Here is a 115,343-nt window from a genome sequence, read left to right as displayed (position 1 = left end):
CAGGTAACAAGCCAAGATTTTACAGCATTTGACTATCTGATATGTATGGATCAATCTAATTTAACAAACCTTCGAAAACTTGTGGGTGGAGAAGAGGCGTCCATTATTCCATTTATGGATTTATTACCTGATGCGATATTGCGTGAAGTGCCCGATCCATACTTCACAGGAAACTTTGAAGAGGTATATGATTTGATGGATGCTGGCTGTGAAGTATTGCTGGAGAGAATCGTACAAGAAAAGAATATCTAATTCTAATATTTATAGTGAGCATGAGAGTCGTGCTCTTTTTAAAAATATAAGACTTTATAAGTATTTCATTTCTGCTTATAAATAGGATTTTATTTCACCGCTAAACGTTTCATCGCCGCTAAAGGACGGCGATGCCGTTTATGCTTGTGAAAAACAGTGTAAGCGCATTCATGATAATGGATAAATAAAGGTGAATCCTATCCTCATAAATAACGAGTAGGTTCACCTATATTATTAATGGCTATTCTTCAAAGAAATACATAAGGGCATCGGGGAGTTCTTTTTGCCAGAAACCCCAAAGGTGATGACCATCTTTTTCTTCATAGTGGACTTGTGCGCCGCGTTCTTGTAACAAATTCTTCGTGTCTCTATTGAGTTGAACAAAATTATAAGTACCTGTGTCGGTTTGGTAATCATTCTCTTGAAGTCCAACAATCATGAAGATGTCTAACCAAGACAAGTCTTGTTCAGCTGCAATAAGTTCTTGGGAAGCTTCATAGTAAGCGCCGGACAGGCTAAGTACACGGGTGAACAGATGGGGATATTGAATAGCAATATGAAGAGAAACGCTTCCTCCTAAGGAGTCACCTGCAATTAAAGTTTCGGCTGGATCGGTGCGAACGGGATATTTATGCTGGATGAAGGGAATAATCTCTTCAGCAAAGCAACTCACATATGCCTTGAATCTGCTGCCAAAAGGTGCGTACTCTTCCGTACGTACGGTTGTATCGACTTCAACTCCTACTATAATAAAAGGTTCAGCACCTTCATCTAGAATGAGGCGGTTTGCAATTGTCGCAATTCTGCCAAAGTTGAAGAACTCTTCTCCATCTTGGCAATACACCACAGGATAAGTAAGTATTTCATTATATCCTGGAGGTAAATAAATGCGGAGGTTACGCTTCTCATCAAGGTATTTACTGTGAATTTCTTCTTTTAGTATGGTTCGTTTTAAAAATCGAGCATCTGTCATGAATGTCACCTTTTCTTGAAATGGTTTTTTGCAAACGGTAAAACGTTAAGATATGATGTGAACGGTGTGATTAATTTCATGGCTTGTTGTTTCAATGTATTATCTGTTATACCAATTATTATCGACTGTTATACATACAAAAATCAAAAGAATTGAAATTAGATGCTATTTTCCTTTGACGAATTGTATGTTACAGGTGTATAATAATATTATAACAGGTGCACATGATAATCAAATTATTTTGTTGAGGTGAAGATAATGAGCAAGGTTCCTTATGAAGTGTATACAGAGGAAGTAGAGGCACTATCCGTTCTTTCCCCAGATGGTGAAATCATTAATAAAAGTATGATGCCGAAACTTACTGATGATGAATTGAAAGAAATTATGTACCGTATGGTATTTACCCGTACTTGGGATGACCGTGCTGTTAATTTAGGACGTCAAGGCCGTCTTGGTTTTTATGCTCCTGTATCTGGTCAAGAAGCGACAATGGTAGGTAGTGAATTCGCACTTGATAAAGAAGATTTTGTATGTCCTGGATATCGTGACATTCCGCAGCTAGTATGGCACGGACTTCCACTTTACCAAGCATTCCTTTATTCACGTGGTCACCAACATGGAGGTCAAATTCCAGAAGGTGTTAACGTATTGATGCCACAGATTATTATTGGTGCGCAAATTCTACACGCAATGGGTATTGCAATGGGCTTTAAATTGAAAAAACAAAAACATGTAGCAATCACTTATACAGGTGACGGTGGTTCATCTGAAGGTGACTTCTATGAAGGTCTGAACTATGCAGGCGTATATAAACTTCCTGTTATTTTCTTTGTTCAGAACAACGGCTATGCAATCACAACTCCTTTTGCTAAGCAAACAGCAGCTCTTTCTATTGCACACAAAGCAGTAGCTGCAGGTATCAGAGGCATTAAAGTTGATGGTATGGATATTTTTGCAGTAATTAGTGCTGTTCGTGAAGCAGCAGAACGTGGTCGTAATGGCGAAGGAGCTACATTGATCGAAGCTGTTACATATCGTTTCCGCCCACATTCCTTGTCCGATGATGCTAGTAAATATCGTACAAAAGAAGAAGAAGCACAGTGGAGCGAAAAAGATCCGATCGCACGTGTTGCTAAGTATCTAGAGAAAAAGGGTCTTTGGACTGAAGAAGATACTGCTCGCGTAAGAGAAGAAGCTAAAGCAAAAGTTAATGAACAAATTAAAAAGGCAGAACAAACGGAAAAAATGACTGTTTCTGGCTTAATCGATAGCATGTTCGAACACACTCCTCAGCATCTTGAAGAGCAGAAGGCTGATTTCGAATAGAAAATTTCTATTTCGAATAGAAATTTTCTAAATGTAAGTTTTTTTTACTAACCTATTTGACTGTGAATGTTTAAGGAGGATATGAAGTAATGGCACAAATGAATATGAAAGAAGCAATTCGTGATGCGATGCGTGTTGAACTTGAACGTGATCCTAACGTATTGATCTTCGGGGAAGATGTAGGGAATGTTGGTGGAGTTTTCCGTGTGACAGAAGGTTTGCAGAAGGCTTTTGGTGAAGAGCGCGTGTTCGATACTCCGTTGGCTGAATCAGCTATCGGTGGTATGGCTGTTGGACTTGGTATTCAAGGATTCCGTCCAATTGCTGAAATTCAATTCGTTGGATTTATTTTTGAAGCTATGGATCAAATGTTGATTCAAGCTGCTCGTATGCGTTACCGTTCAGGTGGACGTTACAATTCACCAATCGTTTTCCGTACACCATTTGGTGGTGGTGTTAAAGCGGCTGAACTACACACAGATTCTTTGGAAGGTTTGATTACTCAAACTCCAGGTATCAAAGTAGTAGTTCCATCTAACCCTTATGATGCAAAAGGACTTCTAATCGCTGCTATTCGCGATAATGATCCTGTATTCTTCATGGAGCATTTGAATCTATATCATGCATTCCGTGCTGAAGTACCAGAAGGTGAATATACCGTTGAACTTGGTAAAGCAAACATCGTTCGTGAAGGATCCGACGTGACAATCATTTCTTACGGAATGACTGTGCATACTGCTACTAAAGCAGCTGATGAGTTGGAGAAGAGCGGTATTAAAGCTGAAATCATTGACCTACGTACACTAAACCCACTTGACATAGATACAATTGTAACTTCAATTAAGAAAACAAATCGTGCCATTGTCGTTCAAGAAGCACAAAAAAGTGCAGGTATCGCAGCTGAAGTTATCGCACAAATTAATGAGAAGGCTATTCTTCACTTGGAAGCTCCAGTTCTACGTGTAGCAGGTCCTGACACAATTTACCCATTTGCACAGATCGAAGACACTTGGCTTCCAACTCCGGCTCGTATCATTACAGCAGTTAACAAAGTTTTGGAATTTTAAGTAGTTTTCTCAGTCACAAATCGTAGGAGGTAAGAATATTGGCTAAATTTGAATATCGATTCCCAGAGTTAGGTGAAGGATTACACGAAGGTGAAATCATCAAAATGCATATCAAAGTTGGTGACAAAGTCACTGATGATGACATCGTAATGGAAGTACAAAATGACAAGGCAGTTATTGAAGTTCCTTGCCCAGTTAACGGTACAGTACTAGAGGTGCTTACCAAAGACGGACAAGTATGTCATATCGGTGAAGTTGTAGCTATCATTGATGCAGAAGGTGAAGTGCCTGAGCAAGAAGCACCTGCAGCAGCAGAATCTGCACCAGCTGCGACTCAATCTGCACCAGCAGCTAATGCTAATGCTACTTCTAATTTTGAATATCGTTTCCCAGAACTAGGCGAAGGCTTACATGAAGGTGAAATCATCAAAATGCATATCAAAGTGGGTGACAAAGTCACTGATGATGATATCGTAATGGAAGTTCAGAATGATAAAGCCGTAGTTGAGGTTCCTTGTCCAGTTAACGGTACAGTACTTGAAGTACTTACTAAAGACGGTCAGGTATGTCGCGTTGGTGAAGTTGTAGCTATCATTGCTGCTGAAGGTGAAGTTCCTCAGCAAGAAGGCGCTGGAGCGCAGGCTGCACAAGAAGCAGATGCAGCAAAAGGTAGTGCAAACACAAAAACGAATTCATCAACACCAGCTGCTCCTAACAAAGACGTTCTAGCTACACCAAGTGTGCGTAAATTCGCTCGTGAGCAAGGTGTTGATATCGCTAACGTTACTGGATCAGGTAAGAATGGTAAAGTGATGAAAGAAGATGTTGAATCATTCAAGAATGGTGGTCAAGCAACTTCAGCACCAGCAGCTAGTGCAACTGAAAAAGCAGCGCCAGCTACTACAACAAAAGCTGCTTCAACAGCTACTGTTGCAGCTAATGCAAACCTTGAAGAAGAACGCGTACCGTTCAAAGGTATTCGTAAAGCAATTTCTAACGCAATGGTTAAATCGGCTTACACAGCTCCACATGTTACAATCATGGACGAAGTTGACGTAACTGCATTGGTTGAATTCCGTACTCGTATTAAGCCAATGGCTGAGAAAAAAGGAATCAAAGTTACTTACCTTCCATTTATCGTCAAAGCATTGGTTGCGGCTAGTCGCCAATTCCCAGCTCTTAACGCGATGATTGATGAAGAAAACAATGAAATTGTATACAAGAAATACTACAATATCGGTATTGCAACAGATACTCCTAACGGTTTGATCGTTCCAGTAATCAAAGAAGCTGATCGTAAGAGCATCTGGATGATTGCTGAATCCATTACTGACCTTGCAGTTCGTGGACGTGATGGTAAATTGAGTGCGAACGAAATGAAGGGTAGCTCGATTTCTATCTCCAACATTGGTTCTGCTGGCGGTATGTTCTTCACTCCAATCATTAACTTCCCTGAAGTTGCTATCTTGGGTGTAGGTCGTATCTCGGATAAACCAGTCGTGAAGAATGGTGAAATTGTGGCAGCAAAAGTTATGGCATTGTCCTTGAGCTTTGACCACCGTATTATCGATGGCGCTACTGCACAACATTTCATGAACTACATTAAACAGCTTCTCGCTAATCCTGAGTCGCTAGTTATGGAGGTTTAATTATATGGTAGTAGGAGACGCTTCATTAGATATCGATACATTGGTCATTGGTGCAGGTCCTGGTGGATATGTCGCTGCAATTCGTGCAGCACAACTAGGTCAAAAAGTATTAATCGTGGATAAGGAAGAAGTCGGCGGTGTATGTCTTAACCGTGGATGTATTCCTTCCAAAGCTTTGATTGCAGCAGCTCATCAATATGAGTCTGCTCAACATGGCGCTGCATTTGGTGTTACTGCTGAGAACGTGAAAGTTGATTTCGGTAAAACACAAGAATTCAAAAACAGCGTTGTCAAGAAATTGACTGGCGGTGTAGCTGGATTACTTAAAGGTAACAAAGTGGAAGTATTCAATGGTGAGTGTATGTTCATCAATGAAAACGAAGCTCGTGTCTTTAATGATCACGAATCCCCACGTTACCGTTTCAAGAACTGTATTATTGCAACAGGATCTCGTCCAATCGAACTTAAGCCATTTCCTTTCGGCGGACGTATCATGTCTTCAACAGAAGCATTGAGTCTTCCAGAGATTCCTAAGAGTATGATCGTAATCGGTGGTGGATACATTGGTGCTGAACTAGGCCAAATGTTCTCTAAATTCGGTACGAAGATTACTATCGTGGAAGGATTAGAATCCGTTCTTAACGGTTTCGATCCAGATATGACTAAACTTGTTGTGAAGAGTATGGAAAAAACAGGTATTGAAATCATTACAAATGCAAAAGCAGAAAGTGCTACGCAAACAGATAAAGACGTTACAGTGAAATATTCTGTAGGTGGAGAATCCAAAGAAGTAACTGCTGAATATCTTCTAGTTACTGTTGGACGTCGTCCTAATACAGATGGTGAACTTGGTCTTGATCTTGTTGGTATTGAAATGACAGATCGTGGTTTGGTGAAAGTTGACCATCAAGGTCGTACAAACTTCCCACACATCTTCGCGATTGGTGACATCGTCGCTGGTCCAGCACTTGCTCATAAAGCTTCATATGAAGGTAAAGTAGCTGCAGAAGCTATTGCAGGACACTCATCTGTTGTTGATTACAAGTGTATCCCTGCTGTAGCATTTACAGATCCTGAATGTGCAAGTGTAGGTTATACAGAGAAAGAAGCGAAGGAAAAAGGTTACAAAGTGGTTGTAGCTAAATTCCCATTTGCCGGTAACGGACGTGCGCTTTCTCTAAATAGCCCAGACGGATTCGTGAAATTGATTTCAGAAGAAGGTACAGATCTTGTACTTGGATGCCATATCGCAGGTCTTGAAGCTTCTAACTTGATTGCTGAGCTTGGTTTGGCAATTGAAATGGGTGCTACACTTGAAGATATCGCTTTGACTATTCATGCACATCCAACTCTTGGTGAAATTGTGATGGAAACTGCTGAGCTTGGTCTTGGTAATCCAATTCACATGATCGCTCCACGTAAAAAATAAATAATTAAGTTCATAAATAGGAGTGCTCCTGACCATTATGGTTGGGGGCGCTTCTTTTTTGTTCTTGATAACTAAATCTTGCGGTGGACGCTCCGCGAACGGATTGTTCTTCCGATCGCTGTTGCCCCCAAATTAATTTTTTTGAATATATCGCTTTAGCGATAAAATTCGGTGGCAAGCATATGCTTTCGAAGTAGCTTTCCTACGGAAAGCTTGTAGGCGACCGCTCCGCTTCTCCAGAACAATTCCGTTCACTGCGCTAATTTGAGCATGATTTTTTCAAACTTTTTCGACAATACAACATAAAGACAATCTACATTTCTTGTAGCTAATTCTCGGTGGTGTTATGACGATAAGATTTATCCTATCAGCCAACTACATTCATCAGATTTGATAGCGCAATTTCTATATCTGCTTTAAAGGAGAGTTCAAATCAAGAATAGCTTCTTTAGATTAAGTAATGACAACCTTCGTAGTAGCGAAGGTGACGGAATTGTCCTGAAGAAGCGACAGCGATTGGAAGGACAATCCGTCACCGTAGCGGACATCTACAAGACTCTATATATTTTCATTTATTGAAGTGTATATATTTATTTTATTGATACTTACTGTTAAACTTAGAATAATTGAGATCATTAGAATAATGAATGTAACAGATATAAATTACAGTGAGGTGCTCTAATCAGTGAAGAATTATTTAGAACTACTACAAGATATACTAGACAACGGTACACCTAAGGAAGATCGGACAGGCACAGGAACGGTGTCTGTATTTGGTCGCCAATTACGTTTTGATCTATCCAAAGGATTTCCGCTCTTAACAACCAAAAGGATCCATCTGAAATCGGTGATTCATGAGTTGTTATGGTTCCTTAGTGGTGATACCAATATAAAGTACTTGAAGGAAAATGGTGTGTCGATCTGGGATGAATGGGCCGATGAACACGGAGAATTGGGCCCAGTGTATGGTTCACAGTGGAGATCGTGGGAATCTCCAAGTGGCGAACGAATTGATCAAATCGCGAACGTTATTGAAGCGATCAAGAATAATCCCGATTCACGTCGACATATTGTAAGTGCTTGGAACGTGGCTGAAATAGATCAAATGAAACTTCCGCCATGCCATTTTGTATTTCAATTCTATGTAGCCGGTGGGAAGCTATCTTGTATGCTTACTATGCGCTCTGTAGATACGTTCTTAGGCCTTCCATTCAATATTGCTAGCTATGCCTTGCTGACACATATGGTAGCACATCAATGTGGGTTAGAAGTGGGAGAGTTTGTCTGGTCTGGTGGGGATGTGCATATTTATTCAAATCATATGGATCAAGTTCAGAAGCAACTGCAACGTGAACCGTTTGATTTACCAACATTAGAAATAAAGCGTACACCGGAGTCTATCTTTGATTACAAGTTTGAAGATTTCGAGTTTATCAATTATAAGTACCATCCTGGAATTAAGGCTCCAGTAGCTATATAGAAGGGAAGGATCTAAATGAGCATTACCATGATATGGGCTATGGGAAGAAATGGTGTTGTAGGAAAAGACAACGGCATGCCATGGCATTTGCCGCGGGATATGGCTTTTTTTAAACAACAAACACTAGGGAAAACGATTGTTATGGGACGGAAAACGTGGGAATCCTTTGGTGGCAAACCTTTAAAAGATCGCCTTAATATAATCATGACTCGGGATAAAGAATATACTGCACAGGGAGCCCAAGTTATTCATAGTATAGAAGAAGCGTTAGATTATGCAAATAATCAAGAGCTTATGATCATTGGTGGTGCACAAATTTATGAGAAATGGCTTCCTTACGCTGATCGTCTTTTAGTGACAAGAATTGAAGAAGATTTCGCGGGAGATACCTTTTTTTCAGATGTGGACTGGTCGGAGTGGAGCATTACCGAGAAGATCCCAGGGATTAGAGATGAGAAGAATCTTTATGATTATGACTTTTATATCTATGACCGCAATAAATGTTAATGGCTTCCATGTTGTGTGATGTTGGCGTTAAATAGTACAAATAATTAGGCGGATAATCCATTAATAATACGTCATCAGAATGCTAATATAATTAAAATATAATGTTTTTTAAGAGATAGCATATTTATAAAATTATATAAATAATTATGCCTTTAAAGAGAGAACGGATGGGGGAATTGGGTCATGTCTACGCCAACAGGTTTTATGGAATATAGTCGTCAGCTTCCTATCGATCGTGATCCAACGGAGCGGATTAAGGATTGGGAAGAGTTTCATAAGCATATGTCTGAAGAGGAGCTTCGGACGCAGGGTGCTCGTTGTATGGATTGCGGAACACCCTATTGTCATACAGGGGTTGATATGGCAGGTGGAACGTCAGGTTGTCCTGTGAATAATCTTATTCCTGAATGGAATAATTTGATTTATCGTGGCTTGTGGAGAGAGGCGTTAGATCGCCTTCACAAGACGAATAATTTCCCGGAATTTACAGGTCGTGTTTGCCCAGCACCTTGTGAAGGTTCTTGTACTGTTGGGTTGATTGGTCAACCCGTTACGATCAAGACGATTGAACAAGCTATTATCGATAAAGGATTTGAGGAAGGCTGGGTTGTTCCTAAGCCGCCTGAGAGACGTACAGGTAAACGTGTAGCGCTTGTAGGTTCAGGTCCTGCAGGACTTGCAGCAGCAGCTCAGCTTAATAAAGCAGGGCATAACGTGACGGTCTATGAACGTGCAGATCGTATTGGTGGATTGTTGACATATGGTATTCCGGCGATGAAGCTTGATAAAGGTGTTGTCCAACGGCGCGTAGATATTCTTGAAGCAGAAGGTATCCAATTTGTAACGAATGCTGAGATTGGCGGTAACATACCGGCGCAGCAACTAGTGGACGAATATGATGCTGTGGTACTTTGCGGAGGGGCTACGAAACCTCGTGAGTTCAATATTGAAGGTTCTAATCTAAAAGGTGTACATTATGCAATGACTTATTTGAACGGAACGATTAAGAGCTTTCTAGATTCAGGTCTGGAAGATGGAAATTATATATCTGCCAAAGATAAAGATGTCATTGTAATTGGTGGTGGGGATACAGGTTCTGACTGTGTAGCAACGTCTTTACGTCACGGATGTAGTAGCATTACACAGTTTGGTACACATGAAAAAGCGCCACTAGAACGTGATCCATTGGGTAATCCATGGCCACAATTTCCAAATGTATATACTTTAGATTATGCACAAGAGGAAGCGAAGGCTATTTATGGTCAAGATCCACGTGAGTTCTCGATCATGACTACAAAGTTTGTAGGGGATGAATCAGGTCAACTCCAAGAGTTGCATACGGTTCAAATCCAACGAATCGTTGATGAAACAGGATGCAAAATTTATCAACCGATTCCTGGCACAGAGCGTATTTTTAAAGCACAGATGGCTCTGATCGCAATCGGATTTGATGGTCCTGAACAGACGATGATTCAGCAGTTGGGTCTGGAAACGGATCGCCGTTCGAATGTGAAAGCACATAAAGGTAGATATACAACTAATGTGGATAAAGTGTTTGCTGCAGGCGATATGCGCCGTGGTCAAAGTTTAGTGGTATGGGCCATTAACGAAGGACGCGAAGCTGCTCGTGAAGTAGATAAATTCTTAATGGGTTCAACAGTGCTAGTCTAGCTTAAGCATTTATCGATATATATAACAAACAGTAGGCTGAAGGAGTAATCTTCAGCCTACTGTTTTGATGATTTGGTATAGAAGAAAAGGGAATGATCACTAAGGTCAATAGACTGACATTAGTGAGCAATCCCTTTTTTTTCATATCGTTAATAGAATATATGTAATTCGTTTTTACGATTATGATTGTTTAGAGAATGATTGATTGTAGACAGTAATCATTTCTTCCATTGCAGCTTTACTAATCATTTTACCTTTGAAATAGATCAGATCTTCTGCATTTCCTGTGAAAATACATGAAGGTTCATATTTTTTGAGGACGATACGGTCACCATCAACAAAAATTTCTAAACCATCTTTAATCTCAATTCCTAGCGTTCTACGTAATTCGATCGGTAATACAATACGACCTAGTTCATCTACTTTTCTTACAATACCCGTTGCTTTTAACATAATTTTTCCTCCTATTGATTCATCGAATTATGACGACAATAATATATATTATTCGACAAATTTTGCGTAACCACTTATTGAATTTTATTCCTATTTCTAGCTTTTTGTCAACATAAAAGTCGTATTAATTGTAAGTTGTCACTCAAATAGTGTTTTTTTGGGAAGTTTGAGGAATTTTAATACTATCATTCGCAGGTCGTTAATCGACATTATTCGTCAATATTTATACTTTCACGACATTAACACAATGGAGGAAAATATGAAATTTAAAGTATTCTTATGGTGATATTACCACTGGATACTAAAAAAGTTTGTTTAAGCACTCGGATATTCGGATATGACAATGTTCATAGCATTTTTATTTAACAACTTTTATTAGTTAACATAACTATAATATGATACGATAGAATGCGTTGCATTGAGATTATTACATATATTAATTAAGGAGTGACAAGTAAGTGAAGACACTCATTATTGCAGAAAAACCTGATATGGGTCGAAACATAGCTGCAGCTATAGAACCCAAAGCGAAGAATCACCGATCTTACTTAGAAGGTGATCAATATATTATTACATGGGCTATCGGCCATTTAATTGGTCTAGCTGAACCTGATGCATATGATGATAAATATAAAAAATGGAATATTAATGATCTTCCAATTATTCCTGATTTATTTAAGTTAGTTCCTAATAAAAGAACAATCGATCAACTCAAGGTCATTGACGAATTAGCAAAGCGAAGTAATCTTCTCGTTAATTCATGCGATGCTGGACGAGAAGGTCAACATATATTTTCACTCATTCAACGACATTTGAAACTGAGTCAACCCGTGAAGCGATTATGGATTTCTGATCTAACTCCTGAAACGATAAGAAAAGGTTTTGCGGAGCTGAAAGAAGGATCAGAGTATGAGAATTTAACCAAAGCTGCAAGAGCCCGTAGTGAAGCGGATTGGTTAATTGGGATGAACGGCTCACGTGCTTTCACAACGAAACACAATGTTCTTTTATCCGTAGGTAGGGTGCAGACACCTGTTCTTGCGCTAATCTATGATCGACAGAAGCAGATCGAAGCTTTTGACTCGTTAAAGTTTTTTGAACTTGAAGGCCATTTCGCGCAGCATGAGAACACGTATAAAGGGATGTGGCAGGGCGAACGGATGACCGATCAAGCCAAAGTTGAAGCCTTAGCCACCAAAGTGAAGGGTAAACAAGGTAAGATTGCATCATATGAAGTGAAGGAAACGAAAGAGTATCCTTACAAATTGTATGATTTGACGCTTCTGCAACGTGAGGCCAACGCCAAATATTCTTTTTCTGCAAAGAAAACATTAGATACGGCACAAGCACTTTATGAGAAACACAAAGTTATTTCTTATCCCCGGACGAATTCAAACTATGTGACGGAACAGAATATTCCGGAAATGCACAAAACACTCTCTGTCTTACAAGGGACATCGTATTCTGATCTGGTAGCGGGAGCCAATCGTAATCTAGTTCATACGGGAAATAAGTCGATTTGTAATCCAGCAAAAGTAGAAGATCACCATGCGATACTTCCTACTCATCGAAAGGCATCGAATCTTAGCCCAGATGAACAGAAACTATATGATTTGATCGTTCGAAGATTTCTATCGCATTTCTATCCTCCGGCTGAATATAAAGTACATACCGTCATGACTGAAGTCGAAGGTGAAGTGTTCAAAACAACCGTAAAAGAGCTGTTAAGTTTAGGATGGAAGGTTATTACTGGAGATCAGAAGAAGGAACAGGTTAAGAAGTCTAAGGGAAAAGACAAGGATGAAGAAGAGGAAGAAGAGACCGAAGTTAACGAACCTTTCATGATTCAAGAGCGTGAGGGTGTAACTTGTTCAGATACGATTGTAAAAGAGAAGGATACTCAACCTCCGAAACATTATACGGAAGGTACTCTCCTAAAAGCGATGGAAAGTGCGGGTAAACAGATCGAGAATGAAGAGTTACGTGATGCTATGAAAGACTCAGGCCTTGGGACCCCAGCAACACGCGCAGCAACTATTGAGCGATTGAAAAGTGTGGGTTATGTCGATATGCAAGGGAAGAGAATTCAGATTACGCAAAAAGGAAGAACGGCTATCGAATTAATTCGTGGAGCAGGTATCGATCTTCTGACCTCACCTGAAATGACGGGTCAATGGGAGCGTAGGTTGAATGAAATCTCCCGAGGTACAGCATCGGATGAACAATTCATGGGAAATGTGAAGAAATTTGCAACCATGATCGTAGATAAGGTTCGTGTCCAATCTAGAGCGTCTAAGACATCGTTTGAGAGTGACGATTCAGCACAGAAGCCTGGAGCGAAGAAACGTTCGTCAGCGCCAGCTGGAGGGGCTAGAACAGCTTCTAAGAAAAAAGAAAAAGTGGAAAAACAAGAATCATCGTCACCGCAAGTCATTGCTAAGTGTCCACGCCCTGGTTGTGGGGGGATGATATTCATGGGTCGTAAGGGATATGGTTGTTCCCACTATAAAGAAGGTTGTAAATTTGTCATCTGGAAAGAAAATTATGGACGAGCATTAACCGATGCACAAGTTAGAGCCTTAATTGATAAGGGGAAGACCAGTAAGTTGAAACTCACACTCGAAGATGGAACAGCCACGGAAGCTCGTCTAATCATCGCAAATTTAGACACCGGTGATTTAACCATTGAACAATAAGGTGAACTAATTGTGAGAAAAAAAACAACGGATCCCATTAATTTAGGGTCCGTTGTTGTATCTCTTGCTGTATTTTGTGCTCAATCATTTCTGGAACCTCATGAATCGATGTAACGGTATATAGTATATGCTCTGGGGATTTCTCAAGATCAACAATATTGTATTCCCATTCATTCGATATTTGGATATGAATGCTGCAGATCCCTGCGGTTAGTGCGGGAATGACATCCGTTCTTAGAGAATTACCAATCATCCAAGTTGAGGAACGATCAAACGCTCCAGCATGTAGAATTTTTTCTAAGCTGTGTGTGTTTTTATGTTCACGAATGTAAATTCGCTCATCGAAATACATATTTAATTTCATTTGATCAATTTTACGTTGCTGAATGGCAGTCTCTCCACCTGTATAGAGATACAGCTGATGACCATCACTCTTCAAAGTTTCAAGTGTCTCAACCATGCCTGGGTATGGCTCAACTTCCAGATCATAAACACTAAGTCCTAACTTTAGAAGTTGCTCTTCCTCTAGTGGATGGGTCATGCGATGGCACTTTTGGCTAAAGAAACGATACGTTTCAATAAGAGATGTAGGGAAGTTGCCACTTTTAAATCCAACGATGTGGACAGAAGCGATGTCAATCTCGATTTGTTTGTCGCGAATTTCAGAAGTTGTAAGTTCATATTCAACGAACCAATCTTGCAATAATTGATAAAATTCACTTAGAACGAGCCCAAAATATTTGTTGCAATGAATAAGTGTATCATCCAGATCGAATAGAATTTGTTGTCTTGGTTTCATATGTGAATCACTCCTATAGATGTATATACGACTCTAAGAATATTTGAAGTTCGGCCACACCATCGGGACGAATACTGAATTTCTCATTGTTGTGATCACCGAGATGGATGCGTAGAAATCCGGCTACTCGAAGAATCATGAGGTGATGCTTCAGTGTCTCTACAGCTTGATTTAAATCTCGTTGCATATCGGTAAAAGACTTGGGTTGATCCGCGACATAACGTAATAAACGGAGTCGATGTTGATCAGATATAGCATGAGTCATGCGCGAAAGACACATGGGTGGTTCATCTTCATGTTCTTCAGGCACATCTACTGAATATTGAATGAGTAACATGTTGGTATAGAAGCAATACGTATTAATGGGTCGATTATGAACCGTGGGGAATAGGAATACCGTATGTAAATCGGGCATATCTTCCACGACTAACCCGCCTGAGGCATATTCAATTAAATGTTCAGGATCCATTTTGGTTATAAGAGCTCTTTTTTCCATTGCATCTTCTTCAATTAGTGGTCTTATATCATCTTCAACATCTTTGAAGTAATGGATATACCACAGATTTAATAAAGGGACGTAGTCATTCCGAATGCGACTAACATCATCCAAGGACATCGTTGGAATGGCAGGTGAGGATATCTCGAACAAATCATCCACACTACATTCCATCAAATAGTGAAGAAAAGGTTCGACGTCATCTCCTGTCTGTCTGAAGAGTGCCCATGTATATAACACGTCATAATCATTAAATGGCCATGATGATGCGGGTGCAAACTTAGAGCGTACATCCTTTGGTAGCTGACACTCGACCTTTTGTACCCACTCTGGCCCCATATCCATATTGTCAGTCCATTTTTTTGACACATACACCATAAAACTCGCCATAAGTTCGTAGATCGATGAAACATCGACTTTCACTTTATAGTTCATGTTACACATACCTTTCCGTCATTTCTAAAGCTTCTTTTATTATGGCTTGTTCAGATAGGGGTTGTCCACTATAATGTGGATTAGTTTAAGGGGGAAATAACGGTGTCAGTAAATACCAGCACGACTAATCATATGCATCAAAATGTGACACGTACACATTATCTCATACTCATTGCTGTAATCGTAGTGGCAGGAATTACCCAAGGGATGTTGCTTCCCGTACTGGCTATTTTTCTAGATCAGATGGGTGTGTCGGAATTCATGAACGGCTTAAATGCAGCAGCATTATACATAGGTTCATTTGCGATGACACTTGTAGCAGAGAAAACACTAGGAGCCTTAGGCTTTAAAAAATTAATCGTCGGAGGCCTTGTTCTCGTCCTGGTTACCTTACTTTTGTTTCCCTGGATCCCCGATATAAGACTATGGTTTGTACTTCGTCTCATCATTGGAATTGGAGATAGTGCATTACACTATGCCTCACAATTGTGGGTGATTATGTCCTCTCCTTCTAAGAATAGAGGCAGAAACTTATCGATCTATGGAATGTCTTATGGGTTGGGATTCAGTCTAGGTCCACTGGGAATTCAATTGCTCTCTTTTGGAAAAGAAGTCCCTTTTATCGTCTTAAGTCTATGTCTAGTTGTCGTATTAATTTTCGTAGTGTTGAAGCTTCCCAATGAACGTCCTGAGAAGGTATCAGGTACAGTGAATCAGAAACATCGCTTTCGTCGAAGTTATCGGATCGCCTGGTATGCGCTCATTCCTGCATTGCTTTATGGTTATATGGAAGCAAGTATGAACAGTAGTTTCCCACTATATGGTTTACAGATTGGTTATAGTAAAGGGCAAATATCTGCCTTACTTCCCGCGATTGGAATTGGTGGGCTTTTACTACAGCTTCCGCTAGGTATATTAAGTGATCGTTTTGGAAGAAAGAAGTGTTTAATGTGGTGTGGCATTGCGGGGGGCATTATTTTTTCACTCATCCCGTCTGTCGGTAATCATTTCATAGCATGCATCATATTGATGATGTTGGCGGGTGGATTGATCGGTTCATTCTTCTCGTTAGGTCTTGCTTATGCGGCAGATGTGTTACCACGTGATTTGTTACCAGCGGCCAATGTCGTGGCATCATTTCAATTTAATATAGGAAGTATTGTAGGTCCTAGTTTAAGTGGAATCTTCATGTTCTATCACTGGGAAGAAGGGTTGTTTATCATGCTTGGCCTTTCTTATTTATTGTTTGGATTAGCAGGATTCTGGTATTCACCGTCGAAACAAAGAGAATAGAACAATTGTTCGCATGGAATTTCAACGTCTTTTCCAATACACTATAGGAAAGGACCTAGAGGAGAGTTATAGTCATGATCAAAGTAGAACACTTAACTAAATTTGTTGGAATCGATAAACAGCCCATTCTACATAATGTGAATATTCAATTTCATAAAGGTGAGATGATTACCATCGTAGGGGCAAGCGGAAGCGGGAAAACTTCATTATTACGCTGCCTATCCCTTCACTCCAAATGGGATGAAGGAACATTTATGGTAGATGGGGATGACATATTTAAATTAGGTTTAAAAGGTAAAATGAAAATTAGAAGAGAATGGGCATACTTGGAACAGAACCCTGAGTTTAGTCTCAAAAGGACGGCACTTAAGAATGTCCTTGTCGGACAATCTGGTCAAACACCTTGGTGGCGTATGCTTACAGGCATGGTGAGGTCGGATGATTACATGGGTGCTATGGATGTAATAGAGAATCTAGGGCTACTTGAGAAAGCTCATTACAAGGCAGGTCAGTTAAGTGGTGGAGAACGTCAACGGATCGCTATCGCTCGAGCTCTAGTTCATGGTGCGCAGGTGATTCTAGCAGATGAACCGGTTATAGGTCTAGATCCTAAATCTGTTGAAAGTGTACTTGAGCAGCTTAGAACATTGTGTAAGGAAGAGAGAGTGACTGTCTTAACGGTGCTCCCACTTGAACTTGCTGAAAGATACGGAAGTCGAATTATAGGACTCTCTAAAGGGGAAATCATGTTCGATGTTCAAGGTCGACGTCTAACCCAACGCGAGAAGAATATGATCTAAATTTATGAGCGGTATATATAGTGAGTGTTCAAAAAGTCAAATTTTCAGTACCAAGAATATGCTTACGATGCTGCGTTTTTTCAAAACGATTCAGAAGATTGGATGAAGTAAGGGAGAGAGGAGCGGAGCGTAGGCAGTACCTACGTGAGCACCTGAAATGTTTCCGAAGGAAACATACTTCGAAAGCATACGCTAGGACCGGCTGAATTCAATATTCGATGTCGAATAAGCTTCTTGGTATACTTCGTGATCAAAAGATGACTTTTTGAACAACCTCTTATAGAAAAGAGTGATATAGGTGTACAAATCATGCTTAACCCGGGCATGTGCTGCTTGCTTGGCATTGTTTATTCTTGGAGGTTGTAGCATCATCAGTGATCCGGTATCTCTAATGAAGACACCGCAGATTTCTGCTGAGAATGAATCACTTCGGGCATTTATAACATCACAGCTTCCTAAAGGAGCGGCGTTAATTCGGGCTCGGGATAACGATAACACGAGTTTGATTCGTTTTGCAGATCTCAACAGTGATGGGAAGAAGGAAGTTATCGTATTTTATGAAACTCCGGATCAAGCAGTACAATTGCACGGTTCAATATTTGAGAATCAGAATGGCGAATGGGTGCTGACCATATCCTTTGATGGGGAAGGAAAAGTACTGGAATCATTAAGATTTAGTGATGTAACGAATGACGGAAGTATCGACATGATTGCTGGATTCTCTAGAGGTGAGGAAAAGCTTCAGAGCGGGCTAGTCATCTATACTTATCATGGCGATCATCTTGTAAAAGAGTTAGAGGAATCGTATACCAATTATGTGATCGATGACTTGAATGGCGATGGATTAAATGATATTACGGTCGTTTCGTTAAAGCGTAATGAATATGCTAGGATGACAACTTATCAGTATAATGAAGCTTTCAAAGAGTTGGATACATTAGATTTAGATAAAAACGTGAACAGTTATTACAATGTTGTCGCAGGAAATGTAGCAAAAGATAAGAAAGGTATTATCTTAGATGCTGCAAGTGGATCAAGTTCTGGGTATTGGTATTCGGAAATGATCGTTATGGAGGACAATAAATTAACGCCAGTCCTTAATGATGATCAGACCTATAAGGATATTCAGATTTATAGTGAAGATGTGAATTCAGATGGTATATATGAAATTGGGATATTGGAAACACCTAAAGGCTGGGAACACTTTAGTTTTGATGAGATTCCTTGGTTCTTTTCTTACTATCAATGGGATGGTGAGGATGGAATGACCTTTGTAAGACAACAATACCATGATCATAAGAACAGGTTCCTTCTTAACTTTTTTCCTCCAGAATGGCATAATATCGTAACCATTGACACGAAATCAAATAAAGATCAATATTTACGTTTTGTCATGTCAGATACAGATAAAACTATTGCAGAGATCCAATTCTTCACGCAATCAGAATGGGATAAGGGTCATAGTGACTGGCAATTGCTCGTTAAAGTGAGCGATAAAGTAGTTGCATATAAGAGTAATGATGTGAATCTTGAGCTTAATAAAAATAAAAAAGTGGAGACGGACGTTGCTCCGATCGAGAGGAAAGGAAATAAGGATGAGTAAAGTTCTGATTTTGGAAGATGAAGAGTCTATTCGTAGTTTTATTGTTGTTAACTTAAAGCGAAATGGATTTGAGGTTGTAGAGGCAGCGGATGGGTATGAGGCTATTGAGAAATTCACGACGATACCTGATATTGATATTGCACTCTTAGACGTCATGGTACCTGGTATCGATGGGTTCGAAGTGTGCCGACGGATACGAGAGAGCAATGAACGGATAGGAATTATTTTCTTAACAGCGAAAGTTCAGGAGCAGGATAAAGTATATGCTCTGTCTGTAGGCGCGGATGATCATGTTAGTAAACCGTTTAGCCCCACAGAGCTAATCGCGCGAATTCAATCTTTGTTACGTCGTGTGAATGTTCATCGGGAAAGTTCAGCAAAGGTTAGTTTTCACTCAGGACCATTCTCATTAGATCTTATCACCAAACAATTTAAGAAGAATAGTGTGACTATTGAACTAACGCCTACAGAATTTTCGCTCATTCAATTTTTCTTAGAAAAGGAGACTACTCCTTTGAGTCGGGATGTTCTTCTAGATCATGTGTGGGGTAGAGAGTATATGGGTGACCCTAAGATCGTAGATGTGAATATCAGACGATTACGTCAAAAAATCGAAGAAAACCCTTCAGAGCCGGAATTTTTGCAAACCGTATGGGGGCATGGGTATAAGTGGAAGGGTAAGGTACAATGATTAAGAAGGGTATTCGCAGACAGATCGTCCTTCACTATTTCATTGTAGTGTTTACGGCGATTCTTCTCGTCGAAGTGATTTTCTTATTAGCAATGAGAACCTATTATTATGATACTGTGTATAGTCATATCAAGATTAATGTGACAAATGCTGAGGATTATTTCCGTTTGATTGAAGAAGAGGATTCGAATGTATTATCAGATATGTTATTGAATTTTAAATTGGATAATACCGAACTGCAAATATTGGATACCAAGGGTAATGTACTCATTAATACAACAGAATTTCAAGCGGATACTTCACTTACAACGAGTGATATCCCACAAGCTATTGCTGGAAATGTGGGTAGATGGGTAGGAAGACAACCATCCACTAATGAGGACGTTATGGCAGTATCGAAATTAATACAAATCGGTGGGGAAGACTCTTATATTCTGCGATATACAACTTCTTTAAAAACGTTAAATGATAAATTATTTAATGTGACATTAATCTCCATCTCAATTGGTGCAGCTGTATTAGCTGTAGTTCTGGCATTAGGTTTGGCTCTTGCGAATTCCATCGTCAAACCATTGAATAATATTACAGCGGTATCGGCTCAAATGGCTAAGGGTAAATATAAGGCAAGAGTTAAGGGAGATTATAAATATGAATTAGGTGAATTGGCAAGTACACTTAACCATATGGCCCAAGAGATCATTAGAAGTAATCAGATTAAAGATGACTTCATTTCATCCATTTCACATGAGCTTAGAACACCACTAACGAGTATCAAGGGATGGAGTGAAACGATCACTTCAGGTGGATATGACCTTGATGAGACGAAGATCGGTATAAAGATTATAACAAAAGAGACCGCAAGGCTAATCGGTCTAGTAGAAGAAATTCTGGACTTCTCGAAACTTCAACAAAATGAAATGAGATTAGTCATGGCTAGAGTGGTTCTTAAGGAGCTTTTACAAGAAATAATGCTTAACATGTGGACGAAAGCGGAAACTAAGAACATAAAACTTGTATTGGAATCAGACGAGAACCCAATTGTAAATGGCGATGCTAATCGACTTAAACAAGTATTCCTTAACCTTGTTGATAACGCCATTAAATTCTCTAACGAAAACAGTAATATTCGAATTGTATTGAATTGTTATCCTGAACAGGTCGAGATTGAGATTCAGGATGATGGAGTAGGAATAAGTGAAGAGCACTTAAATAGGGTGCGAGATCGATTCTTTCAAGTAAATCCTCTAAATGGTGGAACAGGACTAGGGCTTGCTATCACACAACAATTGGTAGAATTGCATCAAGGTACGATGGGAATTAACAGTGAATTAGGAAGGGGAACCGTGGTTACGGTCATGTTACCTCTTTCGGAAGAATTGGAAAATGAATGACATTAACTGTACTTTAATTACATTTTCAGGTAGAATAGCGATAATCACAACAAGAGCGAATCCCAATTGGAATTCGCTCTTTATTACAATATAGGCAATGTAGTTGTTACTCTCTTTATAAACCTTGTGCATGAAGCTGTGTTGATTTCTCATATACTTCTTGAAGAATACGAGCGGGTTGAGTACGCACGGTAGGTTTCCGGAATACAATCTCACGTGGTCCTACAACAACGACATGATTTACAGATCCTTTGATAACTGAACCATCTTTGATTACGGCTCCTTCACCAATGATTGCACGTTCTATGATAACATTACGCCCGATTTTAACGTTAGGCATAATGACACTATTCTTAATAACTGAGGATTTACCGATTTCTGCACCACAAAACACAACGGATTTCTCAGTATTACCGTCTACCGAGCACGTATCAGATACGATAGAATTAGATGAGTTACCAACTTTCATCTTTTGTGGCTGACTATATTTCGTTCTCCATGGGCGGCTGAACATAGGCCAATTAGACTTATGTAATTCCCAATCAACGGTGTTATCTAATAAGTCCATATGAGCTTCCCACAGACTTTCAACCGTACCAACATCTCTCCAATAACCCTTGAATCTGAATGCAAACAGGGCATCTTGATTATTTAGCATCGTTGGAATGATATCTTTACCAAAGTCATGTGAAGAAGTTAAGTTGGCTGCATCATCCAGTAATAATTGTTTTAGATAGGACCATTTAAAGATATAAATCCCCATAGAAGCTAAATTACTTTCAGGATGTGCAGGTTTTTCTGTGAAATCTGTAATTTGTGATTCTGCATCAACATTGAGTATACCGAAGCGACTCGCTTCTTCCCATGGTACTTCCATAACAGATATTGTTGCCGTAGCATTATTATCTTTATGTTGTTGCAACATTTCACTGTAATCCATATGGTAAATATGATCTCCAGAAAGAATAAGAACATGTTCAGGATTTTGACGATCTATATACTTGATGTTCTTGTATATAGCATCTGCTGTGCCTAAATATTCTTTACCCGTACTATAGGAAGGTAAAAGAGAGACACCATCATCTCCATCGCTATGAAGACCCCAAGGTTCACCATTACCAATATGTTCATGTAATGATTGTGCTTCATATTGGGTGAGAACACCCACAGTATCAATACCAGAATTAACGCAATTACTTAATGGAAAATCAATAATACGGTAGCCGCCACCAAATGGAACTGCTGGTTTGGCCATTTCTGAAGTTAAGGGCGCTAATCTGCGACCTTCTCCGCCTGCAAGTAGCATGGCAATACATTCTTTTTTATTCATGTTGCGTCCCTCCCTAATTGAAATCTAAGTTATTGTAGTAAATTATGATGATGAATCATTGACAGCTGTGTGAAGTTTACTGTTACGTTTTAACGTGACACCACTTTTTATGAAAATGTGATTTGGTGATACGTCATATATAACCTGCTTAATACACACATGAAACGAGTATATTGAAAAACTTATGAAATTATTACAAAATTAGATTCAGAATATCATTTATATTTTCAAGATGATTAGAATAGGGTAATGATAAGGATGTAAGGATGTACTATACATAAAGGAGAAGGTGAAAACTTTGCTAAATTATTTGGATGAAGTGATCTCATCGGACGAAATTTATTTATTCCATGAAGGAACATCACATCATAGCTACCGCTTCCTTGGTGCACATCCGGCAACAGAAGAGGGACAAGCTGGTGTTCGTTTTACCGTATGGGCTCCACATGCATCCCACGTAGGACTAGCCATGGATGAGAATGCGTGGAATGGGTTCAATCATTCTTTATATAAGATACCCGAAACCGGACTTTGGAGTCGGTTTTTCCCAGGGATACCGCTTGGAACTTTATACAAATATCATATTACCGGCCCTGACGGTAATCCTTTTCTAAAAGCTGATCCATATGCCTTTCAAGCGGAGTTAAGACCAGCAACAGCATCTGTAGTGTCCGAGATAGATGGATATAAGTGGAGAGATACATCATGGATTAGGAAATTAAAACAGCCGTTCCAGAAACCACTTAACATCTATGAAGTTCATTTAGGAACATGGAGACAGAAAGAGGATGGTACCTTATATTCTTACCGGGAAATGGCCGATATACTCATTCCATATGTGAAAGAAATGGGATACACACATATTGAGTTTATGCCCTTAAGTGAACATCCTTATGATTTATCTTGGGGGTATCAGGGGACGGGATTTTTTGCAGTAACAAGTCGCTTTGGTTCACCACAGGACTTCATGTTTCTGGTAGACGAATGTCATCTAGCCGGACTAGGTGTCATTATGGATTGGGTACCTGCACATTTCGCTAAAGATGCCCATGGATTACGAATGTTTGATGGGGCTCCATTATATGAGTACAGTGATCCTTATAAAGCGGAGAAACCTGGCTGGGGAACGCTCTCTTTTGATTATAGTAAACCTGAAGTTGTCTCATACCTGATTTCAAACGCCTTATTCTGGTTAGATATGTATCACATTGATGGGCTTCGCGTAGATGCTGTAACGAGCATGATTCGTCTTGATTTTGAGAAGAGAGAGGAGCAGTATCAGAGGAATGAAAAGGGTGGGCTTGAGAATCTAGAGGCCATTGCATTTCTAAAGCAACTGAATACAACGGTATTTCAATATCACCCGCATGCGTTAATGATGGCTGAAGAATCTAGTGCATGGCCTGGTGTCACAGCTCCGATTGAAGATCATGGATTGGGGTTCAATTATAAGTGGAATATGGGTTGGATGAACGACACTTTAGATTATGTTGAGAAGCCCTTCTCGGAGAGACCGAACAAACATAACTTACTAACTTTCCCCATTTGTTATGCCTATTCAGAGAATTTCGCGCTTCCGTTATCACATGATGAGGTAGTTCACGGTAAGAAATCTCTGTTAGATAAAATGCCAGGTCGTTATGAGGAGAAATTTGCCGGACTTCGGTTATTGCTCGGGTATCAAATGACTCATCCTGGTAAAAAGCTATTATTCATGGGTGGCGAATTCGGCCAATTTATTGAATGGAAAGATCAAGAACAGTTGGACTGGCTCTTACTGTCTTATGATAAACATCGTCAGACACAAGCCTATACGGCTGCATTGAATCATTTCTATAAAGATGAGAAAGCATTATGGGAACTGGATCATGTGTTAGATGGATACCAGTGGATTAGTGCAGATGATCATTCACAGAGTGTGATTTCGTATATACGCAAAGGAAAGAAACCTTCAGATGATCTCATTATTGTCATTAATTTTCAACCCATTTTACACGAGAATTATCGCATTGGCATGTTGCGAACAGGAAATTACCAATGTGTATTCAATACAGATCAGGTCGAATATGGTGGAGAAGGTGTAACCATCGAGTCGGACTTGCGAACCGAAAAAGTCCCTTGGCATAACCAGAAGCAAAGCATTGTACTCAGAATTCCGCCGCTCAGTATGTTGGTGTATAAAAAGGAACCTAGAGTTAGAAAATCAAGAATAGAGTAAAGGAGAATGATCATGAACGTATTGTTTGCTGCAGCAGAATCTGTACCTTTTATTAAAACGGGTGGACTGGCTGATGTGATTGGGGCTCTTCCGAAAGCACTTCATAACAGTGGCGTTGACGTGCGAGTCATTCTACCTAAGTATCATGGAATCGCTAAAGAATATAGGGATGCCATGACGCATCTTGCTGAAGTGGATGTGCAGGTAGGTTGGCGGCGCCAATATTGTGGAATTGAAAGAATTATTCACGATGGCATACCTGTCTATTTCGTAGATAATGAGTATTATTTCGGGCGTGATGGTGTTTATGGATATATGGATGACGGTGAACGGTTTGCATTTTTCAATCGTGCCGTATTAGAAGTGATGCATGTAGTGGATTTCCAAGCGGATGTGTTGCATTGCCATGATTGGCATACAGCGATGATGCCATTGTTACTGGATGCACATTATCGTCATGATCCTTTTTATTCTAATATGCGTACCGTATTCACGATTCATAATCTTCTATATCAAGGTGTATTTCCTTATGAGATTATGGGCGAACTCATGGAGTTGGATAATCGTTATTACCTAGGCGTAGAATACTTTGGAAATGTGAACTTCATGAAGGCGGGCATTACCTTCTCCGATCATGTTACGACAGTAAGTCCTACATATGCTAAAGAAATTCAGACTTCATATTATGGATATGGACTCGATGGTCTGCTATCATCTTTAGGCGACAAATTGAGTGGAATCGTCAATGGTATTGACACTAAAAGTTATAATCCAGCAAACGATCCTTATATATATACGAAGTATCGTACGAATCTGGATAAGAAAAAAGATAATAAAATTGAATTACAGAAACAACTGAACTTACCCGTTGCGCCTAAAATACCTCTCATCGCGATGGTCACCCGTTTAGTGGACTCTAAAGGGCTTGATTTGCTCATTAGAACATTAGACGAACTCCTTTATTACGATGATGTACAAGTAGTCATATTGGGCACAGGAGACGCTTCTTATGAACAATGGTTCAGAGAGGCTGCGGGACGTTATCCAAACAAATTATCGTCTCAGATTACTTTTAATGAAGAGTTATCACGTAAATGTTATGCAGCTAGTGACTTATTCCTCATGCCTTCCCGGTTCGAACCTTGTGGGATCAGTCAATTGTTGGCTCTACGATACGGTAGTATTCCCATCGTTCGTGAGACTGGTGGCTTGAATGACACGGTTTATGCGTATAATGAATTTACGGGTGAAGGGAATGGATTTACATTTGGTGCATTTAATGCGCATGATATGATGTATACGATTCGTCGAGCCGTATCCTTCTATCATCAGCCTGAACACTGGCGGAAAATAACCAAAAATGCGTTCAATGGTGACTATAGCTGGAATGTCTCTGCACGGGAGTATATGGATATATATGAACGAATTACAGGGAAGTTTGAGACACCAACGCTGGAATCTTAAAAATAAAACTAAAAAACGGTAGGTCAAGGTTGATGTATCCTTGATCTACCGTTTTTGTTTACGTGTCCTTATGATTATAAATTGCGATATAAGATCCGATAACCGAAAGGGTCAAGAGAAATATTCATGATACCTTCCTCAGGAACGACATCCTCTTCTGACATGGCATCTTTCCAATCGGTTGTAACCATGGGATGGGATAAGATTTGTGGGCTATCTGTATTGTTCATCCAGATGGTGAAATGAATTTGTTCATCAACACGTTCGTATATAATACGCCCATCTTCGGGGTCTGCTTTTAGAAAGCGAAATCGCCCTTGTCGAAGTGCATGGTTTCGCTTGCGGAGTGAGATCATGGCTTGGTAAAAATGGAATAATTCACGGTCTTGTTTCTCAGGGTCCCATATCATACATTGTCGGCACTCGGGATCGTCTCCACCCGTTAATCCAACTTCATCGCCATAAAATATACAAGGTGTTCCCATGAATGTAAATAAAAATACGACTGAAAGTTTCAGTTTGCGTGTGTCATTTCCTACACGGTTTAAGAGTCGACCTGTATCATGGCTACATAACATATTAAATACGACTTCGTTCGTTTGCTGGGGGTAGCGCATCAAGATTGAACCTACACGATTAGCGAATGTAATCCCATCCATACCCCCATTGAAGAACTGTAATACTTTATCTGCAAATGGGTAATTCATGACCGAATCGAACATATCTCCAACAAGCCAAGTAAGGGAGTCACTCCATACTTCACCTACAATATAGGAATCGGGATTAGCGTTCTTTACAACGTGGCGGAAGTCTCTCCAGAAATGATTATCGACTTCATTAGCAACGTCAAGGCGCCAACCATCCAACTTAATCTCTTTAATCCAGTATTCGGCTACATCCAGTAAGTACTTCTTTACTTCTGGATCAGCCGTGTTGAATTTAGGCATATGGCCAAAGAATCCAAACGTATCATATGTGGCAATACCATCATCTTGGACATGAGCTGGGAACTGGTTGACATGGAACCAATTCGTGTATTTCGATTGATCCCCATGCTTGAGTACATCCTGAAAGGGTGGAAATTGATCGCTGCAATGGTTGAACACAGCATCAAGCATGACTCTAATACCTCGGGCGTGACATGTTTCAACGACCTTTTTAAGTAACGCATTATCTCCGAAATGAGGATCGACCAGCTTATAATCAACAATGTCATATTTATGGTTAGATGGGGAAAGGAAGAGGGGGGTAAAATAAATTGCATTAATTCCAAGTTCCACTAGGTCATCTAGATGATCTAGAACCCCCTGCAAATCGCCACCGAAGAAATTTGTGAAGGATGGTTCGCCTCCCCAAGGTTCCGAGTTATCTGGATCAATCGTAGTGTCACCATTGGCGAAACGTTCCGGCATAATTTGATAAAATACAGCTTCCTTAGCCCATTCAGGCACTTTAAACACATCGATCTCGTGTATGTAAGGAAACTCATAATAGGACCCCGCAGGTTGAGGACATTCTGTCGTAATACCATTATCCAGCATGAATACCGTGTCTATGCCATCGGTTACACGAAATATATAACATAATCGTTTATATTTTGGGCGAACAGCAGCCTCCCAATAGTCAAACATATCATCAGATGCCAATTTCTCCATAGTAATCTCAAAATAAGTTCGATCCCAATCGTATTTATCCCCAGTCAATGCGACAACGGTATCAACGTCATTGCGCTTCGTGCGAACACGTAAATGGATCGTTGAGGGATCATAAGCGTAAGCCCACTTATCTCGTGCAACATGATACAAGGCTTCCAACAACATGACAACACCTCCTCAACCTTTTGGAATTAGTAACCAATTTAGGCTATTTTGTACCAAGTGATGATGGAAATAGGCGGGCGAATGTCATATGTTATGAAGAAAATGTGGAATATGTGCGAAAAGGAGGGTGCCCAAAAAAATAGGTGTTCTGCGAGAACGCTCCGCGAACGGACCGTTTCTCCAATCGCTGTGGTCTCCGAATTTCTGAATTGAAACTCTCAGCGGTTGAAATTTAGAGACAGCATATGCTTTCGAAGTAGCTTTCCTTTGGAAAGCTTGTAGGTGACCGCTATCGCTTTTACGAAATCGTTCCGTCCTCTGCGCTAATTTAAGCACATTCTTTAACTTTTCAAACGAAAACAACAAATGAAATCGTCCTTTTTGTTTAAATGGAAGTACCATTAACAATTCACACGGGAGTGGATTTCTTTATACATTCAATATAGTTATCATCCCAAAATGCTCACGAAGGTTATTGTTTAGGGATACACTCAGCGTATTTATTTTTCTCGTCTACTAGATAAAACCTCCATTGATGTGGTTGGCGGGACAAAAACGCCCAGATTTCCGGACCCCAGCAATCGCTTTTATTCAAAGCGAATGAAGGATGTGCTTGAAACGGTATTTTACTGTTGTGCTTCAGGTTCTGGTAATGCTGTAACAAGCAAAGCCAAATAGCAGCTCAAGGATAAAACGCCTTGAGCTGCTATTTTGTGTGTATAGTATTTTTTTGATAAGTTGGCTACCTCATCAAAAGATTTTCAATTTACGGTTTACCCTAAAAATTTAACTATTGTTGTCTTTGTTGGAACTCCGATTGAATCTGTGCAAGTAACTCTGGCTGGGTGATAACGTCATATGCTGTTCCTGCTAATGCCTTCGCAGCTAGAATCATGCCATCTAATGCCAGATCTTCCATAGCAAGATCACGGAATTCTGGCGTATGAAGCATGTGTTTCTCATTAATAATCTTAATATAAGGATGAATAGATGGACAGCATAAGGATACATTACCTAAATCCATGGAGCCGTGATCATCACCTGTTTGGATGTCCTCTTGGTTAATTCCCAATGCTACTAGGTTGGACGTAAATGTATCAGACAGGTGCTCGTTTGTAATCATTTCATCATAGGATGTTTCATAATTTGAAATGTTTACACGACAGCCTGTTTGTAGTGCCGCACCCTGTGCTATTTGTTGCACGCGATCTGTTAAGATGTTCAGTTCTTTACGTGTAGCTGCACGAACGTAGAATTGAGCAGAAGCATAGTCTGGAATGATGTTAGCAGCTTGTCCTCCATGATTAATAATCCCGTGTATACGTACACTGCTTTTCACTTGTTGTCGGAAAGCGTTAACCCCATTAAAAGTTTGAATGACTGCATCAAGGGCATTTACTCCTTCATGTGGACTCGCTGCAGCATGGGATGACTTACCATAAAATTCAAATTGTATAGCATCCATAGCAAGAGATTGTCCTGATTTCTCGAATGCATAAAAAGGATGAGTCATCAACGCCACATCACAATTGTCAAAAAGCCCAGCAGCAGCCATTGGAACTTTTGCACCACGTGTTTCTTCCGCTGGAGTACCAAATACACGAATGGTTCCTCCAATAGTATCAATCACGGATTTAAGACCAACAGCAGCTCCTAGACTCATCATACAGATCAGATGATGACCGCAAGCATGTCCAAGTCCTTGTAGTGCATCATATTCACATAACAAGGCTATGGTAGGACCAGGCTTATTAGATGAATAGGTACCGATGAATGCTGTTTCAATACCGAGTATCGGAGCCTCAACGGTGAATCCGTGATAGGTAAGTTCTTCTTTCAATCGAGCAGAGGCCAGTAATTCTTCATTTCCGAGTTCCGGATTTGCACCGATATATAATGAAATTTCTTTGAAGCGCGAAGCAAATTGATCTATTGTGTTGGAAATCGTGCTTTTAGTACTCATTAGGGCAACTCCTCTGTGTGTATGAAGATTTAACAATGCTCTATATTATAACATGAATTTTTTTGTAGAGTCTATGCATCAGAATTGTATGATTTTGTATCAAAATGTTAGGAAAACCTTGGTTGCCAATGGAATGTCATTGCATAATCATGCATTTTGACTTATGATGGTTCATGTTCTGTATAAATATTATAAGTGTAAAAAAGTAAGGGGAGAAAGAAAGTTGAAGAAAATAACTCGTATGATTGTTTTTCTACTAAGCACTATCATCTTGATAACAGCGGGTTTTCACACGACACAAATGGTTAGCGCCGAAGAGGGAACAGCTAAAAAGTTGGTTCTGGGCACAAGCGCTGAGTTTGCACCGTATGAATTCCACAAAACAATAGATGGGCAAGACCAAATTGTTGGTTTCGATATATCTATAGCTAAACGGATTGCAGAAGATATGGGAGCCGAGTTAGTTATTGAGGATATGGCATTTGATAGCCTACTATCTGCGCTACAGAGCGGTAGAGTAGACTTTGTTATCTCAGGAATGACACCAACAGAAGAACGTCGTAGAAGCATCGATTTCTCTGATAACTATTATAAAGCGCAACAGGTTATGATCGTTAGAGCAGAAGATAAAGATAAATATCCAACCATGAAGGATTTTGAGAACGAGAAAATTAGTGTCCAAAAGGGTTCCATTCAAGAAGGAATTGGCCAAAGCATTCCAGGTGCACAACTGACTTCTTTGGATAAAATCCCAGATATCATATTACAGCTTCAGACGAAACGTGTTAATGCTGTTATTGTAGAAGACACGGTAGCTCAAGGTTATCTTGACTCAGAGATGGTTCTATCCGAAGCTGTCCCAGATAATTCTGAGTCCCAAGCAGCCATTGGTATTAAGAAGGGGAATGTTGAGCTTCTGAATGCCGTTAATGAATCGCTTGCTCGCATGAAGAGTGAAGGTGCTATTGATGAAATGGTTAAAGAAGCAAGTCTATTAGCAGCAGGTAACGCGGATCTGAAAGAGGATTCAGGAAATATTTTTACTACGGCTTGGGAATATCGTAGCTACTATGCAAAAGGGATCGGATATACCCTCTTATTATCCGCACTAGGAGTATTATTTGGTTTCATTATTGGATTATTCATTTCTTTATTACGGATGACAAATATTCGAATTGTGAAGTGGTTAGGAACAGCATATGTAGAGATATTGCGTGGTACTCCTATGCTTGTGCAGCTCATGATCATTCATTACGGACTAGCTTTAACGTTAGGGATTAACTTTTCACCGCTACAGTCCGGTATTATCACATTATCCATCAATAGTTCTGCTTATCTAGCTGAGATATTTAGAGCAGGGATTCAAGGTGTGGATCGAGGACAGATGGAAGCTGCTCGGTCACTTGGAATGCGACGTGGAACGGCGATGCGTCATATTATTTTGCCTCAAGCATTTAAAGCTGTTCTTCCAGCGATCGGTAACGAATTCATTACCATTATTAAAGAATCATCGATCATCTCGGTTATTGGGATGGTAGATATTATGTACCAAGCAGGTGTAGTTAAGAACATAACGTATCAAGGTCTTAGCCCATTCATTATTGCTGCGGCCATTTATTTTGTACTGACATTTACTTTATCTAAGATTCTGAATCGCGTTGAAAGGAAGTTGAGTGCTAGTGATAACCGTTAAAGATCTTCATAAATCATATGGAAAAGTAGACATTCTCAAGGGGATCGATTTGTTCGTCAATAAAGGTGAAGTCGTCGTTGTCATTGGTCCTTCTGGTTCTGGTAAAAGTACCTTACTTCGTTGTCTAAATCTACTTGAGCAACCGACATCTGGTGAGATTCTGTTCGAAGGGGAGTCTATTACGGCTCCGAATCATGATATCAATGCAACGCGTGAAAAAATGGGAATGGTGTTCCAGAACTTTAACCTTTTTCCACATAAAACCGTGGGCCAAAATATTACGATAGCCCCACTTACGGTTAAAAAGCAGTCTGCAGCTGAAGCTGATCTCATTTCTGAGAACCTTTTGCAAACCGTCGGCTTGTCGGACAAAAAGGATGTATACCCTAATCAACTATCAGGTGGACAGAAACAGCGTATAGCGATTGCACGCGCACTGGCGATGCAACCTCACGTCATGTTGTTTGATGAGCCAACTTCGGCACTAGATCCTGAAATGGTAGGCGAGGTTCTCGAAGTTATGAAGAAACTTGCTTTCGAAGGCATGACAATGGTTATTGTGACCCATGAAATGGGATTCGCACGTGAAGTTGGGGATCGGATTCTGTTCATAGACGAAGGTCGCATTTCGGAGCAAGGTTCACCTGAAGAGGTATTTGGTAACCCTAAGAACATGCGGACCAAGGAATTTCTTAGTAAAGTATTGTAAAGGTAGACTTGATCTAAACTCCTAAATTAAGTTGAGAATAAGCAGGCGTAAAAATGACATATTCGTCATTTTTACACCTGTTTTTTCGTGCGAAAAAACGCGAATTTCTGTTGTTAAAGCACTATTGTAAATTATTACATATTTCCTGGTTACAAAATTGTGATATATTTGTTGAGCCAAAACTTTCGAAGAGAAAGTGTGGGGGATGTAATAGGCGTGTACAAGAACAACTGGTAGCCGTTCTTCGCACCTTGGGGTGAATCGCATAAATTCGTGTGCGTAGGGTTGACTCCCAATCCGAATCCGACAGCTAACTTCGCAGGCGTTAAAAACAAGGAGGAACATAACACAATGAAATTCAGAAAAATGAAAATGATGGTAGCGGCGATGGGTGTCGCATTGGTCGTTCAAAATACACCGATTCATGCTGATGCTGTACATATCACCAAAGACGGAGACACGTTTTACAAACTATCTCAACAATATGGTGTAAATCTTGATAAATTGATCAATGCCAATCCGAATGTTAAAGCAAACAATATTAATGTTGGGATTAAATTAACTATACCGACGGTGAAGAACACAGCATCCGCTGCACCTGCGAAATCGGCAGATTCTAACCTAGTCGTATCATCAGATCAGAAGGTAGTAGAAGCTTGGGGTAAGACCTTTAACTATAGTAAAACATTAAATGTTAAAGCGTCTGCTTACTCAGCCGCTGCAAGTGAAAATGGTAAATGGGGAGCCGTTGATTATTTCGGAAATCCACTTAAACTAGGTACGATCGCAGTAGATCCTAATGTTATTCCTATGGGAACGAAAGTATTGGTTACTGGACATGATTTCAATGGTCTTCCTAGTGATGCCTTTATTGCTACAGCAACCGACGCAGGTTCTGCTATAAAGGGTAATCGAATTGATATATTTATTCCTGGAAGCCAGAAAAGCGTAAGTACATTCGGTTTTCAACAAATTAAATTGTTTGTAATTAAATAGTTTGTTGTAGAGATTAAGATAAGAACAAAAGATCGAGAGCCAGAAATATCTGGTTCTCGGTCTTTTGTTTATTTGGGATTACTATCTTGGTAAAAGGGAGATAGAGTTGTCCTTTTTCTAGTATAATCCTGATATTAAAAAAGTTTTCATCATGCTTTGGACATATGTTGGGAGGAAGAGAATATGAATATACAATCATATTTTTATAGAGGATAGAAATACATTAACTAGTTAGGAGAAATAATCGATGGAGTTCGAACTAGGGAGCATTTTGAAACTAGTGAAACGCAGGTTGTTGTTTATCATTGTGTTATGTATCACTGCGATGGGACTCGCCAGTTTCGTCAGCTATTATGTGTTGAAACCGAAATACGAGGCAACAGCGTCTATTCTTATTCAGGGGGACAGGCAAGAGAAAGCAATTAATGACATCATGGCAGGACAAAAGCTGGTAACAACTTACGGGGAGATCATCCGAAGCAGTAGGATAGCGGAAGAAGTCGTTAGAAGGCTCGAATTAAAGATGACACCGGAAAAACTGCTCGAACATGTCAAGACAAGAACCAATAGTGAGTCACTGTTAACAACCGTTATTGTGACGGACTCGAACGCACAACAGGCAACGGATATCGCGAATGGTTTCGGGGAGGCATTCAACGGGAATATACAATCCATTATGGGGGTAGAGAATGTTGTACTTCTCGACCGGGCGAAGGTTCCTACCGAGGCTATATCGCCTAAGCCACTATTCAATTTGGTGGTCGCATTTGGACTAGCGCTGATTGCCGGGATCGCCATTTCTATTTTAAAGGAATTGATGGATAAGACCGTGAACAGCGCCAAAGACATTCAGCTTGATCTGCAACTTCCTCTTCTAGGTACGGTGGGTAAATTGAAGTTACGTAAACGGCGGGTACGGACGAAAGCTAAATCAGTTGAAGGAGTTATTAGACATGAAGAAGAGAGTGCCAAAGCTATATTGCCTGGAACAACCGAAATCAGCTAATGCATCTATTTTTCGAACTATTCGATCCAATATTCGCTATACCCGAGTAGGTGGAGAAATTCGGTCGTTATTAGTCACAAGCTCTCTTCCAGAGGAAGGGAAGTCGACATTGGCCATGAACCTAGCTATATCGATGGCAGAGACCGGTAGGTCTGTGTTACTGATGGATGGGGACCTGCGTACGCCAACCGTACATAAGGCATTTGATCTTCCCAATTCGGTTGGGTTGAGCAGCATTCTGGTTGATCAAACTCGGCTGGAAGATTGCATTCATTCTATAAAATATTCAAGGGGACTTTCTGTGCTGACTTCTGGGCCTATCTCACCAGATCCGGCTGAATTACTGGGCTCCGAGGGGATGAAGGATTTATTTGCGGAGCTGAGCGAGCGGTGGGATACAATCGTCATCGACTCTTCATCTGTGCTAATCCCATTCTCGGATGCACTGACTTTGGCCAGGATGGCTGAGGGGGTACTGCTTGTTGTGAAATCTGGAAAAGTGTTGCTGAAGCACACGAGTTCTGCCAAACAGTTGCTTGAGCAACAAGGGGCTCATGTACTGGGAGCAGTGTTGAATCAGCGGAAAAGCAGTAGGCGTGAGAAGATCCGAAGTGAGGATTTTGCCGATTGGGCTTCATCTTCGGGAATGGTGTGATGTATCATGTCATTTGCCTCTCTTCGTTATTTATTCGGAAACATCACTTACGCAGGTGCTCAGTTCATCATTGTGATACTACTCAATAAATTCGGATCACCGGAAATCGTTGGGCAATATTCGCTTGGACTTGCGGTTACTGCACCCATCTTCATGTTGTCACATCTGCATCTTCGATCAGTCTTGATCGTGGACACATCTGGGAAATACGTCTTTGGGGATTTTATCGGCCTTCGGTTAGTAACGACCGCAGTTGCATTCACATTTACAGCAGGCTTTATCATCGTAAGTAGTTTTGACTGGAACACAGTACTTGTTATTTTCTTCATCAGCTTGTATAGGATCGTTGAATCCGTCAGTGATATCTTATTAGGTATCGTTCAAAAGCAAGAGAGGCTGGATCAAATCTCGATCTCAAGAGCTGCTAAAGGATTGTCTTCCATACTTATCTTCACATTCGTATTCATCCCTACACAGAGTCTCAATCTAGCTTTAATAGTTATGATCATCGGATGGCTGGCTATAACGATTGGATATGATGCTCGCAAAGCAAGAGCGCTTACAACCCTTATTCCAATTTTCAATAAGAGTAGTCTGTGGCAGTTGCTGATCGTCAGTTCGCCGCTTGGTGTTGTGTTGGCGCTGATGTCGCTTAATACGAATATTCCACTATACGCGATTTCTTACTTTAAAGGGGAATACGACTTAGGTATATACGCTTCGCTCTCCTACATGATCGTGGCATGCAATGTGGTAGTTACGGCATTGGGAGAAGCCATCACACCACGTCTTGCACGCTGGCACGCTGGTGGGATGCATCAGGAATTTAATTCTTTACTCCGTCGAATGATAGCGGTGGGCGTTGGGATAAGTGCAATTGCATGTGTCATCGGTTGGATGTTTGGGCAGCAACTTCTAACCTTGGTATACAGTCCTGATGTGGCACAAGAGATAGGGTTATTTCGTTGGTTACTCGTCTCTACCTTGTTAGTGTTTGTTTCGTCCTACCTTTGGTATGCCATTACTGCAACCGGGAAGTACAAAGCGCAGATTCCATTGTTTCTGTGCACAGTGATAACGAATGGGCTGGCCTGTCTTGTATTCGTACCCAAATTCGGGATGATAGGCGCTGCGATAGGAGCAAGCTTGGGATTATTCGTACAGATGGTTGGCAGCGTGATCGTACTATCTTATGTGATCGGTCAGGCAAAGAAACAAGTACAACGGGAAGTGGTTACATAGAGCTGTTTCCCATAGGAAAGTAGGGGGTTGTATGGCGTCTGCATCCGTTGTAGAGAGAACAATTAATAAAAAAGATACATTACACAACCCCTACACGATGAGCAAATTATTTCAGTTTGCGGTTATGGGTTACATCATATGCCTTCCCGCACAATTTGATATCGGAGGAGCATTCCGACTCGCACCGTCGGATCTCTTCTTATTGTTAGGTTTGTTCGCGGCTGGTGTACACCTTAAATTGGACCGCAGGCAGTTCAGCTCATGGCATTGGGGCATGTTACTTATCTTTGTCCTAGCCTCATTCGTATCCATCTGGCGCAATGGGTTCATTACTCAATACGCCTTGTTGCAAAAGGATGTTGGATTTATCCTCCTTTTGCTGACATATATCATGCTCATTCAGGCCGTAGACAGTTGGGAGCGGCTATATACGATGCTACGGGTCTTTCTGATGAGTGTACTATGGTTGAATGGCGTGGCCCTGTTCGCTTTCTTCAGCGGCGTGAAGGTCCCATTCATGGTGCAAGATGGACGTTTGTCCGGTATGCTGATTGATCCGAATGCATACGGGGGATTGCTTGTGACGGCGTTCGCCATTCATATCATGACGAGTGGTAGTGGGGTGAAGCTCCTTTGGGGATGGGTAAGCATAGTCGCTACGGTAACCTTGGCAGGTGGTATTATGATGACCTTCTCACGTTCGTCGTGGATCGGTCTAATCCTTGTGTTACTTACGCTTATGCTAAGTAATCCTTCGAGATTGATTAAGATCGGTATGGGGTTTATGACAGCTTTTGTAGTATTGCTGTTGTTTAAAGGTACGGCTTATCTAGATGTACTCGGATCAATGTCCAGTCGACCTTCGCAGATTCAGTCCCGCCTCGACATCATTAACAAAGCGTTGGATTGGATTTCACAAAGCCCGTTGTTCGGGATTGGTCTCGGTACATATAACTATGAACTACGCATTATCATTCATAATACACCACTTTGGTTTATGACGGAATTCGGTTTAGTAGGGTTGATGGTGTATGGAGGATTTATGGTCTGGTTCTTCATCGTCGGAATCCGTTCTTACCGTGCAGCGGATCCCATTCATAGACCGATTATTTTGGCATTACTACTGTCTCATGCCGCAATGATTGGACTTTCCATGGGCATCGAAGCATTATTCCAGCGCTATTGGTGGTTCATGATGGCTATGAATGCAGCGTGTATCCAATTAACGGACAAGAAATTGAAAGGAGAGTTGCACCATCGAACCAAGGGGATTGAACGAACGACCGGACGAGAGCTACGACAACAACAATCAGAACCAGAACAACAAGCACAACAAGAACAACAGCAAGATTATCCCGGCTGAAGTCAGCGTACCCGTAAAAGTTGCTTTTGTCGCTTCTATTTATGGGCATTTTGGCAACTTTCATTTACCTTACATGGATTTATTGCAGCAAAAGGGCTGCGAAGTGCATGCTTACGCGCAGCCAGGGGAAGAAAGACAACAATTGGAACGAAGGGGGATCGTATGCCACGATGTGCCCATTCAACGTAGCCCGTTACAAGTACAGAATTGGAAGGCTCTACGGATCTTAACTAAAAGCTTCCGTAAGGAAGGATTCCGCTTCGTCCATGTACATACACCAGTCGCTTCGATTCTCGGACGAATTGCGGCACGTAGGGCAGGCGTACCTTGCACATTGTATACAGCACACGGCTTCCACTTCTTCAAAGGAGCACCACTCCTGAATTGGTTGCTTTATTACCCGTTCGAGCGATGGATGGCGCGTTTTACAGATGTGCTGATCACAATTAATAAGGAAGATTTTGAGCGTGCCCTCAAATTTCCAGTGCGAAATAAAGTGACGTATGTGAATGGCGTTGGGATTGATCTCAAAGTCTACGGTGAACAGGAGGAGCATTCAGCGTCCAAAATAGAGACAACAGAGAGCCGTTATCAATTATTTGGTCTACCTCAAATTGACGAAGAAGAATCAGCGTTTATCTTGCTGTGTGTTGCTGAGTTGAACGCTAATAAGAACCAGAAACAACTGATCGAAGCGCTGTATCAGTTAACGGATCGGGCAGATAACATCCATTTGGCACTAGCGGGCACGGGTCCATCACAGCAGGCACTACTAGATTTAGCCAATCGGCTGGGGATCCAGAATCGAGTCCATATGCTTGGGTATCGACGAGATATACCAGATCTGCTGAGAGCATGTGATGCCGTAGCGCTGGTGTCATATCGCGAGGGCCTACCCCGGGCGATTATGGAGGCCATGGCAGCAGGTAAACCTGTGATCGGCACGCATATTCGTGGACTTCGCGATCTGATTGATCATGAATCAACAGGTATTTTGGTTCCGGTTGACGATGTGGCCGCAACGGCAAAGGCAATTCTTCAACTTCGTGATGATCCGGCTTTAGCTGCTGCGATGGGGGAAGCGAACAAGGTTAGGATCACGCGTTACGGGCTACCTGCGGTTCTCCATGACATGAATTCGATTTATATAGAAGCACTAAACGATCCGAAGCGGACGGTGATTCCTTTAGATAGGCAGGCACTGTCTGGGGAATAGGGCATTTCACACATATAAGTACAGGGACTATTGTGAACATTCGGTTAATAAGGGTGAAAGAAGTGATGAGGAGTATGAGGCTCGTACGTTTGATCTTGTTAGATGCGGGGATTGTTGCGGTTTCAGTGTTGTTTGTGTTTTTACTTCGCTTTGATTTTCAGATTCCCCAGCTTTACATGAACATGCTTCCAGTAGCGATAATCACATACATTACGGTACATATTTCCTGTTCTTTCGGTTTCAAAGCATATAACAGTATGTGGCGATATACCAGTATGGGAGAGATATTGTTGCTACTTAAAGTGACCGTCCTAACATTCGTTGGAGTTATCATTGTGAATGTATCTGCGCATATACTCGTTCCTTCCTACCGTCTGCCAATTTCTATTTATTTAACATCGGGATATGTATTTCTCGGTATTACTGGGATACGAATGGTCAGCCGTCTCCTAAATGATGGGGTTGTGATACCGAGAGCGAAAGATTCATTCGAAGGGAATCTACTTATCGTAGGAGCGGGGAAGGCAGGGATCCTTGTTACCAAAGATATCAAGCATTCCAAATTTAAGTTCATGAATCCGATCGCTTTCATTGATGACGATCCGACCAAACAGAAGCTTGAAATGATGGGATTACCGATTGTTGGTAACCGAAGTTATATTCCTGAAGCTGTTAAGAAATTGGATATTTCCTATATTATTATTGCTCTTCCGACCGCACCTCAAAGCGCCGTACTGGAGATTATCGAGATCTGCAAATCTACCAAAGCCCAGATCAAGCTGATGCCTAGTATGACAGATATTCTAGATGGAAAAATGGCAGTTAATATGATTCGTGAAGTGTCCGTGAATGATTTGCTTGGGAGAGCGCCAGTAGAGATCGACACAGAGGAGATTCGCGAGAATCTAGGAAGTGAGACTATTCTCATCACGGGTGCAGGTGGATCAATCGGTTCGGAGTTGTGCCGGCAGTTGGCTGTGTATCGGCCGAAGGAAATGCTGCTGTTAGGACATGGAGAGAACAGTATTTACCTCATTGAACAACAGTTACGCCAACTATACCCCCAACAGGTGATTCATCCAATCATTGCAGATATTCAGGATGTGTCGCGAATCGAAAGTGTCTTTCAAAGTTTCCGACCTACGATCGTATATCACGCCGCCGCGCACAAACATGTTCCACTGATGGAGATGAATCCAGTAGAGGCGGTCAAAAACAATGTTATCGGAACGAGGAACGTAGCGGAGGCGAGTGACAAATACGGCGTCAAGCGATTCATCCTTATCTCGTCAGACAAAGCGGTTAATCCGACCAGTGTGATGGGAGCTACGAAGCGAGCGGCGGAAATGATCATTCATGATCAGAATTCGTTCAGCAAGACGGCGTTCGCAGCTGTTCGTTTCGGTAATGTGTTAGGCAGTCGAGGTAGCGTTATCCCCCTATTCAAAAGACAAATTGCAAATGGTGGCCCTGTGACGGTGACGGATATGGAGATGGTGCGTTATTTCATGACGATTCCCGAAGCGGTACAGTTAGTCATTCAGGCTAGTGTGCTAGCCGAAGGGGGCGAAGTGTTTGTATTAGACATGGGCAAACCAGTGCGTATATATGATTTGGCACGGGATTTAATTCGCTTGTCGGGATTGGAACCTGAGAAGGATATTTCCATTGTGATCACCGGCATTCGTCCTGGTGAAAAGCTATATGAGGAACTGTTGACGGAAGAGGAAGGGTTGATTGTTACCCAGAACTATCGGATTATGATCAGCCGTCCGCAAAGCGTCTCTAGGTCCGAAATGCATATGGTGCTTGGTGTTCTGGAGAATTTGTGTAAGCGTTACGAATATGTTCCGAGCAGTCAACAGATCAAAAAACTATTAAAGCAACTTATACCAAGTTATACGGGATTTCAAGAAGAATTGCAGGTAAGCAGTCATGAGCTTGAACGAATACCAACTGAAGTTCATGTAGGAATATGAGCGATAAAAATGTGATCAAGATTTCCTAGGAAAAAGGGAGACAGGATGATTACGGAAGAATTGATCCGTCATGAGGCGGAGGTGAATTCATAATTAAGGCACTTCTTTTTAAGCAAAAAGAGAAGGTTAGGAGGTGTACTTACATGTATCGCTATATGAAACGAGGCTGCGATATAGTAGGAGCGACCTTAATGTTATGTCTGTTTAGTCCAGTCATGGCTGTGGTGTCGTTGTTGATTTGGATGAAGCTGGGAAGCCCAATCTTGTTCAAGCAGAAGCGACCAGGAAGAGGAGAGAAACCATTCTACATCTACAAGTTTCGATCCATGGCTGAACTGTACGATACGGAGGGTCGACTATTATCGGATGATCGCCGTTTTGTGAAGTTCGGAGGGAAGATTCGGAGACTGAGTCTAGATGAGCTACCGCAATTGGTGAATGTGGTGAAGGGAGAAATGAGCCTGATTGGACCGAGACCTCTGCTCATGCGTTACAGCCCATATTACTCGGAACGGGAGAAGTTGCGATTCACTGAAAGACCGGGTATTACGGGACTAGCGCAGGTGTCTGGGCGTAACCTTTTACCTTGGAAAGAGCGGCTTTCTTATGATGTTACTTATGTCGAAAAGTTAAGTTTACGACTAGATACTCTAATCTTATGCAAAACAGTGCTGAAGGTAATTCGACAAGATGACATTGTAGAAAATCCCGGACAGCATAGTCTTCCCTTAGATGAGTACAGGATGAATAAAAAGGAGGGATCGGCATGAATGTGCGGTTTAGTCCGCTGCATGAAGATGATATTTACCATGCATGCCGGCTCTTGCGGTGCTATTTACCTGAGCAGGTATATAATCAGACCATTTTTGCTTGTTCGGGTTACGCTGCTTATCTACAAGCGGCTTGTAAGTGTGGGAGCCATTCTACGACACTTCTGATCGGTGCTTATTCAGGAGATCTTCTCATTGGATTCGCTGAGTGGCGAAGAATGGAACAGATGTTTGTTCTAAACAATTTGAACGTAGATGCTGCTTATCGCAAGTATGGTATCGGCGGTCAGCTCGTGGCGTACGGTGAGAAGTTAGCTCGATTGGAAGGCGTTAATAAGTTGGCATTGGATGTGTTTTCATGGAATGAACAAGCCCATGCTTGGTATCTTCGGCTTGGTTTTTCAGAGGAAGGGCGTACTTACTGGTACGAGGGGGACTTGGGCAAATCGTTGAATGCTATGGAAGATGCTAATACAGCTGTAGCTCAGCGTGATGAATCGCCCGGGTTGGACTACATCATTGATGATTATCCAATGGCAGAAGCACATCATATAAAGTATGGGTTTTCTTCTTTTAGGATTAGGACGAAACAAAAGACTTCAATAGTGGGACGGCTAGGTGAACGGTATTATCGTATCCAAACGCAAAGTGGGGAGTGGGACGGATGCTATCATCTGACCAATGTGCTTAACGAATTGGATAGAGCACGGAAATTACTTGTACTTTCGCCGGATGCATTCTTGCCTGAGATAGATCCTCGTCTGATCTTAAGCAGTGAAAGTATTCGAATGATCAAAATATTAGAGAATCAGGAGGAGTTGTATGAGTAGCTTTATCGTGCTTCATAGCTCGCAATCGGATGAATGGGATTCCTATTTGAATCAGATGTACGAGAAGGATATCTATTTCTCCTCAGCTTATTTTCGGTTGTTCGAGGATGAAGAACATCAACGCGCGGAGCTGTTTGTATATAAGCTTGGGGACCAGCTCATTATGTATCCGTACTTGCTTCGAACGATTAGTCACCTTCCCGCAATAATCAAACTGGGATTGGAAGGTGAATGGTACGATATCAGCACGCCTTATGGATACGGTGGACCGATATCTAATGTTTCACCGGGAGCTGAACGAACTGAGTTGTACAGGCAATTCGGGGAAGCTTTCTCCGAATACTGCAGAGAGAAGCGGATCCTGACCGAGTTTGTACGCTTTCACCCGTTAATAGGTAATGCCACCGAATACCAAAGCGGGTTAAAGACGGACTTCATTCGGAATACAGCTTATATGGATTTGAGAGTTGATTCGGAGTCGGAGCTAATGAAGAACTATTGTAGTAATCATCAAAGAAACATTCGCAAAATAAAGTCATCACCATTTACAATTCGCAAGTCGGATCTGCGGGCTCGGATCGAGCCCTTTAGCACTTTGTATTATGGAACGTTAAAAGATTTACAGGCGGATTCTTTCTATTATTTCACGCAAAAATTTATCAGGGATACATCCCATTTGCTTACGGGAAACTTAGAACTGTTCGAAGCCATGGACGGGGAGAAAACAGTAGCGGCCTGCATTGTGATCCATGAGCGACCCTGGATGCATTATCACCTGTGTGGGTGGGATAGGGAATATCTACATTGGTCACCGACCAAAATGCTCATTCACGCAGCAGCTTTATGGGGGATGGAGAATGGATTTGAACGTTTTCATCTTGGTGGGGGTTATAAGGGGAATGATAACTTATTTCAATTCAAACATAGGTTCGGTACTCACCTAGAACCACTAGACTTTTGTTTAGGTAAGCGTATATTCTTTCCCGAACTGTATGATCGGATTCTGTCGCTCAATGACATTCACGTAGAAGGAAATTACTTTCCACTGTATAGACAACCAGCTTTTTTGGAACAAAACACCTTGGATCACGCTGTTAAATAAGTTGATATGTATTCTATCTAGACTTAATTATCTAGATAGAGAAGGGAGCTTCGCATGAGTATTATTCAACCTAGCATACAGGAACGGATCCTATTATCCCCTCCGCATATTAGCGGTCGTGAGCAGGCCTATGTGACGGACGCATTCCAATCGGGATGGATCGCTCCAATTGGCCCGCATGTCGACGCTTTTGAGAGAGAGATGGCCACCTACACAGGTTCGAAGGGCGCACTTGCGTTAAGCTCTGGAACGGCAGCGATTCATCTCGCACTGCGTCTTGCGGGTGTCTCGCAAGGTGATTACGTGATTTGTTCGACGCTCACATTCGTTGCGAGCGCTAATCCTATTCTATATATGGGTGCTACGCCCGTATTCGTCGACTCAGAGCCCGTGACATGGAACATGTGTCCACTAGCATTTCAGCGGGCTTGCCGAGATTTGAATGAGAAAGGAATCCTGCCCAAAGCAGCTATTGTTGTCAATTTGTATGGACAGAGCGCAGACATGAAGCCTATTGTCGACATCGCCGATCGGTATGGGATCACGTTGATTGAAGATGCTGCCGAATCGCTTGGTGCTGTTTATCATGGAAAGGCAAGTGGTACCTGGGGACGATTCGGCATCTATTCATTCAATGGCAATAAGATCATTACGACCTCAGGTGGAGGTATGCTGGTGTCGGACGATATCGATGCGTTAGAACAGGCACGGTTCTGGTCTACGCAAGCCCGTGACGTTGCACCACACTATCAACACTCCGAGATGGGTTACAACTATCGGCTCAGCAACCTATTAGCAGCTATTGGTCGGGGGCAATTAGAACTTCTTGAGGAGCGAGTCGAACGACGTAGACATATTAGTCAGACGTACATGGACCACTTGAGTTCTATATCGGGACTCCATTTCATGCCAGAAGCCCCGAATGGCCGAAGCACTCGTTGGTTGAGTGCTGTAACGATTGATGAAGAGATTGTGGGTGTCTCTTCCAATCAACTCTTGGCTTGCTTGGAACATCACAATATTGAAGCTAGACGTGTATGGAAACCACTTCATTTGCAGCCTTTGTTCGCAAGCACCTTCTATTATCCTTACTTAGAGGGATATAGCGTGGCTGATCAATTGTTCACAACCGGGATATGCCTACCCTCTGGAAGTTCTTTATCGGAGGAGAATCAGGAACGTGTAATTGAGACGATAAAGTCATGTATTCAGAAGAGGTTTACGTAGCCCATCTGGTCTTTCTGCTGTACCACCAATAATAGAAGTGACTGCGCTGTCAGCCATGATGGTCGTTGTCACCGAATCGTCGGGGATAGGGGACTCATGTGTGGTACAAACACCACTCTAATAGGGCGAAAGGAGCTTTTTTATTTGAAAGTATTAGTAACAGGAGGGCTTGGATTTATTGGGTCGCATGTTGTTGATCGGCTCATAAGACATGGCGTTGAGACCGTGATTGTAGATAATCTATCTGGTGCTTCTGGCTCGTTCTATAAGAATCCATCGGCAGTTCTACATAAATATGATATTCAGGACGAGGCACTCGATGATGTGTTTGGCCGGGAGAAACCAGATGCTGTCATTCATTTGGCTGCGCAGATTGATGTAAGAGAATCACAGAGGAATCCGTTGTTTGATGCGAACGTGAATATTCTCGGAACACTAAACGTTCTGCGCTTGTGTCAGACCCATAGTGTGCACAAAATTGTATACGCCTCTTCGGCAGCTGTATACGGAAATCCTGAATATTTAAGCATTGATGAGATGCATCCTTTAAATCCTCAATCCTGCTATGGCGTATCCAAAAGTGTTCCTGAGTTTTACATTCGACAGTTCGCTAGTATGCATGGGCTTAAGTATACGATTCTCCGTCTTGCGAATGTGTATGGACCAAGGCAAAGTTCACATGGGGAAGCTGGGGTCGTCTCGGTTTTTCTGGATCGAATGAAAGATGGCAAAGGTCTTGTTATTTATGGGGACGGGGAACAGACAAGGGATTTCGTCTATGTAGAGGATGTGGCAAAAGCATTTGTAAATGCGGTTCAGACAGATGAAATGGTGGACAATCAGACAATGAACATAAGTTGTGGAGTAGCGACCTCGATTAATACCATTGTTGGGATGATCGGTGATACTACAGGTCGAAATTTCTTGACAACCTACCAACAGGAACGACCGGGCGATATTCTTCACAGCTATTTAAACAATAGTAAAGCACAAGAATTGATGTCTTGGTCACCAGACCATGATCTTAAGATGGGGCTAGAGAAGACGATTGTCGCCCGGTTGACTGTAGGAAGAGCAGTGGATAACTAATCGCAACAATGGAAGGAGGCAACCATCATGGAACGCAAAATGAATACGGAAATGTTCGTTCTGCGTAGCATAGCCTGCTTAAGTATTGCGCTACTGCATGCCTTATATCGGGTTTACGACGACGGAAATACACCTTGGGTGGAATCAGTGGGTCTATTGCTTACGTTCGGTACACCGGTATTCGTGTTTATCTCCCAATTCGTACTATCATTTGCTTACCCAGATGGAATTCCAGCGAGGTTTTGGGAGAAACGGATCAAATATATTTTCCTGCCGTACATTTTTTTCGGTGCTTTATATGCAGGATTAAAAGGATTTGAAATGTCGAGCAGTCAAGGTGTTTCACTTATTCAGGCTTGTTGGTATTATCTTTGGCGTCATCTGCTTCTTGGCGATTTTCACGGGTACTTTATCCTTATTATCTTTCAGTTCTACGCTCTACACATCTTGTTTCAAAAGCATGCGAAGCGATTCTCGCCTCAAAGTATTCTGATTGTGTCGTTCGTTATAAACGTAGTTTACTTAGGCTTCTTTAATTTCACTAAGCCTGTTGATACGGTAGTCACTCATTATATTTGGGATAAAATGTACTGGATATTCTCCCCAGGGTGGATTTTCTATTTCACCGTGGCCTATTACTTAGGACGCAATGAGACATGGTTCCGGGAAAAGCTGAAACAGTTCCGATGGTACGTGTACACACTTCCGGTATTAACTGGGGCGCTTGTGCTGTTCGTTAATGGGCAAGGCTGGATTACAGCACATAGTTCCAAGCGAATAGATATGTTTCTATTCAGTTTGAGCATGATCCTGTTACTCTTCATGGTGGCCTCATCGATGCGGACAGTACCACGTGTCCTGGAGTGGAGTAGTAGGTACTCCTTTGGGATATATTTGCTTCATCCATTATTGTTGGCAGTGTTTGCCAAACTTCCTTCCTCGTTCGGGTTCCAAGACTTAGGGCTACTCAGTGTTGGGCTACAATTTATCGGGTGTGTTGTGGGTTCGGCCATTATAATGAACATAGCGAATCGCATCCCAGGTGGATCCTATGTATTCGGTCGTATCGGAATTGGGTTAAATCGGAGTAAGACACCTATATATCCTTCTGTTATCCTATAATTTTTTTCCTCAATGATCGATTACAGGTGGAGGTGCATTGGTGAGACGGATTAGAAGAGTCGGATTCATTGGGTTACTTATTCTGATTGTAGTGGCTGGTACCTGGATCTGGGGAGTGTTACATTCGGAACATCGATTCCAAAAGGCTGTCCTTAATCCCCTGACGATACCCAGTTCGAAAATTTATCCAATGGCTGAGGGGATGGAGCAGTCGGTGGACACGCCAAATCGTCTTCCTAATACGGAAGGATTTCTACCATCTACGCAAGTGCCCACTGCATCACAAGCTGCTTCAGAAAAAGAAACCTCATCCTTTAATGTTGTGTTAATTGGAACCGATACTTGGGGTGGGGAAATCTCGCGAGCAGACACGATCATGGTTGCACATGTAATGCCGAGTCAGCGGAAGGTAAATATCGTCTCGATACCGCGAGATACTCGGGTTTATGTGCAAAAGGTGGGTTATACCAAGATCAATCATGCTCATATTGTTGGTGAGTCAAAGGGTGGTAATCAGCAGGGAACGTTGACACTCGTCCAGGCCATCAGCGACTTTATGAATATCCCCATACATCACTACATCAAGACAAATTTCTCCGGGGTACGTGATTTCATAGATTCGATCGGTGGGGTCGATATGGTCATCGACCAGGATGTGACCATAACCCCCGAGATTACGATCAAGAAAGGCGAGCAACATCTGGATGGAGAGCATGCACTCTACCTAGCGAGGGAAAGGTATTCCACCAAAGATGGCGATTTCAGTCGTCAACGGGAACAATTCCATATCGTTCGAGCCGTGGCTGAACAGCTACTGGAACCCGAGCATATTCCTGACCTAGCTGGATTACTACTGAAAGAGAAGAATGACATTATCGATACAAGCTTTAGTGACAGTGACTTGATCAGTCTTGCTTGGTTGTTCAAGGGCATGGAATCTGATGATTTCACATATGAGCAAATTCCTGGTAAAAACAGTTTCGGACCTGATCCGTTAGTCGGGTCTAAGGTTTACTACTGGAGTGCAGATTTGACAGAAGTAAATTCACTTAAGGAACGTCTGTTTACGGAATAAGGGAGGACGGGAGTGGTTGTTTCAGGATGATGATCATCAATGTGCGGAGCTATTTGTATATATACGGGGGGTTCAGCTTATTACGTATCCTTTCTTGCTTCGATCGTTATGTGTTCGTATCTTGGTCTTTCTTTCAGTTCCGTCAAATGCTTGAATATAAATCTGTTATGTCTGGCTCGAAAGTTATTGCAGTTGATCCAAAATACACTTCGCAGACATGTCCGAAATGTGGTCATACAGAGAAGGCAAATCGAGACAAGAAGAATCATGTTTTTTGTTGCAAAACGTGCCAATACACATCTAATGATGATCGTGTAGGAGCAATGAATCTTCAACGAAAAGGAATTGAGTACATCGTTGAAGTAACTACATAAGCATATCTTTTGTAGTTGGGTAGCTGTCAACCTGCCCTGATGTAACGCCATACTAAGGAAGGAGATTCGCAAGTTATCGTTCGCACTTCTGGGCAGTTACAAGCTCGTGACTTAAGTCATGAGTTGTTGATGTGATATGTATTCCACCTGGACCAAACTGTCCAGATGAAATGATTATATTTGATTATTTAGCCTTCCAGCCTGTCGAACCCGTGCCGCTCTCCTTTACATACAAGGTAGTTTGCGCTGCACCATCTGTTCGCATAGCTAGACTTCCGACCGGAGCAGTGAGGCTACCCTCAGGAGAACCTTCCACCATGAATACTGCTGGAAGCAGTGTACCTCCGGTGAGGCGAAGTGCCCGGTTGAAGTTGCCGTAGGTGGAGAACCATTCCGTAAGTGAATACGGATTGTACAAGGTGCCAAGTGACGTACCTTGCATACCTATCAACGTTTCGAATTCAAGAATGCGTTTCACCTTTACGTTTCGAGTATCAAAGACGGCTACATTGTTAAGATGCAAGGAAGGTTTAGCGGCACCATAGGAGGAGACCAATACTACCTGATTGGTACCACTGTTACGGACGATCATATTATCGACAGTTGCCATTGTATTAGATTCCGTGGTGAATAATTGCAAAGTACTCCCTATTAAGTCTTGTGCATCGAGTGTCCCTACATAAAGATCTCCTCCGTCGATTCGAACGCCACTTGCCAGCGTAGAACCCGATCCGTACATTCCTAGCGAGCCGATGTGCAACCTTGGCTTACCACCAGCAGCATTGAAGGCTGAGTAAATTGCAGGGCCGCCTATACCATCGAATCTAGCACTCGCGATATCGATAAACTGCGAATAAATCGTCTGAAGACCGTAAGTGGCTTTATGATCTGTGGAGCGGATCGTCAAATGGCTAATGTTCATCGTTAGTCCATATGACAATAATGCAGGATTCGTCGTTCCAGCCACACGCATGTCGAGAGAACCGATGTCGAGTGTCCAACGTCTTGCAATGGCATCCGTAAGTCCAGCAGATAGATCATTACCGAAGCCAATGGTAGTCAACGAGTCGATTCGTTGATAAAAGCTACGTGTTCCTTTGAACTCGTCGGGTTCCAAATCGAGTGAGTTGGCTCCTTTAAATTCTGGAGCACCACCAAGACTATTGTTTAGTACCGCTCTGTTGACATGAAGCTGATCTACGAAATGGAGAACGAAGTTTTTTCGTCCAGCCATTTCACAGCGCACATAGCCGATTTGTACATTGATGGATGGATCTTCTTCTGTACCACCAATAAAAATATTATCACCATAACAATCATGGGAGTACACCGATTCGATCCTTACACTTTGTGCGGAAGAAATGAACAAGCCGTGAAGCTGATCGTTGACTGCTGATTTCACGGTGGAAGCACTTCCATCTATTTCGAGACTGCCAGATATCGTGATGTTAGAAACGTTGAAGATGACGAGAACCCGAGTATCTGATGGTGGGTTCGAGGCAAGCACCAACTTGGATCCGGGTTCGAAGTGTAGATTGCTTCCGGTTGGCATACGAAGGCACCACCAGTCCAAAAGTGAAGGATTACGCATGTGCCCGGAAGAGACTTTGTATACGCCGGGTGGGAAGATCACAACTTTGCGGTTGGTGTTCCCAGCATTAATTGCATTTTGAATGGCTACGGTGTCGTCCTGGATACCGTTACCTTTGGCCCCGAAGGATCGGACGTTCACGTAACCGTTTGTCTCAGGATCCAACTTAATAGAAGTGACTGCGCCGTCAGCAATGGTGGTCGATGTTACCGAACCGTTTGGAATAGGGGGAGTTGCCATGTGCATTCACTCCTTTTTTTCTGTTTTCGTAGTTTATGTGAATCTAGTATAAGATGTGTGATACAAACACCTCTCTAAAAGGCTGGAAGTAGCCTTTTTTTGAAAGTATTAGGAACAGGGCTCATTCCTCGTTCGGGTTGTAAGACTTTGTGTTTTTCGAGTATCGTGTATCGAACCTAGTCTATTCTATAGCAGGACTCACTCGGATATATAACTAAAAAGGCCACTAAACACAGGGTATCCGTGTGATTAGTGGTCCATTCTAGGTACGAAAATTTATGGGTTCTTGGTTTGCCTTTTATTTGTGTTGGGCTCTTCTAACAGCAAGACTTACTGCTATCATAACAAGGAGATTGACTGATAAAGCGATAATTCCAACATTCAAATCCTTCGCTGCCTGTGGTAAAGATGGAAACAAGGAACCAATGGTTGAATCACTAATCGTAACATAAGCTACGATAGCTAAGCCGCAGATAATCCCAGCGATAGCGCCATATTTATGAACGAAATTATTCTTTCTTAGACTAAAGAGAAGCGAAGGGAATAATTGTGTGATTAAGCTATATCCCATGAGTATTAATGCAGACATTGTCTCGCCACCGTTTAAAGTGAAGTACACCGATATAAGGGCTATCACAGGAACAAGGCATTTTGCTAATCTTACAACAGTCTGATCAGAGATTGAAGGTACGAACTCTTTGAAGACGTTCTTTGATAGCAGTGTTGCTACACTCATTAATAGCATAGACCCCGGTACTAATGCGGTCAACAGACCAGCTCCACCAATGATGCCGATAAACCATGGATCAAAGGTCTCGATCGAAAGACGGAGTAAGGAGAGATCTGCATCGGCTCCTTCGAGTCCAGGCACTTTCAATATGGCAGCAAACCCTACGAAAAAGACAAATAACAACATGAGTGTATATAACGGGCTGATAATCGCATTTTTGCGAAATACTTTCCCACTACGGGCCGAATAGACTGCACTGAAGACTTGGGGCCACATGTAAAACCCGAATACGAGTAAAATTACTGTGGATATAAACCACGAAATACTGAGTCCCTGATCAGGAAGTTTTAGAAATTCAGGTTTAACTACATGAATAGCTTCAAACATTGCTTGGAAACCACCATAGTAATGAATAGGAAGATAAATTCCTAAGAACCCTATGATCACGAGCATCATGATATCTTTAATGACAGCTATCCAAGCTGAGCCGTGTATGCCAGAAAGCATCACATAAATAGTAAGACAGATGGCACCCATCCAAACCGCGGTAGATATGGATATGGCGCCATAAGAGGCTTCAGATACAATAATCCCTAGACCTTTTAACTGTACGACAATCACAGGAATCATCGACACTACACCAACAAGCGCAGATAGGATCCCTAGAATAGGGCTTTTATACTTACTTGCAAAAAAATCAGATTGAGACATTAGATTATGTTTTTTGGCATATTCCCATATTTCTGGAAGAAGCCAATAGGACAATACATAAGACAATGTTATGTAGATAAGGACGTATAAAGCAGGTGCACCTTTACCATACGCCCAGCCGCTACCGCCAAGAAAGGAAAAGGTCGTATAAATTTCTCCAGCCATCAATAGAAAGACGAATACTGCACCAAATCCGCGTCCTCCAACCGTCCACTGCTCCAAATTCATATCTTTTCCCTTGGTTGAACGAATTCCTAGCCAGATCGATAGAAGTAAAAATCCTGTAATAATGAGAAGGGCAATATTCATTCCTGTTCACCTTCCCGGTTTCTAGGGTCCAACTTATACATGATACCCAAAATAACGGACGTAAGGACCACCCACATCGCCATCCAGAACATATAAAAAGGCATCCCTAATACATATGGTTCTATTCTATTGACAAAAGGAAGTAACCCCAAAATGCCTATAAAAGGAACGATAGAAAGAATATAAACAATTTTCAAAAACAAACCCTCCATTCTTAAAAAATGAAACTTTTAATGATAACTTATATACCTTACACTATTTGCATATCAAATTTAAAGTTAATACGGCATATTTTTTACCAAATATCATCTGAATATCCGACTTTATCGAATTTATAGGGAGACAGCAGCGGGGAATGTAGAAGGAATCACGGTTTAATAGTTATGGGAAAAAGTGTAAACTAATAAGAAGGTTAGAAAAAATGAATAGTAGCGGCTGGGGGAGATCATGAACTATAAGAAAAAGAAGAGAGTTAATCTATTCATTTCATTAGTACTTCTAATGGTAGTAATAATTGGTGCTTCGATCATTGGGGCAAGAGTTGGGAATACCAACACAGAAATCAAGAAGAACACTCAACCTGACTTATACGAACTAACTACTCCTGAAGATTGGTCCATAAGAACACTACCTTTTTCATCCTTGTCTTTCGAAAAAAATGGAAACGTGATAGGTGGAGTTGATGTAGTCGAATACTATCCAGACCAACCTATTTTTCAATTACGATCCAATCATACAGAGGTCATTGAATCCAAAAAACTAGAAGGTTATTTTACAGAAGCCGTACTGGAAAAGTTAAAACAAACACCTCCAGCTGCATCGGGTGATTTGACTGTAACTGGATCCACACACATCTACTTTGTTCTAAAGGATAAGAATAAGGCGTACGATCTACATTTTAAGACTCAAGATGTTGATGAACAGACGGCTTTAAGTATAGCTAAAAGTCTTAAATTAAAATAAAGTAAATTAGTAGAATAAAATAATATATGAAGTGAGTTCTCGAAAACTTCAAGGAGGTTTGTAATTATGAAAAATGAAGAATGTAAGTTGTCACCAGAACAACGTGCAGAACTACTTAGAGCATTGGAAACACGGTTTGAAAAAAACATAAACCGCCATAAAGATATTGTATGGACTAACGTACAGACAAAGCTGGAAGCTAATACTGAGAAACTATGGTCACTCAATGAAATGGAGAGAACCGACGGTGAACCGGATGTTGTTGGTTATGATGAAGAGACGGGCGAATACATTTTCTATGACTGTTCAGCAGAAAGTCCTAAAGGTCGCAGAAGTGTTTGTTACGACAATGAAGCACTAGAGTCAAGGAAACAACATAAACCGGAAAATAGCGCTATTGAAATGGCGGGTACGATGGGCATTGAGCTGTTAACAGAAGAACAGTATCGGGAACTACTGAACCTTGGAAATTTCGATATGAAAACATCGAGCTGGGTGAAAACACCATCTGACATTAGAAAACTCGGCGGTGCTATCTTTGCTGATTACCGCTACGGTCATGTCTTTGTGTATCATAACGGTGCAGAATCTTACTATGGCGCCAGAGGGTTCCGTGGATCGCTCAGGGTCTGAGCTTTGTACAAAAAGTGAAGTGTATTGAGTGCGTTAATGGATAAATCGCTGTGTATTGGTATGCTATGAATAACATTGTGCTGCCAGTAATTTATCCATATAATAGGATATATGTTAATAATTAAAGAGTGGAGGAACCACGATGATACCCTCAAATAAAGTTACTTGGTTTCAAATTCCGACAGATGATGAGGAACGGGCATGGAATTTTTATGGGCAAGTTTTCGGTTGGAACAAGGAAGAAGTTTACGCAAACAAAAATATAGTGGGTGCTATAAACGGTGAAATCGTTAAACGCAGCGAAGAATTGAAGGAACCGCGCCTAGTAATTAGGGTCGACGATGTAGATGGAATGATTGAACGAATCTTGAAGTGCGGCGGTGAAATCGCGACGCAACGAACCGAAATTTCCGAGATCGGCATGGTGTTTGCTTCATTTGCGGACACGGAAGGAAATATTATCAATATTGTTGGGGACATGTAACAAAAGACAGTGATTTATCGAAGGGAGGAGCATCCTTCTCGGTCTTCGACTAGGAGGTGATTTGCCTTCTTTGTTAGAAGGGAGGCAGCAATGCTAAAAGATGATAACCCTCTTGACCTTCGTGTGAACTATGCCAATGGAGGAAGAGGGTTATTTTACAACTGCATACACTATTAGTGCTTGCTCACCATGCTGATTGCGATCACTGAAATGCCGCAAAGATGTACAGTGCTAATCAGAACGGTTTATATAGACTCCGAAATTGATTCGGTCGGTGTATAGTTTACTTTTTAAATGATCGAAATAAAGCTGTAACTCTAAATGATACTATTGGTTAATTGCATCTTTCTCTGACTTTTTCAACCCTTTAAAGACCAATTCATAAGAGTGATCTATCATTTTACATAATTCTAGTTCTGAAAGAGTACCATCGATCAAGATCGTGTTCCAGTGGTTTTTGTTTAAGTGATATCCCGGAGTAATCGAAGTGTATTGTTGTCGTAAACTTTCCGCCATAAATGGATCACATTTCAAACTGATTTTTAGATGGTTATTTTGGTTAGAAATCAATGCAAACATTTTGGATACAACTTTTATGACTAGGACATCGTCACCGAATGGATAATCCTCTAGGCTGCCCTTTTTTGACAGACAGTAACTCGTTAATAATTGTAAGTTCATATTGATCTATTTCCCCTTGGACTGAGTTAATTAATAATAAAATTATAGCTGATATTGCAAGCAATGTTAATTATAGAAACTAGTTATTATGGATTTGGCAGCGAAATGGAAGAGGTGTTACGAAAGAAACTGATGCAAAATTGATTAGTACTTCAAGAAATGAAGAAGTAAAACTTTATGCGACTAAAGAAACGAAGAATGGAATAGAAGGGGTAACCTTAAATATTAATGGAAGTCAAAAATACTTTAATTGGAAAATCCCTGATACGGGAACCAAACCGCAGGTATTCTATACTGATCTTAAGGGTGATGGTAAAGAAACCGTAATTATCATCCAGATCGGCCGTGGGACAGGATTAGATACCTATGATATTCAAGTAATTAATACCGAAGATTTCTCAGAGATTAAAGTACAAAGTTATTTGGACATTGTTGCCGACCAGATTGAATCGTATGTAGCTAAAAATGATAATGGTGGTTTAGCGATTATAGTTAAAACGCAAGGAAAAGAGTATAACTTTGATTATGATTATGATCCAGCTCCGAATTACCATCAAGATGAGCTCGCTTTCGGTGGTGTAGTTATTTATGAAGTAGAGAATCAAAAAATAAGATTAAACATCACGGGATCTGTTGGAGTATCGCCAACATATGTATGTGAATTCCATATCACATATAAATTCGACAGTGTCAAGAATGAATTTATTGTGGATCTAATTAATGTTGAACCTATTGAAAATTAAGAAAAAAGGATGACTAATAACCTTATTTACAAACTCTACACATCATGAGGTCAATTGCGTTTATTTACAACATCATACATATGATCACGGGAGACCTAGCAGTAACAAGCACGAAATGCACGGCAACGATAAGCTTCACACCTTATGATACTTGTGAAAGGAGGGGGAGCGATGGATTGGTTAGAACGGATGAATCGTGCACTCGACTATATTGAAGGTCACCTCTATGGAGATATCGATAATGAACAAGCAGCACGGTTAGCCTTATGCTCGGTGTATCATTTTCAAAAAGTATTTTCCATTATTACGGGTGTTTCGCTTGCAGAATATATTCGACGTCGCAGATTGACAATGGCTGCTTTCGATATTCAGCATAGTCAAACCAAAATAATCGATATTGCATTAAAATACGGTTATGAGTCACCTGAAGCATTCGCACGTGCCTTTCATGCGCTACATGGATTGACTCCAACCTCAGCTCGTGGGGAAGGGGCAATGCTTAAAGCGTATCCCCGAATCTCTTTTCATATATCAATTCGAGGAGATGTAGCTATGGATTATCGAGTGATTAAGAAAGAAGCATTCTCAGTGTATGGTATCGACCGTGTGTTTACAGCCGATCAAGAAAAGCAGTTTACAGATATACCCCAATTTTGGATTGACTGCGCGCAGGATGGAAGCCTCGAGAAGCTGGCTCTATCGGCACAAAAGGACAAAGATGATGAGCTTAGTATGATTAACGCTATATGTTGGAGTAATGAGGGCAAGATGGATAGTTCCTTCCGCTATATGCTGTTTAATTACATGGCAGATCATTGTAACGCAGAAGGTTACACTGTGCTGGATGTTCCTGCATCAACATGGGCTATCTTCAGAACAAGAGAGCATTCAGAGGAAGAGACGAGTACTGTTATTCAGGAAATGATTAAGAGAATCTATACAGATTGGTTACCGACAGCATCATATACTAAAATTGATGAATATGAGATGGAGCTGTATTTTGGGAAAGATGAACATTGCTATTGTGAGGTATGGTTACGGGTTGTTCCTAAGCCATAGATCATGTGTTTTGCAAGCTTTGCAGAAGTGTAGATTATCTTCTCAGGCATTCTTCGTCTTCGTTCCTTGGAAATGTAATTAAATGGAATTTTGGGAGACATAGATTAAGATGGAAACAAACCAGAGCCTTCGGGTCGCTATCCAAAAATCTGTACAATTTCTAGAATCTGCTCCGAATATGGAGTTAGATCGTTGCGAGCACAGCCGTGAAAAATGGGACGGTGCTTGATGACATATGGCTGTGATGTGGACAAGGAGATGCCTTGGATTCGCAAATGGTTCTTACAGCATCAACAGTCTGATGGAGGATTAAACTGCGATCCGGAAGCTTATATACATTCTAATAAAAGCTCTATTGTTTCAACTCTACCTCCACTAGAGGCTATTCTGTGGTATACAAACCGCGATTTCACGGAGCAGGAAGCGATCTTCTTGGATGAAGGTGCACGTTATTTGATTGAACATCGTCTCGTATGTTCTAAACAAACGGGGCATATCATCGATACGGAATGGCTGAAACCTTGTTTTCCAAGGTTTTTTGAATAGGATATATTGCGTGGCATGTCCTTCTTAGCAGTATGGTCACGACGCAGAGACAAACCGCTGCCAGTTGATCTACTTCTAGAAGGCGTGCAACTGCTAGACAGCTATATCGAAGCAGGAACTTTACGAATCGGTAGGCAAGTATCCGATCCACAAGGTCCATGGGGCGGAAATACCTTTGACCTTCTAGAAGAAGTATCCGTAATCGGTGATGTTTCACCTTATCTAACCAAGCAACTAACTAGTATTGTAGAGGAATTAAAGTAAGACGCGATAGCGAGCGACAACAATGCTGATGAGCGATGATGGATGAAGAAGGACTTTCCAACCTACATGTGGAATCATTCTTAAAGGGATCATTACTCTAATTGTTCACTAACTGAACATCAGGATAGGCTGGGGATCATAAGGATGCAAGAATTCGTATTGTCTGATGGAGAAATTGTAAGACTGAAGCATTATATTAATCGCAAACATCAAAGTCTTGATCCGAAGAGACGAGCATCTGTATTTGCGGATGCAGCGCACCGAATTATTGAAAGCCGCTTACCTTCTTTTCCAGAAGAGGTGAAGAAGAGGCTGTGTTACGAGCTTCTTAGCAAGTTTAAAGAATCTCTTATTATTCAGGCAGATGATGTTCTTCAACATTGTATGTCTCTCGATTTGAGCAAAGATGAGCTGATATCCTCTTTAGCTGAATGGGCTTGTGCCAGATCCACATTAGAATTACAGGAAGAAGTGGTTCGAGACATCCTTCTTCAATGGTCACAGGAAGAACTCACTACAGTCTCACTTCAAGCATTGGAGAGAGAATGGGAGCAACAGAACCTGAACAGCCACATGGAAATCGCCGTTTCCGTTGTTAATGAACCGGTTGTTCCCTATTGGAAGAAAGCAAGGCTCAATCGGAAGGTATCTATTGCGAGTCTGTCTCTAATTGTGGTTATTCTAGGTATAATGTTGATATTATCATTAGAGCAGCGGTCTTCTACATCTATATCTACTGAAGTTCCTATAAATAACCAAGTGATTCGTGACCTGAAACCGGTCGATGGAATACCTAAGGAGCTCAAATACGTTTCAATAGATAAGAAACGATTGAATCATTATTTGAAGGGGAAGAACTCCATTTTAGCTGAGGAACCGTACATGTCTGAGATTGTGAAAGCTGCACAGAAATATGATATTCATCCGCTTTTATTGTTTGCCATTACAGGGCAAGAGCAGGGATTCGTTTCAAAAAATCATAAAAAAGTAAAAGAGATAGCGAATAATCCTTTTAATGTATTTGGAAGTTGGGAGAGTTACAATACAACGATTGCATCTTCAGCTAATATCGCAGCGAAGACTGTAGCTAATATTAGCAATAGGCGTCCAGGAACAAGCCACCCGATTCAATGGCTAAACCAAACCTATGCGGAGGATCCAAATTGGTGGAAGGGTGTTACATGGTTCTTCAATGAGATAAAGCAAGAGGTTGAAGATGAACCTTTTAACTGGCCTCAGTAGAATTCTTATGAGGACTCTTCTCGTATGAGCTTGAAGTTTATATGTATGATAACGGAAAGTTACATAATGAAAAGCAGCTTTCTCCTTGAGTGGGAAAGCTGCTTTTCTATTATTATTTCCATACGTTAGACAGTGAAAATGAGTTCATGATATTTTGGACTTAACATTTTTTATCGGAGGGCTTTTTTTACTCTTTGCTAAATGTTGATTCGATATGCTGGAAACATTGTTATAATTAACCGAAAAGACAACATGGGAGGCATAGTGATGGTCAGGAGACTTTACGGAAATTATTTTAAAAACAATGTGTTCTTGAAAATGATTCTGCTCTACTCGGGTATTACGATTATTACAATCATTACCTTCTCTTATTTAATGTTTCACTCCATGTCCCAATCGGTCGTTGGGAAAGAACTAGACATCCAGAAGAATGCGATGGAGAGTGTGAGTAATTACTTGGATGCTAAGTATGTTGCGGTAAAAGACATGACGCTTGCGATGTACCGGAATGAGACATTATCAGGGAATCTATCTTATTTCTTAACACATCCGTTTCAAGATTATGCCCAGCATAAATTGGATCAATATTATTACAATAATGCTGATAAATCGACCGATGTCCTGGAATTTTTAAAAGATCAGCTTGATAATGATGAGGATATACGGAACTTAATGCTGTATAGTGCGGATCAGCAGAATCTGTTCACCTTTGATCAGAATAAACACTTCAAAGCGATCTCTACCAATGCTGCTAACTCTTACATCCCTGATGTCATGGCTTTGGAAAATAAACATATTTCCCGACCTAACGTTTGGGTTCGCACAGCGATCAACCAGTGGGATTCGCATTTGTACTCGGTTCGGATACCGCTTAATGACAAAATAACGTTAAAAAATATCGGTCAACTATTGATTTATTATGACGCTGATCACATTTCAAATGTACTATCCAGTTATAAAGATAAATTAAAAGGGGATATTGCCGTCATATCTCCGGATGGAGGGGTAATGTATGATTCATCCTCCCAATATTATGAAGGGGGTTACCCCTATGCAGATCAGAGTTCATTTCTCTATAGTGACAAAAGCACTAAACTCGCGGATGAGGGCATGTATATTAACAAGCTAATTTCGAACGAGGGTGGATATATGGTCGTTGGTGTAGCACCTAAGGATGTCATTGCACAGTCTTATACGGGCCTCCGTAATACGATTATGTTGATCAGCGCGATCTGTATCATCATCTCTATTGTTATTCCCTCGCTATTCGTTGCTAATTACGCTAAGCGGACAAATAGAATTATACGGTTCACAAGGAAAGTGAAAAATGGTGAATTGGAGGCTCGAATTGAGGACAAGCGTGAGGACGAACTCGGGCAAATATCGAAGAGTTTCAACAACATGATGGATGACCTCAATCTCTACATCGATAGGGTATATAAAGCGGAAATTAAGCAGAAGCATACAGAGCTAGCAGCTTTACAAGCAAGGATTAACCCCCATTTTCTATATAATACGCTTGAGGTTATCCGTATGCGAGCGATCTCTCAGGGTGCCAGTGATGTGAGCGAAATGATCTACATCCTATCCGTGTTGTTCAAAGGTCTTGTACAGCAGAAGGAGATTCACTTATTCACAGATGAACTGGAGGCATGTCGTCTTTATCTTGAACTGTTTCGGATTCGATATAAGGATAAGTTCTCCTACCAGATCGAAATCGAGCCGATGCATTCCTTAAAAGTCGTTATGAAGATGTCACTGCAACCGCTAATTGAGAATTACATCGTACATGGAATAAGAACGGAACGGACGGATAACCATCTATCGATTCGAGTGTTACAGGAGATAGGATTCATAGAGGTCATTATTGAGGATAACGGACGAGGAATTGATCCGGTAAGACTAACACAAATAAAAGATTCTCTGGACAAGCCGGAAGAAGAAGGTGGATCGTTCGGATTACGTAGTGTACATACTCGACTGAAGTTATTATATGGTCCGTCTTATGGGCTTGATATACAGAGTGAATTAGACAACGGGACGACGGTAATCGTAAGGTTTCCCGATATTGAAGTGGAGGGGAATCAGTATGTATAAAGTACTTATTGTTGATGATGAGCCGTTTATCCTTGAAGGATTGTACAATATCATTCATTGGGCGGATTTCGGAATGGAAATTGTGGGGCATGCAGAGAATGGGCAGCTAGCCATGGATATTCTGAGACATACGACTGTAGATCTGCTAATTTCAGATATCTCTATGCCGGTCATGAATGGGCTTCAGTTGATCAGTAGTGCTCGGGAGATTCAACCTAATCTATTAGCAATCATTCTTAGTGGGTTCAGTGAATTCAATTATTTGAAGGAAGCTATGAAGCTTGGAATTGAGAATTACCTATTAAAGCCCATAAACATTGAAGAGTTAAAGTCTACACTGCGAGGTATGGTAGAGAAGTTGAATCTTTTACTTGTGGAACAATGGTTTGATAGTAAGGGTGTGCAAATCGTAAAAGATAATATATTGCATCGCTGGTTGAAGGGTCAAATGGCTACGACGGAGTTCAATGAGCGGGCAGACCTTCTTGGGATTCAGCTTAAACGGCCTTTGGCTTCCGTATCCATTGTACGGAGTGAGAAGGCAGGCGATGAAGTATTCGACCTGATTACGAAGCTTTTTGATAACGATGATTCATTCACACCATTTCGTGATATGGATGGGGACATCGTTATTCTTTCCACGATGGAGGTATTGGAAGAAAAGAGGTTGAAAGAAAACTTAGAAGATATACATGAACGTATTACTGCGTTCAGTCCAGTTCGTATCTCTATGGGAAGTGTAGGATTTTTAATTCAGCATGCTCCTAAAAGTTATGTTGAAGCCAAAAAAGCAATGGAGTATTTCCTCATCTGCCCCCAACAGGCGATTATGGAATATAGTGAGCTTCCACTATGTGAAGGACCACTCAAATCGGTATTTCCTATAGACTGGTCGGAATATGTCAAGCTTATATTAGCGAAAGAGACGGAAAGCCTGGAAGAGAAAATAGGGAATGATTTTAAAGAGATCCAGAGACTAGAGGGAATGACACCAAGCCATCTACAGGATATCGCTCTTGAACTGATCGTCCGATTCAAAATGCAATTAAAGGAAATGAATCACAAGGAAGAAGCTGAACCATTCACTTTGGCTTTTACGACGGTTAGGGAAGCGGATACAGGAACTGACCTGATCAAGGCGATCCAAGAGGTGGCAGTTTCCGTTATCGATGCATTGGTTAGAGATGTAAAGAATCCGGTTGTTCAGCAGGTGCTGAAGTATATTCATGAGAACTATGCTGGAGAGTTCTCCCTCAAGACATTAGGAGCAGCTTACAATATCCATCCCGTGTATTTGGGACAGTTATTCCATAAGGAGACGAACGAGACGTTCACCGGATACATTAATAAATATCGTGTAGAAAAGGCCAAGGAGCAACTTAAAACAACTCATTTAAAAGTCCATGAAATAGCTGCAAACGTAGGTTATTTAGAAAGCGGATACTTTTATAAACAGTTTAAAAAGTATGTTGGCATTTCTCCGATTGAATATAAAGGGCTACTCTAGTATTTTTATTTTCTTTAATTTCTACACCATTTATTAAGTTTATCCTCTATTTGAAAGTGCTTACATGAACTAAAGTGAAGATAGCCGTTAAACAAAGTATGACAGACGAACAGAGTGTATAAAGACTAGCGAACTTACTGTAATGGCAACGGATTAATTGTTAAGAAACACTACAGAACAGAGGGGAACTATAAGATGAAGAAGAAAAAGAGCTTTACGATTATGCTTGCCACGTTGATGGCATGTACACTGACGCTTAGCGCATGTGGAGGAAATAAAGACAATAGTTCTAGTAACAGTGGAAGTACTGAGAAGCCTGTTGAACTGATCTGGTATACCATTGGTGCACCACAGAAGGATACAGACCTTGTTATCGCCGAAGTGAATAAATATACGAAGGAAAAAATAAACGCTACCGTGAAGATGAAAATGATCGACTACGGTGACTATTCTCAAAAAATGCAGGTAATGGCTGCATCTGGCGAGCCGATGGACATTTTATTCACCTGTGCATGGGCCTTCGATTATGTACAGAATGCTAGAAAAGGTGCATTTACTCCAATTGATGATTTATTGACTAAAGAAGGTAAAGGAATTATCGAAACACTGGATCCAGCATTCCTTGAAGGTTCCAAAGTGGATGGTAAGAACTATGGCGTTCCGGCCAACAAAGAACTACCAGCATTGGAAGTATGGCGTTTCAACAAGGAACTCTTAGATAAATATAACCTTGATATCAGCGGCGTTAAATCCTTAGAGAGTGCAGAGCCACTTCTCAAAACGATCAAAGAAAATGAGCCTAACGTTACGCCATTTGCTATTAACAAGGATTACGTACCATTGATGCCTTTCGATTACCTAATTGAGAAAATGCCTATGGCAGTAAAACTGGATACAAAAGACTATAAAGTTATAAACATGTTGGAAACCCCGGAATTGAAAGCTAGCCTTGCTACGATGCATAAGTACTATAAAGCAGGATATATTTCACCAGAAGCAGCTACAACGACTTCAACAGATGATCTGATCAAGACTGGGAATTGGTTCACGGATCGTGCTGCTACTCAGCCTCTTGCAGATAACCAATGGTCAGCCAGCTATGGCTATCCTGTTGTATCTACTCCAGCGGGAGATTCTATCGTGTATAACTGGTCCGTAATGGGTTCCATGCAGGCAATCTCAGCTAACTCGAAATATCCTGAGAAAGCTATGGAGTTCCTGAATCTAATAAATACGGATAAGTATCTACGTAATCTGTTGGATTCCGGAATCGAGAATGTTCATTATGAAAAAATTGACGATAATATGATGAAGAATTTAGCGGAATCTAAAAACTATGATATCCCAACATTCTCAATTGGTAACGTTCTCCTTACGTATTTAAACGAAGGTGACCCTGAAAATAAATGGGATGAATTCAAAAAGTTTAATGATGCAGGTAAAAATGCACCGTTGCTAGGGTTTAACTTTGACACTTCCAAGATCACAAATGAAGTCGCAGCTGTGATGAACGTCAAAGAAGAGTTCTGGTCCTCGCTAATGACAGGTACCGTTGATCCAGATGTATATTTACCGAAAGCGCTAGAGAAATTCAAAGCTGCCGGATTGGACAAAATTATGGTTGAAGCACAAACACAAGTTGACGCATGGGTAGCATCTAAGAAGTAGTAAGCACAGGAAGTTTGAATCTGAAAGAACCGGGTGCTTTCTAACGTATACCCGGTTCTTTTTTTTCTTGTTCGTTATAACTCAAGTGGGAGGGATATGTATGATCGGTGGATTTCTAAAGAACCTTGTCAAGAATAAAATCATGCTGCTTATGGTATTGCCCGGCACATTATGGTTCCTCTTCTTTGCCTATCTACCAATGCTAGGAACGATTATTGCATTTAAACAGTATCGTTACAGTAGAGACGGATTCTTGGCTAGTATTATTGAAAGCAAGTGGGTGGGATTTGATAACTTTAAATTTCTATTCAGTACGAATGATGCTTATATCATTACACGAAATACGTTACTGTATAATGTTGCATTTATTACGCTAGGTCTGATCTTGTCCGTTATTCTTGCTGTGGTATTGTCTGAAATTGCAAATAAAAAGCTCGCTAAACTGTATCAAACAGGGATGTTCTTACCTTACTTCTTATCATGGGTTGTAGTCGGGTATTTCGCATTTAGCTTTCTGAGTATGGACCGGGGGATGCTGAACCAAATTACAGGATGGTTTGGGATGGATCCGATTCAATGGTACTCTGATCCGAAATATTGGCCTTATTTCCTAGTTCTTATCTTTCTATGGAAGGCTGTTGGTTACAATAGCGTCGTCTATTTAGCAGCCATAATGGGGATTGATAGATCACTTTATGAAGCTGCCATGATTGATGGAGCCAGTAAGTGGCAACAGATCCGTAGTATAACGATCCCTATGTTGAAGCCGATCATTACGATCATGACGTTGCTTGCTATCGGGAAAATATTCTATGCCGATTTCGGATTGTTTTATCAAGTTCCACGAAATTCAGGTACGTTGTATAGCGTTACTAACGTCATTGATACCTATGTATATCGTGGGCTTAAAACGACGGGTGAAATCGGTATGAGTACGGCTGCTGGATTGTATCAATCTCTTGTTGGTTTCATTCTTGTTATGACTTCGAACTATATAGTACGTAAAGTGGATAAAGATAGCGCCTTATTCTAGAACCTATGGAGGGAGTGAGTCCTGTGTCAAAAAGAAAATCAAAAGAAAAAGATATCCATCGCCTTCGAGGTTCATGGAATGTAGTGTTTAATTTAATCGCCGGTATTTTTGCTTTCCTCTGTATATTTCCTTTTCTGTTCGTTGTCATCATTTCCTTTACAGATGAGGGGGCACTGGCACGTGATGGCTATCAATTGATTCCATCTCAGTGGAGTCTGGAGGGTTATCGGTACGTATTCCAGAATGGAGAAGCACTGTTGAATTCTTACTTCGTGACCATTTCGGTCACCGTCGTTGGAACCCTATTGAGTCTCTTTATCACTGCGTTGTATGCCTATGCTATTTCGAGAAAAAGCTTCAAGTATCGTAATTTTTTCGCTTTTCTAGCATTCTTCACGATGTTATTCAATGGTGGTTTAGTTCCTACTTACATTGTCGTTACACAATTAATGGGACTGAAAGATTCATTCTGGGCACTGGTTCTTCCTCTTGCTCTAAATGCATTCTACATTATGATTCTACGAACCTTCTATACGACAAGTGTACCGGATGCCCTCATTGAAGCGGGTAAAATTGATGGGGCGGGAGAATTCCGAATATTCTTAACAGTTGTACTACCACTTTCCCTACCAGGTCTTGCGACAATTGGTTTGTTCAGTACACTTGGTTATTGGAATGATTGGTTCAATGCTTTGTTATACATCGACAACCCAAATCTAGTACCGCTGCAGTCGATGCTAATGCGGATCGAAACGAGTATGCAGTTCATTCTTCAGAATTCACAGAATAGCTCATTAAGTTTAGGGGCTATGCAAAATATGCCTCAAGATACTTCACGCATGGCGATGGTTGTGCTTGCGACTGGACCCATTATTTTCGCATATCCTTTCTTTCAACGTTATTTCATTCAAGGTCTGACTATCGGTGCTGTAAAAGAATAAAGTCATATATAGAGAAGAGAGTGGAGCTATGATCTATCAAGATAGAAGTATGCCAACTGAAGATCGGGTAGAGCATCTGCTCGGTCTTATGACTGTAGAAGAAAAAGTGGGCCAGCTCATTCAGCCTTTCGGTTGGCAGACTTATGAACATAGTGAAGGGGAAGTTGTTCTCACTGAGTCTTTTAAAGCTCAAGTGGAGAATGGAGGTGTAGGTTCGCTGTACGGTGTACTACGCGCTGATCCATGGACAGGTGTTACGCTTGAATCAGGGCTTTCTCCGAGAGAAGGCGCTGAGGCTGTCAATGCGATCCAGAAGTATGCTATAGAGCATTCGCGCCTCGGTATTCCCATTCTAATTGGTGAAGAATGCTCACATGGACACATGGCCATTGGAGCAACTGTATTTCCAGTACCCTTATCAATCGGCAGTACATGGAACGTGGATTTATACCGTGAAATGTGCAGAGCTGTCGCTAGGGAGACAAGGAGCCAAGGAGGTGCGGTAACTTATTCTCCAGTGCTTGATGTGGTCCGCGATCCAAGATGGGGACGAACGGAAGAATGCTTCGGAGAAGATCCGTATTTGATCAGTCAGTTCGCTGTTGCCTCCGTAGAGGGACATCAGGGTGAACGTCTGGATAGCGAAGACAGTGTGGTAGCGACGTTGAAACACTTCGTTGCTTATGGTAGTTCAGAAGGTGGAAGAAATGCGGGCCCTGTTCATATGGGACTTCGAGAGTTACTTGAGGTAGACATGTTACCTTTTAAGAAGGCTGTCGAAGCGGGTGCTATCTCCATTATGCCTGCTTACAATGAAATTGATGGTATTCCTTGTACGGTGAATACGGAATTACTTGAGTCGATTCTCCGCTCAGAATGGGGATTTGAAGGAATGCTAATTACCGATTGCGGTGCAATAGATATGTTGGCATCTGGACATGATACGGCGGAGGATGGAATGGATGCGGCAATACGGGCGATTTCAGCCGGGATTGACATGGAAATGTCGGGTGAAATGTTTGGTCGCTATTTAGTAGAGGCTGTTCATCAGAACAAACTTGATTCAGTGGTGTTGGATCAGGCTGTACGGCGGGTACTCACATTGAAATTCAAGTTGGGTCTGTTTGAACAACCCTATGCCGATCCGGACAAAGCTGCGAAGGTCATCGGTAGCGAGGAGCATATCAAGCTTGCGCGGCAGACAGCTTCAGAAGCCATCATTCTACTGAAGAATGAAGCGAATACATTACCATTATCTAAGTCCATCGGTAAGATTGCTGTGATCGGCCCGAACGCCGATCAGGGATATAATCAACTGGGTGATTATACATCGCCACAGCTGCGATCCAAAGTAGTTACTGTACTGCGAGGCATTAGTAACCATTTGCATAATGACCCTGAACGTCTCTTATACGCCCCGGGTTGCCAGATTAAAGGTGACTCCAAAGAAGGGTTCGAATATGCACTAACTTGTGCAGCGCAGGCCGACACCGTTGTCATGGTGGTCGGCGGATCGAGCGCTCGCGACTTTGGTGAAGGAAGCATCGACTTAAAGACGGGCGCGTCCAAGGTGACGGAGCATTCTTGGAGCGATATGGAATGCGGTGAAGGGATTGACCGGATGACCCTCGAACTTGCAGGAGTACAGCTAGAATTAATTCAGGAAATTTATAGACTGGGTAAACCCGTTGTTATTATCTATATTAATGGCAGACCGATTGCTGAGCCCTGGGTAGACGATCATGCCCACGCTATTCTGGAGGCGTGGTATCCAGGGCAGGAAGGTGGAAATGCCATTGCTGACATTTTGTTTGGTGAGGTGAATCCATCGGGTAGGCTCACGATATCTATTCCAAAACATGTAGGACAGCTTCCCGTTTATTATAACGGCAAGCGTTCACGCGGCAAGAGGTATCTAGAAGCAGATTCGCAGCCTAGGTATCCGTTCGGTTATGGTCTAAGTTATACGGAATTCTGCTATTCAAATTTAACAATAACAGCGGATACAATGACCCCGACAGGAAGCGTATCCGTTGCCATTGAATTGACGAATACAGGCCAGGTTGAAGGTTCAGAAGTTGTTCAGTTGTATATTACGGATGTCGTCAGTACAGTTACAAGACCAGCGAAAGAACTGAAGGACTTCTGTAAGGTTTCTCTGAAGCCTGGTGAGACCCGGAGGGTAGAATTTACTATTTCTGCAGAGCAATTAGAATGTATAGGAATGGATTATAAGCCTGTTGTTGAAGAAGGGTTGTTTCGGATTCATGTAGGTAGGCATGTCAATGACACACTAAGCACGGATCTAATGGTTAGGGAGGTTCGATAATATGGAACGTATTACACGATTTATTCGCGAATTGTCCGAGCATCAATGGCTCGAACAATCGGAACTCAATGACTGGGAGATTACTCGGACGACCTATAAACTGCCAGGGGAGTATGAAGATCGTGCACTGTACCCTGAGGGAAATGGATTGGCCCATTTTCCGAGTGTGCAGGGGACGACGTACTTCTTCAGACAAGTTGTTGAGCTATCAGAAGACTGGATGAATGGCAAAGCGGGCTTGTTGTTTGAATCGGGTGGAGAAGGTTTGCTCCGGATAAATGGATTGTCGCGTCATGGACTAGATCGGAATCATACGTATGTGACGTTAAATCCGATATTAGAGCATCTAGAAACCAACGTCAGAACCCTAGCATTGGAAATTGAATTATATGATCCAATCCCTGAACCAGTAGATCCTCTTAACCAGCAGGCTGTTATTCAACCGCCGATTCGCTCGGTACGTAGTTTGATTGTATTGCCCAATCATCCTGTTCAAAGCCTGATGCATACGGTAACAGTGATCCGAGCATCTAGCATTCTTTTGCCAGATCAGGATTTCCGTCGTAATCGACTGATCCAAACGTTGTATGAAGCGATGGATACATTTGTTGCAATGGACGAGAAGGAAATACGGGAAGGCAGTACAATCATCTTATTAGAAGAGAAATTGAAACGACGTGTAAACGAGATTGGTGGAAATGCCGAAGGGATTCAGCATATGGTTGGGCAGTCGCATATTGATATTGCCTGGTTGTGGCCGGTTCGAGAGACGGTCCGCAAGACCAGTCGTACGTTCTCCACCATTGATGCGTTGATGAACGAATATCCTGATTTCAAGTATGCACAGAGCCAGCCACTGCTCTTTTCTTTTCTCAAAGAGAACGACCCGGAACTTTATGGACGGGTCAAAGCAAGAATTGCTGAGGGGCGCTGGGAACTCGTTGGTGGGATGTGGGTCGAGCCGGACCTGAATATACCAAGTGGTGAATCACTTATGCGACAGATGCTCTATGGACAGCTTTTTTACAAAGAAGAATTCGGGATGACTTCTGATATTGAGTGGCTTCCGGATACGTTCGGATACTGTGCTTCACTGCCTCAAATCTTGAAGCATGGTGGTGTGAACTATTTCATGACCACGAAACTTGGTTGGAACGACACCAACGTATTTCCTTATGATCTGTTCCATTGGGTTGGGATCGATGGAACACCGATGCTTTCATATCTCAATCATGGTGTGAACGAGAATACGATGCCTAAGGATATCCATGATCATTGGCAGTCCTATAGGCAAAAAGACAACCATGCTGAACAAATGTTATTGTACGGACACGGTGATGGGGGCGGTGGTGTCACGCGCGAAATGCTTGAATATATAGAGCGTGGTGAGCTGATGGTTGGCCAACCGGAGGTCCGATATAGCACTGCCGCAGATTTCTTCGGCGCAATAACAGAGCAGGATCCAACGTTGCCAGAGTGGCGGGGAGACCTGTACTTGGAGCTTCACCGTGGAACCTACACGACGCACGGACGGAACAAGAGAAGCAATCGCAAGGCTGAAATATTGTATCGTGAAGGAGAACTTTGGAGTGCGTTGGCGGCACCATTGCTGACACAGGCAGAAGAACGTGAAGTCCGGGGTAGCCTTCACGAGGGATGGAAACTAATTTTACTGAATCAATTTCATGATATTATACCAGGCTCTGCGATTACGGAAGCCTACGAAACATCTGAGAAAGAATATACGCAAATTTTCGAAAAAGGAAATAGTGGTCTTCAGTATGGACTGAATAAACTTGTTGCTGATATAACAACGGAAGGAACAGGTACCCCATATCTAATCTTCAATAGCTTGGGTTGGAAAAGGGATTCTATTGTTGAGAGCGACATAACAAGGGGTACAGCGTGTGCTGCGTTCTATGATGATGAAGGTATACGTCTGGATACCGATAGGATACGAGGAGAGAATGGAGACAACGATAAATGGTCCGTTCGAGTATCTGGTATTCCGGCATTTGGATATAAGATAGTATGGCTTAGATATGAAGAAATGAATGTCTCGCCCGAAGCTACGGATCGACCCAATATGCTTGCAGATCAATGGGAGACAGCATTCTACAGCGTTCGGTTTAACGCTAATGGGGAAATAGTAAGCTTGTACGACAAGAAGGCCCAGAGGGAAATCGTGAAGACCGGTGAACTGGCCAATCGTTTTCATTTCTACCATGACCGACCTACACTGTGGGATGCTTGGGATATCGACGCACGATATGAAGAACAGCGAGCAGGCGAAGCGGTGCTGCTTGAGAAGAAGCTGATTATGGCCGGAAGTACACAAGATATTCTCAGGTTCCGCTGGCAGTTGCATCAATCGGAAATCACGCAAGATATCGTATTTTACCATCATGATGCTCGCATTGACTTTAAGACGCATGTACGTTGGAATGAATCACATAAGCTACTCAAGGTAGGCTTCCCAGTTGATATTGTGACGGAGAAAGCGACGTATGAGATTCCTTTTGGTGCGCTAGAACGACCAACGCACCGCAACACGAGCTGGGAGCAGGCGCAGTATGAAGTTTGTGGGCACCGCTTCGCTGACGTGTCGGAGAGAGGATATGGTGTCAGTCTGTTGAATGATTGTAAGTATGGTTATGATGTTCAAGGCAGTACCCTTCGCTTGTCACTATTACGGGCACCTAAGTGGCCCGATATAACCGCTGATTTGGGTGAACATGATTTCACTTACTCTCTATATCCGCATGCTGGAGATTGGCGAACTGCCCAGACGGTAAGGAAAGCAGCCGAACTTAATCACTCGATGCCTGTTGTTGTAAGCGAACAAAGGAAGGGAACGCTACCGTCTTGCTTATCGTTCATTCCTTTCAAGAGTCAAGAAGTGTTATTGGATACCATTAAACCAGCAGAAGATGGCGATGGTGTCATTCTTCGGTTCTATGAATCTTCTGGTGGACGCGAGAATGTATCTCTAAGTTGGCCTTATGCGCTTACGAATGTTTATGTATCGAATGCCCTTGAGGAACAATTTGAAGAACTGGAAATGATCGAGGGAACGATAGAACTTCAATTTTCCCCATATGAAATTAAGACTTTAAAATTAATCCCTAACTTATCATAAAGGAGTGACTATCATGGAACAATTCAGACTTCCAACGATCTCTATGCCGAAGATGGCACTTCCACCGGCTATTCAAGACGTATTGAACGAAGCAGAGGAGAAGCTCGCTCATCGTCCGAAACTGTTACAGCTGTTCAAGAACTGTTTCCCGAATACATTAGAGACAACTACCAAACTCATGGATGACGGAACAACCTTTGTAATTACTGGAGATATCCCAGCTTCTTGGCTTCGTGACTCTGTGGAGCAGGTCATGCACTACATCCCTTTTACCAAGAACGATGCTGATCTTCAACGTATTATAAGTGGGTTAATCAAACGTCATATTCAATATATTCATATCGACCCATACGCGAATGCTTTTAATGAGACGGCCAATGATTGGCATTGGAGTACGGCAGATATTACGGACATGTCTCCATGGGTATGGGAACGCAAATTTGAGATCGATTCTCTGTGTTTCACTATGCGTTTAGCGCATGCTTATTGGAAAGAGACAGGATTGACCGATATATTCGATGCTGGATTTAAGGCAGCTATGGTTAAGATATTCAACTTGTTTAAAACGGAACAGCGACATTTCGAATTGTCACCTTATCGTTTCACACGTAATAACGGTATTCCAGAAGACTCGCTACGCAACGACGGAATGGGTATGCCTGTCAACTATACCGGCATGGTATGGTCCGGCTTCCGGTCGAGTGATGATGCGTGTGATTTCCATTACAATATTCCAGGAAATATGTTTGCTGTGGTTACATTGCGTCAGATGCAAGAATTCGCAGAATGGGTATTCCGTGATATTGGCTTATTAGACGAGCTTAAAGCGTTGGAAGCGGATATTGATCATGGCATCCAGCTGTATGGGATTTACCGTCATCCGACATTCGGACCCATCTATGCCTACGAAACCGATGGTTTCGGTAATTACTGCTTGATGGATGATGCTGGAACACCGGGACTTATGTCTATTCCTTATCTAGGTTATGTTACGGCAGATGATGAAATCTATCAGAATACGAGACGCTTTGCCTTAAGCAAAGAGAATCCATTTTATTTCGAAGGTACTGCAGCTAAAGGAATCGGTAGTCCGCATACTCCGAAAGGATACATCTGGCATATGGCCTTGTCCATGCAAGGATTAACGGCTTCAACGAAGGAAGAGAAGCTAGAAATGATTGCAATGTTAGAGGCAACAGATGCGGATACTGGATTTATGCATGAAGGTTTCCATGTTGATGATCCGACTATTTTCACTAGAAAATGGTTCGCTTGGTCCAATAGTTTGTTCTCCCAGCTTGTCTACAAGGCGATGAAGGAGGAGCTTCTATGAGTAGACCTATCATCATATTCTACGATTCTGAATTTCCAATGTCGGGTTCAATACCTGATCAAGCTCTTGAATCGATGAGTGAATACGGCACGATTGTGGATGGGGATCACCTTGCAGAAGTACTTCATGGATCTGAAGGTGGTTGTTTCATCAACCTGCACGCCCCATATTTTCCGAAATCTGCATGGCCGGACATCCTTGACTATTTGAAAAGAGGAGGTGGGTTGATTAGCATCGGTGGTGCTCCTTTCAAACATCCGGTTCGTAGAGAAGACGGACAATGGCATGTGGAAGTGGAGCAGACTTCTTATCATCAGGAGCTGTATATCCATGAGGCTCTACGCGTTGAGTGTTCACGCATTGAATCGCTGATTACATCCGATGGCATTCCTTTGCTTAAGGGTCAGGAATCCCTGTTCACGGCGAGTTCCGATACATGGAACCTTGTACCCCATACGACGAAGACAAGCGATCTACCACATCAAATGGGTTCCTCGGGTCCGATGAGCACACGAATTTATCCGCTACTGAAGGGAATTGTGCAAGATGGCAGGGAAATGGCTGCTCCAGTGGTACTGTGGGAGAATACGCTCGGTTTGTTTGGCGGCTCACGATGGTTGTTCGTAAATGTCCCAGTGACGGATTTCTTGTGGGAACAAGAGGGTGTATCCGCGATATCCACATGGATCGAATTCTGTGCCAAGGGCGTTACAGAGATGTGGATTAAGCCCAATTACGGTTCCTATGATTCAGGTGAACGAGCCATGCTGACGCTTCAGATCCAGCAGCTTGAACGGGTGAAGTTGTCTTCGCAGATCGAAGAGGCATGGACGTTTACAATTACGGTAGAGCATGAAGAAGATGCATCCCTGCAATGGATCCACAACTTAGAGATGAAGGCTAATGCTGAATTGAACATGGTTCGTATTCCTGTTCCTCTGGAAATCAGAAGTGGAATGTACTTGATTGAATGCCGAGCAGAAGCTGTGGATGGTGAAGTTCGCATAATGCGTCAAGGGTTCTGGGGGCATGCACCTGAGCTACTAGCTGCAGGGGAACCGGTAACAAGCGGTAGAGATTATTTCATAAAGGATGGGCGTCCGCTTCCAGTCGTAGGCATGACCTATATGACAAGTGATGTAGCACGGAAATTTCTCTTCCTTCCGAACGTCGGGGTATGGGACCGTGATATGGCACAGATGCGTAAGGCGGGGATTAACTGGATTCGTACGGGTATTTGGACGGCCTATCGTAATATAATGCAAGACGATGGCCATGTGTCTGAAGACGTACTACGCGCAATTGATGCATTTATCATGACAGCAAAGAAGCACGATCTTCAAGTGACCTTTACATTCTTCTCTTTCACTCCGGAAACATGGGGTGGGGTGAATCCTTACCTAGACCCACAAAGTGTGGAAGCCCAGAAACGATTCATCCGTTCTATCGTTTCTCGCCATAAAGAGACTTCGAATGTAGACTGGGATTTGATTAATGAACCATCGATGTTTGATCCTGTGCGTATTTTCTCAGATGGTCCGAGTTCATGTCATGACCGCTTTGAACAACAAGCTTTCATAGAATGGCTCCAAGCGAGACATGGCGTGATCGAAGTGCTTCAGGAACGATGGAACATGACACCAGCACAGCTCCCGAGCTTCGCTTCGGCAGAACTTCCAGAATCAAGAGAGATTAACTTCGATGTACAGGATATGCACAATGCGAAGAGGGGAACACGCTGGCTAGATTACTGTTTGTTCTCTATGGATATGCATAACCGCTGGGTGAAACAGTTATCCGATACCATTAAGGAACAATGTCCGGGACATATGGTGACGGTCGGTCAGGATGAAGGGTTAGGTGCGCAACGTCCTTCGCCTTTCTTTTATGAAGAAGCAGTAGATTATACCACGGTGCATTCCTGGTGGTTTAATGATTATCTGATGTGGGATGGCATCTTTGCCAAGACCCCGAATAAGCCAAACCTTATTCAGGAGACCGGTATCATGTACGTCGAAACGCCAGATGGACGGGCTAAACGTTCGGAGCATGAGCTACGTAGTCTACTGGAACGTAAATACGCTTACGCCTTTGGGACTGCAGGTGCTGGAGCTGTGCACTGGATATGGAACACGAATTTCTATATGGATAATGCAAATGAGTCCCACATCGGGGCACTGAGAGCAGATGGAACTGAGAAGCCGGAGGCGAACGTATCTTATGATTTCGGTCAATTTATAGAAAGTATCCGTGATGTGTTTGGTGATCGGAAGTTGGAAGAGATTGCAGCAGTATTCCCTTATTCTAACGATTTCTCAAATCGTAAGTTAGCCTTTGCTGCTACAACGCAACTTACCCGTATTCTGGCTTATGATCTCAAAATGCCCTTCCGAGGGGCTTCCGAATATCATCTAGATGACTTGGAAAAGAATCCAGTGAAACTTATTCTGCTACCGAGCGCGCATAACTTTGACGATGCAGCGATGGAACAGCTGATTCGTATTGTTGAACAGACCGGAGCAGTATTACTTGCCACTGGCCCGCTTAATATAGATGCATATTGGCGTCCATCAGACCGCCTGAGTCATATCCTCGGCAAGCACGAGCAACGAAATGTGCGCCGCGAAGAAGTGCTTGATCTGCAAGGCGAAGCACTACCTGTCTCTTTCGGTCACCGGCGCATTGCTGAGGTGACAAAGGAAGCACCTGTTCACGGATCATTGGATAGCTCCATCGGAGATTCTGTCGTGAACATTCCCCTGGGTAAAGGACGAATCATCTGGAGTCCGCTACCTATTGAACTGAGCGAGCGTAGCGACACTACAGCAACTTTGTACCGCTATGCGATAGAAGCTGCAGGTGTAGAGCGTGAGCTTGATTGGCTTAGCGGAGGCAACTTACCTGGTGTTTACGGGCGCAAGTTGAGCTTCGATACAGGCGCTCTATTCACCTTCGTGTCGGAGTATGCTCTGGACGCGAAGATCGAGGTGAAGGATCCTGCAACCGGTAGAATCTACGAATTTGTGCTGGAACAAGATCGTTCAGTGCTATTTGCAACGAATAAGGCCGGTGATCTGATAGGCGTATATCGCCCGTTGGAAGTTGAGATCATCGTAACTTAAAAATCTCAGTGTCTATGTTAAGTAACTGTGTATGGAGAATGCATTTCATATAAGGAGGTCTTCACTTTGGAAACAACACCAGGTAAATCACGCACTGCACACATCATCTCCCATACCCACTGGGACCGGGAATGGTACCTGCCTTATGAGAAGCACCATGTGCGCCTCGTTCAGCTGGTTGATGCACTACTAGATAAGTTAGATGAAGATAGTGAATATAAGAGTTTTTACCTCGACGGGCAGACCATCATTCTGGAGGATTACCTTCAGGTTCGCCCGGAAAATCAGGAGCGTCTGCAGAAATATATTACGGAAGGTCGCCTGCTCATTGGACCGTGGTATATCCTGCAAGATGCATTCCTGACAAGCGGGGAAGCGAACATACGTAATATGCAAATAGGGCATCAGGACTCGAAAAGATACGGGGAACCATCGAAGATCGGCTATTTTCCAGATACCTTCGGACTCGTAGGTCAGACGCCGCAGTTAATGCAGCAATCTGGGATCACGAATGCCTTTTTTGGACGAGGTGTGAAACCAACGGGATTCAATAATACCGTATCTGATGGAGGTTATGAGTCCTCTTTCTCCGAACTCATTTGGGAAGGGCCAGACGGTTCCAAAGTGCTGGGCATTCTGTTTGCCAACTGGTATTCTAACGGAAATGAAGTACCTGTGGATGAAGCGGAAGCGAAAGTGTTCTGGGAGCGGAAGCTTGCAGACGCAGAAAAATTCGCTTCTACAAGTGAGCTGCTATTCATGAATGGTTGTGATCATCAACCTGTTCAACTGGATTTGCCGGAAGCAATCGAAACGGCAAGGAAGTTGTATCCGGATATGACCTTTATTCATTCGAACTTTCCAGATTATCTTAAGGCAGTAGAGGGAGCAATGGATCGAAGCAACTTATCATCTGTAAAGGGTGAGCTCCGTAGCCAGCGGACAGACGGATGGGGTACCCTAGTAAACACGGCATCAGCACGCGTCTATTTGAAACAAATGAATCAAGAAGGACAGGTGATGCTAGAGAAATTGGCCGAACCACTTGCATCGTTCGCTCACGTATTGGGCAAGGACTATCCACATCATCTGTTTACTTATGCCTGGAAAACGTTGATGCAGAATCACCCACATGACAGTATTTGTGGTTGTAGTGTAGATGAAGTACATCGTGAAATGGTTACCCGCTTTGAGAAAAGCCGCCATGTAACGGAGACTATCGTAGATGATAGTAAGCAAGTGATTGCAACAGCTGTAAATACTTCTGGGTTCGCTGAATATGGTGAGGACGTTCTTCCGTTTGTCGTCATGAACATGACGGGTTGGAAGCGCACGGGTACGGTGAGCATAGTACTTGACGCAGCGCATCTGTATTTGAGAGAAGGTTTCTCTTTGGAAGAAACAGCCCGGCGGATGAAGGAGCTCGATTTGAGCGATCGTGAACTTGTAGACGAACAAGGGAATATTTTGGCATGCACGATGGAGGATTTGGGTCTTCAATTTGGCTACGACTTGCCAGATGATAGATTCCGCCAGCCGTATATGTGTCGTCGAGTACAACTTACATTCCAATCAGCAGAAGTTCCTGCACTCGGCCTTCGCTCATACGCTTGGGTTCGTCGTACAGACGCATTGCCACCAACGGCGGCTAATTCCTTGCTTCAAGGAGACCGGGTAATGGAGAATGAGTCACTTAAGGTAGAGATCCAAGATGACGGTTCATTCACATTGCTCGACAAAAATAATGGCAAGACGTACAGAGATCTTGGTGTGTACGAGAACACGGGCGATATCGGTAACGAGTATATGTACATGCAGCCATTGGCCGAACAGGTGTTGACGACAAAAGGACTTAAGGCGAACATTGCCGTTCTGGAAAATACACCTTACCGAGCTTCTGTTGAAATGAAGCATGATTGGGAAATTCCAGCTTCAGCTGATGAATGGCTTGACGAGGAGCAGCGGGCACTGGTGTACTATCCGGAGCGTAAAGCACAGCGAAGCAGTCGCATGGTCATTCTGAAGCTTCGAACCATAATTAGCATAGAGCGCGATGGTAAGGGCGTACACATTGAAACAACGATAGATAATCCTGCCAAGGACCACCGCGTGCGTGCGTTGTTCCCAACGGATATGAACAATACTGTTCATCATGTAGACTCCATGTTCGAAATTCCTGAGCGGGATATCGAGCCAGCTGCAGAGTGGGCTAATCCGAGTAACACACAACATCAGCAGGCTTTTGTGGATATAAGTGAAGAGAACGCTGGTCTTACAGTCGCTAACTTTGGATTGAACGAATATGAAGTGCTTCGGGATGGTCGTAACACCATTGCGATCACGTTGCTTCGTAGTGTGGGTGAACTCGGAGACTGGGGCTTGTTCCCTACACCGGAAGCGCAATGTCTCGGAGAACATACTGTACGTATGGAGCTTATTCCACACACCGGTAATGCTATGACATCAGGTGCTTATTCAGAGGCGTACCAATTCCAAATTCCTTGGGTCGTGTGTCAAACAGATGTTCATGAAGGGATCATTGCACCGGTATATACGCCGTTTGAATGGGAGAACAAGGAACTTGCATTTTCCTCATTAAAAATGAACGAGGCGACTGGAGATATGCTTCTTCGGTGGTATAACATGAGTCAGGAAAATACAGACCTGAGTTTAAGTTCGGCTCTACCTCTGCAGCACTTCTACAAGACGACGATATTGGAAGGGGAGAGTGAGCCAATCGCTAGCTCTTCGAACGGTTGTGTATCCTTACAAGTGGGTCCTTGTGAAATCATAACAGTGGGTATACGTAGATAGAAGGAGATTGATATTGTATTTGTGTGAAGCGGACGCTCCGAGACCACAGCGATTGGAGAAACGGTCCGTTCGCGGAGCGTCTTTTCAGAACATCTAACTTTCTCCTACAAAAAAACAAATGGGGTGCCCCTAGTCATTTTTGACTTTTGGGACAGCCCCTTTTTGGTATTGAGATTCTGTCATCTATCTGAATAAAATGATGAGTCGGTTATTCTAGACTTCATTCCAGATTCGATTTACGTTATTAAAGGCAATCTGGGTTCCTTTACGGCATTCTTCCATGCCTTCGTATTCAATAGACATGTAATTGTCATAACCGGATTGTTTTACGATCCGTAGAATTTCATATAAATTGAGATCTCCTTGACCGGCGATTGCTCCGCGTAGGAATTCTCCTCCAGCACTCTTGAACCAACCCTCACCTGGGTTGCGGTAAGATGGACGGATGTAGAAGTCTTTAATATGCACCATCGATGCATAATTAATATTGTTCTTCACAGCGGATATTGGATTTTCATCCACACATACGAAGTTACCGACATCAAGGGTCGTCTTGAAATTCGGACGGTCTACAGCATGAATAAGTGACTGTACACGGTCGCTGGCTTGTATGTAATACCCGTGGTTCTCTACACTTGTCGTAATATCATATTGTTTAGCATGATCAGCAATACGCTGGCAAGCATGAGCGATGCGGGCTAAATCTTCATTGAATCGAGCAATGGACGTATCTTGGCGGGAAGCTACATCATGGCGCATTAGTTTGGCTCCAAGACGATGGACACGATCTACTTCGCTGATGACACGTTGAATCTCCGCCTCATAGGCTTCTTCTGTATCCGTGATGAAATTCGCTCCGATAGCATAATTGGAAATAGCGATACCTACTTCTGCCGCTTTCTCTCGAATTTGATCTTCTAATTCGGGATTACTATTGAAGTCAAATCCAATCGGAACGATTTCGATATGCTGAGCGCCAATGTCCGCTACCCATGTAATAACGTCCTGAATACTCATGTCATTTGCAGTCATAGCTTGATACAAACTATAAGAACTAACTCCTAATTTCATGATGAATGCTCCTTAGGTAATATATTGTGGAATTTAACCACGAAATGCTTGGATGAAAGAGACCGCTTTACGTATATCTTCTTCGGGATTACTTCCGACTTCTCGTTCAATGGTTAAATAGCCGTTGTAACCTATTTCCTTAAGGGCTGCGAAGTAGGCATTGAAATCCACTTTACCTTCGCCAAGTGGAACTTCCTCAAAAGCAACACCGGATGTAGCCATTTCAGCAATTTTGGCATGATCCATTGCACCGTAACCAAGATAACCATATACCTCTCTAGGGTCGACAGAGCGTAGACGTTTGCCATCTTTGACATGTGTATGAACAAGGTAATCCTTCAGCGTCTTGACGCCTTCAACGGGATCATCACCCGTGACCATGACCATGTTGGCTGGATCGAAATTGACGGAGACTCCATTCGTATGCAACGTATCTAGAAAACTTTTCAAATGAGCTGCTGGTTCAGGACCCGTCTCAATGGCGTAATAGGCATTCATGCTCTTCGCGTATATACCCAATTCGTCGCATGCACGTTGCATCGAGTCATAAATGCGATCGTTCTTATCGTTGGGTACGATACCGATATGAGTAGTTACGATGGAACTACCGAGTTCTACAGCCAAATCGAGAATACGTTTAGATTTTTCGACTTTGTCTGGGTTTACCTCAGCATCTTGGAATCCATGGCCAGCCAAATCTCCGCAAAGCGCTGAAATTTCGAGCCCAAGATCGTCGATATAACTACGAAGTTCTCTGCGTTTAGCAGCGGTTAACGTAGCAGGGTCCATTTCGCCAGATACGGCATAGATTTGTACGCCATCTGCTCCTACTTTTTTTGCCTTTTTCAGACCTTCCAGAACACCTATACCAAAGCTATCTACAATGACACCGATTTTGTTGTTTAGGGGTAGGCTCATCTCATTCATACCTCCTCCGATTTAGAATTGAATTTCCCGGCCTTCAGCAGCCGATTGATATATGGCATTCAGTATTTTCATTATTTCTACGCCGTCTTCGACGGGACTGTTTGTTTCGATAATCCCTAAGCAACTGTCCACAAAATGATTGATCTCATTCCGGAAACTGACTTGGAAATCAAATGCAGGTTGGGAGATTTGTGGTTCAATATTGATCATTGTATTGTGCTGTTCTGCGACGATCGATAATGTAGGCTCGACTTCGGCACCGCCCTTCGTACCATAGAGATTGACTTGGGCTGAATCTTGTTTGGCATGAAGTGAGAAGCTCACATCTACCATTAGGGAAGCGCCATTCTCAAAACGGATCAGTGCATTTGCCATGTCCTCAACGTCGTTTAATGTTGCGTCATAATCAGCCGCCTGATAGAAATCATAATACTCTATATTGGAGCGGTTGCCGAGTTTGGAGTAAGTATTACCACTAACTGATTTCACTTTTGGTTTGCCCATCAAGTACCAACATAAATCGATCACATGCACGCCGATGTCAATAAGCGGTCCTCCGCCTGAGCGTTCTTTGTCGGAGAACCAGCCACCTGGATTGCCGAGTCGGCGAATCAAGCTAGCTTTAGCGAAGTAGAGGTCACCCAGATCACCAGCATCGATAAACTTTTTCAACACCGCGATATTAGAGGCATGACGACGGACAAATCCAACTTGAAGCATTTTACCTGTCTTACGGACAGCTTCTTCGATTCGAAGAGCTTCGTCTACAGTCTTGCACAGTGGCTTCTCACACAACACATTCTTATCGGCTTCTAGAGCAGCGATACTTATCTCGGAATGGGAATTGTTCCAAGTGCAGATGCTGACGGCTTGGACTTCCGAGTTGGCAAGGAGTTCATGATAATCCGTATATACATGAGGGATATCGTATTTCTCGGCTGCTTTTCTAGCTCTTTCTTCGTTTAGATCGCAGACTGCCCATAGTTTCACTTTCGGGTTGGCTTGATAGGCTAATAAGTGGGATTCGGAGATCGATCCAGCTCCGATAAGACCTATTTTGATAATATCCATTGTTTACGTTTACATCCCTTCCGTTATCTGTACAATATTGTTATAATTAGCTCGTTCTTGTACATAGATATGTTTTATTTGTTCATCTAAGGATAATTTAACACAGTTGTTTAAAAGGGAGAATGGTTGGAATGACAAAATATATGGATTATATGATCAGTAATCATCCGATCCGTGTATTTCATCCTATGGTAGATCTTAGTAAGAAAAGAATTAGGACACTGACGGTTGTAAATGCGGGACATTTACCTGCGAGAACACTTCAACGAATCGACGCCGATTTCAAATATTGGGCTTTCGTGATGATTACGGGCGGAGGAGGTTATTACCAGGTAAACGGAGGCGAGAGACAGCTCGTTGAACAGGGAAGCTGGTTCTGTCTATATCCGGGCGCTGTCTTTAATTACGGTCCGCATATGGATGGGTATTGGGATGAGTATTATTTTACCATGGAAGGAACCAGGGTAGCCGAGTGGCTGGAGAATTGGCTTCTTGATCCTGATCTCGTCAAACAAGCGGATATTGATGAAGCATATATTCATAAGATGGAATTGATGTTCATGCTCATTGATAGTGGTGTTCCAAGCAATCTGGATCGCGCCTCGATGATGATTGAATCCTTCTTGTATGAACTTGTAGCTCAAGGAGATAAAAGTGAAGCTGGTAACCGAGGAAGCCAAGTTGTGAAAGTCATTGATGATATTTCCCGTTCCTTGCACTTATCGCAAGAGCCTGCGGATATGGCGGCTAGGCATCATATTTCAGTGTCGACACTACGCAGAATCATTCATGAGTATACAGGATATCCCTTAAATGAATTTCTTCACAGGCTTAAGATTGCGGAAGCGAAGAACATCTTGCTCAATTCAGAGTTGGCGGTTAAAGAAGTGGGTGAAGCACTTGGTTATAAAGATACATTTTATTTCTCCAGAGTCTTCAAACGTATAACGGGTCTTTCACCGAGGAACTATCGAGGGAGAGGCGGTCAGTAAAACAATTTATAGTCAGACAGGTGGAGGTAGAACAATGAGAGTGTATTTTAAAGGATTGACGACGAGCATGGCTCAAGGTGTCGCCCAGTTAGCAGACATGCTGGGATTACAGATTGACCACGGTGGCATCGGTATTGAGGTGATACAGGAGGATGGTCCTCTGAGGGTTTTATGTAGCGGTGGCCAAGGAGTCATTCATTATCAGAAAAATATTCACTTCTATCGTGCGCTTGGATTATTTATTGAACATGCCACAGCGGGTGATTCCTTTGAGGTAACAGAACAACCTAGATTCGATTTCAATGGGACGATGCTGGATGTATCTCGTAACGGGGTCATGCGTGTGAGTACCATTAAGCAGTTTATCCGTTTTATGGCAGTCATGGGTCTGAACGGATTGATGATGTACACGGAAGATACTTACGAAATCGAAGAACTTCCGTATTTCGGATATATGCGTGGTCGATATACGATGGAGGAACTGCGAGAGTTAGACGATTATGCCGATATGTTTGGTATTGAAATGATTGCTTGTATCCAGACGTTAGGTCACCTGCAACATGCATTGAAATGGGACTATGCTAGACAGATGAAGGATCATCACGACATTCTCCTGCCTGGTGAGGCCAAAACATATGAATTCATAGAGCAAATGATAACGACAGCTGCAAACACATTTCGTTCGAAACGTATTCATATCGGAATGGACGAAGCGTTTCAGGTTGGACTTGGACGTTATTTGAGGGAGAACGGCTTTCGTGATCGCTTTGAGATTATGAACGAACATGTGGGCAAGGTGCTTGCTATTACAACACAGTTGGGACTTCATCCGATGATCTGGAGCGACATGTATTTCAACTTGCTTGCAAACGATTATCAAGGACAATTGTATAACATGAATGCCGATTTCTCTGATGAACATATAGATAAAATCCCAAATGACGTGCAGTTTGTTTATTGGGATTATGGTAAAGGTGACGAAGCAGGTTACGAGAAAATTGTTGACATGCATCTTAAGTTCGGATCACTCCCTATATTTGCAGGCGGGATTCATATGTGGAATTCTATAGCCCCGAATTACGGAAAAACATGGGTAACAAGTCATCCTGCGCTGCGTGCAGCTAAGAACAAAGGGGTGAAAGAAGTATTCTCCACCGCGTGGGGTGATAATGGGAACGAAACAAATCATTATGTCATTCTTGCTGGCTTACAGCTATTTGCAGAACATGGATATGGGGATGAAGTTGATGACGAACGACTCCGTCAGCGTCTAAAAGTCTGCACAGGTCTCGATTTATTTGATCCCCTTATTTCTCTCAAATATATGGATGAGATTCCGGGTGTTGATGAGGGTAATCACTGGATGGCCAATCCATCGAAGTTCTTATTATGGCAGGATTTGATGATGGGATTGTTCGACGGGCATATCGATGAGGAGAGTGAGAAAGTGCTCCCTACATACTATGCTGATCTGGAACAGAAATGGCGCTCTTATAAGGAATCCATGCCATCCCCGTTTAATCGTTTGTTCGAAACTTATGAGAAACTAGCAGGCCTACTTGTATTGAAGTCTACCTTAGGTATACGTATTAAACGGAGCTACGATGCAAGACAGAGGGATGAGCTAATGAACTTTGTGTCTACGGAACTTCCAGAGTTATATCGTCAAGTCGATGCATTGCGCATGGCCCATCGCCGTATGTGGATGATGACATACAAGGCTTTTGGTTGGGAAGTACTCGACATCCGGTATGGCGGCTTAATGGCTCGTATACAGTCTACAGGTGATCGGATATTGGATTATGTGGAAGGACATGTGGAGGAATTAGAGGAGTTGGAAGTACAACGTCTGATTTTTGATCAGAACGGCGTACCTACCGCACCCTTGAATGTGAACGCGTCGTATCAGATGATCGTTACGGCATCAGCAATGAATTAAATGGATCTGAAGCAATGGGCATGATTATCAAAAATAGAAGTGCCCATTACTTCGGTTTGTTGAGAGCCATGAATCATATCGAATGGAAGGGTTGGGATGTTCCTTGTGAATTTATTTCCCCTCAGATATATGTAACAAATCAGGAACAGTAACGAACGTATAACCTCTACTTCGTAATGTCTGGATGACTTCGGGTAGAGCTTGAATGGTACCCGTTAGATCTGACCCAACACCTCCCCCTGCGTGCTGTAGAATGATAGAACCCCGACCTACAGAAGACAGAATGTTATTCTTAACTTTTTCTTTACTAATGCCTTTCCAATCTAAAGAATCCACATTCCAGTTCACGATCTTATAACCATGTTTCTTAGCCCATTTCAGCTGTTCTTCAGTAATATCCCCATAAGGTGGACGTATCAACTTTGGTTTGTACCCAACAATGTATTGTATTCTCCGCTCCGTCGTCAAAATTTGATTCTGAAACTGAGATAAAGGAATCTTTGTGAAAAGAGGGTGGTCATACGAATGATTTCCTATAGCATGACCTTCGCGTTTCATTCGAGACACGAGTCCTGGATGCTTCTCTGCACGATTACCAACGACAAAAAAGGTGGCAGGAACATGATATTTAGAGAGTATATCCAATACAGCTGGTGTAAAACGTGGATCTGGAACATCATCGAATGTTAAGGCTATTTTTTTACTTCTAGGGCCTTTGGTTATGATTGTTTCAGGAAATTTGCGATATAACTCTGATAAAGTGGCCTCTTTATTCTTGTGTTGATTTCGCTTGGTAGAGTTTACTGCTTTCGTTGTGGGTTGAAGCGATTCTGGATCTGAAGCTAAAATGGTTTGGGTTGATATGTGACTTGACGAATCACTCATCTCCGAATGAATTTGGGGGATTCCACTTAATAGTAGAGGTAACATAAGCATAACTGCTATTTTTTTGAACATAACGATGGACTCCCTTCTTTGGAAATTACGATGGACAAGATCTTTGTTGTTATTTCCTTACCGTGCTGAAATTATGCTTAAAAAGAGTTGTCATTTAGGACAATAATGTATTCGTCATGGCGAGTTAGTCTTAATGATGATGGTTTTGTGTTTTATTGTGAAAAAGATCACTTATCTTCATAATCGATCTGAGCTATGTTTGTTAGAATGGATTTGTGGTGATAGGAGGCATATTCCCATGGGGAAAGTAATATCTAACGAACGGGTAGCGGAACAGGTGTATTTATTAAAAGTAGAAGATTGTAACAATGATGTAGTCAGAATGGGTCAGTTCTATATGTTGCGTGCATGGGGGAATTACCCGTTACTCTCGCGTCCTATAAGTATATTTAATAAGGATGATCGTAGTATCGAGTTTCTTATTCAAGTTGTCGGAGAGGGAACAGCACTTCTAGCAGCACTCCGACCAGGAGATTCAATTAGGTTAGAAGGACCATTTGGAAATGGATTTACGGAGACGGAAGGTCGAGTCGCATTGATTGGTGGAGGGATCGGAATAGCACCGCTCTATTATTGTGCACAACAAATTCCACATGCAGATATCTATCTAGGGTTCAGTAAGGAGCCATATTTATTAGATCAATTCAATAAGGTAGCGGGTAAACTTCATATTAATGTTGGGGGATATATTGTGGATGATGTGGATTTCCACCAGTATGATACGATTCTGTCCTGTGGACCCCATGGAATGATGAGAGCTATACAAACCAAACAACAAATAACGGGCAGTTCAGCTCGTGTCTATATTTCTTTAGAGAATCGAATGGCTTGTGGGATTGGGGCATGTTTAGTATGTAGTGTGTCCTGTAAGGATCGTCGTAAAAAAGCATGCACAGATGGCCCTGTGTTTGCTGCAGAGGAGGTTGTGTTTCATGATTGATCTAACGTGCCAAATGGGAGATATTCACTTTAAGAATCCAATTGTAATGGCTTCAGGAACGTTTGGTTTCGGGAGAGAATATGGTCAATTGTACGATATCTCGAAGCTCGGGGGCATTAGCGGTAAAGGATTAACGTTACATCCGAAGGCTGGTAATGATGGTTTACGCGTATTTGAGACACCTTCAGGAATGTTGAATAGTGTAGGTCTTGAGAATCCAGGGATCCCTTATTTCTTAGATAAAGAATGCGCTTATTGGGAGACTCTGGATATGGTACGGATTGTTAATTTAGGTGGAAATAGTATGGATGAATATGTGAAGGGTGCCATCCTTATACAAGAGGATTATGATAGAAGACTAGCATGTGGGCGACAAGCGGTGGATATGATTGAACTGAATATTTCCTGTCCTAATGTAAAAGAGGGTGGAATAGCCTATGGCGTGAAAACAATAGCTGCACGTGAAGTGGTTCGGCAAGTAAGACAAGCTACCTCGCTACCTTTAACGGTTAAATTATCTCCGAATGCTGAGAACCTCGTTGAAATGGCTGTGATGTGTCAAGATGAAGGCGCAGATGCCTTATCACTCATTAATACCGTTTCAGCTATGAAAATAGACGTTCATCGCCGTTCAAGTGTATTTCGGAATGTTTATGCGGGATTGTCAGGTCCAGCCATCAAACCGATTGCCCTACGGATGGTACATCAAGTGGCCCAACAAGTGAATATCCCGATTATGGGAATGGGAGGTATCGTATCCCCAACGGATGTGATTGAATTTATTATGGCTGGTGCCTCAGTAGTGCAAGTTGGAACCTATAACTTTATGAATCTTAGAGCGGGTCAAGATCTAATTGAAGGATTGGAACAATTTATGCGAGATGAGAATATAACTTCTTTGGACGAAATTCGTGGAATAATATAGAATTAGGGATATCGATTCTACTGATGAAGAAAGGCTGAGTCAGAATGCATGAATATAATCCTGAAGACATTGAAGTAAGAGAAGTTCCTGTAGGTCGTGATATGATGCTGCTCGTCACAGGAGGAGCTGCACATATCGGTGCTGTGTCTACAGCATATAAGGATAGTAGTGGTAGGATCGAAGTACAGACGACAGCGTTACCCGGACACAAAGAGCATACAATCAGTGAAGAGTTAGCAATCAAAGCGGCAAGAGCGCTGGATCGAACCGTAACGGTAGCTGCTGGAATCCATTATGATCATATTTCGTTAGAACAAATTAAGACAATCGTCGCCATCGTGAATGAAAGAATGGATGAGTATTTGCAACGTGTAGCTCAATCCTAAGTTTAGTTTAAAATATTTTTTTTAAAATATTGAAACATTATTTTTTTTCGTGCGTAAACCTTATTATAAAATATCAAACCTATTTCTGGGAGGAAATCAATCATGTCAATGTTCAAAAGATTACGGGATTTAACAATGTCAAATATTAATAGCATTATCGATAAAGCGGAAGATCCAATTAAAATGACGGATCAGTACATTCGAGATATGCACGAGGATCTTGAAGATGCAGAGAAAGCGGTAGCTGCACAGATCGCAATTGAAAAGAAATTCAAACAACTATTTGAAGAACAAGAAGCATTAGTAGAGAAACGTGGTCAACAAGCAGCTACAGCTGCACAAGCTCAGAACATTGATCTTGCACGTCGTGCTTTGGAAGAGAAGAAAGCAGCAGAAGTGAAGATGAATGAATACAAAACAAACTATGATCAGAATAAAGCAGCTGCTGACAACTTACGTGGTAAGCTGGATGAAATGCGTAAGCAACTGACTTTGATGAAAAATAAGCGTGAAACGCTAGTTGCTCGTTACAATGCAGCTAAGGCACAGACTGAAATTAATAAAGCAATGACAGGATTCAGTACGGATTCTGCAGCAAATGGTCTTAAACGCATGGAAGATAAAATGATGCAAATGGAAGCACAAGCTGAAGCAAGCAATGAATTAGCTTCAAGTGAGAAATCACTAGATGATGAGTTTGCTAACTTAAGCAAAGACCAAGCGGTAGAAGATGAACTGGCAGCACTTATGAAACAATACGAGAAGAAATAATAAGTGGATCAAATCTAAGGTTTGATTCAGGAAAAGTTTAAATTTTTGCAACAGGCGAAGGAGCCATTCACAAGATCGGCCTCCTTCGCTTTTATATGAATTGAAGTAGGTCTGCTATGTATTATTTAATGCTGAATGGGGTGACTGTATCATGGATTTAGAGTATGTTCTAAGAGTATTGGTCTGGACAGGTGTAGGCTCAATATTACTATTTATTCTGCTTTATGTGGACTCATTATTCACGAAATATAAAGATTTCGAAGAGGTAAAAGCAGGAAATATGGCAGTCACATCACGTATGATCATGAAGCTACTTGCTCAAGGATATATCCTATCTGTATCCATCTCTACCTCTAACGAACTGCTTGAAGCGATTGTAGTATCGATCATCTCGTTTCTCGTTCTGCTCGTGTTGGAGAGCATCGTTCGAATCATGTTACGTGGATGGGCTAAGCTCGATTTAGATCTGGGAACACAACAAGGTAAAGTAGGTTACGGCCTATTCGCAGGGACCCTTCATATTGTTGGGGCATTAATCATTACTGCTTGTTTATAATTAGATAAGAAACATAGGCGAGGAGTCATAGAAAATGAGTGTATGGAAACGAATTGGGAATTTATTTGGTAAAGAAGAGCCTCCAATACGGGAGAAAAGTATGCTAGGACTCGCTCCTGGAGACATTTGTGAAGTATCTCTTGTAACTTATGAAGTCGTGGGTAGAGTACACAATCGGGCTCGAAATGCGGTTGTCCTTACTTTACAAGATGGTCAAGATCTCGCATATCTTCATATTGAAGAAAGAGAAAATTTACAATATGCATTATATACTCCCATTGATGGTAGGTTAGATAATCCTAAAGAAGTGCCAAGTATCATCGATTTGGATGATAGAGCTTTTCATTTAGAAGAAGAATATGATGGAAATGTATTAGTGACAGGAAGATCTCCTTTTATGCAAGGTGGAGACCAGCATGTGTGGCAATATCAATCCGATGATAATTTTCTGCTTCGTATTGAATGGCAGAATGGCCGTTTCATGATGTATGAAGGTGAAAGTGTGATATCAGCAGATGTCAAAGTTATTCGGGCAAGCTAGCTAGGAGTGGATCAAGTGAAGAAACGTTCAGTTCTTTCTATGAAATTATTGATTGTTCTTAGTTTAGTTATTTCGTTATTAAGTGGTTGTGGGTCGGGGGATCTAACGAAGTCGTATCCGCTTGAGTCTGTCAATAAAGAAGGTAATGCAACCTCATATGTATATAAAGCTGTAGGGCAAACGGTACCAGAGGTAGCTACTGATCTTTCAGAACAACGTAAGCCTGATGAGATCTCACCAGTAGACCCGGAGCGAATGTTCCTTGTCTATTCGAATGAATGGTATCATTTGCAACAGGATCCAGATAACAAAGAAGATACGCTTATCGAGGTTGATTCTAAAGAATATGTGCAGAAAAATTATGATTCAAGCTTCTTACAAGGTTATATCGCAGCAAGTATTATAGGCAATCTATTTGATTCCATAGGTAGAGGTGGTACATATCGTGGATACTCAAGTAAGGATGTCTATAAACCACAACAAGGTAGTTACCGCCAAGCAACAGTAGACGACAAGAAAATTGCCCCCCCACTGACTGTGGAGAAAAAAGGGCTGATTACGCGTCGAGGAAAGACCAACTCTTCGAGTAGTACGGGATCCGACGATACGATCTTCAGTCGAGGTGCCAGTGATTCAAACACAAGTAAAGGAACGATTAAGAGAGGGAGCAGCGATAGCGGATCCAGTATCTTTGGTTCTTCGAGCAGTTCCAAAAGTTCCAAGAAGTCCATTAGTAAGCCAAAGACGAAGATTGGTTCAGGTAAGATTAGCAGGCGAAGTCGAAGGTAATGAGAAGATCGAGTATGCTTAAAAATTAGATTATTATATGTAAAGGTAGCGTGCGGAGAATACTTTCTTTCGTAGGTTACCTTTTTTGTTGTGTAACATGCTATGAAGGGTTGCTAATAACCTTGATCATAGTCTATAAATGTACTAGACACTTTTTTTAATAACGGAGGTTACAACATGTCTGAATCCATACATCATGATTCTAAATTTAATCGAAAAGCGTTACAGGTCGATGTTGCTCAATCGATGATAGCCGAGTATATAAGTGCAGGGAATACGGAAAGGATCTCGCTGAACGAAAGTCATGGAAGAACTTTAGCTCAAGAAGTATCTGCACCCCATCCGTATCCACACTTTCGCCGTTCTGTTATGGACGGGTATGCGATATGTTCTGCTGACACCATGGAATGTTCTGATGATCATATCACATGGCTTCAAGTCATTGATGAAATTCCTTGTGGTACCGTATCTGATAAGATGATCACCCCAGGTACAGCTGCACGAATTATGACAGGTGCACAGATTCCAGAAGGTGCGGATGCAGTCGTGATGTTTGAAAAGACAGAGGCTCGTGAGGAACATACTCAATCTTTTATTGGACTAAGACATGTTATCGACAGTGGGGCAAATATAACCCCAATAGGATTAGAGCTGCAAGCGGGAGAATTAATCCTTAGTCCAGGTGTAACTATTACAGCAGGTGAAATATCTGTGTTAGCGACATTTGGTATCCATCAAGTTGATGTATATTGTCGCCCTCGTGTAGCTATTTTCTCAACAGGATCTGAACTTTTATCTGTTGAAGAACCTCTTCAGCCTGGGAAAATACGTAACAGTAATACTCTGATGCTTGCATCTCAGGTTATCGAGGCTGGAGGAGAGCCAATCGTTCTTGACGCTATTATGGATGATCTGTCTTTAGCACGTAAGAAAGTGGAAGAGGCTCTCGCTCACTATGATATGGTCGTTACAAGTGGTGGTGTATCCGTTGGTGATTATGATATTATGGGTGATCTGGTACGTGGCGACGGTGAGGAAATGCTGTACAACAAAATTGCTATGCGTCCTGGGAGCGTGTCGACAGCAGCTGTTAAAGATGGTAAGTTGTTATTTGCATTGTCTGGTAATCCTGGCGCTTGTTTCGTCGGATTTGAATTGTTTGTTAGACCAAGTATTAGAGGGATGTTGGGTGATCAGAGCCCTTATTTAAAAGAGTTGAGTGGCACATTAGGTGCAGATTATTCTATAGTAAACAACTTCACACGTTACGTTCGTGGAAAGATCGACATTAGAGACGGTGTTGTCTACGCTATCCCAACAGGGATAGATGAGTCAGGCGTGATGATCACGATTAAGGACAGCGATTGCTTAATCGTCGTTCCGCCGAGCGATCAAGGGTTAAAACGTGGGGAGAAGATTCACATGTTGATGTTGAAATGATGAAGAAATTCCACATGCAGTAGCCCTTTTATTGTATGGAAGGCTAGTGTGCCTTGTCTCCAACCAACATTGTGTTATAATAAATCTTTATTATCCTACTAAGTAAATGTGGTGACGATGTGACGAATGTGTATCAATTTTCAATAAGTGATCCAAATCAGTCCTCGACCCCGTCGAGGGTTTTTGTTTCCTTAGGGCAATGTTTATGGTAGGAGGCAGAATTAATGACAATGGATAACAAAAAATCATCTTTCGCAATTTGGATCAGCTTAATAGGCAATATTGTATTGACGGGATTAAAGTTGATTGTAGGTTTTCTAGTCAACAGTCAGGTCTTGATTGCTGATGGTGTTCATAACGCGGGTGACATTGTGGCTACTTTGGCCACTTTAAGCGCCATGCATGTGTCTAAACGACCAGCAGACGAAGATCATCCATACGGACATGGCAAAGCCGAAGTCATAGGGGCAGGAATTGTGGCAGTCATTCTAATCATTGCAGCGTTGTTCATTGGGTATCACGCCGTCCTGGCATTGTTTGAACCTCCGCATGAAGCATCCATGATTGCATTAATAGCGGCCATAATATCACTCATCGTCAAACAAGCGCTTTATGTATACACCATGCGAATCGGGAAAAAGGTTAACAGTAAGGGGTTGATCGCGACTGCATACGATCATTTAGCTGATGTGTATGCCTCGGTTGCGGCTGTCATTGGTATTGCCCTGGCCATGGTCGGCGAATATTATGGCATTGAACTGTTGATGTACGGAGACCCGATAGCAGGAATTGTTGTAGCTTACTTCGTCTTAAAGCTTGCGATTCACATGGGCAGAGAGTCCGTTGATGTACTCATGGAGAAAAATTTGGAGACCGAGAAGTTGGATCAATTCGCTATGCTTATCACAACGATTCCACATGTGAAACGAATTGATCGCATTAGAGCAAGAGAGCATGGACATTATACAATCGTCGATGTTCGTGTAAGTGTACCGGGCACATTAACTGTTCAGGATGGTCATGATACTTCTCGAATCATCAAGCAAACCATAATGAAACAACATGGAGAGGTAGCAGAGGTGTTGGTTCATATTAACCCTTGGTATGAAGATGAACCTAAGAACTAGATGAGGGTGAATGTCGTTTAGAACTGGGTGATAAGGCACACTTTTAGCGGTTGCTATAGCAATCGCTAAAAGTGTGCCTTATTTTTGTTAGAGGTTCTTTTTTCCATAAATACGCATGGAGGCAATCATTGAGATGCTACCTATGACCAATGCCAATACAATAGGTAGTAAGTCTAGAATAATCTGCGGGGCAGAAAGTGTTATTTGGACGTTGAGATCGTCTTGTACATAATTGACTATAACAGGTGTAATGAAAGGTGTTATAAATACACTGAAAAAGAAAATATATTTAGCCTTCTCGAAACCAAAGCGGTATTGAACAGGGATCATGATCGAGAAAATAAGGGTTATAATCAAAAAGGATGTCCCTAAGCCGGAGAAACTTAACATGTTTAACTGCTTGGGTATAAACAAGGAAGTCACTGTATATAAGATGTAGCAGCTAACAAACATGATCAAGAGAAACAGATACTTCGATATGACTAACGCATTCCTTCTGTAGGGAGTCGCGCATAATAACGCAGAACCTTTGTATTTATACTCTAACATCGACACTGAATTGAATATCAGAAATAAGATAAATAGCGTACTTATAAAAAAAGAGAGAGCACCACCATCAATAAGGAAGCCGGTCTTCATTCTAATGAACACGGGTAGCACGATAGCAGCGACAAACATGATAATCAAATATTTTTTTACCAGAAGAAAGTCTTTCTTTACGAGATTCAACAACATCTTCATTACCTCCTAACATAGCCGAGCATAATATCTTCAATCGTCGGCTTTTCAATAAGTACATTATTCATTTCCTGCCGTATAGCTGGTTTATTATTCGTTAAACCTTCGAAACCATATTCAGTTTCGCGTAGTGTTAGAAACATTTTCCGTGTGTGTTCATTAAGATTCTTTGTGTCACCCTTAACAAAACCATGTTTATCTAACAATAGGTCTTTATCTTCGTTAAAAACAATTTTGCCTTGATCCATTAAAATCAGCACATCTGCTATTTTGTCGAGATCAGAGGTGATATGAGTTGAGAAGAACACGCTTTTTCCTTCATGTTCCATGAACTCTAACAGAATGTCCATAATCTCTCTTCTAATTAGAGGATCGAGGCCACTTGTCGGCTCATCCATAATCAACAGATCAGCATGATGAGATAACGCTAGTGCGATTGCATATTTCATTCGCATTCCCTTGGACAAGGTACTTATTTTCTGGTTAAGTTGTAGCCCGAAGCGCTCCATGTTCTTCTTGAAGATAGAATTATCCCATTGGGAATAAGCGGGTGCGATAATGCTTTTCATTTCGGCCATCGTTAAGTCCTCATAGAAGTAACCTTCGTCGAAAACAATACCGATCCGATTTTTCAATTCTCGTTCATTTTTGTCCATATCTTGGCCGAATAATTGAATATTTCCGGTATCCCTCAATATTAATCCTAGGATAGATTTGATTGTTGTGGTTTTCCCAGCTCCGTTAATCCCGATAAAACCCGTAATGCAGTTTTCTGGTAACGAGAAGCTGACATTATGTAACTCAAAGTTGCCTAGTTTTTTGTGTAGTCCATGTACATCCAAGACCGAATTCATTGATCTTCCATCTCCTCAAATAATAAGTCTATCATTTGATACAATTCGCTTTTACTAATTCCCAGGGAACATGCCGATTTCCATGCTTCGGTAAGCTTCATCTCTACCATATGCCTCTTAGATTCACGCAAAAGTTCAAGGTTACCCTGAGATACATAAGAACCCTTACCGGGTCTTGTTGTAATGAAGCCCTCTGATTCAAGCTCATCATATACCCTTCGGGTAGTCAGTACGCTCACATGTAAATCGTTGGCTAATGCTCGAATGGATGGTAAAAGCTCGCCTTCGTTTAATTCGCCTCGAAGAATGGCATCTTTAATTTGGTCTTTTACCTGCTGATATATAGGGGGGTCGGATACATTTGAAATGATTATTCTCGTGATCTTCACTCTCTTTCAACTGTGTATGTGATACATACACAGAATACACAGATGTTGAGTCGAAGTCAAGTTAAAGTTCAACATTACAAGGATCTCAATGATAGCTTATTCATAGCTATCTAATTTGTATAGAGTCGTTATGGAGAAACGAAGGAAACATCCGTGAGAGTTTTACTATAGTTATTGTTTATCAATTCAATCGCATTAAATATGCTATCATATTAATGAATTTAGCTACTTCTTTAGAAGGGGGATACCGATGAGTAACTCGCAAAATATTAGCAAGAACCTCTTTACTATAGAGTGTAATGATATACTTTTGAGGGAGTATCGGGAAGAGGATTTAGACGAACTACATAACCTTACATGGCAACCACACTTTTATGAATATTTGATTGATTGGAATGGATCCAAGGAGCAAAGAGAAGATTGGTTCAACAATTATGAAATACCTGAAAACAAACGATTTTTAAATGCTGTATCAAAAGATGGAGATATTGGAGAGCTACGTTTACGATTGGGTATGATATCCAAAGAAACTGGCGAGTTTATAGGTGTTTGTGGTACAGGGATTTTGGATAATTTTCCACCACCAAATAGAGAGATTTACTATGGGATATCGAAAGAACATACCAATAAGGGCTACACGACTCAAGCTGCAAAAGGATTAATCATGTATTTATTTGAAAATACACAGGTCAAGGAACTCATCACTATAGCTCAGATACGTAACATTCCATCGAATAGAGTGATCCAAAAATGTGGTTTTGAATTCCAAAATAATATTGAAATTGAAAATAGGAAATATAATTATTACAAACTTAGTAAGAGATAGTTGGAGAAGGAACAATCGTTTATTGGGGGATTTGAAATGATAGAAGATGCTTGGTTTACAATTCAAGAAATTGATCCAAAAACATATGCAATCAGTGAGTATGGACATTGGGAGAAAGTACATTCTTTTTTATTGATAGGTGAAGAAAAAGCGGCACTCATTGATACAGGTCTTGGGATTGACAATATTAAAAGGATAACTGATCAACTAACTGACTTGCCAATCCTAGTTATTACAACACATGTGCATGTTGATCATATAGGAAGTCACGGTGAATTTGATACCATTTTCGTTCATGAAGTTGAGGAAGATTGGTTAATCAATGGCATTAAGGGCCTGCCCATAGAACAAATTAGGAAGGATATACGTAGAGATATCACAATACCTACTCCAGAAACTTTTAATCCAGATACCTATAAGCCTTTTCAAGGGAAACCCACGGGTATATTACAAGATGGTGAAGTGATTGATCTTGGAAAAAGAAGAATAACGATCTATCATACTCCTGGACATTCTCCGGGGCATATATCCATATTTGATAATAACAACGGCTACTTATTTACAGGGGACTTACTTTATGATGAAACGCCTATTTATGCCTTTTATCCCGCTACCAATCCTGTTTACTTAGTTGATTCATTAGAGAAGATTTCCGAAATCCCGAATGTTACAAAGGTCTATGGTTCACACAATACATTAGGTCTAGCTCCAACAATTCTACATGAATTGAAGATAGCGGTAGTTGAATTGAGAGAAAAGGGACTTGTAAAACACGGAACGGGGATTCATACATTTAAAGGGTTTAGTTTACAATTTTAAAATATCTTTTTAGTCAGAGGAGTATTGATATGAACAATCCTTTTTTATCTATCGATCATCCCCAACCACTTGGAGCAGGCTCGTATGAAATGGCACTTCCATTAATAAATGCCCTGAAATTAAAAGCTGGGATGCGAGTATTAGAGATTGGTGCTGGTACGGGTCAAGTAGCTGCCATATTAGCTCGGAATTGGGGAGTATCCGTCATTACTCTAGAACCTTGGGAAAGTTTAGAGGTTATTCAAGAATTCGCGGTTCAACAAGGTGTGTCGAATGACGTTGTTGCAATGAATGTAAACGCCAAGGATATGCCTTTTCCAGACGAATCATTTGATGCTGTCTTTGGTATTGGTTCTTTTTTTATGATTGATGAAAGAGAACAAGCATGGAAAGAAATCATAAGGGTTACACGTAAAGGTGGGCATATAGGAATCGCAGAACCCATGTGTACACTAAATCCAATACCATCGGAATTGAAAAAGCATGAAATTTTTACGTCATATAAGAAATGGTTAAGATCATTGGAATGGAACTGTGACTTATATCGAAATCACGGGTTATCGATTACAGAAAAATACTATTTTCCGGAAGCTAAACAATGGATGATCGATAATTTCCGGTATTATGATGGTGAGAAAGACTTTATATTAGAGGATAACGGTCGCTGGTTGTCACTAGGACTTGTTGTTGGACAGAAAACTACAGAAGATCTTCCGGATAGACGATTTTAAAGTCTGAGACAAAAGGGTGGAATAAATGGACAATGAAAAAGAAATACAGCAGCTGAAAGAACGTTTGGTAAGTGTGGAGAATCAACTCCAACACAAATCGCAGTTTTCTAGAATTTTGAAGTTTGTAATCATCTTTATAATTGTCTTTATAGTTTTTTTGATGTTAATTGGTATTGTTCAATTTATGAGTGATTCTTCAATCTGATGATATATAATGGCATCACTTTTTTAAGGCTGATGTCAGATGGAGCTAAACCCTGGAGATATATTGCCCCTTCTGAAATTTGGTGCTATAATTTTTTGCGAATAAATATGCTCGGAGGTGGTACAGTGCTAATGCTGAATTGCCCATTAGCTAGAAGTTCCTCATGCAAAGCCTAGTTTTTAGGGCGATACTTTGCGTGAGGTGCGATGGAATGGATCGCCCAAACTTAATTTTATCGTTTCTATAAATGGGCTTTGCACCTTATCATTTTTCATTAAAAATAAGGAGCTGAAGAGCTATGATTACACCATTTATTAGAAACCATCAATATAACGTTATTAAGAAACAAACGAAATTCATTCTGCATACACTGCGAACCGTTGCGGATCGTAGAGTCTTGGAGACTGTAAGATATCGTGCTGTGATGAACATTCTTGAAGTATTTCCTTCTCTTACAGAGAATCAAAAGAAGATACTGGAGCAAATATCGACCTTCGAGTTGGAACATGAATTCCAGACATATCTTAATGAATTAGAGCTTTACCTTGATGCATATCCGTCGATAACGGAGAAACAGATTCAGAAGCTATTCCCCAAGAACAAGAAGTTGAAAATATCTGATTTGCGTGACCTCGATTTTCGTTATATGACATATTTAAGATGGGTAGATGTTGCTAGTAACAAACTATTCATTATATATCCATACGACGGACAGTTCATTGGAGTTGAGAGAAGAATTACACCGACACACAAGAAAGGGTTCTGCCTGTTCTGTAATCAGCATCATGAGCTAGCATACTTCTCTGTTAAGACCAAGACCGTGAACGGTTCACCAGATAATTATTCTATGGTTGGTCATTACGTATGTATGGAGAGTCATGATTGTAATCAAAGTATTACGGATACAGGTGCACTCGAGAAATTCATTCTGTCAGTACGCAAATAAAGCTTATAGTTAGAATAAAGGCTGCCTTCATAGGCAGTCTATTTTAAAATATAAGAATTTATAAGTATTTCTGCTTATACATAGGATTATATTTCAACGCTAAACGTTTCATCGCCGCTAAAGGACGGCGAAGCCGTTTATGCTTGCATAAAAGAGAACAGTAAACTACTTAGTTTCATTCATATAACACAATAATCCATTTGTTAGATATAAAGTTCAATAACCGATTGGAGGTACTACAAATATGAAGGATATGAATTTTTACAACACATTTATTGAAGTTGCGGATGACTGTCCGGTTAAAACAGCAGAAATTCCAAAAACAAAAAGTGGTTCAAAGTCTATTCCGGTATTACAGTTTGAATTGATTGCGAATAACCCCTACCAATACACTCAGGAGGATGTACTATTTGAAGTATTTGCACATCGTAATAATATTGTGGATGCAGAGAGAAAAGTTGAGCGCGAGAAATTATTTTCCAAAGGACAACCATGCCTTCGAACATCATCCATAGGGAAACGATACGGTTGGGGTATTCATAATGACTCACAAGGGAAAGTGGCACTTTACGCGATTGAATCAGATGAATATAAGTCTTTTATAAATGACAGTAGTATAAAACATGTGAAAGCAATGCGCTCAAGTCGAATACAACGGTAGCTTAGAACTGGGATGAACGGACACGATAACGGTTGCTACGGCAGCCTTTTTTGCTTGCAACCTTTCCCTATAATAAACGTTATATTAAAGATATTCTAAAAATAATTTGTGATATTGTGATGGAGGTAGGGCATGCGAATACTGAAAAAGTACAAAAGAATCATCTGGACCACTGCCACACTAATTCTTTCTTCTGTCGTTGTCTTCTATGCACTTGTTTATGTTAATGATAGACCAGGTGGATTATCAGACCGACGAATGAGTCATGCTATGGGACTGAGTAGTACAATTCGTATCCCACTTAGTAAAACCCCAGATGACGCTGTTCAGCAATTTAGAGGTTTATCATCGATGCGAGTCATTCACCGAGAACCTGTAGAAGGGGGCATGCTTTTATTTGTGAAACGAGGTAATGAAGAAGTGGCTAGTAATCTTCAAGTGGAGTATGCACGTAAAACGTGGCTCGGATGGAAATGGGTCTGGGGTCAGGGGTTCGCAATTGGTGAATCTTCACAAAATAAGCCTGCCTTAAATCATATGAGTATCCCTGAAATAGATAATATCTCAACTCCCTTTCCTATGGTTATTGGAGATGTTCTGGATCCAACGATTACGAATGTATCCGTTGAGATTAAAGGTGAAGGTAAATATAACGCTAAATTGACTGAAATAGATCCTGGAAAAATGATCTGGTACGTATTTCTACCCTCAACATCTGTCACGCCATTTGATATCCAGGGTTTTAATGAAAAAGGGGAACTCATAGCGTATAAAACAATAAGCGATCCAAGAGATTTTGGCTTGATAGATCTTATTGATTGAAGTAAAAGGATATTGGCATAGTCCGTAAAGTATCGGGCAATCATACTTGGACTCGTAATAGATATACATAGACATTGCAAAATGGATTAAGATAATCAACAAGGATCATATCGGATCGTACAAATGAGAAGGAAATAACCGTAACAGACCCTAGCCAAATTACAAAAATAATGGATGCTTTCTCTCAGATGAAATTAAAAGAATCAAATATATCAAATATCAATTTTAAAACGTCATACTGGATAGTCTTAAAAAGCGATGGAAATAGAAATTTTGGAATAACACTTTACGATAATAACTATATATCTATTTTTGAATACAATGCGGTTTCGCAAAAGAAAAGATTAAAATCATATAGAATAACCAATGATTTGGAACAAATGGTTATTCCAGAGCTAAATAATATACAATGGAAATAGGTTATGCGTGGTTGATAAATGAATAAATAATTTTCAACCTCACGTGTTGAAGTCGATATAATATGAATACAAGCCTATTAGAAAGTAGGGGTATAAGTGATTATGGTGAGGAGATTATTGATATTAACTATTTGTAGTTTTACACTGTTAACTGGGTGTTCTCAGCAAGATGACTCAATAAAAGGGTATGAAAGTCAGCTTGAAGAAGAAAATACAAAATTTACTGAAATATTAAATGAAAAAGAAAAAAGGATAGAAGAATTAAATCATACGATCCAGCAACTTAATATACAAATTGATGATTATAATAAGGAAAAAGAAAATTACGCTTCTATAAGTAATCTTTCAAAGGAATTTGTTAGAGCACATACAACAGGAGATAAAGACAAACTCCGCCAATTATTATCAGAAGACATCGTTCTTGAAGAAAAAGATAATAACTTATACGCTAAAATATTAAACACTAACGGTTATGAATGGCTCTTATTTAATAATGAAGAAAAGACTCAATTAGATGATTGGGTAATTCAAGGATATGAATATGATCGTAAAACGAATACATTCGATATATTTATAAGAGAATTCTATATACACTTAAATGGGGAACCCGAGATCCCTCCAACATTTCTAAATTTAACATTTATTAAGTATAACAATGAGTGGAAAATTAATAGTTTAGGATTCGATGTATAGAATTAGAAAGGTCTGCGTTGGTGCAAAATGGGAAATAAACGTTACAGTAAAATGATATTTAAAAAAGTGGATGCTAACTGCAACCAAAGTATCCATGTAATAGACATCTGGCGTTGTAAATAGAGAAACTAGTAAATTGAGGTTATCTGTTTCCAATGTTAGTAAAGTCGGTAGTAATATAGTTATGGTGGTATAACACCGTTTTCCCGCTGCTGGGCTTACGCCCCTTGATCTGCCCGAGGAATTTCGAGGAGGAAGAGGATTCACACCTGCACCGACTAACCGCGTCGCGGCCGCCCTTCGGGCTTAAGTCGGTGAGGAGTCGGGAGCACACCAACGTTAGGTGAAACTATACAAATAAATTTTTTGGAGGAAGTAATGAGGTATTTCACCAAAGAGATATATGAAGAAATGCAAGTTCGAGGAAGTCTTTGCTTTCACGAGTCAAAGGAAGAGTTAGAGGGATGGATAGAATTGTATGAAAATGAAGGGAGAGATTACTATAAAGAGTCATTACAGAACTTTGAATACATGAAGCCATTCTATCTTAAGTATCTACCTCACAACTTACTAAAATACGTAGAAAATCAAAGTTTTATGGGATGTAATATACCAGAAAAAACCATACAAAATAAAGTCGAAACTTGGAAAGCTGAATGGGATTTGAAATGGAAATCAATTGGGGAGGAATATAACCAATATTACAGTTCAATTTCAAGTAACCTCACAGAAGAAATAAAAAAGTTACATAATAGTCATCTTATATATGATGCGACGATTGTACAGTTTAGTAATGAAGAAAATGATGTTGTACTTCTAATTAAGACTGTGGAAGAAAAACTAATAAGATTAATCTTTACTGGAGTACGAAAATTTCAATACTCATTTCTCATTTAAACTTACTAATAATAGCTGTCTGTGGATGGAAGTACGATTAATTGAACAAGATTTATTTGAAGTGCAAATATTAATGAATGGGTGGTTGGAACTAGCAGAACTAGAAATCACATTCAGTGATCTGAAAATAATAGAATCGAGAGGCTCATTGTAGCAATAACGAAGAAGTGTATGGCATCAGCTAACAATATGTTACGGAAGCCGCCTCGGTCTCGGAAGAGAAGTCGAGGAAGCAGTTGCCGGACACATCCACACTACCTAACCGCATCGCGGCCGGTCCTACGGACCTTAAGGTGGTGGGACGCTATGATAACACGGAAACGTTAAGTGAAATCGGCACAAAAAAAGAGGAGATCAATTCAAATGTCAAATGCTAATTATGTTGAGATCTCCAAGAAAGCTTTGAAAGAATATGACTTCAATGATTATGAGATCGAGTATATTGGTCAAAGTGGCAATGTCATATATCGTGTTAATGAAACGGATAGTGGCAAACAATTCTCTCTTAGAATTCATGAATCACTATCCCAGGGATTTGAAGAGATTTGGGGTACAAAGGAGTCTATTCATTCTGAAATGACATGGTTAGATGCTCTTTCTAAAGCAAGTGATATCGTAGTTCCAAAACCAATATATAACCAAAATAACAATCTTATTACTGAAGTCAATCATTGTGACAAGGTTATGTATTGTACTTTATTATCTTGGGTTAATGGGGAACAAAAACCATATGTTCCGACTGCTGAGGATACAGGTAAAGTTGGGACAATGATTGCAAAGCTCCATCTTGAATCTAGTAAATGGATTGTTCCAAATGGATTTTCACGACCGACTTTCGATGAACATAAACTTGATAAATCATTGGAACGAATTCAAATAGCCATTGAGAATGGTACTATAATTAAGAGTGGAGAAACACTTATTTTAGCAGGACAAAAAGCTAAGAACATAATAATAAATCTTGAAAAAACTAATAATAATTGGGGAGTAATCCATGCTGATTTAATTCCTTCTAATTATATATTTCACAATGATATAGTTAGTCCTATTGATTTCGGTGCTTGTGGTTTCGGATTTTATTTATTCGATCTTGGGTGGACATTTTCATATATTCATCCTTCATTTAGAGAAAGTCTATTAAATTGTTATTCAAACATATTTCCATTGCCGTCAAACTATGAATCGTTACTTGAAACATTTTTTATTGCTGGTCAATTAGATACCTTAGGTTATTGGTTAGGGATGCCTGATTCTAATGAATGGTTGGAAGGTCACATAAGTAGTCTAGTAAGTAGAGAATTCAGTAGTTACTTAAACAAGGAGCCATTTCTATATACAGGCACAGCCTATTGGGAATAGATTTTTGAGGTAACCCAATGGAAGTGCCGGCATCCGATAACACAGTATTCATGTTTTGGACTGAGGTCCATAGTGCTAGAGGTATTTCGAGGAAGTGGATTCAGGCAGACACCCTGCGAGACTAAGTTTAGCGACCCGGAGCTTAAGCTCCTTAAGCCTCTCGGGTTCGTGAATACCAAACGTTATCGGATAATGGTATAAAGATGTATTGAAACACGAAAACATGAATAACAAGCGGAGGGAGTTTTTTTCTTGGGAAACAACCTGTACAAGATTTTAGGGACCATATTTATGATAGTCAGTGGGATATTATACACTGTTGAAAGAATCATTGTGAAGTTATCAGCTTCAATAGTTGCAGCAGGGTATGCTAATCAAGGAACGGGTACCGATAGAACATCTAATTATTCAGGATTTTTTGATAATTTTTTTGTTTGGTTCTTTTTTTTCTTAGGATTTCTTTTATTGGCTTATGGATTTCCAAAGAGTAACAAATAGAACTCAGGAATTATAAAGTACAAAAAAATATTACAAAGATTAATAATGCAAAATAAATAAGAAACATAAAGTGGTTTTGATGGATTGATTCAGAGAGGCTACCAACATCGGTAACCTTGCATTAACACAGTGGTCGCTACGCTTCCTTGGTCACCAGAAGGAAGATTAAATCAGGTGACACATCCAACCGACTAAGTGGCAGAGCTAACCGGACCTACGGTCCTTAAGCCGCTTGAACGTCAGGATTGCGCAAGGTAGATGAAACTAATGCAGAGATATGTAAGATAAAAGGGGAGAAATATGGAACTTGATATTATTGAAATACAGAAACTTTTTAAATCTAATAAATTGGATTATGACCTAGTAGATTATAAAATAATGTCAGGAACGACTGACGGTCGTGTTATTCAATTAATTACTACCAAAGGAAGTAAGCTTGTTTTAAAGTTTGATCATCCTAATGAAATTAAAATTGGAGCCGATTTATTGAACTCATATCAAGAATCATCGTTGCTTCCGAATATAATTTATTTAGCTCATGATTGGTCACATATTATTTATACGTTTATTGAAGGTACGACGCATTTTAATCGTGGTGATAAGAAATTATGGTTAATTAGACTAGTCGATGATCTATTAAACAAGTATAAACCATATAAGGCAGAAGGTTCGTGGGGAAGATTAGGAGATTTACGTAGTTCATGGATGGATTTTAATAAGACAAGTGTAGAAGAAGCTAAAAACAATATCGGAAATATTCTCTCGAATGAAGATTATAATTTTGCTAGATCACAAGTATTGAAATTGTATAGTGATAATTCAACTGAGAAATATTTACTACATGGTGATACAGGAGTACACAACTTTGTTTTCAATCAATCAAGGTTAATTGGAGTAATTGACCCTTCACCGATGGCGGGTCCATTAATATATGACTTTATCTATGCGTTTTGTTCATCACCTGATGACATTAATTTGGATACTTTACTCACTGCCTATAATCGTCTTAAACAAGGATTAATTGATAAAGAAAGATTAATAGATGAGGTGTCAGTACAACTCTATTGTCGAATAGGGTTAAGTATCAAACATCATACTAATGACTTGTCTCAATATTTATTAGCATGGAAACATTGGAGGGATCTTTGTAAGCAACTCGAGGAGGGCATTAGCATCGTCTAACATCATATCCACACTTCGGACCTGACTGTCCTCGTTCCCTGAGAAGCGATTAGATGAGAAGCGGATTCAGCGGACACATGCACCGATACCGGCTCCTGACGGAGCCTTAAGTCGGTGAGGCATCGTGGATACAGGAACGTTAATCACCGAACCCAGAATTTATATTTCCATACATTAAGATGGTCTCGGTTGGAAGAAGATAAACCAATGAAGTGAACCCACCAACACAGAAACCCACCTGATGAAAGCTACGGCTAGAAGAAGGTGGGTTTTCTGAACATTAGGCGTAAGTAAATGCAAAAGCTGTGTAACTATTTTCGAAACAAGAACTCAAATAAATATGGTAAAGTAGGTGATTCTCAACGATAAATTTGTTTGGCGGAGACGAATTATATTTGAGGAGCTAAAAAAATGAATATTGAGATTAAGAAATTATCACCTGAATTATTAGATGACTATTTACATTTTTTTGATACGGTATCTCACTTTACTGATAAAGAGGAAGATAAATGTTACTGTGTGTGTTGGTGCAATGTTGCCTATGAAGGGCAAGACTTTTCTACTGCGGAAAAAAGAAGGAATATAGCGATTACCTATGTCAACGAGAATAATATTCAAGGATATCTTGCTTATTATAATAACAAGGTTGTTGGCTGGTGTAATGCAAACACAAAATCGGATTGTCTTGAATGCCAGTGTGGCAAAATGTATATGAGTACAGTTAATAAGAAGGAATCTTCTCCAGATATAAAAGTTAAAGCTGTGTTCTGTTTTGTAATTGCTCCTGATATGAGAAGGAATGGCATTGCAGAATTACTCTTGAAAAGCGTCTGCGTAGATGCGGCACGAGAGGGTTTTGATTTTGTAGAAGCGTATCCTAATAGAGAATTTATGAATACGGAATATGATTATATGGGACCTGCAAAATTATATGAAAAATTAGGATTTTCTGCGTATTATGAAATTGAACCTAAACTGATTATGAGAAAAAAGTTAAAATAACATTGCAAAATGAGTGGGGTACCCAAACGGTAGTGAAATCTCCTAACCCATAATATTATGAGTGCATCTAAAAAGTGAAAAAGCTATAGTTTGTGTACCGTATATTTGCTGATTGAAATTATTGTCCTGTCTATCTGATTTAATAGATATTGAATGGCAAAACAAGCCAAAGATTAGATTAACTCGGGATAAGATCCTAGAGTTGTAGTTAAGCTTTTTGAAACTTGGAGGTTAAGATGAATACAAAAGTTAATTGTAAATGCTGTAATTACCAAGCAAATTTTCAGCATGTTTTATTTGAATATGAATCAGTTGTCTGTGTCTCTGATGATAGTAATATATTAATAGGGTCATGTTATATCATACCGAAAGTACATAAAGAGACACCATTTGATTTATCAGAAAGAGAATGGATAGACACAAAAAAATTGATTGATATAACAAAAAATTACTTAGACACAAAATATAAGCCAGATGGTTATAATCTTGGTTGGAATATAGGAGAAGTGGGCGGTCAGTATATTTTTCATTCTCATTTACATATTGTACCAAGATATAAAGATGAACCTTATGCCGGTAAGGGAATACGGCATTGGCTAATGCAAGAAGAAAATAGACGTATAAATAGTTAATACGTAGAGTATTGAAACAAAAAAACACGAGCAAAGAGATAAATATGGCACCAATAAAAGCATAAGACCATTAAACGGGGTTCGAGAAAGAGGGAATATTAGTTAATAACACGCTATTAGCCGGCTTACCGACTCTGGGTCTCTAGGAATACTTGCGGTGAAGTTGAATCAGGCGATACACCTACACTGACTAAGCGCGGTTGTGTCCGGCTAAGTCTGATGACCGGCTCTCTACGGTCACTTGAGCTACTTGAAACGTCAGGAATGCGCGAACGTTTCATGAAATAACCAGAAAGCAGGATTATATGAGAGAGAATTCGAATGAGGGTATTAATAAACTAAAGATAAAAGTTACATTACTTCTCATTGCATCAATAATAACATTATTTATTTATCTATTTTTCTATGGTGCGTATTTTGGATTTGAGTATGAGCATAGATTTAGAGAAGATTATATTGGACCTTCAGTAACTTCGAGATCTATCGGTATTTCGATGTTAGTAATCTATATATTACTTATTCTAATTAGTAGCTTCTATTACAATAGAAATATGAAAACACTATTTTATAGATCACTTAATTCAATAAAACAAGCAATAATTATTCTGATTATAGGTTTTTTAGTGAGTTTTCCAATAATGTTCCCTGCTTACTTAACATAATTATATGAATGATTGTTTTGGAGTGAATCGAAGAACATTAGCCCTTGATTCCCAAGAGGGATATCGGAGAAAGTTAATTCAGGTGATACATTCAACATCTAAGTCTGGCGACCCGTTCCCTTCGGCCACATAAGCTGCTTGAAGGTCAGTAATTCGTAGACACAAAAATGTTCGGCGATAAATTACCAGAATTAATTTGGAATGGGAGTTGGTCATAGATGATCATTAGAGAAATGAAGCTCGAAGAAGTAGAAAAAATTAAAGAAATTGATCGATCAGAAAAAGTTAATCTGATCTACAAAAATAGTAATGAGGGACTTAAAGAAATTAGAACCGATCATGAATGTCCAACATGGAATACTAGGGATTTAGATCAATTATTAAAAAGGTTTAGAATTGAAATCACAGATGGTGGAATAGCTTATGGAGCATTTGAGAATGAATGTCTTATAGGTTTTGGTATTTTAGGCCACAAATTAAGAGGGAAAAATAAAGACCGAATTCAAATAGATCTTATGTATGTGACAAGAAATTTTAGAAGGCAAGGAATAGGAAAACAATTAATGAACGAGTTAAGCAAAGAAGCAATGAATAGAGGAGCAAAATTCTTGTATATTTCTTCGACAGAGACAGAGTCGGCAGTAAACTTTTATAAACACTGCGGAAGTGAATTAACAGATGAATTAGACCAAGAATTATTTGATCTAGAGCCAAATGATATACATATGTTAAAGAGACTGTAAGCATCGTCTAAATTCATTGTCACTGTTGAAGTTTTACAGATCGAATTTCAAGGGAATACTTAACATTTCTACTTCGTCGCCACCCGGACCAAGAGGCCTTACGCAAGTTGGATCCTCGTAATGTGCGAACGTTATATAAATATTATATGGAGGGATCACATGGGAGTAGATTGGTATAATTCATTGGCTATTAGGAATGGCGGCTACAGAAGCAATGCTATTTTCAAAGTGGAAGGAATTTCAGCTGAACAGATTTTTGAACAAGAGTTAATAAGTATGTTACCTAATCTCCATTCTGTTTTAGATGCAGGTTGTGGGCACGGAGATTTCACTTTAAAGATGGCTAAACACGCCAATTCAATCATTGGATTTGATAACTCAATTGAGATGATTAAGATAGCTAGGGCGACTTTGAAAGAAACGCACATTTCTAATTTGCTGTTTATCGATACAACAACAAAGCAAGAGCTGCCCTTTTCAGATGGACAATTTAACCTGATATATAATCGTAGAGGACCGACCTCGATCATAAATCATAGTCGAATTCTTCAATCAGGGGGAACGATATTTGGAATACATTCGGGATCATTAGATACTGTTAAGGAACGATTAATGAATAATAGTTACAAGGACATAGAAATAAGAGAATACAACGATGCCAAAATCACATTTCCTAACCATAATGAATTTGCCAAGTTCATATCTGGAATACCAGGAAATCCTGATTATACAAGGCCTGAATATAAGGAAGAACTTGAAAAGAAAATCGAAGAAAATAATAATGATGGAAAACTCGAAATAAAAGAGTATAGATACATATGGAAAGCGAAAAAACCTTAATCGTATATTCAAGAAGCCAGTCACATTATCTAATATAACATTCGTCTGCGAGCCGTACAGTCCTTATACAACGTTGTCGGGAATCCTCGCAAACAATTGAAAAGAGGGTACAATCTATGAAGATCCTTATCTCTCAGCCAACCCATGAAGGAAATCTTGAACAACTTCAAACTGAAATAGCTTTAGATTATGATTTTGATACAGTGTTATTTCCTGAGGGTTACATTACAGGCAAAGATAATGTAGCTAAAGCATGTGCGTTAGCAAATAAATATAAGAAAATGATAATTACCGGGTATCTAGATAATAACAAAGATAGAGCATTGATAATTAATCAGCATGGTGAGATTATTTTAGAACGTGCAAAATCACCCATGAATGTTCGTTTATATACTCCTTCTGCAGTTGAGGTTAATGGTTCTAAGATCGGCTATTTATTATGTGTCGAATTATTGCAAGGTTTACTTGGATTAGAAGAATATGATACAAGTTTAACGTATATTGCACATCCGATAGGTGTAGGTATGTTCAGTGAAGAACAATTTGATGAGTGGATTTCTGAGGCGAAGAGAATCGCAGTTAAATATAATACGATGATACTTGGTACAAGTCATGCAGATGGTTCATATAGAAATTGCGGGATTTCAATACCAATATCTTATTGTATAGATAGGGATGGGGAGCCGGTTTTCATTTCTAAGAACGATTTAAGAACAAGGATAATTAATCTTAATACAAAGGAATATGAATTTATTGTAAGGACTCTTGTATAGATTAGCGAATCAGTCGTGGACATCTTAAAACATTGTATCTACGCTGCGTGTCTTGTGACCCTTGGTCTGCAAGATGAATTTCGGAGTAGCTTATCTCCACAAAACCACCAATAAAAAAACAAGAAGGTGTAAATAAATGGAGGAAAGTATTATAGCTGATTTAAAAGAGAGCTATGGGATCACTTTCAATCAAATTACTCCGGTAACAGGTGGAATGTTGAATCTGAAATGGAAGGTTTCTACTGAAAAAGGCGAACTATTGGTCAAACAATACAGCAATAAGCGGTTTCGCAGAGAACAAATTAAGAGAATCGAGTCCGCGCTACAACGGCAGATTATCCTTGAAAAAAACGGCGTTCCCTGTCCATTTCTCTGGCAATGCGGAGACCGTGTAATTCGTTGGTTAGATGACAAAACAGCTTATATGGTTATGGATTTTCGCACCGGAAAGACAGAAAGTCCTGACACAATCACTGTATCGCAAATGTACAGTCTCGGTAGCACCTGCGCTACAATGCACAGAGCGTTTTCACAATTGCCGACGCATTCGGTCAAGACCCTACCCGGTTTTGGTGGTTATACGATGGATTTATTATGGGAATATTTCAACTCTAGTATGATGAATTTCTCATCTGAGAATCACGTTGAGTATCGGAAAGCATTGCTTGCGCTGGAGCCGATTTTGAAGCAACTTAATAACGAATTTTTCGATAAGTTTCCAAAAGGATTTGCCCATGAGGATTTTCAACCCGGAAATATCCTATTCGATGTGAATTGCGTATCCGCGGTCATTGATTTCGACCGTAATTGCTTCAGCTATATTTGGCATGACATAGGAAGAGCAATACTTTCTTTTGCATTGGAAGGAAATATAATGAACGTCGAAAAGGTATGCGCTTTCCTAGAAGGATATTCACAGCATTCTGCGTTGACTTTATCTAATATAGCAGACGCTTTGCGGCTATCGTGGTGCATTGAAATACCTTGGTGGATACAACCGGAATTTTTTGGCGAATGTGACGAAATCCCAAAGCGTTTCAAAGATGAAATGTTATGGTTGACTGAACATTGGTTTGAAATAGATTCTTTATTATCTTCCTAATAAGACGATTGAACATCGGAATGTAACAACGTTAGATGAAATTCTACTAAGGATTGATAAACATTTGAAAGACTTAAATATCAAAGCAGGTATATATTATCTTGCTCTAGCTACAGGTTATATTAGCAGAAGTGAAGTTATAAACTGGGCTGATTTTTGCATTGAACATGTTGATGTTCCTTATGATTTTATTGAACTCTCATTATCAGGTTCCAAATCCATTGAAGATAATTTATCTTTTCTAAAGACTATTTATGGTAAAAATGAATTTGTGATCCCGATGTATATTATGCTGTGTCTGATTCGTTCGGATTTTATAAAGCAGAAGATATCTGAGGATGAATTTTTTACATATATATTTCGTTTATATACTCATGGTTGTTCGTCAGATAAAGATGTTACTGAATTTTCTTTTCTAGACCGATTAAGTGATGGATATTATCTAGCGACAGAAGGGATATACGGAAATACAGAAGATGTTGTACAGGAAGCAATTGATGATTTAAAACGATTTGAAGAATATAAAGGAAACATTGAAGGATTATTCTTGTTAGAGTAGAAATTCGTTTAATAAAGCTTCATACTGCGCCATCACCCCGCTAAGTCTGAGACCCCTTCCTATTAGGTCACTTAAACTGCTTGGACTTCAGAAATGCGCAAAGTATAGGGAATCAGCGAACATTATGAAAACCCTCTAAAGCGTTCTAAAGTAAAACAAAAGAAATAATCTTTATGTCTAACTTATTAAAGGGGGTTAAGTAATGCGTAAATTATTGCCTATGTTTATACTAATCATATTGTTATCTGGGTGTATTTTTGAACAAAAATTGACTGAAGAAACTGCTACAAATAGGGTCTTAAGAAAGGTTCCTATATGCGGTAACAACTTGGAAACATTCAACAAGGTTATTGAAAGCAAGGAAAATGATAATGGCTTTGTGATCAAAATTCAACGAGATTGTGAACCTAAAGACGGAGAGGGGCCTCAAATACGCTCGATTTATAAATACATGGTGACTTCCAATGAAGTTAAGATACTCGAAGAGAATAATTAGCTAAAGATTCAGCCCCCCTACCTACAGTCCGTGGAGAGAAGGCATGACCACTAATCGAATTAATACCATTATTTTTTGGTTGTAGCAAGGGATAAATAAATTGAATTATCAACCTTGTGGGAGGTAATGAAGTGAGATATTTGCAGTACTGTTTTTTGATAATTATTCTGATAGTTGGTTTGTGTGGATGTGATAATTCGAGGGATAAATTAATTACAGAAGATCAAGCAATTTCAATTGTAAAAGCACAACAGGAAACAAATAATGATCAAGAAGAAATTGATATTATTACAGTAGATTATGAGAATGGAGAATATAAAGTCGTGTGGGAAAGAGAATCCAACTGTGAAAATGGAATTGAGTATGTAAATGATCAGACAGGGATTACTCATGGAACTCAAAGTATATGTTAAGAAAGTAATAGGACAGGGAATTTGATAAAGTGGGGGCATCACACAACAAAGAATTCTATCGTTGAAATGTCAACTCCTCGGGCTCGAAGTGAAATATTAGAGAAATAGATTGAGGGATACATTCACATGTTAAGTCCGATTCCCCATTACATTGGTCACTTACTTAAGCTGCTGGAACGTCAGGAATGCCAAACGTATTAGAATTCCCTGCGAAAGGATGATAAACATAAAAAACTTTAAATATTTTAAATGGATAGAACAAACTGCAATTTTGAATGATATTCTGAATGAATCAAACGAAATAACAGTGAATCATTTACCACGAGGATTAGAAGCCGAAGTAATTAGAGTGAATTCTAAGTATGGAAGCGCGGTAGTCAAGATTTGGAATCAAGGATTAAGTACAGATGTTAATTATCAGTATAAATTACTCCAAGTTCTTTTCGACACCGGGGTTTCTGTATCAAAGCCGTATGGTTGGGGTTATGACGAGGATTTAAATAAAGTATTAGTTACAAGTTTTGATGGGAAATCGGTCTCTACAGTAGACGAGCAAACAATAAAAGTTATCTCGGGACTATTAGTTGAAATACATAGAACATCAATAAATCAATTGGATACATCGATGCATAGGAAATTTGATTTTATTGATTGTTTTTTTCCAGGACTAACGGAACACAAAGACATTCACAATATACTAGGGAGACTTGTAGAACAATCAAATATGCAACAAGATTGTATTATACACGGTGACTTTAATCTGGGAAACATTCTAGAAGAGCAAGGAAGATTTACAATCATTGACTGGACCAATGCACAATTAGGTGATGTCAGATATGATGTGGCATGGTCTGGTTTTTTGATGCTGATATATACAGACGAAGAATCATATCGCATTTTCATCAAGACATATATGGAAATGAACGGATTTCCAGAAGAGCAGTTGAAATTATTTGAAGCTATCGCTTGTTTGAGATGGATTTTACTTAATAGAATAGTAACATTGCCTAAGAATTATAATACATTGAGTATTATTAATAACATGTTAGAAACTAATAAACACTTAAATGAGATATCAAGAATTTATGAGAAGTGATTCAGGCAACAGATCCAACTGACCAAGTGGTAGAGCCACCCGTACCTATGGACCTTAAGCCAATTGGACATCAGACAGGGTACCAGTGGATAAATCAGCTGTTTTTTCAAAAAGAGAAGATAATGCAACTTAGTGTGTATGTTTACGTTTATTACAGAAAGAGCCTGAAACAATAAAAGAGGTGTCTAATGAAGCGAAAAATTGCTGTTATAGTTATGATAATTGCAATAATCGCAAGTATATTCTCTACTTGGTACTTCATACCTAAGCGGTACTCAGAGACAGTAAATGGTGTTTATTATCGACTAGGAACGGAAGGGATAATCGAGCGTATAAAAGTACGTCTTGATGGAAAGTTGCAAAATCATATAAATGGAAAAAGAACCTTTAAAGGTGTAATTGACTTTGAAGGAAGTAAGGTTCCTCAAATTCCTAAAGATAGAACAGAATTAGAGTTGCATTACGATGGTCATAATTTCACAACCATTTTCTCCGCTTTTCGAATCAAAGAAGATAAAGGTAGAATAGAGCCTGATATTTTCACTTACGGTTGGGTATATGTATATACTGATGATAAATTCTCTGAATTTACAATTAAAGTTACGAATGATGATGGCCAGTGGTCCCCATCAAACGGATATATGATTACAGCACCAGCGAATGACTTACAGGAAGCAATGAAAAGGTCTCAAGGGTTAATCCAAAAGTTTGAAGAAGAAAGTAGGAAATGATTGAGCTAACGGGAATAGTAGAATAATAGTGGAATAGCGGATGAGCGGCATCGATTTAATAGTAAGAATAATGAGATATACTCGGTTTGCTTACAAAATAAATAACGGAATATAAGGAGGCTCTTTTATGTGTTTTCACTGTTACAGAATGATAAGAATACGCCATCTCCTTCAACAATAAAATGATGAGGAGGAGTAAACATGAAGATTAATGATAATTATCTAAGAGAACAATTAAATCATGTATATTGGTTAAATGGTGGAGCTTGCGCTGGGAAGACCACAATGACAAAGAAACTTATAGAAGACTTTGGATTTCAAACACTAGGGGATGATGTCTTAAAATATAGACCCTTTACTAGCCCTGTTGACTATCCTGCCCTTCAAATGCCTAATCCTAATTTAGACTGGGAGAAGTGGTTTAATAAACCCGTTGATGACCATTATAAATGGCTCCTTCAGATCGTCGAAGAGATGATGGAGTTCTTTGTTATCGATTTGTTGAGAATGCCGAATAACAAACCGATTATTATTGATTTAGGCATAATGCCTGAGCATATCCTATCCTTTATTCCTAAAGAAAGAATGATGTGTCTCTATACGTCTGCTTCAGAAATCGAAAGATTATATTTTTTCAGAGAAGACCATAAGATGATTTTGGACTGTATTAACGCTTATACAACAAATCCAGAGGAAACGATAAAGCAGAGTAACAAGTCCATCATTAAGTTTTCAGATGCGATTAAAAATGCCTGCGTAAAGAATGATATCAAAACACTTGAAAGAACACCCGACATGAGTGTTGAAGAACAATTTGCATTAGTTATTGAACATTTTAGATTATGAAAAAAGAAAATCTTGAAGAAAAGGCTGCCAACATTCGGTAGCCCTTTTTAGTTAACGAATAGGATAGCACAATGAACTTGACTTCTTTACAACCTTTTCCTGTAATAAACGTTAAATTAGTATCTAGGGTGATTGGGAAGGGAGATCAATTATGAATTTTTTCATCTTTCTAGGGATGATTTTTATTTCTGTTTCTGGTCTTTGCATTAGATCATGGATGAATGGTTACCAACATAGTTCAGAGCCTAAGGAAGATCTTGAAATGATGAAGAAAGTTGCTAAATGGTCTACTTTAGCAGGAGTTGTTTCATTTGCAGTTGCTGGATTGATGTATTTTTTAAGCGAACGGGCAGGTTAGCGGCAGCGATAAGGGTATTATTGTAGCTAGAATAAAAAGTGGACACCTGTTAAGAGAAACTGGATAATTTACTTAACAAAGAAAGAGGTGTCCTTTTATGAGGGAACAACGACAACGGTTTAATGAGGAATTCAAAAAACAGACGGTGAAATTCATTCAGGAGCAGACAAAAACAGTTGCAGAGAT

General features: G+C 40.8%; 104 protein-coding genes, 2 pseudogenes and 1 riboswitch (1 of these 107 running past the window's edge). Of the genes and pseudogenes, 88 read left to right on the top strand and 18 right to left on the bottom strand.

Going from position 1 to position 115,343, the window contains the following annotated elements; translation table 11 throughout:
• Positions 1–252 carry the 3' portion of a low molecular weight protein-tyrosine-phosphatase gene (locus AC1D7X_RS13145; RefSeq protein WP_495457236.1) on the top strand. Its footprint begins 216 nt before the window's first position, so 252 of the gene's 468 nt are visible here — the last part of the coding sequence; its start codon lies off the left edge, out of view; it ends in the stop codon at positions 250–252.
• 241 nt (positions 253–493) lie between these two features.
• Here the strand turns inward: AC1D7X_RS13145 and AC1D7X_RS13140 are convergent, their stop codons facing one another.
• A complete protein-coding gene (locus AC1D7X_RS13140; RefSeq protein WP_495457235.1) occupies positions 494–1,225 on the bottom strand; it encodes an alpha/beta hydrolase in 732 nt (243 codons plus the stop codon).
• A 258-nt stretch (positions 1,226–1,483) separates the two neighbouring features.
• Between AC1D7X_RS13140 and pdhA the strand changes: the two genes are divergently transcribed.
• The 7 genes from pdhA (at position 1,484) to AC1D7X_RS13105 (ending at position 10,354) form a co-directional block, all read left to right on the top strand.
• Positions 1,484–2,551 (top strand): pyruvate dehydrogenase (acetyl-transferring) E1 component subunit alpha, encoded by a 1,068-nt coding sequence (pdhA, locus tag AC1D7X_RS13135; protein WP_495457234.1) that lies wholly within the window; start codon positions 1,484–1,486, stop codon positions 2,549–2,551.
• A gap of 89 nt (positions 2,552–2,640) precedes the next feature.
• Positions 2,641–3,618: an alpha-ketoacid dehydrogenase subunit beta gene (locus AC1D7X_RS13130; RefSeq protein ID WP_495457233.1), complete on the top strand. Its 978-nt coding sequence runs from the start codon at positions 2,641–2,643 to the stop codon at positions 3,616–3,618.
• Positions 3,619–3,656: 38 nt separating this feature from the next.
• Positions 3,657–5,267: a 2-oxo acid dehydrogenase subunit E2 gene (locus AC1D7X_RS13125; protein ID WP_495457232.1), complete on the top strand. Its 1,611-nt coding sequence runs from the start codon at positions 3,657–3,659 to the stop codon at positions 5,265–5,267.
• Positions 5,268–5,271: 4 nt separating this feature from the next.
• Positions 5,272–6,696, top strand: a complete 1,425-nt coding sequence (gene lpdA, locus AC1D7X_RS13120; protein WP_495457231.1) for a dihydrolipoyl dehydrogenase — start codon at positions 5,272–5,274, stop codon at positions 6,694–6,696.
• Positions 6,697–7,381: 685 nt separating this feature from the next.
• Positions 7,382–8,176: a thymidylate synthase gene (gene thyA / locus AC1D7X_RS13115; RefSeq protein WP_495457230.1), complete on the top strand. Its 795-nt coding sequence runs from the start codon at positions 7,382–7,384 to the stop codon at positions 8,174–8,176.
• 15 nt (positions 8,177–8,191) lie between these two features.
• A complete protein-coding gene (locus AC1D7X_RS13110; RefSeq protein ID WP_495457229.1) occupies positions 8,192–8,683 on the top strand; it encodes a dihydrofolate reductase in 492 nt (163 codons plus the stop codon).
• A 183-nt stretch (positions 8,684–8,866) separates the two neighbouring features.
• On the top strand, positions 8,867–10,354 hold the full coding sequence (locus AC1D7X_RS13105; protein WP_495475389.1) for a glutamate synthase subunit beta: 1,488 nt from the start codon (positions 8,867–8,869) through the stop codon (positions 10,352–10,354).
• Positions 10,355–10,534: 180 nt separating this feature from the next.
• Here AC1D7X_RS13105 and AC1D7X_RS13100 read toward each other — a convergent pair whose 3' ends face one another.
• On the bottom strand, positions 10,535–10,807 hold the full coding sequence (locus AC1D7X_RS13100; protein ID WP_495457227.1) for an AbrB/MazE/SpoVT family DNA-binding domain-containing protein: 273 nt from the start codon (positions 10,805–10,807) through the stop codon (positions 10,535–10,537).
• Positions 10,808–11,265: 458 nt separating this feature from the next.
• Here AC1D7X_RS13100 and AC1D7X_RS13095 point away from each other — a divergent pair, with 458 nt between their 5' ends.
• On the top strand, positions 11,266–13,503 hold the full coding sequence (locus tag AC1D7X_RS13095) for a type IA DNA topoisomerase (protein ID WP_495457226.1): 2,238 nt from the start codon (positions 11,266–11,268) through the stop codon (positions 13,501–13,503).
• A gap of 37 nt (positions 13,504–13,540) precedes the next feature.
• On the opposite strand, the gene AC1D7X_RS13090 is transcribed toward AC1D7X_RS13095, so the two are convergent.
• Together AC1D7X_RS13090 and AC1D7X_RS13085 are read right to left on the bottom strand one after the other, a co-directional pair.
• Complete coding sequence (locus AC1D7X_RS13090; RefSeq protein WP_495457225.1) at positions 13,541–14,302, bottom strand: HAD family hydrolase; 762 nt, start codon at positions 14,300–14,302, stop codon at positions 13,541–13,543.
• Between the two features lie 13 nt (positions 14,303–14,315).
• Entirely contained in the window at positions 14,316–15,233 is a 918-nt protein-coding gene (locus AC1D7X_RS13085; protein ID WP_495475388.1) for an ArsR/SmtB family transcription factor, read from the bottom strand.
• A 132-nt stretch (positions 15,234–15,365) separates the two neighbouring features.
• Here AC1D7X_RS13085 and AC1D7X_RS13080 point away from each other — a divergent pair, with 132 nt between their 5' ends.
• The 5 genes from AC1D7X_RS13080 to AC1D7X_RS13060 all read left to right on the top strand — a co-directional run bounded on the left by AC1D7X_RS13080 (position 15,366) and on the right by AC1D7X_RS13060 (position 21,011).
• Positions 15,366–16,526, top strand: coding sequence for an MFS transporter (locus AC1D7X_RS13080; protein WP_495475451.1), 1,161 nt, complete (start codon positions 15,366–15,368; stop codon positions 16,524–16,526).
• A 74-nt stretch (positions 16,527–16,600) separates the two neighbouring features.
• Positions 16,601–17,326: a phosphonate ABC transporter ATP-binding protein gene (locus AC1D7X_RS13075; protein ID WP_495457223.1), complete on the top strand. Its 726-nt coding sequence runs from the start codon at positions 16,601–16,603 to the stop codon at positions 17,324–17,326.
• A gap of 298 nt (positions 17,327–17,624) precedes the next feature.
• On the top strand, positions 17,625–18,929 hold the full coding sequence (locus AC1D7X_RS13070; RefSeq protein ID WP_495475387.1) for a hypothetical protein: 1,305 nt from the start codon (positions 17,625–17,627) through the stop codon (positions 18,927–18,929).
• Positions 18,922–19,620 (top strand): response regulator transcription factor, encoded by a 699-nt coding sequence (locus AC1D7X_RS13065; protein WP_495457221.1) that lies wholly within the window; start codon positions 18,922–18,924, stop codon positions 19,618–19,620. Before AC1D7X_RS13070 ends, AC1D7X_RS13065 begins: the two co-directional genes overlap by 8 nt.
• Positions 19,617–21,011, top strand: coding sequence for a sensor histidine kinase (locus AC1D7X_RS13060; RefSeq protein WP_495457220.1), 1,395 nt, complete (start codon positions 19,617–19,619; stop codon positions 21,009–21,011). The genes AC1D7X_RS13065 and AC1D7X_RS13060 overlap by 4 nt, the downstream gene beginning before the upstream one ends.
• A gap of 115 nt (positions 21,012–21,126) precedes the next feature.
• On the opposite strand, the gene AC1D7X_RS13055 is transcribed toward AC1D7X_RS13060, so the two are convergent.
• The gene (locus tag AC1D7X_RS13055) at positions 21,127–22,341 is read right to left on the bottom strand and encodes a glucose-1-phosphate adenylyltransferase (RefSeq protein ID WP_495475386.1); all 1,215 of its coding nucleotides are present in this window, start codon (positions 22,339–22,341) and stop codon (positions 21,127–21,129) included.
• 298 nt (positions 22,342–22,639) lie between these two features.
• Between AC1D7X_RS13055 and glgB the strand changes: the two genes are divergently transcribed.
• Both glgB and glgA read left to right on the top strand, forming a co-directional pair.
• Positions 22,640–24,559, top strand: coding sequence for a 1,4-alpha-glucan branching protein GlgB (gene glgB, locus AC1D7X_RS13050; RefSeq protein ID WP_495475385.1), 1,920 nt, complete (start codon positions 22,640–22,642; stop codon positions 24,557–24,559).
• A gap of 12 nt (positions 24,560–24,571) precedes the next feature.
• A complete protein-coding gene (gene glgA, locus AC1D7X_RS13045; protein WP_495457217.1) occupies positions 24,572–26,023 on the top strand; it encodes a glycogen synthase GlgA in 1,452 nt (483 codons plus the stop codon).
• A gap of 74 nt (positions 26,024–26,097) precedes the next feature.
• Here the strand turns inward: glgA and AC1D7X_RS13040 are convergent, their stop codons facing one another.
• Positions 26,098–27,843 (bottom strand): alpha-glycosidase, encoded by a 1,746-nt coding sequence (locus tag AC1D7X_RS13040; RefSeq protein ID WP_495475384.1) that lies wholly within the window; start codon positions 27,841–27,843, stop codon positions 26,098–26,100.
• 444 nt (positions 27,844–28,287) lie between these two features.
• Between AC1D7X_RS13040 and AC1D7X_RS13035 the strand changes: the two are divergent.
• Positions 28,288–28,470 (top strand): annotated as a pseudogene (locus tag AC1D7X_RS13035) (transposase); the annotation flags it as partial.
• A gap of 163 nt (positions 28,471–28,633) precedes the next feature.
• Here AC1D7X_RS13035 and AC1D7X_RS13030 read toward each other — a convergent pair.
• Positions 28,634–29,806 (bottom strand): M20 family metallopeptidase, encoded by a 1,173-nt coding sequence (locus tag AC1D7X_RS13030; protein ID WP_495457215.1) that lies wholly within the window; start codon positions 29,804–29,806, stop codon positions 28,634–28,636.
• A 223-nt stretch (positions 29,807–30,029) separates the two neighbouring features.
• Here AC1D7X_RS13030 and AC1D7X_RS13025 point away from each other — a divergent pair, with 223 nt between their 5' ends.
• The 17 genes and pseudogenes from AC1D7X_RS13025 to AC1D7X_RS12945 form a co-directional block, all read left to right on the top strand.
• On the top strand, positions 30,030–31,499 hold the full coding sequence (locus AC1D7X_RS13025) for an ABC transporter substrate-binding protein/permease (protein ID WP_495457214.1): 1,470 nt from the start codon (positions 30,030–30,032) through the stop codon (positions 31,497–31,499).
• Positions 31,486–32,208 (top strand): amino acid ABC transporter ATP-binding protein, encoded by a 723-nt coding sequence (locus AC1D7X_RS13020; protein ID WP_495475383.1) that lies wholly within the window; start codon positions 31,486–31,488, stop codon positions 32,206–32,208. Before AC1D7X_RS13025 ends, AC1D7X_RS13020 begins: the two co-directional genes overlap by 14 nt.
• 164 nt (positions 32,209–32,372) lie before the next feature.
• Positions 32,373–32,548: riboswitch (cyclic di-AMP (ydaO/yuaA leader) on the top strand.
• 11 nt (positions 32,549–32,559) lie between these two features.
• A complete protein-coding gene (locus AC1D7X_RS13015; RefSeq protein WP_495475382.1) occupies positions 32,560–33,204 on the top strand; it encodes a 3D domain-containing protein in 645 nt (214 codons plus the stop codon).
• A 247-nt stretch (positions 33,205–33,451) separates the two neighbouring features.
• On the top strand, positions 33,452–34,210 hold the full coding sequence (locus AC1D7X_RS13010) for a YveK family protein (protein ID WP_495457211.1): 759 nt from the start codon (positions 33,452–33,454) through the stop codon (positions 34,208–34,210).
• On the top strand, positions 34,158–34,865 hold the full coding sequence (locus tag AC1D7X_RS13005; RefSeq protein WP_495457210.1) for a CpsD/CapB family tyrosine-protein kinase: 708 nt from the start codon (positions 34,158–34,160) through the stop codon (positions 34,863–34,865). Before AC1D7X_RS13010 ends, AC1D7X_RS13005 begins: the two co-directional genes overlap by 53 nt.
• 6 nt (positions 34,866–34,871) lie before the next feature.
• Positions 34,872–36,107 (top strand): oligosaccharide flippase family protein, encoded by a 1,236-nt coding sequence (locus AC1D7X_RS13000; RefSeq protein ID WP_495475381.1) that lies wholly within the window; start codon positions 34,872–34,874, stop codon positions 36,105–36,107.
• A gap of 31 nt (positions 36,108–36,138) precedes the next feature.
• Positions 36,139–37,470 carry an O-antigen ligase family protein gene (locus AC1D7X_RS12995; RefSeq protein WP_495475380.1) on the top strand — a complete coding sequence of 444 codons (1,332 nt, stop codon included), beginning with the start codon at positions 36,139–36,141 and terminating at the stop codon, positions 37,468–37,470.
• The gene (locus AC1D7X_RS12990) at positions 37,379–38,686 is read left to right on the top strand and encodes a glycosyltransferase family 4 protein (RefSeq protein ID WP_495475379.1); all 1,308 of its coding nucleotides are present in this window, start codon (positions 37,379–37,381) and stop codon (positions 38,684–38,686) included. The genes AC1D7X_RS12995 and AC1D7X_RS12990 overlap by 92 nt, the downstream gene beginning before the upstream one ends.
• A gap of 65 nt (positions 38,687–38,751) precedes the next feature.
• Entirely contained in the window at positions 38,752–40,665 is a 1,914-nt protein-coding gene (locus tag AC1D7X_RS12985) for a polysaccharide biosynthesis protein (RefSeq protein ID WP_495457206.1), read from the top strand.
• Positions 40,666–40,808: 143 nt separating this feature from the next.
• Positions 40,809–41,435 (top strand): sugar transferase, encoded by a 627-nt coding sequence (locus tag AC1D7X_RS12980; RefSeq protein WP_495475378.1) that lies wholly within the window; start codon positions 40,809–40,811, stop codon positions 41,433–41,435.
• Positions 41,432–42,265 (top strand): GNAT family N-acetyltransferase, encoded by an 834-nt coding sequence (locus AC1D7X_RS12975; RefSeq protein ID WP_495457204.1) that lies wholly within the window; start codon positions 41,432–41,434, stop codon positions 42,263–42,265. The genes AC1D7X_RS12980 and AC1D7X_RS12975 overlap by 4 nt, the downstream gene beginning before the upstream one ends.
• Positions 42,258–43,367: a GNAT family N-acetyltransferase gene (locus AC1D7X_RS12970; protein WP_495457203.1), complete on the top strand. Its 1,110-nt coding sequence runs from the start codon at positions 42,258–42,260 to the stop codon at positions 43,365–43,367. Before AC1D7X_RS12975 ends, AC1D7X_RS12970 begins: the two co-directional genes overlap by 8 nt.
• Before the next feature lie 54 nt (positions 43,368–43,421).
• Entirely contained in the window at positions 43,422–44,594 is a 1,173-nt protein-coding gene (locus tag AC1D7X_RS12965; protein ID WP_495457202.1) for a DegT/DnrJ/EryC1/StrS family aminotransferase, read from the top strand.
• Positions 44,595–44,738: 144 nt separating this feature from the next.
• A complete protein-coding gene (locus AC1D7X_RS12960; protein ID WP_495457201.1) occupies positions 44,739–45,683 on the top strand; it encodes an NAD-dependent epimerase/dehydratase family protein in 945 nt (314 codons plus the stop codon).
• A gap of 27 nt (positions 45,684–45,710) precedes the next feature.
• Positions 45,711–46,805 (top strand): acyltransferase family protein, encoded by a 1,095-nt coding sequence (locus tag AC1D7X_RS12955; RefSeq protein ID WP_495457200.1) that lies wholly within the window; start codon positions 45,711–45,713, stop codon positions 46,803–46,805.
• A 40-nt stretch (positions 46,806–46,845) separates the two neighbouring features.
• Positions 46,846–47,880, top strand: coding sequence for an LCP family protein (locus tag AC1D7X_RS12950; protein ID WP_495457199.1), 1,035 nt, complete (start codon positions 46,846–46,848; stop codon positions 47,878–47,880).
• Positions 47,881–47,981: 101 nt separating this feature from the next.
• Positions 47,982–48,254: pseudogene (locus AC1D7X_RS12945) on the top strand (zinc ribbon domain-containing protein); the annotation flags it as partial.
• Between the two features lie 184 nt (positions 48,255–48,438).
• Here AC1D7X_RS12945 and AC1D7X_RS12940 read toward each other — a convergent pair.
• The 3 genes from AC1D7X_RS12940 to AC1D7X_RS12930 all read right to left on the bottom strand — a co-directional run bounded on the left by AC1D7X_RS12940 (position 48,439) and on the right by AC1D7X_RS12930 (position 52,032).
• Complete coding sequence (locus AC1D7X_RS12940; RefSeq protein WP_495475377.1) at positions 48,439–50,085, bottom strand: glycosyl hydrolase family 28-related protein; 1,647 nt, start codon at positions 50,083–50,085, stop codon at positions 48,439–48,441.
• Between the two features lie 298 nt (positions 50,086–50,383).
• Positions 50,384–51,835 carry a sodium:solute symporter family protein gene (locus AC1D7X_RS12935; protein WP_495475376.1) on the bottom strand — a complete coding sequence of 484 codons (1,452 nt, stop codon included), beginning with the start codon at positions 51,833–51,835 and terminating at the stop codon, positions 50,384–50,386.
• Positions 51,832–52,032, bottom strand: coding sequence for a DUF3311 domain-containing protein (locus AC1D7X_RS12930; RefSeq protein ID WP_495457196.1), 201 nt, complete (start codon positions 52,030–52,032; stop codon positions 51,832–51,834). Before AC1D7X_RS12930 ends, AC1D7X_RS12935 begins: the two co-directional genes overlap by 4 nt.
• A 250-nt stretch (positions 52,033–52,282) precedes the next feature.
• Here AC1D7X_RS12930 and AC1D7X_RS12925 point away from each other — a divergent pair, with 250 nt between their 5' ends.
• From AC1D7X_RS12925 to AC1D7X_RS12915, 3 genes are all read left to right on the top strand, one after another.
• The gene (locus tag AC1D7X_RS12925) at positions 52,283–52,798 is read left to right on the top strand and encodes a hypothetical protein (protein WP_495475375.1); all 516 of its coding nucleotides are present in this window, start codon (positions 52,283–52,285) and stop codon (positions 52,796–52,798) included.
• A 66-nt stretch (positions 52,799–52,864) separates the two neighbouring features.
• Positions 52,865–53,431 (top strand): DUF4256 domain-containing protein, encoded by a 567-nt coding sequence (locus AC1D7X_RS12920; protein ID WP_495457194.1) that lies wholly within the window; start codon positions 52,865–52,867, stop codon positions 53,429–53,431.
• Between the two features lie 142 nt (positions 53,432–53,573).
• Entirely contained in the window at positions 53,574–53,915 is a 342-nt protein-coding gene (locus AC1D7X_RS12915; protein WP_495475374.1) for a VOC family protein, read from the top strand.
• A gap of 327 nt (positions 53,916–54,242) precedes the next feature.
• On the opposite strand, the gene AC1D7X_RS12910 is transcribed toward AC1D7X_RS12915, so the two are convergent.
• Complete coding sequence (locus tag AC1D7X_RS12910; RefSeq protein WP_495457192.1) at positions 54,243–54,596, bottom strand: MmcQ/YjbR family DNA-binding protein; 354 nt, start codon at positions 54,594–54,596, stop codon at positions 54,243–54,245.
• Between the two features lie 140 nt (positions 54,597–54,736).
• Between AC1D7X_RS12910 and AC1D7X_RS12905 the strand changes: the two genes are divergently transcribed.
• From AC1D7X_RS12905 to AC1D7X_RS12835, 15 genes are all read left to right on the top strand, one after another.
• The gene (locus AC1D7X_RS12905) at positions 54,737–55,339 is read left to right on the top strand and encodes a hypothetical protein (protein ID WP_495457191.1); all 603 of its coding nucleotides are present in this window, start codon (positions 54,737–54,739) and stop codon (positions 55,337–55,339) included.
• A 171-nt stretch (positions 55,340–55,510) separates the two neighbouring features.
• Positions 55,511–56,398, top strand: coding sequence for an AraC family transcriptional regulator (locus AC1D7X_RS12900; protein ID WP_495457190.1), 888 nt, complete (start codon positions 55,511–55,513; stop codon positions 56,396–56,398).
• Positions 56,399–56,626: 228 nt separating this feature from the next.
• Positions 56,627–56,944: a hypothetical protein gene (locus AC1D7X_RS12895; RefSeq protein ID WP_495457189.1), complete on the top strand. Its 318-nt coding sequence runs from the start codon at positions 56,627–56,629 to the stop codon at positions 56,942–56,944.
• Between the two features lie 15 nt (positions 56,945–56,959).
• Positions 56,960–57,208 (top strand): hypothetical protein, encoded by a 249-nt coding sequence (locus tag AC1D7X_RS12890; RefSeq protein WP_495457188.1) that lies wholly within the window; start codon positions 56,960–56,962, stop codon positions 57,206–57,208.
• 144 nt (positions 57,209–57,352) lie between these two features.
• A complete protein-coding gene (locus AC1D7X_RS12885) occupies positions 57,353–58,450 on the top strand; it encodes a hypothetical protein (protein WP_495457187.1) in 1,098 nt (365 codons plus the stop codon).
• A gap of 267 nt (positions 58,451–58,717) precedes the next feature.
• The gene (locus tag AC1D7X_RS12880) at positions 58,718–60,547 is read left to right on the top strand and encodes a sensor histidine kinase (RefSeq protein WP_495457186.1); all 1,830 of its coding nucleotides are present in this window, start codon (positions 58,718–58,720) and stop codon (positions 60,545–60,547) included.
• Entirely contained in the window at positions 60,540–62,054 is a 1,515-nt protein-coding gene (locus tag AC1D7X_RS12875) for a response regulator (RefSeq protein ID WP_495457185.1), read from the top strand. The genes AC1D7X_RS12880 and AC1D7X_RS12875 overlap by 8 nt, the downstream gene beginning before the upstream one ends.
• A 195-nt stretch (positions 62,055–62,249) precedes the next feature.
• Positions 62,250–63,722 carry an ABC transporter substrate-binding protein gene (locus AC1D7X_RS12870; protein ID WP_495475373.1) on the top strand — a complete coding sequence of 491 codons (1,473 nt, stop codon included), beginning with the start codon at positions 62,250–62,252 and terminating at the stop codon, positions 63,720–63,722.
• A gap of 100 nt (positions 63,723–63,822) precedes the next feature.
• On the top strand, positions 63,823–64,755 hold the full coding sequence (locus tag AC1D7X_RS12865) for an ABC transporter permease (RefSeq protein WP_495457183.1): 933 nt from the start codon (positions 63,823–63,825) through the stop codon (positions 64,753–64,755).
• 23 nt (positions 64,756–64,778) lie between these two features.
• Positions 64,779–65,696: a carbohydrate ABC transporter permease gene (locus AC1D7X_RS12860; protein ID WP_495457182.1), complete on the top strand. Its 918-nt coding sequence runs from the start codon at positions 64,779–64,781 to the stop codon at positions 65,694–65,696.
• Between the two features lie 28 nt (positions 65,697–65,724).
• Positions 65,725–68,025, top strand: a complete 2,301-nt coding sequence (locus tag AC1D7X_RS12855) for a glycoside hydrolase family 3 N-terminal domain-containing protein (protein WP_495475372.1) — start codon at positions 65,725–65,727, stop codon at positions 68,023–68,025.
• A gap of 1 nt (position 68,026) precedes the next feature.
• The gene (locus AC1D7X_RS12850) at positions 68,027–71,164 is read left to right on the top strand and encodes an alpha-mannosidase (RefSeq protein WP_495475371.1); all 3,138 of its coding nucleotides are present in this window, start codon (positions 68,027–68,029) and stop codon (positions 71,162–71,164) included.
• A gap of 13 nt (positions 71,165–71,177) precedes the next feature.
• The gene (locus AC1D7X_RS12845; RefSeq protein ID WP_495475370.1) at positions 71,178–72,497 is read left to right on the top strand and encodes a glycoside hydrolase family 125 protein; all 1,320 of its coding nucleotides are present in this window, start codon (positions 71,178–71,180) and stop codon (positions 72,495–72,497) included.
• Positions 72,494–75,619, top strand: a complete 3,126-nt coding sequence (locus AC1D7X_RS12840) for a beta-galactosidase (RefSeq protein ID WP_495475369.1) — start codon at positions 72,494–72,496, stop codon at positions 75,617–75,619. Before AC1D7X_RS12845 ends, AC1D7X_RS12840 begins: the two co-directional genes overlap by 4 nt.
• A gap of 66 nt (positions 75,620–75,685) precedes the next feature.
• Positions 75,686–78,433 carry an alpha-mannosidase gene (locus AC1D7X_RS12835; RefSeq protein ID WP_495475368.1) on the top strand — a complete coding sequence of 916 codons (2,748 nt, stop codon included), beginning with the start codon at positions 75,686–75,688 and terminating at the stop codon, positions 78,431–78,433.
• Between the two features lie 213 nt (positions 78,434–78,646).
• Here the strand turns inward: AC1D7X_RS12835 and AC1D7X_RS12830 are convergent, their stop codons facing one another.
• The 3 genes from AC1D7X_RS12830 to AC1D7X_RS12820 are packed head-to-tail and all read right to left on the bottom strand — an operon-like array spanning position 78,647 to position 81,502.
• Positions 78,647–79,504, bottom strand: a complete 858-nt coding sequence (locus tag AC1D7X_RS12830) for a sugar phosphate isomerase/epimerase family protein (protein ID WP_495457176.1) — start codon at positions 79,502–79,504, stop codon at positions 78,647–78,649.
• 33 nt (positions 79,505–79,537) lie between these two features.
• Positions 79,538–80,422: a sugar phosphate isomerase/epimerase family protein gene (locus AC1D7X_RS12825; protein WP_495457175.1), complete on the bottom strand. Its 885-nt coding sequence runs from the start codon at positions 80,420–80,422 to the stop codon at positions 79,538–79,540.
• 21 nt (positions 80,423–80,443) lie between these two features.
• Positions 80,444–81,502 (bottom strand): Gfo/Idh/MocA family protein, encoded by a 1,059-nt coding sequence (locus tag AC1D7X_RS12820; protein ID WP_495457174.1) that lies wholly within the window; start codon positions 81,500–81,502, stop codon positions 80,444–80,446.
• Between the two features lie 131 nt (positions 81,503–81,633).
• On the opposite strand from AC1D7X_RS12820, the gene AC1D7X_RS12815 reads away from it, so the two are divergent.
• Both AC1D7X_RS12815 and AC1D7X_RS12810 read left to right on the top strand, forming a co-directional pair.
• A complete protein-coding gene (locus AC1D7X_RS12815; protein ID WP_495457173.1) occupies positions 81,634–82,494 on the top strand; it encodes a helix-turn-helix transcriptional regulator in 861 nt (286 codons plus the stop codon).
• A 34-nt stretch (positions 82,495–82,528) separates the two neighbouring features.
• On the top strand, positions 82,529–84,433 hold the full coding sequence (locus AC1D7X_RS12810) for a beta-N-acetylhexosaminidase (RefSeq protein ID WP_495475367.1): 1,905 nt from the start codon (positions 82,529–82,531) through the stop codon (positions 84,431–84,433).
• A 111-nt stretch (positions 84,434–84,544) separates the two neighbouring features.
• Here AC1D7X_RS12810 and AC1D7X_RS12805 read toward each other — a convergent pair whose 3' ends face one another.
• Positions 84,545–85,390, bottom strand: coding sequence for a polysaccharide deacetylase family protein (locus AC1D7X_RS12805; RefSeq protein ID WP_495475366.1), 846 nt, complete (start codon positions 85,388–85,390; stop codon positions 84,545–84,547).
• A gap of 238 nt (positions 85,391–85,628) precedes the next feature.
• Here AC1D7X_RS12805 and AC1D7X_RS12800 point away from each other — a divergent pair, with 238 nt between their 5' ends.
• The 9 genes from AC1D7X_RS12800 to AC1D7X_RS12760 all read left to right on the top strand — a co-directional run bounded on the left by AC1D7X_RS12800 (position 85,629) and on the right by AC1D7X_RS12760 (position 92,865).
• Entirely contained in the window at positions 85,629–86,330 is a 702-nt protein-coding gene (locus AC1D7X_RS12800) for a dihydroorotate dehydrogenase electron transfer subunit (protein ID WP_495475365.1), read from the top strand.
• A complete protein-coding gene (locus AC1D7X_RS12795; protein WP_495475364.1) occupies positions 86,323–87,255 on the top strand; it encodes a dihydroorotate dehydrogenase in 933 nt (310 codons plus the stop codon). The genes AC1D7X_RS12800 and AC1D7X_RS12795 overlap by 8 nt, the downstream gene beginning before the upstream one ends.
• Before the next feature lie 44 nt (positions 87,256–87,299).
• Positions 87,300–87,641, top strand: a complete 342-nt coding sequence (gene lpdD / locus AC1D7X_RS12790) for a prenylated flavin chaperone LpdD (RefSeq protein ID WP_495475363.1) — start codon at positions 87,300–87,302, stop codon at positions 87,639–87,641.
• A 102-nt stretch (positions 87,642–87,743) separates the two neighbouring features.
• A complete protein-coding gene (locus tag AC1D7X_RS12785; RefSeq protein WP_495457167.1) occupies positions 87,744–88,412 on the top strand; it encodes a PspA/IM30 family protein in 669 nt (222 codons plus the stop codon).
• A 151-nt stretch (positions 88,413–88,563) separates the two neighbouring features.
• Entirely contained in the window at positions 88,564–88,968 is a 405-nt protein-coding gene (locus AC1D7X_RS12780) for a DUF350 domain-containing protein (RefSeq protein ID WP_495457166.1), read from the top strand.
• Between the two features lie 34 nt (positions 88,969–89,002).
• Complete coding sequence (locus AC1D7X_RS12775; protein WP_495457165.1) at positions 89,003–89,509, top strand: DUF4178 domain-containing protein; 507 nt, start codon at positions 89,003–89,005, stop codon at positions 89,507–89,509.
• Positions 89,510–89,548: 39 nt separating this feature from the next.
• Complete coding sequence (locus AC1D7X_RS12770) at positions 89,549–90,298, top strand: DUF4247 domain-containing protein (protein ID WP_495475450.1); 750 nt, start codon at positions 89,549–89,551, stop codon at positions 90,296–90,298.
• A 177-nt stretch (positions 90,299–90,475) separates the two neighbouring features.
• Entirely contained in the window at positions 90,476–91,738 is a 1,263-nt protein-coding gene (locus AC1D7X_RS12765) for a molybdopterin molybdotransferase MoeA (protein ID WP_495457164.1), read from the top strand.
• A 230-nt stretch (positions 91,739–91,968) separates the two neighbouring features.
• Positions 91,969–92,865, top strand: coding sequence for a cation diffusion facilitator family transporter (locus AC1D7X_RS12760; protein WP_495475449.1), 897 nt, complete (start codon positions 91,969–91,971; stop codon positions 92,863–92,865).
• A gap of 87 nt (positions 92,866–92,952) precedes the next feature.
• Here AC1D7X_RS12760 and AC1D7X_RS12755 read toward each other — a convergent pair whose 3' ends face one another.
• The 3 genes from AC1D7X_RS12755 to AC1D7X_RS12745 are packed head-to-tail and all read right to left on the bottom strand — an operon-like array spanning position 92,953 to position 94,840.
• On the bottom strand, positions 92,953–93,600 hold the full coding sequence (locus AC1D7X_RS12755; protein ID WP_495475362.1) for an ABC-2 transporter permease: 648 nt from the start codon (positions 93,598–93,600) through the stop codon (positions 92,953–92,955).
• Positions 93,601–93,605: 5 nt separating this feature from the next.
• Positions 93,606–94,457 (bottom strand): ABC transporter ATP-binding protein, encoded by an 852-nt coding sequence (locus tag AC1D7X_RS12750; RefSeq protein ID WP_495475361.1) that lies wholly within the window; start codon positions 94,455–94,457, stop codon positions 93,606–93,608.
• Complete coding sequence (locus AC1D7X_RS12745; RefSeq protein WP_495475448.1) at positions 94,454–94,840, bottom strand: GntR family transcriptional regulator; 387 nt, start codon at positions 94,838–94,840, stop codon at positions 94,454–94,456. The genes AC1D7X_RS12750 and AC1D7X_RS12745 overlap by 4 nt, the downstream gene beginning before the upstream one ends.
• Before the next feature lie 256 nt (positions 94,841–95,096).
• Here AC1D7X_RS12745 and AC1D7X_RS12740 point away from each other — a divergent pair, with 256 nt between their 5' ends.
• From AC1D7X_RS12740 to AC1D7X_RS12620, 25 genes are all read left to right on the top strand, one after another.
• The gene (locus AC1D7X_RS12740) at positions 95,097–95,672 is read left to right on the top strand and encodes a GNAT family N-acetyltransferase (protein WP_495475360.1); all 576 of its coding nucleotides are present in this window, start codon (positions 95,097–95,099) and stop codon (positions 95,670–95,672) included.
• 36 nt (positions 95,673–95,708) lie between these two features.
• Complete coding sequence (locus AC1D7X_RS12735; RefSeq protein WP_495475359.1) at positions 95,709–96,491, top strand: MBL fold metallo-hydrolase; 783 nt, start codon at positions 95,709–95,711, stop codon at positions 96,489–96,491.
• 29 nt (positions 96,492–96,520) lie between these two features.
• A complete protein-coding gene (locus tag AC1D7X_RS12730; RefSeq protein WP_495457159.1) occupies positions 96,521–97,222 on the top strand; it encodes a class I SAM-dependent methyltransferase in 702 nt (233 codons plus the stop codon).
• A gap of 503 nt (positions 97,223–97,725) precedes the next feature.
• Positions 97,726–98,373: a FusB/FusC family EF-G-binding protein gene (locus AC1D7X_RS12725; protein WP_495475358.1), complete on the top strand. Its 648-nt coding sequence runs from the start codon at positions 97,726–97,728 to the stop codon at positions 98,371–98,373.
• Positions 98,374–98,617: 244 nt separating this feature from the next.
• Positions 98,618–99,034 (top strand): DUF6157 family protein, encoded by a 417-nt coding sequence (locus AC1D7X_RS12720; protein WP_495457157.1) that lies wholly within the window; start codon positions 98,618–98,620, stop codon positions 99,032–99,034.
• 132 nt (positions 99,035–99,166) lie between these two features.
• Positions 99,167–99,856, top strand: coding sequence for a hypothetical protein (locus AC1D7X_RS12715; protein ID WP_495475357.1), 690 nt, complete (start codon positions 99,167–99,169; stop codon positions 99,854–99,856).
• Positions 99,857–100,044: 188 nt separating this feature from the next.
• Positions 100,045–100,275 carry a hypothetical protein gene (locus AC1D7X_RS12710; RefSeq protein ID WP_495475356.1) on the top strand — a complete coding sequence of 77 codons (231 nt, stop codon included), beginning with the start codon at positions 100,045–100,047 and terminating at the stop codon, positions 100,273–100,275.
• A 102-nt stretch (positions 100,276–100,377) separates the two neighbouring features.
• Positions 100,378–100,968: a hypothetical protein gene (locus AC1D7X_RS12705; RefSeq protein WP_495457155.1), complete on the top strand. Its 591-nt coding sequence runs from the start codon at positions 100,378–100,380 to the stop codon at positions 100,966–100,968.
• Between the two features lie 378 nt (positions 100,969–101,346).
• Positions 101,347–101,865 (top strand): DUF4085 family protein, encoded by a 519-nt coding sequence (locus tag AC1D7X_RS12700; protein WP_495457154.1) that lies wholly within the window; start codon positions 101,347–101,349, stop codon positions 101,863–101,865.
• A gap of 363 nt (positions 101,866–102,228) precedes the next feature.
• Positions 102,229–103,224: a phosphotransferase enzyme family protein gene (locus AC1D7X_RS12695; protein ID WP_495457152.1), complete on the top strand. Its 996-nt coding sequence runs from the start codon at positions 102,229–102,231 to the stop codon at positions 103,222–103,224.
• Between the two features lie 252 nt (positions 103,225–103,476).
• A complete protein-coding gene (locus AC1D7X_RS12690; protein ID WP_495475355.1) occupies positions 103,477–103,722 on the top strand; it encodes a hypothetical protein in 246 nt (81 codons plus the stop codon).
• Positions 103,723–104,022: 300 nt separating this feature from the next.
• Positions 104,023–104,904: a phosphotransferase gene (locus tag AC1D7X_RS12685; protein ID WP_495457150.1), complete on the top strand. Its 882-nt coding sequence runs from the start codon at positions 104,023–104,025 to the stop codon at positions 104,902–104,904.
• 411 nt (positions 104,905–105,315) lie between these two features.
• Positions 105,316–105,906, top strand: a complete 591-nt coding sequence (locus AC1D7X_RS12680; protein WP_495457149.1) for a GNAT family N-acetyltransferase — start codon at positions 105,316–105,318, stop codon at positions 105,904–105,906.
• A gap of 236 nt (positions 105,907–106,142) precedes the next feature.
• Positions 106,143–106,538, top strand: a complete 396-nt coding sequence (locus tag AC1D7X_RS12675; RefSeq protein ID WP_495457148.1) for an HIT family protein — start codon at positions 106,143–106,145, stop codon at positions 106,536–106,538.
• An 880-nt stretch (positions 106,539–107,418) separates the two neighbouring features.
• Positions 107,419–107,943: a GNAT family N-acetyltransferase gene (locus tag AC1D7X_RS12670; protein WP_495475354.1), complete on the top strand. Its 525-nt coding sequence runs from the start codon at positions 107,419–107,421 to the stop codon at positions 107,941–107,943.
• Between the two features lie 159 nt (positions 107,944–108,102).
• Positions 108,103–108,783: a class I SAM-dependent methyltransferase gene (locus tag AC1D7X_RS12665; RefSeq protein WP_495475353.1), complete on the top strand. Its 681-nt coding sequence runs from the start codon at positions 108,103–108,105 to the stop codon at positions 108,781–108,783.
• Positions 108,784–108,899: 116 nt separating this feature from the next.
• Positions 108,900–109,556: a hypothetical protein gene (locus AC1D7X_RS12660; RefSeq protein ID WP_495475352.1), complete on the top strand. Its 657-nt coding sequence runs from the start codon at positions 108,900–108,902 to the stop codon at positions 109,554–109,556.
• A 136-nt stretch (positions 109,557–109,692) separates the two neighbouring features.
• Entirely contained in the window at positions 109,693–110,658 is a 966-nt protein-coding gene (locus AC1D7X_RS12655; protein WP_495475351.1) for a phosphotransferase enzyme family protein, read from the top strand.
• A 64-nt stretch (positions 110,659–110,722) separates the two neighbouring features.
• Positions 110,723–111,217, top strand: coding sequence for a hypothetical protein (locus AC1D7X_RS12650; protein WP_495475350.1), 495 nt, complete (start codon positions 110,723–110,725; stop codon positions 111,215–111,217).
• A 202-nt stretch (positions 111,218–111,419) separates the two neighbouring features.
• The gene (locus tag AC1D7X_RS12645; RefSeq protein ID WP_495475349.1) at positions 111,420–111,713 is read left to right on the top strand and encodes a hypothetical protein; all 294 of its coding nucleotides are present in this window, start codon (positions 111,420–111,422) and stop codon (positions 111,711–111,713) included.
• Between the two features lie 131 nt (positions 111,714–111,844).
• Positions 111,845–112,126 (top strand): hypothetical protein, encoded by a 282-nt coding sequence (locus AC1D7X_RS12640; protein WP_495457141.1) that lies wholly within the window; start codon positions 111,845–111,847, stop codon positions 112,124–112,126.
• Between the two features lie 217 nt (positions 112,127–112,343).
• Positions 112,344–113,222, top strand: a complete 879-nt coding sequence (locus tag AC1D7X_RS12635; protein WP_495457140.1) for an aminoglycoside phosphotransferase family protein — start codon at positions 112,344–112,346, stop codon at positions 113,220–113,222.
• 188 nt (positions 113,223–113,410) lie between these two features.
• A complete protein-coding gene (locus tag AC1D7X_RS12630; protein ID WP_495457139.1) occupies positions 113,411–113,953 on the top strand; it encodes a hypothetical protein in 543 nt (180 codons plus the stop codon).
• Positions 113,954–114,154: 201 nt separating this feature from the next.
• Positions 114,155–114,799, top strand: a complete 645-nt coding sequence (locus tag AC1D7X_RS12625) for a hypothetical protein (RefSeq protein ID WP_495457138.1) — start codon at positions 114,155–114,157, stop codon at positions 114,797–114,799.
• A gap of 151 nt (positions 114,800–114,950) precedes the next feature.
• A complete protein-coding gene (locus tag AC1D7X_RS12620; RefSeq protein ID WP_495475348.1) occupies positions 114,951–115,157 on the top strand; it encodes a hypothetical protein in 207 nt (68 codons plus the stop codon).
• Positions 115,158–115,343 lie beyond the last annotated feature (186 nt).

The organism is Paenibacillus sp. Y568 (assembly GCF_059445545.1).
This window is presented reverse-complemented; position numbering and strand designations above follow the sequence as displayed.

Coding starts and splice junctions, on each gene's coding strand:
- AC1D7X_RS13140 (WP_495457235.1), bottom strand. CDS start 1,225: ATGACAGATGCTCGATTTTTAAAACGAACCATACTAAAAGAAGAAATT.
- pdhA (WP_495457234.1), top strand. CDS start 1,484: ATGAGCAAGGTTCCTTATGAAGTGTATACAGAGGAAGTAGAGGCACTA.
- AC1D7X_RS13130 (WP_495457233.1), top strand. CDS start 2,641: ATGGCACAAATGAATATGAAAGAAGCAATTCGTGATGCGATGCGTGTT.
- lpdA (WP_495457231.1), top strand. CDS start 5,272: ATGGTAGTAGGAGACGCTTCATTAGATATCGATACATTGGTCATTGGT.
- AC1D7X_RS13110 (WP_495457229.1), top strand. CDS start 8,192: ATGAGCATTACCATGATATGGGCTATGGGAAGAAATGGTGTTGTAGGA.
- AC1D7X_RS13105 (WP_495475389.1), top strand. CDS start 8,867: ATGTCTACGCCAACAGGTTTTATGGAATATAGTCGTCAGCTTCCTATC.
- AC1D7X_RS13100 (WP_495457227.1), bottom strand. CDS start 10,807: ATGTTAAAAGCAACGGGTATTGTAAGAAAAGTAGATGAACTAGGTCGT.
- AC1D7X_RS13090 (WP_495457225.1), bottom strand. CDS start 14,302: ATGAAACCAAGACAACAAATTCTATTCGATCTGGATGATACACTTATT.
- AC1D7X_RS13085 (WP_495475388.1), bottom strand. CDS start 15,233: ATGAACTATAAAGTGAAAGTCGATGTTTCATCGATCTACGAACTTATG.
- AC1D7X_RS13080 (WP_495475451.1), top strand. CDS start 15,366: ATGCATCAAAATGTGACACGTACACATTATCTCATACTCATTGCTGTA.
- AC1D7X_RS13075 (WP_495457223.1), top strand. CDS start 16,601: ATGATCAAAGTAGAACACTTAACTAAATTTGTTGGAATCGATAAACAG.
- AC1D7X_RS13065 (WP_495457221.1), top strand. CDS start 18,922: ATGAGTAAAGTTCTGATTTTGGAAGATGAAGAGTCTATTCGTAGTTTT.
- AC1D7X_RS13060 (WP_495457220.1), top strand. CDS start 19,617: ATGATTAAGAAGGGTATTCGCAGACAGATCGTCCTTCACTATTTCATT.
- AC1D7X_RS13055 (WP_495475386.1), bottom strand. CDS start 22,341: ATGAATAAAAAAGAATGTATTGCCATGCTACTTGCAGGCGGAGAAGGT.
- glgA (WP_495457217.1), top strand. CDS start 24,572: ATGAACGTATTGTTTGCTGCAGCAGAATCTGTACCTTTTATTAAAACG.
- AC1D7X_RS13040 (WP_495475384.1), bottom strand. CDS start 27,843: ATGTTGTTGGAAGCCTTGTATCATGTTGCACGAGATAAGTGGGCTTAC.
- AC1D7X_RS13030 (WP_495457215.1), bottom strand. CDS start 29,806: ATGAGTACTAAAAGCACGATTTCCAACACAATAGATCAATTTGCTTCG.
- AC1D7X_RS13015 (WP_495475382.1), top strand. CDS start 32,560: ATGAAATTCAGAAAAATGAAAATGATGGTAGCGGCGATGGGTGTCGCA.
- AC1D7X_RS13010 (WP_495457211.1), top strand. CDS start 33,452: ATGGAGTTCGAACTAGGGAGCATTTTGAAACTAGTGAAACGCAGGTTG.
- AC1D7X_RS13005 (WP_495457210.1), top strand. CDS start 34,158: ATGAAGAAGAGAGTGCCAAAGCTATATTGCCTGGAACAACCGAAATCA.
- AC1D7X_RS13000 (WP_495475381.1), top strand. CDS start 34,872: ATGTCATTTGCCTCTCTTCGTTATTTATTCGGAAACATCACTTACGCA.
- AC1D7X_RS12995 (WP_495475380.1), top strand. CDS start 36,139: ATGGCGTCTGCATCCGTTGTAGAGAGAACAATTAATAAAAAAGATACA.
- AC1D7X_RS12985 (WP_495457206.1), top strand. CDS start 38,752: ATGAGGAGTATGAGGCTCGTACGTTTGATCTTGTTAGATGCGGGGATT.
- AC1D7X_RS12980 (WP_495475378.1), top strand. CDS start 40,809: ATGTATCGCTATATGAAACGAGGCTGCGATATAGTAGGAGCGACCTTA.
- AC1D7X_RS12975 (WP_495457204.1), top strand. CDS start 41,432: ATGAATGTGCGGTTTAGTCCGCTGCATGAAGATGATATTTACCATGCA.
- AC1D7X_RS12970 (WP_495457203.1), top strand. CDS start 42,258: ATGAGTAGCTTTATCGTGCTTCATAGCTCGCAATCGGATGAATGGGAT.
- AC1D7X_RS12965 (WP_495457202.1), top strand. CDS start 43,422: ATGAGTATTATTCAACCTAGCATACAGGAACGGATCCTATTATCCCCT.
- AC1D7X_RS12955 (WP_495457200.1), top strand. CDS start 45,711: ATGGAACGCAAAATGAATACGGAAATGTTCGTTCTGCGTAGCATAGCC.
- AC1D7X_RS12940 (WP_495475377.1), bottom strand. CDS start 50,085: ATGGCAACTCCCCCTATTCCAAACGGTTCGGTAACATCGACCACCATT.
- AC1D7X_RS12935 (WP_495475376.1), bottom strand. CDS start 51,835: ATGAATATTGCCCTTCTCATTATTACAGGATTTTTACTTCTATCGATC.
- AC1D7X_RS12925 (WP_495475375.1), top strand. CDS start 52,283: ATGAACTATAAGAAAAAGAAGAGAGTTAATCTATTCATTTCATTAGTA.
- AC1D7X_RS12920 (WP_495457194.1), top strand. CDS start 52,865: ATGAAAAATGAAGAATGTAAGTTGTCACCAGAACAACGTGCAGAACTA.
- AC1D7X_RS12915 (WP_495475374.1), top strand. CDS start 53,574: ATGATACCCTCAAATAAAGTTACTTGGTTTCAAATTCCGACAGATGAT.
- AC1D7X_RS12910 (WP_495457192.1), bottom strand. CDS start 54,596: ATGAACTTACAATTATTAACGAGTTACTGTCTGTCAAAAAAGGGCAGC.
- AC1D7X_RS12900 (WP_495457190.1), top strand. CDS start 55,511: ATGGATTGGTTAGAACGGATGAATCGTGCACTCGACTATATTGAAGGT.
- AC1D7X_RS12895 (WP_495457189.1), top strand. CDS start 56,627: ATGACATATGGCTGTGATGTGGACAAGGAGATGCCTTGGATTCGCAAA.
- AC1D7X_RS12890 (WP_495457188.1), top strand. CDS start 56,960: ATGTCCTTCTTAGCAGTATGGTCACGACGCAGAGACAAACCGCTGCCA.
- AC1D7X_RS12885 (WP_495457187.1), top strand. CDS start 57,353: ATGCAAGAATTCGTATTGTCTGATGGAGAAATTGTAAGACTGAAGCAT.
- AC1D7X_RS12880 (WP_495457186.1), top strand. CDS start 58,718: ATGGTCAGGAGACTTTACGGAAATTATTTTAAAAACAATGTGTTCTTG.
- AC1D7X_RS12875 (WP_495457185.1), top strand. CDS start 60,540: ATGTATAAAGTACTTATTGTTGATGATGAGCCGTTTATCCTTGAAGGA.
- AC1D7X_RS12870 (WP_495475373.1), top strand. CDS start 62,250: ATGAAGAAGAAAAAGAGCTTTACGATTATGCTTGCCACGTTGATGGCA.
- AC1D7X_RS12865 (WP_495457183.1), top strand. CDS start 63,823: ATGATCGGTGGATTTCTAAAGAACCTTGTCAAGAATAAAATCATGCTG.
- AC1D7X_RS12855 (WP_495475372.1), top strand. CDS start 65,725: ATGATCTATCAAGATAGAAGTATGCCAACTGAAGATCGGGTAGAGCAT.
- AC1D7X_RS12850 (WP_495475371.1), top strand. CDS start 68,027: ATGGAACGTATTACACGATTTATTCGCGAATTGTCCGAGCATCAATGG.
- AC1D7X_RS12845 (WP_495475370.1), top strand. CDS start 71,178: ATGGAACAATTCAGACTTCCAACGATCTCTATGCCGAAGATGGCACTT.
- AC1D7X_RS12840 (WP_495475369.1), top strand. CDS start 72,494: ATGAGTAGACCTATCATCATATTCTACGATTCTGAATTTCCAATGTCG.
- AC1D7X_RS12830 (WP_495457176.1), bottom strand. CDS start 79,504: ATGAAATTAGGAGTTAGTTCTTATAGTTTGTATCAAGCTATGACTGCA.
- AC1D7X_RS12825 (WP_495457175.1), bottom strand. CDS start 80,422: ATGAGCCTACCCCTAAACAACAAAATCGGTGTCATTGTAGATAGCTTT.
- AC1D7X_RS12820 (WP_495457174.1), bottom strand. CDS start 81,502: ATGGATATTATCAAAATAGGTCTTATCGGAGCTGGATCGATCTCCGAA.
- AC1D7X_RS12815 (WP_495457173.1), top strand. CDS start 81,634: ATGACAAAATATATGGATTATATGATCAGTAATCATCCGATCCGTGTA.
- AC1D7X_RS12810 (WP_495475367.1), top strand. CDS start 82,529: ATGAGAGTGTATTTTAAAGGATTGACGACGAGCATGGCTCAAGGTGTC.
- AC1D7X_RS12805 (WP_495475366.1), bottom strand. CDS start 85,390: ATGTTCAAAAAAATAGCAGTTATGCTTATGTTACCTCTACTATTAAGT.
- AC1D7X_RS12800 (WP_495475365.1), top strand. CDS start 85,629: ATGGGGAAAGTAATATCTAACGAACGGGTAGCGGAACAGGTGTATTTA.
- AC1D7X_RS12795 (WP_495475364.1), top strand. CDS start 86,323: ATGATTGATCTAACGTGCCAAATGGGAGATATTCACTTTAAGAATCCA.
- lpdD (WP_495475363.1), top strand. CDS start 87,300: ATGCATGAATATAATCCTGAAGACATTGAAGTAAGAGAAGTTCCTGTA.
- AC1D7X_RS12785 (WP_495457167.1), top strand. CDS start 87,744: ATGTCAATGTTCAAAAGATTACGGGATTTAACAATGTCAAATATTAAT.
- AC1D7X_RS12780 (WP_495457166.1), top strand. CDS start 88,564: ATGGATTTAGAGTATGTTCTAAGAGTATTGGTCTGGACAGGTGTAGGC.
- AC1D7X_RS12775 (WP_495457165.1), top strand. CDS start 89,003: ATGAGTGTATGGAAACGAATTGGGAATTTATTTGGTAAAGAAGAGCCT.
- AC1D7X_RS12770 (WP_495475450.1), top strand. CDS start 89,549: ATGAAATTATTGATTGTTCTTAGTTTAGTTATTTCGTTATTAAGTGGT.
- AC1D7X_RS12765 (WP_495457164.1), top strand. CDS start 90,476: ATGTCTGAATCCATACATCATGATTCTAAATTTAATCGAAAAGCGTTA.
- AC1D7X_RS12760 (WP_495475449.1), top strand. CDS start 91,969: ATGGATAACAAAAAATCATCTTTCGCAATTTGGATCAGCTTAATAGGC.
- AC1D7X_RS12755 (WP_495475362.1), bottom strand. CDS start 93,600: ATGTTGTTGAATCTCGTAAAGAAAGACTTTCTTCTGGTAAAAAAATAT.
- AC1D7X_RS12750 (WP_495475361.1), bottom strand. CDS start 94,457: ATGAATTCGGTCTTGGATGTACATGGACTACACAAAAAACTAGGCAAC.
- AC1D7X_RS12740 (WP_495475360.1), top strand. CDS start 95,097: ATGAGTAACTCGCAAAATATTAGCAAGAACCTCTTTACTATAGAGTGT.
- AC1D7X_RS12735 (WP_495475359.1), top strand. CDS start 95,709: ATGATAGAAGATGCTTGGTTTACAATTCAAGAAATTGATCCAAAAACA.
- AC1D7X_RS12730 (WP_495457159.1), top strand. CDS start 96,521: ATGAACAATCCTTTTTTATCTATCGATCATCCCCAACCACTTGGAGCA.
- AC1D7X_RS12725 (WP_495475358.1), top strand. CDS start 97,726: ATGATTACACCATTTATTAGAAACCATCAATATAACGTTATTAAGAAA.
- AC1D7X_RS12720 (WP_495457157.1), top strand. CDS start 98,618: ATGAAGGATATGAATTTTTACAACACATTTATTGAAGTTGCGGATGAC.
- AC1D7X_RS12715 (WP_495475357.1), top strand. CDS start 99,167: ATGCGAATACTGAAAAAGTACAAAAGAATCATCTGGACCACTGCCACA.
- AC1D7X_RS12710 (WP_495475356.1), top strand. CDS start 100,045: ATGAAATTAAAAGAATCAAATATATCAAATATCAATTTTAAAACGTCA.
- AC1D7X_RS12705 (WP_495457155.1), top strand. CDS start 100,378: ATGGTGAGGAGATTATTGATATTAACTATTTGTAGTTTTACACTGTTA.
- AC1D7X_RS12700 (WP_495457154.1), top strand. CDS start 101,347: ATGAGGTATTTCACCAAAGAGATATATGAAGAAATGCAAGTTCGAGGA.
- AC1D7X_RS12695 (WP_495457152.1), top strand. CDS start 102,229: ATGTCAAATGCTAATTATGTTGAGATCTCCAAGAAAGCTTTGAAAGAA.
- AC1D7X_RS12685 (WP_495457150.1), top strand. CDS start 104,023: ATGGAACTTGATATTATTGAAATACAGAAACTTTTTAAATCTAATAAA.
- AC1D7X_RS12680 (WP_495457149.1), top strand. CDS start 105,316: ATGAATATTGAGATTAAGAAATTATCACCTGAATTATTAGATGACTAT.
- AC1D7X_RS12675 (WP_495457148.1), top strand. CDS start 106,143: ATGAATACAAAAGTTAATTGTAAATGCTGTAATTACCAAGCAAATTTT.
- AC1D7X_RS12670 (WP_495475354.1), top strand. CDS start 107,419: ATGATCATTAGAGAAATGAAGCTCGAAGAAGTAGAAAAAATTAAAGAA.
- AC1D7X_RS12665 (WP_495475353.1), top strand. CDS start 108,103: ATGGGAGTAGATTGGTATAATTCATTGGCTATTAGGAATGGCGGCTAC.
- AC1D7X_RS12660 (WP_495475352.1), top strand. CDS start 108,900: ATGAAGATCCTTATCTCTCAGCCAACCCATGAAGGAAATCTTGAACAA.
- AC1D7X_RS12655 (WP_495475351.1), top strand. CDS start 109,693: ATGGAGGAAAGTATTATAGCTGATTTAAAAGAGAGCTATGGGATCACT.
- AC1D7X_RS12645 (WP_495475349.1), top strand. CDS start 111,420: ATGCGTAAATTATTGCCTATGTTTATACTAATCATATTGTTATCTGGG.
- AC1D7X_RS12635 (WP_495457140.1), top strand. CDS start 112,344: ATGATAAACATAAAAAACTTTAAATATTTTAAATGGATAGAACAAACT.
- AC1D7X_RS12630 (WP_495457139.1), top strand. CDS start 113,411: ATGAAGCGAAAAATTGCTGTTATAGTTATGATAATTGCAATAATCGCA.
- AC1D7X_RS12625 (WP_495457138.1), top strand. CDS start 114,155: ATGAAGATTAATGATAATTATCTAAGAGAACAATTAAATCATGTATAT.
- AC1D7X_RS12620 (WP_495475348.1), top strand. CDS start 114,951: ATGAATTTTTTCATCTTTCTAGGGATGATTTTTATTTCTGTTTCTGGT.